Here is an 85422-nt window from a genome sequence, read left to right as displayed (position 1 = left end):
GACGACAACCTGGGGGTCCCCCCGGCCGGAGGCTGGGGGATGAGCGTGCGTGCCAGGCCCCACCGGCCAGGAGGGACTTTGACGACACGACCTAGTGCGGTGGCCGCCTGCGCGTCAGTCGAACACCGATGCGCAGGTGGTCCGTTCGGCGTTCGCCGGGTCGAGTGCGTTGAGGGCCTCGTGCCAGGCGAGCCGGTCGGTCAGTCCGATGGCCACGTGCTCGGAGAAGTCCAGGACGCACAGGTCCTGGAGTACGACGTTGCGTACGTCCGGCCCGTCGAGGAACTGGCTCCGGTACGGCGTGACCACCTGGTCGTACTTGGTCGAGATCACCGTGTACTTCACCCCGGGGACGGTGTCCCCGCCCTCGTTCAGCCGGGTGATGAAGGGGGATCCGGCGATCTGGTCGGCTAGCCCCGGTGTCGCGGTGCTGATCAGGTCTTCGGCGCCGGGGAAGTACGGGAGCAGCCGGGTCAGTCCGAGCAGGTCGGTGCCGTGGTTGTCGGGGGCGAGCCCGACCAGCGCGTTGACCTTGTCGGCGCCGCCGAGGAACTTCAGGTAGTGGCGCGGCATCATGCCGCCCTGGGAGTGCCCGACGATGTCGGTCTCCGCGGCGCCGGTGGAGGCCAGCACCTTGTCGACGAAGGCGTCGAGCTGGCCGGCGGACTTGTCGATCGGCCCGAGCCCGTGGAAGAAGGGCACGCCGGGCAGTTGGCCGTAGTCGAGGGAGTAGACGCAGTACCCGCGGTGGACCAGGTACGGCGCGAAGCCCAGCCAGTTGTCGACGGAGTTGCCGAAGGTGCCGTGGACGAGGACGACGGGGCGCGGGTGCGCGGCGGACGGTTTGCAGGACCAGTTGTTCCAGCCGCTGCTGGAGGCCGACGTGGCCTGTGCGGTGCCGGTCGGGGCGACGAGGGCCGCGGCGGCGAGGGTGAGGACGGCCAGCGGGCGGAGCAGGCGTCTCCAGGGCAGCATCGTGTGATCTCCTCGCGGGTCAAGGGGAAGGGGATGGGGATAGGTCCCGTGATCCGGATCACATGGGGGGCTGCTGTCGCCAAATTACGGGCGAGTAGCAGGAGTGGGAAGTTACGCGCGGGTAAAAAATCCCGCGTCGACCCTGGCTCCAGCCCGGCTCCGGAACAATGGACGCCCCTTGACCCCCACGTGAGGTGATGCAGCCATGCGCAGCGCTCCCGGCGCCGGCACCGCCCTGGCCACCCCGTCGGCCCTGGCGGCCGACCCGCTGGTCGCCGCCGTCACCGAGGCCGCCGTGGACGTCCTGCGGCCGGAGGCGGAGCGGACCGCCGAGGCCGGGGTGCCCCGTACGCACCTGGAGGCACTCGCCGCCTGCGGCGCGTACGGGCTGATCGGATACGAACCGCGGGCCGCGAGCGGACTGACGGGGCGTCAGGTGGTCCGTGAGGTGCACGAGGTGCTGGCGGCCGTGGACCCCTCGACCTGGTTCGTCTGGACCCAGCACGTCCCCGCGGTGAAAGGGCTGTCGAAGGCTTCCGGCGCGGCCGGCGGCGCGCTGCGCGACGCCTGGCTGCCGGCCCTCGCGCGCGGCGAGCGGCGCGCCACCGCCGGCTTCGCCTTCCTGCGCCATCCCCGCCCGCCCGTCACGGCGCGGCGGGTCCCGGGCGGGTGGCGGCTCACCGGGCGCATGCCGTGGGTGACCGGCTGGGGCCTGGCCGACGCGGTGTACGTCGGCGCCGTGACCCCGGCCGACGAGGCCCTCTTCGTCCTGGTCGACTGCGCCCCGGGCGGCGGCCTGTCCGCCGCCGAAGCGGACCCGCTGTGGGCGATGGGCGGTACGCACACGGCCGCCGTCGAGCTGCGCGACGTCCACGTGCCGGACTCCCGGGTGGTCGGCCTGGAACCGCGGGCCGACTGGATCCGGGCCTACGACCTGGAGAACGCCGACGCCCAGCCCGCCGTCTTCGGCCAACTGCGCGCCACCGCCGACTACCTGCTCCAGTCGCCCCCGTACGAGGAACTCGGCCTGCGCGTCGCGCGGAAGACCGCCCGGCTGCGCGCCGAGGCCTACGCCCTGCGCGACGAACTCGCCCCGGGCGAGGGGACCGAGGCGCGCGTGACCCTTCGGGCCGCCGCCCTGGACCTGGCCGTACGGGCGGCCGCTGCCTGCGTGGCCGTGGCGGGCGGCCGGGCGGTCCAGTACGGGCACACCGCGGGCCGGCTCTCCCGCGAGGCCCAGTTCCACCTGATCCAGGCCCAGACCGGCCCGCTGCGCGCGGAGACGGCCCGGCTGATGCTGGACGACCTCTGAGGAACCGCTACCCGGTGAGTCAGGCGGAAAGCGCCCCGGAGGGGAGCCGGGCCCCACATCCGAACGTCGCCGCCGGCCGGACCGTACCCGCGCCGAAGCGGGCGTTGGCGCGGTCGATGGCGGCCTCCACCGTCAGGCGGGACTCGCGGACCGGGTCCAGCGAGATCTGGCGGGCCACTCCCTCGGCGCCGGTGAGGTCCTCGGCGCGGAGCACCAGGCCGGTCAGCCGGGCCCGTTGCAGGCCTGCCGCGTCCATCAGCCGGTACGCGAGCGTGCGCAGGTCCTCGTCGTGCGCGGAGGGTTCGGTCAGCCGCCGGGACTTCTCCCACCGGGCGCCGTCGGCGAACCGCAGGGTCAGGGACAGGGACCGGGCGGCCTGGCCGCGTTCGCGCAGGGTCGCGCCGAGGCGGACCACCAGGCCGAGCAGCGCGGCCCGGGCGTGGGGCCCGTCCAATTCCTGGCGGGTGAAGCTGCTGCGGACGGCGGCCGAGGAGGGCAGGTCGCGCGGGGTCACCGGCCGGGGGTCGATCCCGCGGGCGCGCTCCGCGACCAGCCGGCCGGCCCGTTTGCCGAGGATCCGCTCGACGACGCCCGGCGGGACCTGGGTGATCGCCCCGACGGTGTGCAGCCCGTACCGGCGCAGCGCCTCGGCCTGCCGGGTGCCGAGCCCGTACAGCGCCTCCACCGGCAGGGGTCCGAGGAAGCCGGCCACGGCCGCCGCGTCGTCGGAGATGGCCAGAATGCCACCGGGTCCCTGGACCTGCGCGGAGGCCATCGCCGCCACCGCCCAGCTGCCGGCGACGCCGATGCGGACGTCGGTGCCCAGCCGGGCGACCGTACGCAGCCGCACCACCTCGGCGATGCGCGCGGCGTCGGCGCCGAAATACCGCTGGGCGCCCCGGACCTGGACCAGGGCGGCCCGCGGCGGCAGCGCCTGCACCACCGGGGAGAACTCGCGCAGCAGCTCCAGCACCTCGCGGTAGCCCTCGGCGGGCAGGGCGGGGGCGCAGCGGACGTGCAGGACACCGGTGTTGCCGTTCATCCCGCGCTCCCCGGGCTGGAGTGCCACAGCTTGCGTCCGGTCGCGGCGCGCTCCCCGGGCGGCTGGAGGTCGGCCCACGGGTTCATCTCGTAGCCCGTCGGCAGGTGGATGCGGCGGCCGTTGTCGGCGGATCCGGAGGGGACCTGCGGCTCGGCCAGCCGGGCCGTGACCGCTTCCAGGCCGCTGCGCTCGCGCAGTTCGGCCAGCTCGGCGAGGTCCCAGGCCGCCGCCCCGACCACGCTCAGGCTCTGCGGGCCGCGGCGCTGTACGACGCCTCGTACCAGCAGCAGGAAGGAGTGGAAGACGGTGTGCGCGCAGGCTTCCTGGCTGTCGTCGAAGAAGGCGAGGTCGACCAGGCCGGTGCCGTCGTCCAGGGTCGTGAAGACGACCCGCTTCCCGGACCGGATCGGCGGGGTCTGGGTGGCCGCCTTGGCCCCCGCGACCAGCACCGTCCGTCCGTGGCCGGTGGCGCGCAGCCTTCGCGCCGGGATCACGCCCAGCTCGGCCAGGAAGGCGTGGTGGTCCTCCATCAGGTGTCGGGAGGTGTCCATGCCGAGGACGCCCAGCTCGGCGCTGAGTCGTTCGGCGTCGGTCAGGTCGGGCAGCCCGACGGGGGCGGTGGACCGGCCGCCGCCCAGGGGCAGTTGGGCCCCGTCACGGGTTCCCGCGGCCCGCTGGGCGCCGTGCAGTTCCGTCAGGTGCAGCAGCAGGTCGCGGCGGTTCGCGCCGAAGGCGTCCAGTGCTCCGACCTGTGCCAGGCGCTGGGAGACCGGCAGGCCGGGGTGGGCCCGCTCCCAGAAGTCGCGCAGCGAGGCGTACGGCTGTCCGGCCTCGATGCGCCGCGCCTCGGCCTCGCTGATGCCGTGGACGTCGGACAGGGCGAGCCGCAGCCCCCACTCCCTCCCCCCTCGACCGGACACCAGTTCGATGTGGTGGGCGGTCGCCGACCGGTTCACGTCCAGCGGGAGCACCGGGACGCCCCGGCGCCGCGCGTCCGCGAGCAGCAGCCGCTTCGGGTACATCCCGGGGTCGTGGGTGAGCAGCCCGGCGTAGAAGGCCGCCGGGTGATGGGCCTTGAGCCATGCCGACTGGTAGGTGGGCACGGCGAAGGCCACCGCGTGCGCCTTGCAGAAGCCGTAGCTGCCGAAGGCCTCCACGATCTCCCAGGTCCGGCCGATCACCTCCGGCGAGTAGCCGCGCTCGCCCGCCGTCGCCGCGAACCAGACCTTGATCCGCCCCTGCGACTCGGGGTCGGACAGCCCGCGCCGCACCCGGTCCGCCTCGTCCCGTCCGCAGCCGGTCATGACGTGCACGATCTCGATGATCTGCTCGTGGAAGACCACCACCCCGTACGTCTCGCTCAGCGCCTCGGCCAGGTCGCGGTGCGGGAAGCGGACCGGGGCCCGGCCGTGCCGGGCCTCGATGAACGGCCGCACCATGTCGGCGGCCACCGGCCCCGGCCGGAACAGCGAGATGTCGACCACGAGGTCGTGGAAGGTAGACGGCTGGAGCCGGCCCACCAGGTCGCGCTGGCCCGGGGACTCGATCTGGAAGCAGCCCAGCGTCTCGGCCGAGCGGATCAGTTCGTACGTCGGCTCGTCGTCCGGCGGCACCTGCGCCGGGTCGTCCAGGTCGAGTTCCCGCCCGGTCGTGCGCCGCAGTTCCGCGACCGCGTGCGCCATCGCGGACTGCATCCGTACGCCCAGCACGTCGAGTTTGAGCAGCCCGAGGTCCTCCACGTCGTCCTTGTCGAACTGGGACATGGGGAAGCCCTCCCCGCTGGTGGGGACCACCGGGGTACGGGCGAGCAGCGAGGCGTCGGAGAGCAGCACCCCGCACGGGTGCATGGCGATCCCGCGCGGCAGCCCGTCCAGCGCCTCGACGAGTTCCCAGAGCCGCCCGTGCCCCTCCCCGGTCTCCTCGCGGACCTCCCGCAGTTCGGGCAGCTCCTCCAGCGCCGCGCGCGCGTCGCGGGCCCGGATGTGCGGGAAGGCCTTGGCGAGCCGGTCGACGGCGGCCGGCTCCATGGACAGGGCGGCGCCGACGTCGCGGATGGCGTGGCGGACCCGGTAGGTCTCGGGCATGGAGACGGTGGCGACGCGCTCGGCGCCGAAGCGGGCGATGATCCGGCGGTAGACCTCCAGCCGGCGGGCGGACTCCACGTCGATGTCGATGTCGGGCAGCACGCGGCGGCGCTTGGACAGGAAGCGTTCCATCAGCAGGCCGTTGGCGACGGGGTCGGCGTGCGCGATGCCGAGGAGGTGGTTGACCAGGGAGCCGGCGCCGGAGCCGCGCGCGGCCACCCGGATGCCCATCTCCTTGATGTCGTCCACCACCTGAGCCACGGTCAGGAAGTACGAGGCGTAGCCGTGGCAGGCGATGATGTCGAGCTCGTGGTGCATCCGCTCCCAGTACGCGCGGTCGTCGGCGTAGCCGCGCAGCACCATGCCCGCCGCGGCGCGGGAGGCGAGCACCCGCTGGGCGGTGCGGTGGGCGGCGCCGACGAGGCGGGCCTCGGGGAAGTGGACGGAGCCGATGCCGAGATCGTCCTCGGGGTCCACGACGCAGGCCTCGGCGGTGTCCCGGGTCCGCGCGAGCAGCCGGCGCGCGTCGGCGGGGCGCAGGCCGGCCGCCTGGGCGATCCGGTCGGCGGCCTCGGCCATGGCGGCGGCGGGCTTGAGCCAGCGCTCACCGCTGTCGAGGGGCCCCCGGGGGTTGACGGGGACGAGCAGGCGGGCCGCGTCGAGGACGTCGGCGACCGGGCCCTGGCCGGGGTCGGCGTACCGGACGGCGTTGGTCAGTACGGCCGGGACGCCCTGTTCGGCGGCGAAGCCGACAGTACGGGCGGCCAGCCGCAGCGAGCCGGGGCCGGTCCCGGTGCGGCCGTGGTGGACGGCCTCCAGGCGCAGGGCGTCGCCGTAGATCTCCCGCCAGGGCGCGAGCAGCCGGGCCGCCCGGTCGGGACGGCCCGCGGCGAGCGCCCGGCCCACCTCGGAGCCGGGGCCGAGCAGCACGAACACGCCGTCGCCGCGCAGGGCGTCCCAGGGCAGCAGCGGCTGCGCGCCGCCGCCCGCGCCCGCGTGGGCGGCGGTGACCATCCGGCACAGCTCGGCCCATCCGGCGGCCCCGTCCCGGGCCAGGAAGACGGCCCGCGCGGCGGACTCGTCCACGAACGCCCCGCCCTTGACGGGGTTGCGCCGCCGGTACGAGGCCTCCTCGGCCCCGGCCGCGCGGCCGTCCGTACGCGGATCAGCGCCGCCGGGACCGCCCGAACGGGCGGCGGGCGCCGCAGGGGGCGAGGGGGCGGGCGGCACGGCGAGGTTCACCCCGAACAGCGGCCGGATCCCGGCCCCGGCGGCGGCCCTCGCGAACCGCACCGCGCCGGCGAGGGTGTCTCGGTCGGTCAGGGCGAGGGCGTCCATGCCCCGGTCGGCGGCGCACTCCGCCAGCCGCTCCGGGTGTGAACCTCCGTAGCGCATGGAGAACCCGGAGACGGTGTGCAGATGCGTAAAACCAGGCACCCGTGGCCCTCCTGCCTCGCTCGATACACCCACACGCTCTTCGCCCCTCCCCTCTCTCCACCATAGAGCAATTCGAATACACGTGCGAAACGCTTGTTCGAGCACTCTCCGGTCATCCGTTCGGCCCACCCCTGCTGCGTCCCGACCCCGGTGCGCCGAGCGTGGGAGCCATGACCCAGCCCAGTGCAGAGCGCGACGCAGGTCCGTCCGACGGCTTCCTCGCCGAGGTCAAGGACGCCGTCACCACCCGGGCAGCCCTGCTGGTCCTGGGCGTACTGGTCCTCCAGCTGGCCTTCATCACCTCCTACATCGGGGCCTTCCACCAGCCGAAACCGAGCGAGATCCCGATCGCCGTGGCCGCCCCCCTCGCACCGGTCGCCGAGCAGTCCGCGCGGCGGCTCGGCGCCCTGCCCGGCACACCGCTCGACCCCCGCGTGGTCAAGGACGAGGCCGAGGCCGTCCAGCAGATCGAGAACCGCGAGGTGGACGGCGCGCTGATCATCGACCCGGCCGGCACGACCGACAGGCTGCTCGTCGCGGGCGGCGCCGGGGCCGCGCTCTCCCAGGCCGTCGAAGAGGTCGTCGGCCTGGCCGAGAGGAGCCAGGGGCGCACCGTCCAGGTCACCGACGTGGCCCCGGCCGCCGCGGGCGACGGGCGCGGCCTGAGCTCCTTCTACCTGGTCGTCGGCTGGTGCGTGGGCGGCTACCTGTGCGCCGCGATCCTCGCGATCAGCGCCGGCGCCCGACCCGCCAACTCCGCCCGCGCCGTCATCCGGCTCGGCGCGCTGCTCGTGTACGCGCTCGCCGCCGGACTGCTCGGCGCGGTCATCGCCGGCCCGGTCCTGGACGCGCTGCCCGGCTCCCTCATGGGCCTGTGGGGGCTCGGCACCCTGGTCGTCTTCGCGGTCGGCGCGATCACCCTGGCCTTCCAGGGGCTGGCGGGCGTGGTCGGCATCGGCCTGGCGATCCTGCTGGTGGTGGTGTTCGGCAACCCGAGCGCGGGCGGCGCCTACCCGTACCCGCTGCTGCCGCCGTTCTGGCAGGCCATCGGGCCGTTCCTGCCGCCGGGCGCGGGTACGTACGCCGCGCGCTCCATCTCGTACTTCAAGGGCAACGACGTGGGCGGGGCGATGCTGGTGCTCGCCGCCTGGGCGGTCCTGGGCTCGGCGGTCACCCTGGCCTGCGCGGTCTCCCGCAAGGGCCGGCCGGGCCCCGCGGTGGGCAGCGGCCTGCCCGACGACGCACCGTCGGTACCCCGCTTCGCGGCGGAGCCGCCGGGGCCCGGAGAGGCGTCGGGGCCCGGCGAGGCGTCGGCCACGCGCTGAACGGCGGCCCCGAATTCCGCAACCGCCAGGGCGGCGGCAAGGTGGTTGCGAAACCGGGCCGGCCGGGTCCGGGACGCGCAGGATGCGGGCGACGAGATCGGCGCGGCGTCGTAGCACCGCAAGCGCATCTCCTCGCCCCTGGGTGCCGGTACTCGACCACCCGCATCCCCGGCCGCCGGCTCGGACTGCGGACCGCCCGGCCGCCCACCGGCAGTGCCACCGCCCGGCGGCCCGGCCGCTTGAACACCGCGCCGTCCGCCTCGGCCGTCAGCTTCCCGTACACGAAGCCCACCGGCCGAGCCCCTGCTTCCGGGCCACCCGGCGGGGAACGGCCACGCTCTCCCCGGCCTGCGCTCCACCCGCGCGCCGTACGGCCCGGCGGGCGATGACCGTCCGCGCCCCGCTCCCCCGCGCACCACGTCGTCAGACCGATCACCGCGAAGGCCGGCGGTACGGCGGTTGACTCACCCCATGACCCGGTGGACGATCTCGCCCGCCACCACCACCGTCTCGGCGACCGTGCCCGGGATCTCGTCCGCCGGGACGGCGAGGATGTCCCGGGACAGGACCACGAAGTCCGCGGCCTTGCCGACCGTCAGGGAACCCCGCTCCCCCTCCAGGAAGTTGGCGTGGGCCGAGCCCATCGTGTAGCCGTACACCGCCGTCTCCACGTCCACCGTCTCGCGCGGCTGCCACGGCTCGCCTCCCTCCAGCGGCCTACGGGTCACCGCCGTGTAGATCCCGATCATCGGGTCCATCTCGGCCACGTTCCAGTCGCTGGAGAAGGCCAGGACGGCCCCCGCCTCGTGCAGGCTCCGCATCGGCCAGGCTTTGTGCCACCGCTCCTCGCCCACGTTCTCGGCCCAGTCCTGGCCGGGACCGGCGATCTCGGGCGCGCAGTGCCTCGGCTGCATGCAGGCCACCACGCCCAGCTCCGCGAAACGCGGCACGTCCGCCGGGTCCAGGCACTCCACGTGCACCACCTGGTGGCGGGCGTCGCGCGGGCCGTTCACCGCCCGTGCGTGCTCCACGGCGTCCAGGACGGTACGGATCCCCCGGTCACCCGTGGCGTGCACGAAGCACTGGAAGCCCCGCGCGTCCAGCCTCGCCAGCAGCTCGGCGAACTCCTCGGCCGGATAGAAGGTCCCGCCCCGGTGGTGGCGGCAACCGGCGTACGGCTCCAGCAGCGCGGCCGTACGCGGCTCCACCACGTCGTCGATGTACAGCTTGAGCGGGCCCACCCGGAGCCGGTCCCCCGCGTACCTCCGGGCGGCCACCGCGAACGCGTCGAGCTCCTCCCCCGTCGTGCCGCGCGGGTGGAACAGCGCGGCGACGATCCGTGAGCGCAGCCGGCCCTCGGCCCGGGCCCGCTCGTAGAGCTCCAGGTCGTCGAGGGAGTTCTGCGGCTCGACCACGGTGGTGATGCCGAAGCCGATGGCGGCGTCGAGGCTCTTCACGAGCCGCCCGTACTGCCGGTCCGGCGCCGCCCACGGCACGCCCAGCTCCCGCAGCGCCCGGTGGCCGTCGCGGGAGAGTCCTTTGACGGCGAAGTCCTTGATGAACCCGGTGGGTTCGCCGGTCTCCGGGTCGGTCGCGGCGGTGCCGAACGGCAAGTCCGTACTGTCACACGTCACACCAAGGCGTCGCATGGCAGCCGTGTTCAGCCAGGCCGTGTGCACGTCGTACGAGAGCACGATCGCCGGGATGTCCCGGGTGACCGGGTCCAGGTCGGTCGCGGACGGCATCCGCCCGCCCGGGATCGCGGAGTAGTCGAAGGCCTCCGCCTCGATCCACTCGGCGTCCGGGTGCCGCGCCCGCCAGGCCCGGATGCGTTCGTGGATCTCGTCAAGCGTCCGCGCTCCCGCCAGCTGCACGCAGTCCGCGTCGGAGCCGAGCCGGACGTGGTTGTGCGCGTCGATGAACCCGGGCAGCACGAGCCGGCCGCCCGCGTCGATCCGCTCGGTGTCCGGCCCGGCCCAGGCGCCGGCCCCGGAGTCCGCGCCCACCCAGACGATCGTGCCGTCGTGCACGGCGAGGGCCTGCGCCTCGGGCAGGGCGGGGTCCACGGTGTGGATCCGGGCTCCGGTGAGCAGCAGGTCGGCCGGAAAGGGGTGTGACATGTGATCGTGCTCCATGGGGTGTGACGTTCTGCCTAGGGCGTTCTACCTACGGCGTTCTGCGTACGACGTGACGTGTGATCAGGCGGCCGGTGCGTACGCCGAGGTCCTGCGACGGGCGAGGGCCCAGTAGGTGAGTCCGGAGACGACCGAGCCGAGCAGAGTGAGGTCGGCGCCGCCGAGCGGGGCCACGAGCGGCCCGGTCCACAGTTCCGAGTCGCAGGTCAGGGCGGCGAAGACCATGCCGGCGAGCAGGGCGGCCACTCCTGCGGGGTGGTAGCCCGCGCGGTACCAGTAGGCGCCCGCGCTTCCCTCGTGCAGCGCCTCGGCGTCGTAGTGGCAGCGGCGCAGCAGCATGTCGGCGAGGAAGACCCCGCCCCAGGGCGCGAACACGATGATCAGCAGGGAGAGGAAGGTGAGCAGCGAGGTGGTGAAGTCGGTGAGGAAGAGCGCGCCGAGCGACCCGGCGGCCGTCACGGCGCCGCTGATCACCAGGGCCCGGGCCCGGTTCCACGGGATGCCGAGGACTTGGAGGTTCAGGCTGGACGAGTAGAGCGTGATGATCGAGTTGGTGACGGACCCGCCGAGCACGAGGGCCAGGAACAGCGGCTGGAACCATCCGGGCAGCAGGCCCTCGGCCCCCGCGACCGCGTCGCTCATGTCGGTCTGGGTGGCGGCGGCGACACCCGCGACGCCGAGGGCCACGGAGGAGACGAAGCCACCGAGGGCGCCCATCCAGGTGATCGACTTCAGCGAGGTGGTCCGGGGCAGGTAGCGGGTGTAGTCGGCGGGCATCGGCAGGTACGAGAACGGCCCGGCCAGCATGACCACGAAGGCCAGGCTCCAGCCGGACAGGCCCGCGGCGGCGGCCGGGGCGGAGGTGTCGGCCCCCGGCAGCACGAGGACGAGCAGGACGCCGAAGCCGGCGGCGAGGACGTAGGCCATCCACCGTTCGGCGAACTGGACGGTGGCGTGGCCCCACAGGGCGACGGCGAAGGTCAGTGCGAGGGTGACGCCGAGCGCGACAGCCCGGGCCGTCGCGCCCTCACCCAGGCCGACCCGGGCGAGGAACACCTCCAGCGCCAGGGTGCCGACCACGGTGTTGACGATGGTGTAGCCGATGCTCACCACCCAGTTCAGCACGCCCGCGGGGAGGTTTCCGCGGACGCCGAAGGCCGCCCGGGAGACGACCAGGGTGGCAGTGCCGGTGCGGACGCCGGCGAGGCCGGCGGCGCTGATGGCGAAGAAGGACAGTCCGCCGACGACGACCACGGCGGTGGCCTGCCAGAAGGAGAGCCCGAAGGCGACGGCGAGTGCGCCGTTGATCACGTAGGTGAAGGTGAGGTTGGAGCCGAACCAGAGCCAGAAGAGGTCCCTGGCACCGCCGTGGCGTTCCGCGTCGGGAATGGGGTCGATGCCGTGTGTCTCGACCCGGAACACCTCATCGATGTCCGCCGTCTCCTGCTGCGCCATGGCACACCCCTGATGTCGGTCCGCTGAACCTTGAATGACGTTCTAAGTCCTTGAACGGCATTCAAGATGCGCGCCGGATGGGCACGCCGTCAAGACCCCGGCCGGGATAGGGTCGGGCGCAGGGAAGATCCGGAGGGCGGGACAGGTGGCGGCAGCGGCACGGCGGCGCGACGGGCGGATCGCCCAGGAGCGGATGCTGGAAGAGGCCATGGCGGCGATCGCCGAGGACGGGCTCGCGGCGCTCACGATGTCCGCGCTCGCCGAGCGGCTCGGCACCAGCGGCGGCCACATCCTGTACTACTTCGGCAGCAAGGACCGGCTCCTGCTGGCAGCACTGCGCTGGAGCGAGGACCAACTCGCCGCCGATCGTGCCGAGTTGCTCGGCCGCCGGGTCACCGCACCACGCAAGCTCGCGCTCTTCCTGGAGCTGTACCTGCCGCACGGCCCGCGGGATCCGCGCTGGACGCTGTGGATCGAACTGTGGGCGCGCACCGCCTCCAACCAGCCGCTGAAGGCGGCCCAGGAGGAGATCGACGAGGGCTGGCAGCGCGACCTGGAGGCGCTGCTCGCCAAGGGCGTGGACCAGGGCCGTTTCGCCGCGATGGACGCACCGGCCCGTGCCTCGGAACTGCTGGCCCTGCTGGACGGCCTGAGCACCCGGGTCGTACTGGGCCAGCGCGGAGCTGACCGCGCCGGAGCCCTGACCCACGCCCGCGCGGCGGCGGCCCTTCTCATCCCGCACCTGTGACCGTGCAGTGTGACCCGTGACCGTGGCCTGTGACCGGTGCCTTGCGCATCGTCGCGGCCACAACCCAGCAGACCGTCCCCTCCCCAGGGGCACCAAGACCCCGGCCGCGCATCGGGTTCACGTGTGGTGGTCTACCGCATTGTCCGCCCCGAGAGCACAATCACCCTGACTCGTCGCGTCGAACTGCGGAGGGGAGGGAGCGCGTGCGCCATGAGGTGCGCACCCCGGACGGGCGCACTCTGACCGTCGAGCGCTGGGGCGACCCGGACGGCAGACCCGTGTTCCTCCTCCACGGCACCCCCGGCAGCCGCCTCGGCCCGGCCCCCCGGGGCATGGTCCTCTACCAGCGGCGGATGCAGCTCATCGCCTACGACCGCCCCGGCTACGGCGGCTCCGACCGCCACCGGGGCCGCACCGTCGCCGACGTGGCCCAGGACGTGGCCGTGATCGCCGACTCCCTGGGCCTGGACACCTTCGCGGTGGCTGGCCGCTCGGGCGGCGCCCCCGGCGCCCTGGCCTGCGCCGCCCTGCTGCCCGACCGGGTCACCCGGACGGCGGCATTGGTCCCCCTCGCGCCCCGGGACGCGGAGGACCTGGACTGGTTCGCGGGGATGGCCGCCTCGAACGTGCGGGAGTACACCACCGCCTCCGACGACCCCGAGGAGCTGGCGGCCCGGCTCATCCCCCGCGCCGAGGGCATCCGCAGGGATCCCGGGCGGCTGCTGGACGAGCTGCGCCGGGAGCTCACCGACAACGACCGCCTGATCGTCTCCGACGCGGGACTGCGCTCGATGCTGCTGCGCAACTACCGGGAGGGGCTGCGCACCTCCGCCTGGGGCTGGATCGACGACGCCCTGGCCTTCAGCAGCCCCTGGGGCTTCGACCCGGCCGACATCCGCTGCCCGGTGCTGATCTGGCACGGGGAACTCGACGTGTTCTCCCCCGTCGGCCACTCCCGCTGGCTGGCCCGGCGCATCCCCGGAGCGACCGCCACCATCGACCCGGCCGCCGCCCACTTCGCGGCGCTGCGCGCGCTGCCCGACGTACTGAACTGGCTCCTGCGCGCGCTCCCGGCGCCACCGCTCGGGGAGCAGCAACCCGCCTGAGCCCGCCCGCGCCCGCCCGAGTGGCTCCGCCCGGGTGACATGGATCCGGCCTTCCGGCAAACGGCCGAATTCCCCACCTCGGGAAATGCGCCGCGCTTTCCACGGAACGCTTGACCAGGCGTCATGTCTCGGTTGCCAATGGGGGGTGGACGAGTAAAGTCCACGCTTGACACCCGCGACGCGCGGGTGTCGTCCCCGCCCCTTTCAGATGGCCTCTCCGAGGACGGTGTCGTGAACACTTCCGCAACCCCCCCGACCAGCACGGTCAAGGACCGTCGGGTCCCGCTGGCGCAGATCGACGTCCGCAGCGCGTCCGCGGCCGCGGCGCTCGGCCGCGTGCTGACCTCGGAATCCGGCCGTCACGTTCAGACACCGATGTTCAACTCTGCGCTCTGACGCCGAAGTACGCGCTCTAGACTGGTGGAATGACCGGCCTGATCGCATTTCGCGAGATCGTTTTGAAGGTTCACAGCAGATGCGATCTTGCTTGTGATCATTGCTATGTCTACGAACACGCAGATCAGAGCTGGCGAGCCCGGCCGAAAGTGATCTCTCCCGGGGTCATTTCCCAGACCGCGTCGCGGCTCGCCGAACATGCCCGTGACCATGCGCTCCCCTCTGTCACGGTGATCCTCCACGGAGGGGAACCCCTGTTGGCGGGCACCGCCCGACTCCGGCTCGTCTGCGAGGAATTCACCCGCGCGCTCGCGGGTACGGCCGCCCTCGATCTGCGGATCCACACCAACGGGCTCCAGCTCACCAGCCGTTACCTGGACCTCTTCGCCGAGTACGGCGTCCGGGTCGGCATCTCCCTCGACGGGGACCGCGCCGCCAACGACCGCCACCGCCGCTTCGCGGACGGCCGCAGCAGCCACCCGCTGGTCCTGGCCGCCGTCGCACTGCTCCGTTCGGGTCCCTACCGCCACCTCTACCAGGGCCTGCTGTGCACCGTGGACGTGGCCAACGACCCCGTCGCCGTGCTCGACGCCCTCGTACGCCTGGAGCCTCCCCGGGTCGACTTCCTGCTGCCCCATGCCACCTGGGAGACCCCGCCGGCCCGCCCCGACGGCGCCCCGGACGCGTACGCGCGCTGGCTGCTGCGGGTCTTCGACCACTGGGAGCGCCTGGGTCGGCCGGTGCCCGTACGGCTCTTCGAGTCCGTGCTGTCCACCCTGCGCGGCGGGCCCAGCCTGACCGAGTCGCTGGGGCTCGCGCCGAGCGACCTCGTCGTCGTCGAGACCGACGGGACGCTGGAGCAGGTCGACTCCCTCAAAACCGCCTACGAGGGCGCCGCGGCCACCGGGTTCAACGTCTTCGACCACGCCTTCGACCAGGTCGCGGCCCATCCCGGGGTCCGCGCCCGGCAGCTGGGGCTGGCGGGCGTCAGCGCTGCGTGCCGCCGGTGCCCTGTCGTACGTTCGTGCGGAGGCGGGCTCTACACCCACCGCTACCGCGAGCAAGGCGACGCGGGCGGCAGCTTCGACCACCCTTCCGTCTACTGCTCCGACCTGCGCGAGCTGGTGGACGGGGTCGAGGGCCGTACGGCGGCCCGGGAGGCCGCTCCCGAACTGGCCGACCCGGCCCGGCTCGCCCGCTCCCAGGAGGAGCTGACCCGCGTCCTGCTGGCCCGGCTCCACGCCGATCTCGCGCGCGACCCCGACTGGGCGCGGGCCTGGGAGCTGCTGGCCGCGGTGGAGCGGGCCGGGGACGCGGGCGCCGACGCGCTGGACTCCGTACTGGACCACCCCTTCACGCGGACGTGGATCGTGGCGGCCCTGGACGCGGACGCGGCGCCCGAGGGGCGGGTGGACGGCCCCGAGGCGGCGCGCAGGCTGGCCGCGCTGACGGCCGCCGCGGTGCTGCGCGGCGGGCTCGGCCTCCCGGCCGAGGTCGCCTACCGGGACGGGGAGGTGTACCTGCCGACGCTGGGGCTGCTGCGGCTCGGCGAGCCGGGCACGGACGGGCGCGCCACACTGCGTGCCACCGACGAGGGGTACGCCGTACGGGACGGGCGCGCCGAGCACCACTTCGGTCCGGCGGGGGACGCGCGGTGGCTGCCGGTACGGACCTGGTCGCCGGGGCCGGACGCGGCGCCGGTGGCGCTGGAGGACCTGGACCCGTACCGCAACTGCTTCGCCCGCCCGCCCCGGCTGCGACTCGGGGCCGGGGAGGCCGACGCGTGGCGGGAGCGGCTCGACGCGGCCTGGGCGCTGCTGCACCGTACGGTCCCGGAGTTCGCGCGTGCGGCGGGCGCCGGGCTGAGCACGCTGACCCCGCTGGCCGGCGGGCCGCGGGCGGGCGGCTGGGGGGAGGCCGGGCGGCACGGGCCGGGGGCGCTCGGGGTGCCGTACGGGGCCGGGGTCCGGGAGACGGCGCTCGCGCTGCTGACCGGGCGGCGGCGGGCCCGGCTGCGGGCGCTGACCGAGGTGGCCGACCTGTACACGCTGGACGGCGCCTGGGAGCACCCCTCGCCGTGGCGGGAGCGTCCGGTTCCGGTGTCCCGGCTGCTGGCCGACGTACACGAGCGGGTCGCGGTGGAGGCGTACCGGCGGGCGACGACCACGCACGAGCCGGGCGGGGCGGACCGCATCCACCGGGCCCTGGACCGGCTGGCGGAGGCGGCCGAACTGACGGTGACGGGCAAGCGGCTGGTGGCGGAGCTGCGCTGGGAGCTGAAGACGGTGGACGCGTGACGACCTCCGCCGACGTCGACGCCGCCGGCGCGGCGCGGCCCGGCGTCCTGGCGCTGGCCGTGCAGTTGCGGCTGCTGGGCGTACGCCCGCGCGCGCGGCTGCTGGTGCACGCCTCGCTCGGCGGCACCGGCCTGCGCGCCGAGGTGCTGCGCGACGCCCTGACCGGGGTGCTCGGCCCGCACGGCACGCTGGTGGTGCCCGCCTTCACTCCGGAGAACTCACTCACTTCGGGCGCGCACCTCGCCCGGATCTCGGGGTTGGCGGAGCCGGAGGTACGGGCCTTTCGCGCGCGGATGCCCGCCTTCGATCCGGCGCGCACCCCGAGCCAGGGCATGGGCGCTTTCGCCGAGGCCGTCCGTACCGCGCCCGGCGCGGCGCGCAGCGCCCACCCGCAGACCTCTTTCGCCGCGCTCGGCGCGGACGCGCACCGGCTGTGCTCCGGCCATCGCCTGGAGAGCCATCTGGGCGAGGACTCCCCGCTGGGGAAACTGTGCTGGGAGGGGGGACAGGTACTCATGATCAATGTGGGATTTTCCGCCTGTACGGCTTTCCATCTCGCGGAGTACCGAATTCCGAAGCCCCCCTTGCGCATGTACGACTGTGTGGTGAAGGTGAACCTTCCGGAGGGGCCGCAGGGGCGTCAGCAGGGGGAGGAGTGGACCGCGTACGAGGACGTGTCGCTGGACGACAGTGATTTCGCGGAGATCGGCAGGGCCTTCCCCGAATCCCGGGTGCGCAGGGGGCGGGTGGGAGGGGTGTCGGCCGCGCTTTTCCCGATTCCGGATGCCGTCGATCACGCACTGGACTGGATGACCGAAAACAGACGCTGATTGACTGAACGACGAGGGGAAGTGGCGAAGCAGCTCCGGAATGATGTTTCTTCGCTCGCATCTTCGGGACGGGGGTCGTGTGCCCGCATCAGTGCAGCCTTATTTTTTTCTCAGTTATGCGCATACACCGAGATTCGGTGCGGGCGGTCCCGACCCCGACATGTGGGTCGAGCGCCTCTTCCGTGATCTCTGCAGCCATGTCATGGCGCTGACCGATCTGCCCGCCGGTTCCGAAGCCGGCTTCATGGACCGGGAGATACGCAACGGCGAGGGCTGGTCGGAACGGCTCGGGGCGGCGCTCGCCACGTGCCGGGTCTTCGTCCCCCTGTTCTCGCCGCGCTACTTCGCCAGCGAGATGTGCGGGAAGGAGTGGTTCGCGTTCGCGCAGCGCGCCATCCACCACGGCGCGGTCAGCAACCAGCCCGCCGAGGCCATCGTGCCCGCGTTATGGGTTCCCGTTCCGCCTTCCCACATGCCGGGCCCGGCCGAGCGGTTGCAGTTCAACCACAACACCTTCGGCGAGCGCTACGTCACCGACGGCCTGTACGGGCTGATCAAACTGCGCGGTTACGCCGAGCAGTACGAGCGGGCCGTGTACGAACTCGCCAAACGCATCGTCCGGGTCGCCGAGACCGTCCGCCTCGACCCCGTCCGCCCGGTGGACTACCGGGTGGTGCCCAGCGCGTTCGGCCCCACCGGCAGCCCCACCCGCACGCTCCACGTGACCGTGGCGGCCGCCACCCGGCACGATCTGCCGGAGGGCCGCAGCCCCGAGTACTACGGGGAGAGCGCGCTGGAGTGGAATCCGTACCACCCCGTCTCGCAGCGGCCCATCGCCTATGTCGCCGAGGACCTCGTCAAGAACCTCAACTACCAGACCACGATGTCCTCCTTCGACGACGAGGCCGGGCACTTCGACAGCAAGCAGCCGCCGACCCGGCCGGAGATCCTGATCGTCGACCGGTGGGCGGTGGAGGACGAACAGCGCCGCCGGCGCCTGGCCGCCTTCGACCAGGAGTCACGGCCGTGGATCAACGTGGTCGTGCCGTGGAACCGCTACGACCACCAGAGCCGTGCCAAGGAGGCCGAGCTGGCGCGGCTGCTGGAGGAGACCCTGCCCGTCAAGATGGGCCAGGGCCGGGCCGCGTGCCGGGCCGCCGCGAACGGCGTGGCCAACATGGAGACGCTCGGGCAGATCCTGCCGCAGGTGGTCGAGGCGGCGGCCCAGCAGTTCCTCAGACACGCCCAGGTGTACCTGCCGGCCGGCAACACCCCCACCGAACGCCCGCGGCTGCTCGGCCCGATGGGGATGGGAGCGCCGCCCGCCCCGCCACCGGCGCCCTTCCCGCCCGACGCCGAACGCGGGCGGCACGGACTCCACGGGCGCGACGACGGACACAGCGACATCAACGACACCGACCGGGGGGACGCGGATGACAGCGAGTCGTGACAGCCGAGAGGGACGCATCGTCACCTTCTATTCGTACAAGGGCGGAACCGGCCGGACCATGGCGCTGGCCAACACCGCCTGGATCCTGGCCGCCAACGGCAAGCGGGTGCTCGCCGTCGACTGGGACCTGGAGGCACCGGGCCTGCACCGGTTCTTCCACCCCTTCCTGGACCCCTCCACACTCGGGGCCACCACCGGGATCATCGACCTGATCAGCGAGTACGCCTGGGCCGCGACGAGCCCGGTGCAGCGCGCCGACGACTGGCACAAGGACTACGCGCGGATCCAGCCGCACGCCGTCTCGCTCACCCCGGAGACCCTGGGCTGGGAGTTCCCGGACGGCGGCACCCTCGACTTCGTCTCGGCGGGCCGGCAGAACCGCGAGTACTCGGCGACCGTCTCCACCTTCGACTGGGACAACTTCTACGACCGCCTCGGCGGCGGGCTCTTCTTCGACGCCTTACGCGCCGACATGAAGCGGAACTACGACTACGTCCTGATCGACAGCCGCACCGGCCTGTCCGACATCGCGGACATCTGCACCGTCCACCTCCCGGACGTCCTCGTCGACTGCTTCACCCTCTCCGACCAGTCCATCGACGGTGCCGCCTCCGTCGCCCGGCAGATCGACGAGCGGTTCAACGACCGCGGCATCAAGATCTACCCGGTCCCGATGCGCATCGACGAGGGCGAGAAGGAGAAGGCCGACGCGGGCCGGGCGCTGGCCCGGATCAAGTTCGACCGCTTTCCGGGCGGCCTCGCCGGGGAGGAACTCACCTCGTACTGGGGCGCGGTGGAGATCCCGTACCGCCCCTACTACGCCTACGAGGAGACCCTGGCCACCTTCGGCGACGAGGCCGGGCTCACCAACTCCCTGCTCTCCGCCTTCGAACGGCTCACCACCGTGGTCACCGAGGGCGAGATCACCTCCATGCCGGCCATCGGCGACGAGGTCCGGCTGCGCATCCGCGACGCCTTCACCCGGCGCCGCCCGGCGCTGCCCGCCGACCTGTTCCTCTCCTACGTCGCCGAGAACCGGATGTGGGCGGACTGGATCGAGTCGGTGCTCACCCGGGCCGGATTCCGCGTGGTCCCCAAGGACGTCTCCGCCGAGCGGGCGCCCGGCGGAGCCGTGGGCGGCGCCGCGGGCGACACCTTGGGCGGGGCCGGCATCAGCATCGACACCGCCGCCCGGACCGTGGTGCTGCTCTCGAGCGCCTACCTGAAGTCCGCGCGGGCGGTGGACGTGTGGAACCGGGCCGCCGCCGAGGACCCGACGGGCGGCCGGCGCCAGCTGGTGCCGCTGCGGGTGGGCGACGTACGCCTCGCCACGCCGTACATCGACCGCAATCCGGTGGACCTGTTCCGGCTGGACGAGGTGCACGCGACCGCCGCCCTGCTGCGGGCCGTGGAGCGGCCCATGGCGCTGCCGGACAGCGTCGCCAGCGCCTCGCAGCCAGGCCCGCGCTTCCCGGGAACGGTCCCGAAGATCTGGAACGCGCCGCCCCGCAACCCCGGATTCACCGGGCGCAGCATCGTGCTGGAGCGGATGCGCGACCAGCTCGGCGGCGGGATGGCCGTGGTGCTGCCGCAGCCGCAGACGCTGTACGGGCTCGGCGGTGTGGGCAAGACGCAGGTGGCGCTGGAGTACGTACACCGGTTCATGGCGGACTACGACCTGGTGTGGTGGATCTCCTCGGAGCAGACCGACGACGTGGTCGCCGCGCTCGCGGAGCTGGCCGTACGGCTCGGCGCGCAGGCCGGGGAGGACATGTCGGCCGCGTCCCTGGAGGCGATCGACCTGCTGCGGCGCGGGGTTCCCTCCGCGCGCTGGCTGCTGGTCTTCGACAACGCCGACGATCCCGAGACGCTGAAGCGGTTCTTCCCGCCGGGCGGGCCGGGGCACGTGCTGGTGACCTCCCGCAACCAGTCCTGGTCGCAGTACGGGGACGCGCTGCCGGTGGACGTGTTCCTGCGCGAGGAGTCCATCGAGCACCTCCAGCGCCGGGCTCCGGGCCTCACCAAGGACGACGCCGAGCAGGTGGCCGTCGCGGTGGGCGACCTGCCGCTCGCCGTCGAGCAGGCCGGTGCCTGGATCGCGGAGACCGCGACACCGGTGTCCGCGTACCTGGAGCAGCTGGCGCAGCAGGCGGCGCGGGTGCTGGGGCTGAACCAGCCGCCCGGCTACCCCGAGCCGGTCGCGGCCACCTGGAACGTGTCGATCGAGCGGCTGCAGTCCCGCTCCCCCGCGGCGGTACGGCTGTTGCAGCTGTGCGCGTTCTTCGCGCCGGAGCCGATCTCGGCGAACCTCCTCTACAGCAAGGAGATGATCGACGCCCTCAAGCCGTACGACTCCTCGCTCCAGGAGAAGCTGGTGCTGGGCCGGGTGATCCGGGAGATCGGCCGGTTCGCGATGGCCAAGGTCGACCAGGTGAGCAACAGCATCCAGGTGCACCGCCTGGTGCAGGCGGTGATCCGCGCCCAGCTCTCGGAGGAGGAGCAGCGCGAGGCGCGGCACGCGGTGCACCGCATCCTGGCGGGCGCCCGGCCGGACGACGACGAGCCGATAGACAATCCGGAGACCTGGCCGCGGTTCAACACGATCTGGCCGCACCTGAGTCCGTCCGAGGCGCGGTTCTGCAAGGAGCCGGAGACGCGCCGGCTGCTGATCGACCGGGTCCGCTACCTGTGGAAGCGCGGTGACTTCAAGGCCGCGTACCAGTTGGGCGAGGAGCTGCGCGAGGTCTGGAAGGACACGCTCGGCAACGACGACCTCCAGTACCTGTACCTGCGCTTCCACCTCTCCAACATCCTGCGCTCGCAGGGCCGGTTCGTGGAGGCCAAGGAGCTGGACGAGGTCACGCTGGAGCGGCAGCGGACGGCGCTGGGCCCCTCGCACCCGCACACGTACATGACCACCAGCGGTCTGGCGATGGACCTGGGCGCCCTCGGCCGGTACGGAGAGGCGATGGAGCTGGCGACGGCCGCGCACGAGGGCTTCGGCCAGATCTTCCACGAGGCGCATCCGCGCACGCTGGCGGCGGCGAACAACCTGGCGCTGAACCTGCGCATGGTCGGGCAGTACGCGCGGGCCCGGGAGATCGACCAGGAGGTCTTCGACCGGCGCACCGAGGTGCTGGGCCCGGACCACCCGTACACCCTGTCCTCGGCGCAGAACCTGGCCCGGGACCTGCGGGAGGTGGGCCGCTACGACGACTCCGTGCAGTTGCTGAGCCGGGCGTACGAGATCTACAAGCGGCAGCTGGGCCGGGCCTTCCCGGGCACGCTGGCGGCGGCGAAGAACCTGGCGGTGTCGCTGCGGCGGGCGGGCGAACTGGAGGACGCGCTGCGGCTCACGAGCGCGACCCGCAACCGCTACCGGGCCAAGTACACCTCGGTCAACCCCGACCTGCTGGCCTGCGAACTGAACCTGGCCGCCGACCTGTTCGCGACCGGCGATCCGGGCGCGGCACGGGCTCTGGCACAGGAGGTGGTGGACGAATACATCAAGGTGCCGGGCGAGCGGCACCCGTACACGCTGGCCGCGGTCAACAACCTGGCGGTCTTCCACTGGGGCACGGGAGCGGCGGAGACCGCCGACCTGCTGCTGCGGCAGACGATCACCACCATGCGCGAGGTACTGGGCGACAACCACCCGCACACCATCTTCGCCCACCTCAACCTGGCCAACGCGCGGGCCGACCTGGGCGATCCGGAGGGCGCCCTGGAGCTGGAGCGGACCGCGGTGATCCGGCTGCGCGAGGCCCTCGGGGCGCATCACCCCGAGACCCTGGCGAGCGCGTCCAACATGGCGGTCAGCCTGGACATGATGGGCCGCAAGGAGGAGGCGGCCCGGGTGCGGGCGGAGGCGGTGGCCGAGCTGACGCGGCTGCTCGGGGAGGAGCACGGTCTGACCCGGTACGCCCGTGACGAGCGGCGGGTCCACCGGGACCTGGAGCCGCTCGCCGTGTGATCCGACGGACGGACGGCGGGGGCCCCGCGGTCGTGGAGCCCCCGCCGCCCGCCACCCGACAGCAGGGGGAGCGCTGTGAGCGACAGCATGACCTTTCGCAATGAGGACCTGCCGGCCCTCTTCCACCACACCGACCAGGCGGCGATCTCCCGGCAGCGGGAGTCCACCCAGGCCACGCGGGCGCAGTTGATGCTGCTGGTCGCGGCCGCGGGCGCCGCCGCCCTGCCGACCGGGCCCGCCGTGGGCTCGCTGCGGCTCTTCGGGGCGCTGAGCGCGCTGGCGTACGCGGGGGTGCTCGCCGTGGGCCTGCGGGCGTCGCGGCGCCGGGCCCGCCCGCAGTGGCAGCTCAACCGCAGCGCGGCCGAGTTCATCAAATCGCTGGCCTGGCGGTACGCCGTGCACGGGGCGCCCTTCGGCAGTGAGGTCGCCGGCGCGCAGGAGTTGTACCGGACGCGGCTGGAGGCGGGCCTGGACGAGCTGCGCAAGATGGGCTGGCGCGATCCGCGGGCCGCGGGCCTGGTGCCGGACGGCGGGGAGATCACCGGGGCGATGCACCGGCTGCGCGGGCTGGACTACCAGGTGCGCAGGGAGACGTACGTCCGGGACCGGCTCATCGAGCAGCGCAACTGGTACCAGCGCAGGACGGAAGGGTCCCGGCGGGCGACTGCGCTGTGGTCGTGGACGATCGTGCTGCTGACGTGTCTGGCGCTGCTGTTCGCCCTGTTCGGGGCGTTCGGTTCGGGGCCGGCACCGACGCTGACGGCGCTGCTGAGCGCGGCGGCGGCGGCCGGGATCGCCTGGAACGAGGTCCGGCGCCACCATCCGATGATCGAGGCGCACACCCTGATCGAGCAGGACCTGTCGGCGATGATGGTCGTGATGCAGACGACGATCACCGAGTCGCAGTGGCCGTCCGCCGTCTACGAGACGGAGCGGTACGTCTCCCCGCAGCACACGGACTGGCTCGCCCGGCACAGCAGTTGATCAGAAGCAGCGTTGATCAAACGGCACACGAGAGTGTGACCTGTGACATTGCTCAGTCACGGGTCACACCTTCACGCCAGATGACGGTGACCGGCTTTCCGAGCGCCCGCGCGTAGGCCACGATCTCGCCGGTGCCGCCGTGTCCGCGGGCCGGCAGGCCGTCCCAGACCGCGACGAGCCGGTCGCAGGAGTCGGCGATGTAGGTGCCGGCCGCGTAGTAGGCCTCGTCCGTTGAGCGGGGAAAGGCCATCCGCACCTCCTGGGTGGCACGGCGCTTGAGCCGCCGGTAGCCGGCCAGGGCGTCCGGGTCCTCGAAGGTCTCCTCGTAGTCCCCGCTGGGGATGACGACCGTGAGGTCGGCGCCGCATTCCAGGGCGATGTCGGCGAACAGCTGGTCCGCTCCGTCCGCGAGGCTGGACAACACCTCCAACGGCCCCTGGTGGGCGCCCAGTACGGACCTCAGGCCCTGTTTCACATGGCCGAGCACCTCGGTCGGAATCGACCGGTGTCCGCTCACGCCGATCCGTTTCATACGGAAGCTGCCTCCCCCGTGGACACGAACGCCCTGGACATCCTCCCAGAAGGCGGGAGGACGTCCAGGGGTGCGAACGGGGGCGCGTGGGCTAATAGACGCTGACCCCGTAGGCGTTCAGGGCTTCGACGACGGGCTGGAAGAAGGTCGTGCCGCCCGAGGAGCAGTTGCCGCTGCCGCCGGAGGTGAGGCCGACCGCGCGGGTGCCGGAGTAGAGGGGGCCGCCGCTGTCGCCGGGTTCGGCGCAGACGTTGGTGCGGATCATGCCGTAGACGATGTCGCCGCCGCCGTAGTTGACGGTGGCGTTGAGTCCCGTCACCGAACCGCTGTGGGTGCCGGTGGTGGAGCCGCGGCGCTTGACGGACATCCCGACCGTGGCGTTGACGGCGCTGGTGATGTCCTGGCCGCCGACGGTCCCCGGCGGGACCGGCGAGTTGCTGGCGTACTTGATCAGGCCGTAGTCGTTGTTCGGGAAGCTGGAGCCGGTGGTGGAGCCGAGCACGTTGGTGCGTCCGGAGTTGGTCCACCAGGTGCCGGCGCCGTCGGTGCAGTGGCCGGCCGTGAGCGCGTAGTACTGGCTTCCGCTGCGGACGTTGAAGCCGAGGGAACAGCGCCATCCGGAGGCGTAGATGGCGTCGCCGCCCGAGGCGAGCTTGGTGAGCTTGCCGGGGGTGCGCTCGATCTTCAGCGCCTTGGCGTCGGCTCCTGCCTCGCGGCGGATTTTGGCGAGGTCCGCGGCGGAGACGGTGGAGTCCGCCGTGACCACGAGGGTCCCGGTGGCGGTGTCGGTGTGCCAGGCGGTGCCGGCGACGTCGGCGCGCAGGACGGATGCCTCGGCGGCGGCGAGCCGGTCGGCGCTCAAGGCGCCGCTCGGGGTATCGGCGTTCGCCACTGTGGGTGCTGCCAGGGCCGCGACGGCGGCCAGGCCGGTGGCGGCCGCGAGCAGCCTGGTACGGGTGATGCTCTTGATCCTCACGTTTCGTCCTCCGTGAAGGTTCGGGGGCTCGGCGATCGTGGGGGTGCCGCAGCCCGTGAGGCGCAGTCGGAAGCACGGCGAGCGCTTGCATTTTCGCCGTGCCCCTGACAAGCACTGTCGGGAGTGTGGTGGCGTCGGATACCGGTCGCAAGAGCGCCTTTCAGCCGTCGTTCGCCCGGCGCCACCGCGAAGGGGAGGCCGGTGGTATCGCCGAAGACTGCGCGGAGGCTGCCGTCTTCCTCGTCCACGGCGACCTGGAGCCCGTGCTCGGCGCCCTCGAAACGGAAGCTCAGCTCGCCGCCGAGCCCCAGGCCGGGCGCCCGCCCGTCGGCGTTCTCCACCTGGACGGTCCGGCCCTTGCCGTACGGCTGGAAGTGCCCCCGGAGCGCGAAGGAGGGGGCGTACGGGGTGGCCTCGATCCCAGGGAAGGCCCGCCCGGTGCCCGAGGCCGGGTCGAAGACGCGTACCGAGGGCGGGCCGTCGTCGGCCGTGAGTACAACGTCACCGGTGAGGGGTGAACCGTCGAACTGCACGCTGTCCTTGGCCGCAGCCGTCAGCGCGATCCCGCCGCCGGTGGGGCGCCAGTGCCCGGGAACGGCCGGAATTCGACCTTCCGGGTCTTCGGACAGTACGTCGGTGAGCCAGTGCGTGCCGGTCGGCGCGAGCGGTCCGTAGGGGGCGGACACGGTGGCCACCCGACGCTCGTGCCACGCTTGCCAGGCTTTGATTGCGTCGTCGTCACTCATGCCGCTCACCTTTTCCACTCCGGCCCGGACGGGAACCCTGCGGTACGCCGTCCGGGCCTGCGGAGCTGACGAGCGATCAGCAGTCGCAGCCGCAGTTGCAGTCGCAGCAACCACCGTCGCCACCACCACCGCCACCACTGCCGCCACCACTGCCGCCACCGCCCTCGGCACTGGCACCGGACCCGGAGGAGTTGCCGCGGCAGCAGTTACAGCAGTCACAGGCGTCGCACCACGGGTCCCGCTTCTTCCGCGACCAGGGACCCTCGTGCTCGGAGCAGCACAGCTGGCAGGTGCAGAACATCCACGTGGCCACCGCGCAGCCGGCCAGCAGCCCGCGGCGCGGCTTCCTCGATGGGTGTCCGCCGTACCCGCCGTGCCCGCCGCCGCCCGGACCCCACGGACCGCCCGGACCGCCAGGACCGCCCGGACCGCCAGGACCGCCCGGACCGCCAGGACCTCCGGGACCACCAGGACCCGGCGCGCCGTACGCGCCGTACGGGTTCCCGCCGCCGCCCCCGCTCCCGTACGGGCCGCCCCCGTAGGGATTGCCCCCGCTCTGGGGGTGACCCTGCGGCGGCCCGAAGCCCTGCCCGGCGGCGTTCGTCCCCACGTGCCCGCAGACGCCGGTCCCGAAGGCCCGGTCGACCGAGGTGCGCAGCTCGTGCACCAGCAGCCGGTGGGCGAGCCCCGCGTCGGCGAACTCGACCTCGGTCAGCGCCAGCCGGATCCCGTGCAGCGCGTCGTCGCAGAGCCTGCGGGCCTCGGCGAGGGAGGTCCCCGTCGCGGTGAGCGGGTTCCAGGCCCCGGCCGCGGCGTCGGCGGCCTGGTCCTCGACGGCGTCCAGCAGGTGCGCGAGCCGCCCGAAGTAGCGGCCCGCCTCGCCGAGCGCGGCTCCGTTGCCTGGCCGTCCCGCGAGGACCGCGGTATGCGCGAAGGCGGCGGCCGTCGCGGTCTCCGTCGGCTCGGTGACCACCAGGACGGACGTGCCCAGCCCGGCCAGGGTCTCGATGCCGCCCTGCCGGTCCACGGCGTCGACGAGCACCGCCGTGTCGAAGCCGAGCGAGGCCCCGGTGCGGGCGCCGGCCCGGTCCCAGCCGCGGGCCACCTTGCGCGCGGCGGCGGCGATGGGGGCCCGGGCCAACAGCCCGTCGCGGTCGGCCACGTGGTCGCGTACCTTCGCGGAGGCCAGGACGAGCGAGACCGCGGCGGCGAGCCGGGCTCCCTCGCCCTTGGCGACCTCGGCGGTGCGCATCCCGCGCAGCGGGCAGGGCCCGGCCGTGCGGCGGGCACCGGGCAGCGTTCCGGACTGAGCCTCCGTCAGGACGGAGACGAGCAGCCCGTCGTAGTTGGTGACGATCCTGGCGAACTGGCCGTGGTCACCGCGAAGTGCCAGGCAGAGCCCGCAGAGATGGGCCATCCACTCGGTCTTGAACCGTTCGCCTAGCCGGTGTGTGCAAGGTCTGACGATGCCGAACAAACCGCTTCCCCCGTGTGTGATGCGCGTGTTTCCGGGGCATCGTATCCAGCCTGGTCGTTCACTCGTACGCCCCAGCGGCTCACCCGGACGGCGGCGGCGGTCGTATTTTCACTCAGTCAGCAGCGGCAGCTGCCAGGAACCTTGACCGTGCAACGGATGTTCTGCACCAGTCCCGTCACGAAACCCCTGCGCGGCGACTATCCACTTGGCGCGTTGTCAGCATCATGGACGACCATAGGGGCAGCGGAGAAGAAGACAGACTGGCCACGGTGAAAGGAGGCGTCCATGGGTTCGGTACGCAAGGCGAGTGCCTGGTTGGGTCTCGTTGAGGACAGCGACGACGAGCGGTACTACGACGACGACTACGCGGAGGCGGTGGAGCGCCAGCAGGGTTCGGTCGTCTCCGGCCCCGGCGACCAGTGGGTCACCGATCCCCGCGTGAAGGTGGCCTCCGAGTCCGCGGTCGACCAGGGCCGGCGGATCGCGACCGTGACCCCGGACGGCTTCCGTGACGCCCGCGGCATCGGCGAGTTGTTCCGCGAGGGCGTCCCGGTGATCGTGAACCTGTCGTCGATGGACCCGGGCGACGCGAAGCGGGTCGTCGACTTCGCGGCAGGTCTGACCTTCGGCCTGCGCGGATCGATCGAGCGGGTGGCGACCAGGGTCTTCCTCCTGACCCCGGCCGACACCCAGATCGTCAGCGGTGAAGCGGGCGGCCGCTCGCGCGACTTCTTCAACCAGAGCTGAGCGAGGTTCTCATCGGAAGGCGTCGAGCCCGGTGAGTGCCTTGCCCAGCACCAGCTGGTGCATCTCGACGGTGCCCTCGTAGGTGAGCACCGATTCGAGGTTCGTGGCGTGCCGCATGACGGGGTACTCCAGCGAGATCCCGTTGGCCCCGAGGATGGTCCGCGCGGTGCGGCAGATGTCGATGGCCTCGCGGACGTTGTTGAGCTTGCCGAAGCTGATCTGCTCCGGCCGCAAGGTGCCCGCGTCCATGCGCCGCCCCAGGTGGTGCGCGAGCAGGATGCCCTTGTGGAGCTCCAGCGCCATGTCCGCGAGTTTGGCCTGGGTGAGCTGGAAGCCGCCGATCGGCTTGCCGAACTGCTCCCGCGTCCTCGCGTAGTCGAGCGCGGACTCGAAGCTGGCGCGCGCCGCGCCCATGGACCCCCAGATGATCCCGTACCGCGCGTGGCTGAGGCAGCCCAGCGGCCCCTTGAGCCCGGTGACGCCCGGCAGCACGGCGTCGGCCGGCAGCCGTACGTCGTCCATCACGAGCTCGCTGGTGACACTGGCCCGCAGCGACCACTTGTGCTTGATCTCCGGCGCGGAGAAACCGGCGGTGTCGGTGGGGACGGCGAAGCCCCGGATCCCCTCGTCGGTCTGCGCCCACACCACGGCGACCTCCGCGACGGAGCCGTTGGTGATCCACATCTTGCGGCCGTTCAGCACCCAGTCCGTGCCGTCCCGCTTCGCGTACGTGCGCATCGCGGCCGGGTCGGAGCCCACGTCGGGCTCGGTCAGTCCGAAGCAGCCGATCAGCTCGCCCGCCGCCATCCCGGGCAGCCAGCGCTGCTTCTGCTCCTCGGAGCCGTACTTCCAGATCGCGTACATGGCCAGCGACCCCTGTACGGAGACCAGCGAGCGGATCCCGGAGTCGGCGGCCTCCAGCTCCAGGCAGGCCAGGCCGTACTGGACGGCGCTCGCGCCGGCGCAGCCGTAACCCTCCAGGGACATGCCGAGCGCGCCGATGGAGCCGAGCTCCTTGGCCAGCTCGCGGATCGCGGGGAGTTCGCCGCTCTCGTACCACTGGGCGATGTACGGCAGGACGCGCTCGGCGGCCCAGGCGCGGACGGTGTCGCGGACGGCGAGGTCCTCGGGGCTGAGCAGCTCGTCGAGCCCGAGCGGATCGGTGGGGACGAAGGGGGTCTTCGACGCGGACACGGAGGGCCTCCCGGCGGGCACGTGGTCACAACCTAGCGGTGCAAGTTTGTCGGCCGCCCCGCCCCGGGTCCACCCCTCCCCGCACAAGGAGCGGAAGAAGGGGACGGAGGGGGTCAGACCGGCCGGGCGGCCTGGTCGCACTCGGCCTTCTGCTGCGCGGGAAGGCGTACGGGCGCCACCTCGGCGACGGCCGGAGCGCGGGTCGGGACGTCGGCCGGGACATCGAGTGGGGCCGGCTCGGCGGTGTCCACGGTGCGCGGCAGCTTCAGCGCCATCACGGCGCCGGCCAGCAGCAGGACCGCGCTGACCAAGAGGGTCACGTGCAGCCCGTGCACGAAGGAGTGCCGGGCGGCGGCGTACAGGGACTCGCCCGCCGGACCGCCCAGGTGGGCGGCGATCTGGTAGGCCTCGCCCAGCGAGTTCGCGGCGCCCGCCGAGTCCGCGGCGCCGACGCCGGGGACGTGTCGCAGGCCTGGCGCGTAGGCGGCGTTCATCACACTGCCGAGGAGGGCGATGCCCATGCCGGCGCCGAGCTGGTACGAGGTCTCGCCTATGGAGGCCGCGCCGCCGGCGGTGGCCGCCGGAGCCGCGCTCAGCATGGACTCGTAGGCGGCGAACAGCGTGGTCTGCAGCCCGAAGCCGAGCAGGATGAAGCCGACGGTCAGCAGGACGGGCCGGTCGTGCTGGCCCATCAGCGTCAGCAGCAGCACTGCGCCGGCGGTCAGGACGAAGCCGAGCGAGACCATCCTGCGCGGCCCGACCCGGTGGAGGGTGTACGAGCCGGTGGCGCCCGCGGCCATGGCGGCGAAGGTGAGCGGCAGCAGCCGCAGGCCGGTCTCCAGCGGGCTGAGGTTCAGCACCAGCTGGAGGTACTGGACGGCGATCAGCTCGAGGCCTACCAGGGCCAGCATGGCGAGCACGATGCAGCCGACGGAGGTGGAGAAGGCGGCCCGCGAGAACATCCGCATGTCGATCAGCGGGTGCTCGCGCCGCCGCTGGCGGCGCACGAAGAGGATCAGCAGCGCCACGCCGAGCATCAGCGGAAGCAGTGCCTCCACGTCGGCGAGCTGCCGCTCCGCGCCCATCCGCTTGACGCCGAGCACCGCGCCGAGGACGCCGAGGGCGGCCATCAGCGCGCCGAGCACGTCCCACGGTCCGTCGCAGGTGCCCTTCGACTCGGGCAGCAGCCAGCGGCCGAGCGGCAGGATCAACGCCATCAGCGGGATGTTGATGAGGAAGACCGAACCCCACCAGAAGTGCTGGACGAGGAAGCCGCCGAGGACGGGACCGCTGGCCGCGCCGATCGCGGCGACGGCGGTCCAGATGCCGATGGCGACGGCCCGCTCGCGCCGGTCGGGAAAGACCTGGCGCAGGATCGACAGCGTGGCGGGCATGATCATCGCCCCGCCGATGCCGAGCAGGGCGCGGGCGGCGATCAGGATCTGGGCGCTGTCTGCGAGCGCGGCGATGGCGGAGGCGACGCCGAAGAGCGCGTAGCCGAGGAGTAGGATCCGGCGCCGGCCGACCCGGTCGCCGAGGGTGCCGAAGAGGATCAGCAGCGCGGCGCAGACCAGGGGGTAGGCGTCGACGATCCACAGGAGCTCGATCGATCCGGGGCGCAGGTCCTCGGTGACGGAGGGAACGGCCACGTGCAGGATCGTCGCGTCGAGCGCGACGAGCACGAGGCTGACGCAGAGGACCGCCAGGACGACCCAGCGGTTCGCCCCGCCGGAGGCCGCGCTGATCCGCTGCCAGGGGGAAGGGGTCCTGTCGCCGGTCACGTTCGTCCCCGACATGCATGTACCTCCCTGGTGATCCCTCGCACTCGGCGGACCAGCGTCGCGGGACGCCGAGGGTGGTGCGCTCTGCGGCGTCCTACGGGGTCCGGCATCGACACGCGAGTGAAGGGTCAGCGTACGCGAGTTCGCGTGTCCGACACGTGGTCAAGCTCTCATCCTCGTGACGGCGGCCGTGTGGTGTGCGCCACGCGTGGCGCCGCTCCTCCCCCCGCGTACACGCCTGGTCACCGTCACGGCACGTGGTTCTGCTCCGGCGGGGAACCGGTGGCGCCGCCCCCGACGGCCGCCCCCGACAGCCGCCCCCGATACTCGTGCCGGTGAACAGTCTTGGATTTCGCCGGGCCGCGCCCGCGCTGGCCGTCTTCGCCGCGGTCCGGCTGCTCGGGCTGACCGTGCTCGCGGTGTGGGGGGCGGTCGTCGGCAGCAGCCCGCACACGCTGCTGTCGGCCCGCTGGGACTCGCTCTGGTACGCCCGGATCGCCGCCGAGGGGTACGGGTACGAGGTCGTCCTGGCGAACGGCGACGTGCACTCGAACCTCGCCTTCTTTCCGCTGCTGCCCTGGCTGGAGCGGCTGATGGCGGCGCCCACGGGCCTCTCGTACGGGTCCGCGGGCCTGGTGGTCTCCGCGGTGGCGGGGCCGGCCGCCGCGTGGGGGATCTTCGCGGTGGCCGACCTGCTGTACGGACGCCGCGCCGGGGTCCTCGCGGTGGGGCTCTGGGCGGCGCTGCCCGTGGGCATCGTGCAGTCCATGGCGTACAGCGAGGCGCTGTTCACCGCCCTCGCCGCCTGGGCGCTCTACGGAGTACTGCGCGGGCACTGGATCACGGCGGGCCTGCTCGCGGCGGGGGCGGGACTGACCCGTCCGGTCGGCGCCGCCGTCGTCGCGGCGGTGTGGGTGGCGGCCGCAGCGGCCCGGCGCCGCGGGGAGCGGTCCTGGCGGCCGGCGGCGGGGGCGCTGGTGGCCCCGCTCGGCGCGGCGGCGTACGTGCTGTGGGTCGGGGCGCGTACCGGCGGCGGGCTGCTCGGCTACCTGGAGGTGCAGGCGGACTGGGGCAACGGCTTCGACGGGGGCTGGGCCTTCGCCCGGTTCGTCGGGGAGCGGCTGGCCTCCTCCGCGTTCCTCGCCGGGCTGGGGCTGGTCGCCGGGGTGGCTCTGGTGCTGTGGCTGTACCGGCTGTGCGTACGGCAGCGTCAGCCCGCGGCGCTGCTCGTGTACTGCGGGATCGTGGTGGCTCTGGCGCTGTGCGCCTCGGGGTACTTCGGCTCCAAGCCCCGGCTGCTGCTGCCCGCGTTCCCACTGCTGCTGCCGGTGGCGGTCGCGGCGGCCCGGTGGGGGACGCGGCGGGCGGCGGGTGTGGTGGGCGCGGCGGCCCTGGTCTCGGCGGTGTACGGGGCCTTCTGGCTGAACGGCTCGGGACCCCCGTAAGGCGCCCGGATCACGGAACGGATCATTCCATTCCATGATTGGGCAAAGGAATTAGTCCGGGCCGATAAGACCCCGGTAAGCACGCGGGCAATTTCGGGGCCAGGGCCTCGGGAGTTGAATCGGAGAAGTTCCAACCGGTGCCGAAAAAACGGCAATTAGCCCCGCGTGAGACACACTCCACATCACATGGTCATCACAAAGCCCGCGATTCGACCGGGCTGCGCTTCGGCGCGCGGTAACGTCGATTGAGTGCGTACTGACCAAATGCTGACCCGGCTGGAGCCGGTGTTCGCCCGGCTCGACCGGGAACCGGAGCGACCGGCCCATCTGCAGACTCCGCGGATGAGCCGGCATCGCGTCGTGCTTCTCGCATCGACCCTCGGCTTCTACGTCGCGATCGTCGTGGCCGTCCTGATGACGTCCTGGCTCGTCCGGCTGGACTGGCAGATCATGTTCTTCCGGCCCTACGAGCAGTGGCCGCAGCTGCACGCCTTCCTCGACTACCTGGTCGTGCTCGGCCAGCGCGGGCCCACGGCGGTGATGGTCGCGGCCTGGCTCGGCTGGCGCTCCTGGCGCCAGCACACCCTCCGCCCGCTGATCACCCTCGGCGTGGCGCTGCTGCTGCTGAACGTCACCGTGGGCTCCGTCAAGCTCGGCCTCGGCCGGCTCGGCCCGCACTACGCCACCCAGATCGGCTCCGCCGAACTCTTCGCGGGCGGCGATATATTCCCTTCCGGCCACACCGCCAACGCCGTCGTGACCTGGGGGATCCTGGCCTACCTGGCCTCCACCGTGGTCACCCGCCGGGTGCTGTCCGTGGTCTCCGCGATCGTCTCGCTGAGCGTCGGAGCCACCACCGTCTACCTCGGCACCCACTGGGTCTCCGACGTGCTGCTCGGCTGGTCCGCCGGGCTGCTGATCCTGCTGGCGCTGCCCTGGTTCGAGCCGCTCATCGCCCACGCCGAGGCCTACGTCTTCGGGCTGCGCGCACTGCTGCGGCGGCGCCTGGAGGACGGCCGGGTGTCCGACCCGGTCGCGGCCGCGCTCACCCCGCTGCTCTCGGCGGGCGGCAAGTGGCAGCTCCGGCGCACCTCCGACACCGGTGTCCCGGCGCCCGCGCAGACGCCTGCGGCGGCCCCGGTGGCCCCAGCCCCCGCCCCCGCCCCCGCCGGGCACGCTCCGGCGGCGCTGCGGCCCGCCGCGCACCCGACCGTGCGCCCGCACGTGATCCGGTCCGAGCGCACCCCGGCGACCCCGGCCGGCAGCCGCCGTCCGGTGCACACCGAGCGGGCCGGCGCCCGGCCGGCCGCGGCCCGCCCGGCCACCGGCGGCTGAGCCCGCAGCGCGCGGAACGGTACGCACACCCCACCCCGCGAGACGAAGGCGGGCCGGTTCTCGTGAACCGGCCCGCCTTCGTCGTTCATATGCCCGGCCCGTCAGCACTACGCCCGGAGGTTCCTCCGTACCGGGTCACACTTGTGTCACGAGTTGTCGACAGTCCAATGCCCGCGCGGCCTCTCTCGTATTCCCCTGGAGAACCGCCGAATTCCTGCCGGGATTTGCCGGAAAACCGGCCGGCCCCGACAAGTGAGTACCCCTCACTTTTCGTCGGGCAGGGCGGCTTCCAGGGCGCGACCGAGAAGGTCGCGCGCACCCCGGATCCGCTCGGTCAGCTCGACCGGCTCGACCACTTCGAACTCACAGCCGAGCAGCATGAGGTGAATCACCAGAACGTCCAGGCTCACCGCCCCGGTACGCAGCAGACAGCTGTGCGCGTCCACCGGCTCCAGGGCCCCGTCCGAGGGCCCGATGGTCCGCGCGGCCTCTTCGGCCGGGAGCCGCAGGCGCACCACCGCCTGGGCGGCGTACGCGCGCTGCGCCACGCCCTGGGAGACGTACGCGGCGAGGTCCTCGGCGGGCGCCGGGCGCGGGGTGAAGCGCGGGCCGTGCGGCGGCCGGGGTTCGATCCGGTCCGCCCGGAAGGTCCGCCAGTCCTCCCGGTCGAGGTCCCAGGCGACGAGGTACCAGCGCCGCTCGGTGCACACCAGCCGGTGTGGCTCAACAGTGCGACGTGTGACATTGCCATCGTGGTCCCGGTACCCGAAGCGCAGCCGCTCGCTGTCCCGGCAGACGGTGGCGAGCCCGGTCAGCACCGAGGGATCCACCGTGGACTGCTGCGGGCCGCGCAGCATCGGCACGGTGAACTCGTTCAGCGCGGAAACCCGCCGCCGCAACCGGGACGGCAGCACCTGCTCCAGTTTGGCGAGGGCCCGTACGGAGGCCTCCCCGATCCCCTCGACCCCATGGCCGGCGGCCGTCCGCAGACCCACGGCCACCGCGACGGCCTCGTCGTCGTCGAGCAGCAAGGGCGGCAGCTCGGCGCCCGCCCCCAGCTGGTATCCGCCGCCGGTCCCGGGGCTGGCGTTCACCGGGTACCCGAGCGCGCGCAGCCGGTCGACGTCCCGCCGCACGGTACGCGGCGTGATCCCGAGCCGGTCGGCCAGCGCGGCCCCGGTCCATTCGCGGTGGGCCTGCAACAGGGACAGCAGGCGCAACAGTCGTGCGGAGGTCTCCAGCATGCCCAGCAGTCTCCCCCGCCCCCACCCCGCTCAGCGCACCGGCCCCGGGCCCGGGCCCGGCACAACGGGACCGGGTACAACGGCAGCCGGAACGGGAGCGGCAGGAGCGGGAGCGGGAGCGGCAGGAGCGGGAGCGGGAGCGGCAGGAGCGGGAGCAACAGGAGCGGGTGCGGCAGCCGGCAAGGCCAGCAGCGTCCCCACCACCAACCGCTGCGGCCGCTCCCCGATCACCCCCCGGTTCGCCTTGTACAGCGCCCGCCACCCACCCCGCACCCTGCGCTTCCGCGCGATCCCCTCCAACGTGTCCCCGGCCCGCACCACGTGCATCCGCCCCGCCAGCCCGTACCGCTTCGCGCACACCGGCCAGGCCTCCCACCCCTGGATGCCGAGTACGTCCTCCGCCACCCGGATCTGCTGCTCCCGGCTGGCCAGGTCCGCCCGCGCCGCGTAGCCGAGCCCGCCGTGCTCCTCCCACGTCGGCTGGCGGAACTGCAGTCCCCCGTAGAAGCCGTTGCCCGTGTTGACCGCCCACCGCCCGCTGCTCTCGCAGTCGGCCACGCAGTCCCACGGCCACTTCCCGCCCGGCCCGCAGTCCCCCGGCCCGTCGCCGATGACCCCCGGCGAGCCGGGATGCGCGGCGCCCGCGGGCCCCGGCGCCGGCGGCGGAGGTGCCGCCCGGGCACCACCCGACGGCAGTACGGGCACCAGCGCGGCGGCGACTGCCACGGCGGCCCACCAGACCCGAAGACGCGGACCCAGACGGAGATCGGCCATCGCGTCACGCTACGCAGCTCCGTGTCCCCGCTCCGCCCGCCACGCGGCACACCCCGGCGGCCCCACCCGGTCGGCCGACCGCCGACGCTCCCCGAAACGACCAGCACCGGCCGACAACTGCGCACAAGCAAGCAACAGTTGCCACGAAAGAGAAGCCCCGGTCGACCGGTTCACTCCTCCGGGTGCCCGGTTCGATTCCGTTCCCTCAAACGGCGTGACCCCGGCCGCCGCTGCGGCGTTGATCCCGGCGAGCCGGGAGCCCCCCGGCCTCCGCACGAATGAGGAGTCACCCCGTGCCGCGCATGCTCGACGTCAGTGATGAGGTACGTGCCGAGATCGGTGACGAAGAAGCCGACAGGCTGCTCGCCGGTCCCGACGCTCCGGGCAGTTACGACTGCACGTCCTGCCGCACCCCCGGCGACCCGGAGAGCGACCCCACCAGCACGGTGCTGTTCGTCGGCGAGGAGACCGCCGTCCTCGCCTTCGCCCACGCCGGCTGCATCCCCTCCCAGGTCGTCTCCGTCTCCGAGGAGCAGCTCCAGGGCGCCGTCCGCAGCATCACCGGCGACAGCCCGGCCCCCGCGCCCGCCGCGGGCGAGGCCCCGCAGGAGGTCCCGGGCGGCCAGGCCGTTCTCGGCATCACCAGCGGCCTGGTCCTGATCGGCGGCGAGCTGCACCCCGCCCTGGTCGTCGAGCCGACCGCGCCGATCGCCCGCCCCGGCACCACCGGACCGGGCGACGACTTCCTGCCGCTCCTCATCGAGCAGGGGTTCATCCCCGTCACCGACACCAGCGAAGTCCCCTCCCCGCTCGGCGGCTGGTCGGTGCTCCTCGCGGGCGGCCAGCTGCACGCCGTGCTGCAGCCGGGCGCCGAGGGCGGCGCCCAGGTGGCCTGGTGGCAGGCGCACCAGGCGCTGAGCGTCACCGACGGCTGGCGGGCCGCCGTGAACAAGACCCAGCGCGTGCTCGTCTACGCCGCCCCCGTCGGCTCCATCGGCCAGCAGCCCCGCGAGGACCTGCTGCGCGACGCCCTGGACAAGGCGGCGGCAGGCGGCAAGCTGGTGGCCGCCTCGATGCCCCTGGCCGGTACGCCGGCCGCCTGATCCCCCGGCTTGCCGGGTCTCTCCTTCACCACCGAAGGCTGCCGTCCGCCCCTCACGAAGGGAGCCGGGCGGCATGCGCCGGGGGTACGCGGTCCGTCCCGCGTACCCCCGGCGATCTGCGTTTTCCGCCCCGTCACCCCGCATCCGCAGGGCGCCGGGTTCGTTGGCTGATACGTGCATTCATACGACCCCTCCCGCGCCCCGTCCTATTCGAGCAGCGTCCCCCCGATGCGCCCTTCACGGGACCGGGAGATCGCTCCGGCCGCCTCGCACACCCCGATCTACGACGCGCTGTACTCCGAGTACCTGCGCTCCTTCCGGGCCCTGCCGGGCGACCGTACGGGCGAGGAGGACCTCGGCTTCACCGCGTTCTCGTACGGCGGCTCGTACAGCGGCAGCGGCAGCGGCTGGAGCGGTTCGGCGTGGCAGCAGACCGACTCCTGGCAACCCTCGTACCCACCCACGCCGGTCCCGCAGCCCTCGTACGCCTACGCCGGCACCTCCGGATCCGGGTCCGGGTCCGGATACGGCGGCGGGCGGCAGCACCAGACCGGGATGCAGCACATCCCGGCGGCCCTGCCGCCCGCTCCGCGCCGGGGCTACTGATCCCGGAGCCCTACCGCTACCGCTGCTTCTTCTCGGCCCCTACTTCACTTCTTCTTCTTGTACTGGGCGCCGCGCTTCTCGCGCACCCGCACCGAGATGTGGATCGGGGTGCCCTCGAAGCCGAACTCCTCGCGCAGCCGGCGCTCGATGAAGCGCCGGTAGCCGTGCTCGAGGAAGCCGGAGGCGAAGAGGACGAACCGCGGCGGCTTGCTGCCCGCCTGGGTGCCGAACAGGATGCGGGGCTGCTTGCCGCCGCGGACCGGGTGCGGGTGCGCCGCGACGACCTCACCGAGGAAGGCGTTCAGCCGGCCGGTCGGGATGCGCGTCTCCCAGCCCTCGATGGCGGTCTCGATCGCCGGGACCAGCTTCTCCATGTGGCGGCCGGTGAGCGCGGAGACGTTCACCCGGGGCGCCCAGGCGACCTGCTGCATCTCGGTCTCGATCTCGCGCTCGAGGTAGTAGCGGCGCTCCTCGTCGAGCTCGTCCCACTTGTTGTACGCGATCACGATCGCGCGGCCCGACTCGACGGCCATCGTGATGATGCGCTGGTCCTGGACGCTGATGTTCTCGGTCGCGTCGATCAGGATGACCGCGACCTCCGCCTTCTCGACAGCGGCGGCCGTGCGCAGCGAGGCGTAGTAGTCGGCGCCCTGCTGGAGGTGCACCTTCTTGCGGATGCCGGCGGTGTCGACGAACTTCCAGGTGACGCCACCGAGTTCGATCAGCTCGTCGACCGGGTCGCGGGTGGTGCCGGCCATCTCGTTGACGACGACGCGGTCCTCCTTCGCGACCTTGTTCAGGAGCGAGGACTTGCCGACGTTCGGGCGGCCGATCAGGGCGATGCGGCGCGGGCCGCCGGGGGCGGCGCCGCCGAAGGTCTGCGGGGGTGCGTCCGGCAGCGCTTCGAGGACGGCGTCGAGCATGTCGCCCGTACCGCGGCCGTGCAGCGAGGAGACCGGGTGCGGCATGCCGAGGCCCAGCGACCACAGCGAGGCCGCGTCGGACTCGCCGCTCACGCCGTCGACCTTGTTGGCGCACAGCACGACGGGCTTCTTGGCCCGGCGCAGCAGCCGGACGACGGCCTCGTCGGTGTCGGTGGCGCCGACCTTGGCGTCCACGACGAAGACGACCGCGTCGGCGGCCTCGATGGCGTACTCGGCCTGGGCGGCGACGGAGGCGTCGATGCCGAGGACGTCCTGCTCCCAGCCGCCGGTGTCGACGACCTTGAAGCGGCGGCCGGCCCACTCGGCCTCGTACGTGACGCGGTCGCGGGTGACGCCAGGCTTGTCCTCGACGACGGCCTCGCGGCGGCCGATGATGCGGTTCACCAGGGTCGACTTGCCGACATTCGGGCGGCCGACGACGGCGAGCACCGGAAGCGGGCCGTGGCCCGCCTCCTCGATCGCACCTTCGACATCCTCGATGTCGAAGCCTTCTTCCGCGGCGAGCTCCATGAACTCCGCGTACTCGGCATCGCCGAGTGCTCCGTGGTCGTGCTGGTCGTTCATGAAGTCCGTTCCTCGTCGTTCGTGGTGGTCGGTGGCCCCCGCGCAGCGCGGTTCCACTACTGGTTCAAGTCTCGCTCAGCGCCCGGTGAGGCGCTTGGCGTCGGCCAGGTGGGCGGTCAGCCTGTCCTGGATGCGTACGGTGGCCCGGTCGAGCGCGGTGCGCGTACGGCTTCCCGTGCCGTCCCCGGCGTCGAAGGCGGAGCCGAAGACGACGTCGACCCGGCTCCTGAGCGGCGGCAGCCCCTTGACGAACCGTCCCCGGGCCTCGGTGCTGCCCAGGACGGCGACGGGCACTATCGGGGCGCCGCTGCGGACCGCGAAGTACGCGAGCCCTGCTCGCAGCGACGCGAAGTCGCCGTCGCCCCGGGTGCCCTCGGGGAAGATCCCCAGCGCCCCGCCGTTGTCGAGCACACCCAGTGCGCGGGTGACGGCGGTCCGGTCGGTGCCCGTCCGGTCCACCTTGACCTGCCCGATCCCGTCGAGGAAGGGGCCGAGGGGGCCGATGTAGGCCTCCTTCTTGATCAGGAAGTGCAGCGGCCGCGGTGCGGTGCCCATGACCATCGGGCCGTCGATGTTGTGCGAGTGGTTCACGGCGAGGATGACCGGGCCGGACGCGGGCACCTTCCAGGCGCCCAGCACACGCGGCTTCCACAGGCCGTACATGAGCCCGATGCCGATGCGCCTGCCGACCGCCGCACCCTTGAGGGAGGGCGTTCCTCTCACTTGCGGCCCGCCCGCTCCCCGGTGCGCCCGGTCGCGCTCCGCCGCTCTTCGCCGTTGGTCGCGCTCCGCCTCGACTCCGCTCCGGCCGAGTGCTCCTCGCTCGTACCTCGCTCGGAACCCTCAACCTGCGCTGCGTCTCGGCTCCGCCGCTCTTCGACCAGGGTGACGACGCACTCGATGACCTGGTCCAGCGTGAGGTCGGTGGTGTCCACCTCGACGGCGTCGTCCGCCTTGGCCAGCGGGGACGTCTTGCGGCCGGAGTCGGCCGCGTCCCGCTTGACCAGGGCTTCCCTGGTCGCCGCGAGGTCCGCGGCCTCCTTGCCGCGCAGCTCGCCGCTGCGGCGGGCGGCACGCGCCTCCGGGGAGGCGGTCAGGAAGACCTTGAGGTCGGCGTCGGGCAGGACGGTGGTGCCGATGTCCCGGCCCTCCACGACGATCCCCTCGCCGGCCCCGGCCGCCTCGGCGGCGATGGAGCGCTGGAGGTCCGTGATGAGGGTGCGCACCTCGGGGACGGCGCTGACGGCGCTGACCTTCGAGGTGACGTCCTGGGTCCGGATCGGGCCGGAGGCGTCCAGGCCGTCGACGGTGATGGTGGGCGCGGCCGGATCCGTACCGGACACGATGGCCGGCTTGCCGGCGGCGACGGCGATGGCCTGCGGGTCGTCGGTGTCGACGCCGTTGGTGATCATCCACCAGGTGATGGCCCGGTACTGGGCACCGGTGTCCAGGTAGCGCAGCCCGAGCTTGGCGGCCACGGCCTTGGAGGTGCTGGACTTGCCCGTGCCGGAGGGACCGTCGATGGCGACGATCACGGCGGACGGAGCTGCGGTTTCCACGGTGCGGGCACCTTCCTGGTTGCACGTACGTGTCCGGGCGCGCCAAAAGCGCCCCTCCCCAGGTTACCGGCCCCTCGGACGGTCTCTTGCCGGTCTCGCGCCCCCGGCCCCCTCCACAGCGGTCCGACCGGCCATCCGTCCCGCACCGCAGGCCTCGGAGGACCCGCCGGCTACTGCTGGCGCAGCGCCCAGCCGCGCTCCCGCAGCTCGGCCTCCAGGACCGCCACGGCGCGCGGCTCCACCATCAGCTGGACCAGACCCGCCTGCTGGCCGGTCGCGTGCTCGATCCGGACGTCCTCGATGTTGACCCCGGCCCGGCCCGCGTCCGCGAAGATCCGGGCCAGCTCACCGGGCCGGTCGCTGATGAACACGCCGACCGTCTCGTACGCCATGGGCGCCGCGCCGTGCTTGCCGGGGACCCGTACCCGCCCGGCGTTGCCGCGCTTGAGGACGTCCTCGATGCCCGCGGCGCCTTCCCGGCGCTTGGCCTCGTCGGCGGACTGGAGCCCGCGCAGTGCTTCCACGGTCTCCTCCAGGTCGGCGGCGATCCCGGTGAGGACGTCGGCCACCGGCCCCGGATTCGCCGACAGGATCTCCACCCACATCCGCGGATCCGAGGCCGCGATCCGCGTCACGTCGCGGATGCCCTGCCCGCACAGCCGCACCGCGGTCTCGTCCGCCTCCTCCAGGCGGGCCGCGACCATGCTGGAGACGAGCTGCGGGGTGTGCGAGACCAGCGCCACCGCCCGGTCGTGCGCGTCCGCGTCCATCACCACGGGAACGGCCCGGCACAGCGCGACCAGCTCCAGGGCTAGGTTCAGCACCTCGTGGTCGGTGTCCCTGGTGGGGGTCAGCACCCAGGGGCGGCCCTCGAAGAGGTCGGCCGTCGCGGCCAGCGGCCCGGAGCGCTCCTTGCCGGCCATCGGGTGGGTGCCGATGTACGCCGTCACGTCCGCGCCCAGCGCGGCGAGCTCGCGGCGCGGTCCGCCCTTGACGCTGGCCACGTCCACGTAGGCGCGGGCCGTCCCGCGTCCGATCGCGTCCGCGAGGGCCGCCGCCACGTGGGCCGGCGGTACGGCGACGATGGCGAGGTCGACCCTGCCCTCGGGGGCCTCGTCCGTACCGGCGCCCAGGGAGGCGGCCGTACGGGCCTGCGCCGGGTCGTGGTCGACGAGGTGGACGTGGATCCCGCGGGCGGTCAGGGCGAGCGCCGCGGAGGTGCCGATCAGTCCGGTTCCGATGACGACGGCGGTTCTCACGGGGCGCTCCAGGGTGATCGCGTAACGGCAGGGCCTGACTCAGGGTAGCCAGCCCTCCGCGCGGCGGGGGCCCGGCGGCCGCCCCGTGGACGGGCGCCGGGCCCTCGCGGACCGCGCGAGGCGTTTGTCAGTAGGCCTGCGCCCTGATGATCTCCTCCAGCGAGCCGGACGGCACCTGCCCCTCGGGGGTCAGCTTGTCGACGGCGTTGGGCAGCGCATCGGCGATGGAGCCGAGGTCATTACCCGCCATGGTCACGCCTTTCGCAGAGGGACCGGGCCGCGCGGTGAGCGGCGTACCCGGCTTCGGGACACGGACAATGTGACCCATACCGGATGGCGCTGCCACTGGGCGCGGGCGTGGTCCGGGCTGCGGTAGAACCATGGGCATGATCTTCCACCTCGTCCCGCTCGCCGACTGGACCGCCGCGCCAGGCCTTCCGTACGCCCCGCCCTCGCTCGAGTCCGAGGGTTTCGTGCACTGTTCGGCGGACCGCCCCACGGCGCTCGCGATCGCCGACGCCCATTACCGCGAGGTGCCGGGGACGCTGCTCGCGGTGGAACTCGACGAAGACGCCCTGACCGCCGAGGTCCTCCGGGAGGGTGAGTCGGGCGGCCGCTACCCGCACGTCCACGGCCCGTTGAACCGGGAGGCGGTGGTCCGCGTGTGGGAGGTCGTACGCACTCCCGGCAGTCCTGCCGCACTGGCCCCCTGGCAGCCGGGAGGGTGAGACGGCGCGGCGGACTTCTCCTGGAGCCCGCCGCACGCCAGGATGCTGCTCGCATCCGGCCGAACAGCTTGAGGAGACCAGCCATGAGCGAGAACCCCACGCACACCGCCCGGCGTACGGTACTGACGGCGGGCGCGGCCACCTTGGCGGGCGGGGCGATCGCCGCCTGCGGCGGCGGTGACGGCGGGACGAAGCCGAAGGACGAGGACGGCGCGGCCACCCCTCCCCCGGCGGACACCCCCGCGGCCGGGAAGACCATCGCCAAGGCGGCGGACGTACCGGTCGGCGGCGGCACGATCCTCAAGGACGACAAGCTCGTCATCACCCAGCCCACGGCCGGGTCCTTCCGCTGCTTCACGGCGGTCTGCACCCACCAGGGCTGCCTGGTGAACAAGGTGGGGAACGGCACCATCGACTGCGCTTGCCACGGCAGCAAGTTCAGCGCCACGGACGGCGCGGTCGACAAGGGCCCCGCCACCCGCCCTCTGGCGGAGAAGAAGATCGCGATCGCGGCGGACGGCAGTATCTCGCTCGCATGACGGCGGGCCCTGCCCCTACGCTCCCCGGATGGACGATCTGACGCTGGTACGGGACCACACGGTCTACTCGTGCGTGATGGGCTCCCGGGCGTTCGGTCTGGCGACGGAGGCGAGCGACACCGACAGGCGCGGTGTCTACCTCGCCCCCACGCCGCTGTTCTGGCGGTTCGAGAAGCCGCCCACGCATGTGGAGGGGCCCCGGGACGAGGAGTTCTCCTGGGAGCTGGAACGCTTCTGCGAACTCGCCCTGCGCGCCAACCCGAACATCCTGGAGTGCCTGCACTCCCCCCTGGTGGAACAGGTCACCCCGGTCGGCGAGGAACTGCTCTCCCTGCGCGGCGCCTTCCTCTCCCGTCGGGCCCACACCACCTTCACCCGCTACGCCGTCTCCCAGCGCGCCAAACTCCTCGCCGACCTCCGCATCCACGGCGCCCCGCGCTGGAAGCACGCCATGCACCTGCTGCGCCTGCTCCAGTCCTGCCGCGACCTCCTGCGCACGGGCCGCCTGACCATCGACGCGGGCCCCCACCGCGACCGCTTCCTCGCGGTGAAGCGGGGCGAACTCACCTGGGACGAGGTCGAGTCCTGGATGGCCCGCCTGACGGAGGAGTCCGACACCGCCCTGGCCGCCACTGCCCTGCCCCCCGAACCGGACCGCGCCCGCGTCGAGGACTTCCTCCTGCGTACCCGCCGCGCGTCGGCCGGCTAGTCGAAGTCGCACTCTCCGGCGGCCGGGTGCGCTTCGCGGGGATCACGGGCTGCTTCGAACCACTGGGCCATCCGGTCCCGGAATTCCACGTCAGGGGCGCGCGCGAACAGCCGCGCGGCTCTCCCGAAGACCGCCCGGGGCCTGCCCGGGCGCTCTTCGTGGGTCACGCGTCCCAGAGGGCGCCGAAGGCGAGGAGCTCGTCGCGGTACTCGATGCGGCCCTCCCAGTCGCGCGGCCAGACGTCCGCGCCGAGGTGGGCTCCCGCGAAGGCGCCGACCAGGCAGGCGATCGAGTCGGAGTCCCCCGCCGTGCAGGCCGCGCGGCGCAGGGCCAGGAGGGGCTCCTGCGGGAAGAGCAGGAAGCACTGGAGGGCGGTGGCCAGGGCCTCCTCCGCGATCCAGCCGTCGCCCGTCGTGAGACAGGGATCGGTCTCCGGGGAGGGCGAGCGCAGGGCGGCGGCCAGGCGGTCCAGGACGCCCAGGCACTCGTCCCAGCCCCGCGCGATGAAGGATTCCGGCGAGGCGTCGGACGCCGTACGCGTCCAGAGGTCGCCGAGCCAGCGCTCGTGGTAGCGGGTGCGGTTCTCCAGGGCGTACGAGCGCAACTGCCCGACCAGGCCCGTCACCTCCGCGCCGTCGGCCAGCAGCCGGACGGCCCGCGCCGTGAGGTCGGAGGCGGCCAGCGCCGTCGGGTGCCCGTGGGTGAGGGCCGACTGGAGCTGGGCGGCGCCGGCCCGCTCCTCCTCGGTCCAGCCGGGAACCAGACCCACGGGCACCACGCGCATGTTCGCGCCGCAGCCCTTGGAGCCCATCTGGCTGGCGTCGCGCCAGTCGCGCTCGGGATGGTCGAGCAGCCGGCAGGCCGTCAGGCACGTGTTGCCCGGGGCGCGGTTGTTCTCCGGGGAGTGGTACCAGTCCACGAACTCCTCCCGCACCGGCCGGGCCAGGCGCAGCGGGCCCACCCGGCCGCGCTCGGCGGCCGTCCGCATGCCGCGCGCCAGGGCCAGCGTCATCTGGGTGTCGTCCGTGACGATCGCCGGGCGGGGCAGCTTCATCTCCCGCCAGGGGCCGGTCTTGGCCAGGATCGAGGGGACGTCGTTGAACTCCGTCGGGAAACCGAGGGCGTCGCCCAGCGCCAGGCCGATCAGGGCGCCCGTCGCGGCCCGCTTGGTCGCCGTCTTCATCATGGTGTGTGTCCTTCCGGGGGTCGGAGCAGGGGCGGGTGCAGTGTGGTCGCCGGTCCCTGCCGGTAGAGGGCGGCGGGTTTGCCACGGCCTCCGGTCAGCCGGGCGGCGCCCGGCACGGCCTCGACGAAGCCGGGCGTGGCCAGCACCTTGCGGCGGAAGTTCGGGCGGTCCAGGACGGTGTCCCAGACGGTCTCGTAGACGGCCTGGAGTTCGCCCAGGGTGAATTCGGGTGGGCAGAAGGCGGTGGCGAGGCACGTGTACTCCAGCTTCGCGCGGATCCGCTCCCGCGCGTCGGCCAGGATCACCGCGTGGTCGAAAGCCAGAGCCGTCGGCGGACCGGCCTCCCCGACCGGCACCCAGCGGGCCCGGTCCGCGTCGCCGCCGCCCTCCTCCGCCGGTTCCGGCATGTCGGGGACCAGCGCGGTGAAGGCGACCGAGACGACCCGCATGCGGGGGTCCCGGTCCGGTTCGCTGTAGGTGCGCAGCTGTTCCAGGTGCAGGGCCGCGACCACCTCCCGCGACAGGCCGCTCTCCTCGGCCAGTTCGCGGCGGGCGGCCACTTCGGCGGACTCCCGGGGCAGGATGAAGCCGCCCGGCAGGGCCCAGGCCCCCGCGTACGGCTCCTGACCGCGCCGGATCAGCAGGACGTGCAAGGCGCCGCCGCGCACGGTGAAGACGGCGAGGTCGACGGTCACCGCGAACGGCTCGAAGGCGTAGGGGTCGTAGCCGTTCACCGCCGCTCCCCCGATGTCCGATCGGGCAGCGCCTTCTCCGGCAGCGGGTCCGCGAAGTACCACCCCTCGGCCAGCAGTTCGTCGACCGCCGCCACGGCCGCCGCCAGCCGCGCCTCACGATCCCCCCGTACGACCAGGAAACGCTTCCCGGTGCGCGCGAGTTCCTCGCGGAAGCGGCCGGTCATCCAGGGCCTCAGCTGCGGCCCGTCCCGCAGCCCGTCGTCCTCGAAGGGCACGTCCGTGTCGTCCGTCAGCAGGTACAGGTCCCGCCGGGACAGCCCGGCGATCTTCTCGACCTCCGCGTTCCGGCCGCCCAGGTACCGCTCGTACCAGATCCCGGTGGCGAAGGAGTCCGTGTCGCAGAACAGCACCGGCGAGCCCAGCCGGGCCGCCCGCTCCTCCGCCGCGTCCTGGCGCCGCGCGATCAGCGGGAACTCCTCCGAGGTGAAGGAGACCTCCGCCCACGAGGCCGCCGGGTCCACCGCCCGCGCGGCCGCCAGCTTCTCCTCGCTGTACGCGCGCCCGTACTCGCGGACCCAGCCGGTCTTCGCCCATACCCCGCCCCGGCGCCGGTAGTGCGCCGCCAGGGCCCGCGAGAGCGTCGTGGTGCCCGTGGACTCGGCGCCGAGTACGACGACCCGCCGCGTGAGGGAGGCCCGTACGGCCGGCCCCAGGAACTCCCAGCACTCCACCGGGTCCGCCCGCACCGCCGTCCCCGACACCGGGAACAGCGTCCGCGCCGGGTCCACGCACACCTCCCGGGCGCCGAACCGCCGCGCGAGCTCGGCCCCGTACGCCTCGGAGGTGAAGACGGCGTCCACCGGCCGGTCCACCGCTCCCCGGAAGATCGCCATGTGCGCCTCCCAGACCGCCGGCTCGTGCAGGTCGACGGGGATGTCGTCCACCGCGCCGACCACCCGCGCCCCGGGGTGGGCCTCGCGCATCCAGGCGACCCGGTCGGCGAGCGGCACCGACTCCACCGAGGCCGCGCACACCAGCACGGTCAGCCGCTCGCACTGGTCCTGGGCGGTCCGCACCAGGTGGTGGTGCCCGGCGTGCGGCGGGTAGAACTTGCCCAGCACCAGCCCGTGCCCGAACCGCTTCCCGGCGCCGCTCATGCCGTCGCCTCCAGGACCGTACGGGCGCCCCGTGCCGGCAGCGTGCGCCGCCAGCCGACCAGCCCGGCCACGCACAGGGCGAGGAAGCCGACGTAGAGGAGCGAGGTCAGGTAGAGCCCCTTGTACGCGTACAGCGGGATGTAGACGAGGTCGGCGGCGATCCACAGCCACCAGGACTCGACGAGCTTGCGGCACTGCCCGTAGGTGGCCATGAGCGAGAGCCCGGTGGTCAGGGCGTCCCAGAACGGGACGGTGGAGTCGGTGGCCCGGTCCAGCAGCAGGGTCAGCGCGCCGACCCCCACCGCCCCCGCCACGAGCAGCCAGGCCCATTCGGCGCGCGTGGTGCGGCGCACCGGCAGGGCGCCGTCGGTTCCTGGTCCACCCCCGTGGGTCCAGGACCACCAGCCGAACGCGGCGAGGGCGATGAAGACGATCTGGAGCCCGGCGTCGGCGTAGAGGCCGGCCTGCGAGAAGAGCACGATGAAGAAGATGTTGTTGGCGATGCCGACCGGCCAGTTGGCGATGTGCTGCCGGGCCACCAGCCAGACGCAGACGGCGCCCGTGGCGAAACCGAGGACCTCGGTCCAGCTCGTACTCCAGCCCATGACGGCCCCGCTCTCTTTAATAGTCACTGTGACTATAAACAGAGATCGCGGGTCACGACAAGCGCATTGCTACATGCGAGCGGCGAGATCCAGGCAGCGGCATGCAAAGAACCCGCGGCGCCGGAGGGCACCGCGGGTTCCGAGGGCTGAGCCGAAGGCCTACAGGCCGACCTCGCGCATCAGCATGCCGACCTCGGTGTTGGTCAGGCGGCGCAGCCAGCCGGACTTCTGGTCGCCGAGCTCGATCGGCCCGAAGGACGTCCGTACGAGCTTCTCGACCGGGAAGCCGGCCTCCGCCATCATGCGTCGCACGATGTGCTTGCGGCCCTCGTGGAGGGTCACCTCGACCAGGTAGTTCTTGCCGACCTGGTCGACGACGCGGAAGTGGTCGGCGCGGGCGTACCCGTCCTCCAGCTCGATGCCGTCCTTGAGCCGCTTGCCGATCTCGCGGGGCAGCGGGCCGGTGATCGCGGCGACATAGGTCTTCTTCACGCCGTACTTCGGGTGCGTGAGGCGGTGGGCCAGCTCACCGTGGTTGGTGAGCAGGATGATGCCCTCGGTCTCGGTGTCGAGCCGGCCGACGTGGAAGAGACGCGTCTCACGGTTGGTGACGTAGTCGCCGAGGCACTGGCGGCCGTCCGGGTCCTCCATGGTGGAGACGACGCCGGCGGGCTTGTTCAGCGCGAAGAACAGGTACGACTGGGTGGCGACGGTCAGGCCGTCCACCTTGATCTCGTCCTTCGGCAGGACGCGCTTGCCCTGCTCCAGCACGATCTCGCCGTTGACCTCGACGCGGGCCTGCTCGATGAGCTCCTCGCAGGCGCGGCGCGAACCCATGCCGGCGCGGGCGAGCACCTTCTGCAGACGCTCACCCTCCTCCTCGGCACCCGGGAAGGTCTTGGGCGTCTTGATCACGGGCTTGTCCGCGTACCGGTCGCGCACGCGCTCCTCGATCCGCGCGTCCAGCTCACGCGGACGGGACTGGCCGCTGCGGCTGCCCGGACCGCGGCGCGGGCCGCCGGCTCCGCCGATGCCCGGGGTCTTGGAGGTCTTGGGGCCGCCCTTGGCACCACCGCGCGCGGCCGCGCCACGGGCGCCGGAGCCACCGCGGGGGGCGTCGGCCGCGCCACGGGCACCGCCGCCGCCGGCCTTGGCGCCGCCGCGGCCGTTGCGCTCGCCCTCGGGGCCGACGTCGTAACGGCGCTCCTCGGGGCGCGGGTTACGGGGGCGCTGGGGCGCCTGGTCACGGTCACGCTCTCGCGAACCGCCCGCGCCGGAGCCGCCACCGCTGGAGCTTCCGCCGCGGTAGCCACCGCCGGAGCTGCCACCGCTGGAGCTCCCACCGCGGTAGCCACCACTGGAGCTGCCACCGCTGGAGCTCCCACCGCGGTAGCCACCACTGGAGCTGCCACCACTGGAGCCGCCACTGCGGTATCCACCGCCCGCGCCGGAGCTGCCACCGCTGGAGCTCCCACCGCGGTACCCACCACTGGAGCTGCCACCACTGGAGCCGCCACCGCGGTATCCACCGCCCGCGCCGGAGCTGCCGCCTCGGGAGTTACCACGCCCGGCGCCACCGCCGCCGCTGCTGTTCCTGTTGCCGCCGCCGTTGCCGTTACCGCTGCTTCGCATCAAATGTTCCGTCGTCTTGTCGTCGTCATTCACTGGTGTCCGGGGCGTACTCTGCGTCCGGATCGAACGACGGCACACCTTCTTGCGTCTCGGCTTCGATCGCGTCCGCCTCGGGGAGGAAGGGCGCGAGCTCCGGGAGCTCGTCCAGGCCTCGAAGGCCCATACGCTCCAGAAAGTAGTTCGTCGTCCTGTACAGGATCGCACCTGTTTCGGGTTCCGTGCCCGCCTCGGCCACCAGACCCCGCTGCAAGAGGGTCCGCATGACCCCGTCGCAGTTGACTCCGCGGACCGCCGAGACCCTCGACCGGCTCACCGGCTGGCGGTACGCGACGACCGCCAGGGTCTCCAGGGCCGCCTGGGTGAGACGGGCCTGCCGGCCGTCCAGGACGAAGGCCTCGACGGCCTCGGCGTACTCGGGGCGGGTGTAGAACCGCCAGCCTCCGGCGACCTGCCGCAGCTCGAACCCCCTGCGCTGTACGGCGTACTCGTCCGCGAGCTCACCGAGGGTGTCCGCGACCTCGCGCGGGGTGCGGTCGAGGACTTTGGCGAGGTGCTCCACCGTCGCGGGCTCGTCCACGACCATCAGGACGGCCTCCAGGGCCCCCTTCAGCTCCGTCTCCCGTGTCATTCGCTCACTCGCTCACTTCCACGATCCGGTCGAACTCGTCCGTCACCGTCGGCATCCCGTCGCCGTCCCCGCCGGTCCAGCGCACGGTGAGCGTGCCCAGTGCCTCTTCCTGGTCGAGGACCACAGCCTTCTCCCGGTAGAGCTCCAGGAGGGCCAGGAACCGGGCGACGACGGTGAGGGTGTCCGGGGCGTCCTCGGTCAGGTCCTGGAACGTCGCCTCGCCGCGCGCCTTGAGCACGCGCACGACGAGCCCCGCCTGCTCCCGCACGCTGACCAGGGGGGCGTGGATGTGGTCCACATAGACCTCGGGGGCTGCCCTGGGCCGCATGGCCTGCACGGCGAGCCGGGCGAAGCCCTCGGCGCCGATGCTGATCACCACCTCGGGCAGCAGCTCGGCGTGGTGCGGCTCCAGGCCGACGGTACGGGGGTAGCGCTTGCCCTCGTCCTCCACCCGGAGCTCGAAGATCTCGGCGATCCGCTTGTACGCCCGGTACTGGAGCAGCCGGGCGAAGAGCAGGTCACGGGCCTCCAGCAGGGCGAGGTCCGCCTCGTCCTCGACCTCCGCGGCGGGCAGCAGCCGGGCGGCCTTCAGATCGAGCAGGGTGGCCGCCACGACGAGGAACTCGGTGGTCTGGTCGAGGTCCCAGTCGGGCCCCATGGCGCGGATGTACGCCATGAACTCATCCGTCACCTGTGACAGTGCAACCTCGGTGACGTCGAGCTTGTGCCGCGAGATCAACTGGAGCAGCAGATCGAAGGGCCCCTCGAAGTTGTCCAACCGCAACGTGAACCGCCCACCACCTCCGGCGCCGGTCGCGCGTACCTCCCCGCCGACCGTACCGGCGCTCTCGGTCCCGCCGACACCGGTCCCGCAGGCCTCGGCACCTGCCCCCTCCAGCCCGGACGCCTCCTGCATCTCCGCGCCGGGGGCGTCCGTATCCGCCGCCGGTGCCTCGCCGTCGGGGATTCCGGCGCCACCCGCGTCGCGGGCCCGCGTGCCGGGGGCCCGGGCCACGCACGTCTCCGCGCCCGGGAACTCGCTGCCGGGGCCGTCGCAGCCGGCCGCCGTGCCAGGGGCCTCCGCCCCGCGGACGTCGATACCAGGGGCGTCCTCGGCGGCCGGGACCCCGCTGTCCCCGGTCTCGGCGTCGGCCGCCTCCGGGCGCGAGGCATTCCTGTCGGGGGTTCCCGTGCCAGGGGTGTCCGTACGGGGGGCCTGCGTGCCGGGACGGAGCTCGGCGGGGCCGTGGACGGCGTGTGGGGGGTGGGGGGGCTCCGCCCCACTCCCGGACGGCCCCCGGCCTGCAGTGGACGCCCCAGGGCCCCGGCCCAGGCTCCGGCGGACCGGGCGGGCAGCGTCGTCGTTCGGGGGCATGGGCGGTCCATGGGGCGGCTGAGGCTTCGGGGAGGCGGGCGGGTCTGCCCACGGCAGCGTCTCTGATCAGCTTAGTGATCCTGTGCCAGACACGGTGTCTGGCGGCGGGATGTCCCATCGTGGAGGGGTGGCGTGGGCGTGCAGGTGGAATCCCGCGCCCAGTGCCGCTCCTCGTGGCCGGTGTCGGCTGGTGGGTGTGCTGATCGTCGTCACGTCCTGGTGCCGGTGGGCTGCGCGGGGCAGCCGGGTCCGGTCCGTGTGAGCGTGTCCCTCCGGACGCTTTCCCGCCGGACCTGTGGGTCTGGCGGGGGAGGGTGCCCTGCGTCGCCTGGGCGCGGGGCGTGCTGTCTGTCGCCGGGTGGAGCCGGTCTTGGACCGGTCGGCGCGGCTGGTCCTGGGCACGGTGGGTGTGATGACCGCGCCCGCTTCGAGAGTGTCCACGACCGTGCGGATGGCCATGACGCCGGTGGTCCGGTCGGTGACGGTCTTGGTCTGGTGGGCCAGGCCCCGTGCTGCGATGCGCCGCCAGGCGCCCTGGTCGCGGTCTCCCTGCCAGGAGCAGGACGGGCAGATGGCCCATTTCCAGCCCGGGACGGTGGGCCGGTCGGGGGCTTTGCGGTGCCGCAGCGGGGTGAGGCATTGGGGGCAGTGTTTGGAGGTGTTGCGTGCCGGGACGGTGACCACGGCGATACCCGTCTCGGACGCGAGGTGCCGCATCCGCTCCACGATCTGCCCGCGTACCTGCTGGGACAGACGGGTGTTGTGGGTGCGGCCCATGCCACGGGCTTCCATGGAGCGCAGGTCCTCGACGTAGATGACGCTCGCCCCCGCGGCGATGGCCTGATCCACTGCCCACCTGGCGGCGGCCTGGGCCAATGCGTCGTTGAGGTTCGAGCGGCGCGCGGAGACGTAACCGATCTCATTGCTCAGAACCGTGTGCTTGGCGGCCAGGGCATGCTGCTCATCCCCGGCTGTCAGCCGCTGGTGGTGATCGGCCTTGGCATGCAGGCGTTCGCCCTGGCGTCGCAGGCGGTGCTGCTTGGCGAGAACCCCGGCCGCCCGGAACATGCCCCCGGCCCCGAGTGCGGTGATCCGCCCGTCGCCGTGGAGGCGGGCCACACCCGCGCTCAGCAGGGTGTTGAGGCCCCAGTCCACACCGAGCGCGACCGTGTGCCCGGTTCGGGCCGGTTTCGGCACCGGGTGGGTGTAGGCGAGCTCGGCGCGGACGCGGCCCTGGTGCGGGCGCAGGGTGGGCAGGTGCAGCACCGCACCCGCGGGGATCGTGGGCGGCAGGGAGATGGGGCAGGACACCCATGCCCAGTCCTTGTACGACCGTGGGCCGGGGCGGGTGGGCAGCTGCAAGCGCAACAGCGCACGGCCCGGCTCGGTCTCGTGACGTTCAATGGTGGCCTGCTGCCCGTCACAAGCCGACAGCAGCAGCAACCGCGCCGCTCTGGGCGCACTCTCCATCTCGAACAGATCGGCGGGCATCCGGTCGTGCTTCCTGGCGTACGCGGCGATCTGCCGGGTGCGGGAGGTGATGACGCTGGATGGAAGGTGCTGCCCGCCCGGTACCGCCGCACGCACCCGGTCCCACTCCTCGGGCGTGCGCTTGCCGGGGTCGGCGGGCCACGCCTTGAGTACCCCGGCGGTCAGGTCGCCCCGCCAGTTCGCCGACCGCAGCAAGCGTCCGGCCTGCTCCTGCGCCATGCGGACGATCCGGTCATTGACCCGGATATCTTCGGGCGGCCGGGCGCTCCAGCCCAGACGACGCAGAGCCATCCACGCGTTCGACGGCAGCTTCCGCCCGCCCGTGTCCTCCCCGGAGGCCAGCACATCCACATCGGGGGCGTTCCAGCCGTCGGCCAGCAGCTCCGTGACCATGGCGGCCACCAGACCGGCAGCCCAGCCGACCCGCTCCGCCAGCACGGAGACCGCCAGCAGCTCACCGGTCTTCTCGTCCACACCCGTCCGCAACAGGCCACGGGCACAAGCAGTCCGGGCGGTCTGACCCACGGCGAGCGACACCTTGCGACTCAACGCCCACCTCCCCCGCCGCCAGTGCTGTCAACCGATCAACGACACCCCACGCGAAAGGTCACCCATTCGACCCACGAACCCACATCCGGCACCCACGCACGACGGACACCACCGCGAGAACACACCACGATCACTACGGATCCCTTAAGGAACTACGTGAGCCTAACCAGGGCCGGGCCCGTCCTGCGGGAGTGGCGCAGCCGGGCCGGGCGGGGCACCCGCCTAGGGGGTGTTTCCGGGAACGGCCGGACGGCAGGCCGTCCTCACGGTCGGCACCGCCGCGGTCTGTCCGAAGGACCGGCGGACGCGGCAGCTGCGGGGACCGTGTCCCACGGATGTTCGAGCCGGCCCGTCGGCAGGCGGCGCCTCAGCTCCCGGAACGGGTTCCCCCGACCCCGCAGGCGCACACCTCGAAGTCAGCAGCACCCGGGCAGCCCAACCGTCGACAGCCGGCGGCCCGCGCCCGGCGGGTCAGCGCCCACAAGCCGCGTCTCCAGTCCCAGCGACCAGCCACCGGCCCGTCAGGCTGGCACCTGGGCAGCTCGACCCTCGGCAGACGGTGGCTCGCGCCCGGCGGTCAGCGCCCCACGCCAGCCGCGTCCCCGGTCCAGGGACGGATCAGCGGCCGGCGGCAGCATCGGCATCGGCGCCCGGCAGCGGACCGCTCAGCAGTCGACAGGACGCGGTTCGGGGCAGCGGCCTCGGAGTCGGTACCCGGGGCCGGGAGACAGGACGGCTCGGGCTCCCGCCAGCGGGGCGTCCGGCCGGTCAGCGGCCTCGGAGGCGGCGGACCAGGATGCTGGCGTCACCGCGGGATTCCAGGTCCGCCAGGACCACCGCCACCGCCTCGCGGACGATGCGGCCGCGGTCGACGGCCAGGCCGTGCTCCCCGCGGAGCACCAGACGGGCGTGCTCCAGGTCCATGAGCTCCTCGGCGGAGACATAGACGGTGATCTTCTCGTCGTGCCGTTCGCGCCCGCTCGGGCGCCGGTTCGCGCCCCGGCCCTGCCCCTTGCCGGACCGGGGCGTGGACGCCCCGGCGGCGGTGGCAGAACCTTCCTGCGGCCTGCGCTGCGCGCCCACCGCCGGGTCGTCGGCCTGCCGGCCGCGCCCCTCTCCCGCCGTGCCCGTGCCGTCCGCCGCCGCCGACGCCTCCTCGGCGCCCCGCCGCGGCGAGGACGACTGGAGGGCCATCCCCCCGGTCGTACGGAACAGTTCGTCGGCTCCGGGCAGACTCACTCGGCGGGACACCGGGCGAGCACCTCCCTGGCCAGCTGGCGATAGGCGGCGGCGCCGACGGAGTTGGAGGCGTACGTGGTGATCGGCTCACCGGCGACCGTGGTCTCCGGGAAGCGCACCGTCCGGCCGATGACCGTGTGGTAGACGTGGTCGTCGAAGGCCTCGACGACCCGCGCCAGCACCTCACGGCTGTGCACCGTGCGGGAGTCGTACATCGTGGCGAGGATGCCGTCGAGTTCCAGCTCGGGGTTGAGCCGCTCCTGCACCTTCTCGATCGTCTCGGTCAGCAGCGCGACACCGCGCAGCGCGAAGAACTCGCACTCCAGCGGAACGATGACCTTGTGAGCCGCCGTCAGGGCGTTCACGGTCAGCAGGCCGAGCGAGGGCTGACAGTCGATCACGATGTAGTCGTAGTCGGCCAGAAGCGGCTTGAGCGCCCGCTGGAGGGTCGACTCGCGCGCGACCTCGCTGACCAACTGCACTTCGGCAGCGGACAGGTCGATGTTGCTCGGCAGCAGGTCCATGTTGGGAACCGCCGTCTTGAGCAGCACCTCGTCGGCCGACATGCCCCGCTCCATGAGCAGGTTGTAGACCGTCAGGTCGAGTTCCATCGGGTTCACGCCGAGGCCCACGGACAGCGCGCCCTGCGGGTCGAAGTCGACGAGCAGCACGCGGCGCCCGTACTCGGCGAGGGCGGCACCCAGGTTGATGGTCGACGTGGTCTTGCCCACGCCGCCCTTCTGGTTGCACATCGCGATGATCTTCGCGGGACCGTGGTCGGTCAGCGGACCCGGGATCGGGAAGTACGGCAGCGGCCTTCCGGTCGGGCCGATCCGCTCGCGGCGCTGACGGGCAGCGTCGGGGGCGAGAGTGGCCGCGTACTCGGGGTCCGGCTCGTACTCCGCGTCGGGGTCGTAGAAGTGCCCTTCGGGCACATTGTCGTAGTCGGCGAATCCCGTGGGCTTGTCGCCGCTCGGGTCACCGGCCCTGGAGTTCACGTCTAGGCCGTCCATGCTCTTTTTAGGCGTCGTCATGTGCTGGTGGTTTGCGAAGGTGCGGACTGCGACGGAGCCGACAGCTTCGAGCCCGGCAGGACCCGTACCCCGCTCAGGCATCCCTGCTCGACCACCTCCAGGAGCAAATGTCGACTCATTCACAAGTCGTCTTACCTCCTCGGACGTGACCAGGACACTTATCGATAGGTCAGCGTGGCACCATGCCGACGGTTGGCGACTCTATGGCGTGTCACCACTCAGCGGCAACACAATCCGTCGGACCCGGCACGATGTGTCGGCAACCGAACAACACTCTGTCAAGGGCGTGCGAGCTGTCACTGCGAAGTTTCGCAGGTGTGCGAAAGGGTTAAAGGGTTACGTTCGAGGCGAGTTGAGCCCGCTCAGGAGGCTCCTCGCAAACACGTCCGGCCGGACCTTGGGGGCAAGGTCCGGCCGGATACGTGAGATTGACGTCAGTCGTTGACGGGTCAGCCGATGAGCGTGCTCAGCTCAAGGGTCTCGAGACCGTGGGCCTCGGCGACCGGACCGTAAACGACCTGGCCGTCATGGGTGTTGAGGCCCAGGGCGAGCGCCGGGTCACGGCGCAGCGCCTCGACCCAGCCGAGGTTCGCGAGCTGCACGATGTAGGGCAGGGTCGCGTTCGTCAGGGCGTAGGTGGAGGTGTTCGGCACCGCGCCCGGCATGTTGGCGACGCAGTAGAAGACCGAGTTGTGGACCTGGAAGGTCGGCTCGGCGTGAGTGGTCGGACGGGAGTCCTCGAAGCAGCCGCCCTGATCGATCGCAATGTCGACAAGGACACTTCCGGGCTTCATCCGGGAGACGAGCTCGTTGGTGACCAGCTTCGGGGCCTTCGCACCCGGGATCAGCACCGCGCCGATGACCAGGTCGGCCGCGAGGACGGCCTTCTCCAGCTCGTAGGCGTTGGAGACGATCGTCTGGATCTTCGTACCGAAGATCTTGTCGGCCTCGCGCAGCTTGTTGATGTCGCGGTCGAGCAGGGTCACGTGGAAGCCCATGCCGATGGCGATCTGCGCGGCGTTCCAGCCGGAGACGCCACCGCCGATGACGACCGCCTCGCCGGCCGAGGTGCCGGGGACGCCGCCCGGGAGGACGCCACGGCCGCCGGCCGAGCGCATCAGGTGGTAGGCGCCGACCTGCGGGGCCAGCCGGCCCGCGACCTCGGACATCGGGGCGAGCAGCGGAAGCGCGCGGTTGGCGAGCTCGACCGTCTCGTACGCGATGGCGGTGGTACCGGACTCCAGGAGGGCGTCCGTGCACTCGCGGGAGGCCGCCAGGTGCAGGTAGGTGAAGAGGGTCTGGTCCTTGCGGAGGCGGTGGTACTCCTCCGCGATCGGCTCCTTGACCTTCAGCAGCAGGTCGGCGGTCGCCCAGACCTCGTCGGCGGTACCAAGGATCTCGGCTCCGGCCGCGACGTACTCGGCGTCCGTGATCGAGGAGCCGACACCGGCGTTCTGCTCGATGAAGACCTGGTGGCCGCCCCGGACCAGCTCATGCACGCCGGCGGGCGTGATGGCGACCCGGAACTCGTTGTTCTTGACCTCGCGGGGGATGCCGACCTTCATCGTCGATCACGGTCCTTGGCTCAGGGGAATAAACGGGGCACTTTCATACATACCCGCCCACAAGAACGCGCAACGGGATGCACCACAAGATGACGTGGTGAAGCCAGTCTAATGAAGGATGAGTCGCTGTCTAGCCTTGCAAACGAATAATCTCAGTCGGAAGTACTGCGGATTTCGCAGGCTGCGGGGTCGTCTCCCAGCAATCTGTCGGCGGCGGACCGGTGCAGCCTGGCAGCCGCAGGGTCGCCGAGGCGGTCCAGCGTGTCGGCCAGCCGGACCTGGAGCGCGGCCTGGAGCCGCTGGTCCCCCGCCCTGCGCGCCAACTCGATCGCCTCGCGGCAGGTGTGCAGCGATTCCTCGGGCCGGCCGGCGTACTCCTGGACCCGCGCCATCTCGCTCAACGCCCTTGCCTGGCCCGGCACATCGGCCAGCTTCCGGTAGCCCGCGGCCGCCGCCCGCCAACTGCGCAGCGCGTCCCCGTACCGGCCCGCGTACGTGTGCACGTTGCCGAGCCGCCCGTAGAGCCTCGCCTCGTCCGCGCGCTCGCCCCGCGCGAGGGCCTGGGACAGGGCGCGGCCGAACCAGTCGGAGGCCCGCTGCCAGTCCGCCAGCTCCTGGTACGCGCCGCCTACGGATTCCATCGCGCGGCCCGTCGCGTAGGGGTCGTTCGCCGCCTTTCCGGCGACCAGCGCGGCCCGGTAGCGCTCCAGCGCCTCCTGGGTGCGGCCGGTCTCGGCGTCCAGGTCGGCCAGGTTCAGCAGCGCGGCGGCCTGCTCGCGGTGCAGCTCGCGCCGCTCGGCCACGTCCAGGACCAGGCGGTGGAGTCCGTAGAGCTCGGGCGCGGCCGCCTCGGTGCCCCGGTGTTCCACGAGTGCCCGGACCAGGGCGGCGACCAGCCTGCGCGCCAGGGTGTCCAGCTCGCCGTCGGCCACGGCCAGCGAGGCGGCGGCGGACAGTGCGGGCAGCCGGGTGTCCAGCCAGGTCGCGGCGGCCCGCCGGTCCGGGAAGCGCAGGGCGCGGGGCAGCCCGTCGAGCCGCTCCCGCAGCAGGTCCTCGTCCTCCTCGGCCATGGCGCGGCAGGAGCTGAGCAGCCGTACGGTCCGCTCCAGCATCCGGGCCCGCGCCAACTGGACCTCGGTGGGCCGCTCCTTGGACTCCAGCAGGGCCTGGAGGAGCGGAGCGAGGCAGCCGGGCAGCAGGAACAGCCCGTCGTGGGCGGGCCGTACGAGGCCCAGCCCGGCGAAGTCCTCCAGGGTGGACTGCGCGGCGGCCACCGAGCATCCGGCGAGGGCGGAGGCGGTGTGCGAGTCGAGGATCCCGGCCGGGGCGAGCGGCAGCAGCCGCAGGGTGCGCTGGGCGGGCTGCGGCAGGGACTCGTAGACGAGCCGGAACGTGCGGGCGAGCGGGCCGCTGGTGGCCGGGGGCATGTCGTGGAGCTGCTTGGCCACGTCGGCGACCGATCCCTTGGGGTGGGCGGCGAGCCAGCCTCCGGCCAGCGCGAGCGCGGCGGGCTGTCCCCCGCACTCCTCGGCGAGGGCCTCGGCTGCCCGCGGGTCGGCGGTGACCCGGGTGTCGCCGATGCGCTGTACGAGCATCTCCACGGCGGAGGGGGTGTCGAGCCCGCCGAGGGTGCAGGGGCGCACGTCGGGGATTCCGGTGAGCGGCCCCTCGGCGGTGACCACGACCAGGCACTCGGGGGTGTCGGGCAGCAGGGCGTCGACCTGCTGCGGGTCGGCGGCGTCGTCGACGAGCAGGATCATCCGCCGTCCGGCGAGCGCGTCGCGCAGCGCCGCGCTCAGGTCGTCCTCGTCGGCGCCGGGCGGTGTGGGCTGTCCGAGCCCTTCCAGCAGGGTCCGGACCGCCCGCTCGGTGGCCACCGTCGCTCCGCCGGGGGCGGTGAGCCGTACTTTCAGCAGCCCGTCCGGGTACTGGTCGGCGACCTCGCGTACGAATGCCTCGGCGAGGGCGGTCCGGCCGGAGCCGGGCCGCCCCGCCACGAGCAGCACCCGGGCCCGGGGCGCCTTGGCCTTGCGGCCGGAGAGAGTGTCGAGCCCGGTCCGTGCGATGTCCTCGCGCAGCTCCTTGAGCTCACGCCGCCGCCCGACGAAATCCGCCACGGATCCGCTCCTCTCCCTGCCTCGGGTTGCGAGCGTAGTTCACGCAGAGCGACGACCCGGGTGGAGCGCGGCGGGAAGATCCCCCGATCGGATCAGCGGATGGTCACACCGGGAGTCGGGCGGGCGGGCCACCGCCGCGGGTACTTCTCCCCGCTCCTCCCTTCCCGCGGCTTCCCGGGCTCCGCCCGGGGACCGCAGGTGGCGGCGCGTGGCGGGCCGGCCCGTCCGCGGTGCGGCCGCGGACCCGCCGCGCCGTCGCGGGCGCGCGGGCCCGGGGGCGGGTCGCCCGGCAGCCGCGACGCCCGGTGGCTACGCCTCGTGAGGGCGCGCCGGCCAGGGGGCCGACCCGGGCCGCAGCGCCTCGATCCCGCCATCCGTGGCCAGGGCCGCCGACAGCGCCAGCACGCCCGTCACCAGACCGGGATTGGCCAGCTCGCCCGCCAGGACGCCGCGCACCAGCTCCTCCAGCGGAACCCAGGCCAGCTCCATGTCCGCCTCCTCCGACGAGGCCTCCGTGTACCGCTCGCCCTCCGCGGGCCCGGTCTCCCGCGCGAGGAAGACCCGGATCGCCTCGTCGGAACCGCCCGGCGAGGCGAAGAAGTCGGCGAGCACCCGCCAGTCCCGGGCCGCGAGGTGGGCCTCCTCGTACAGTTCCCGCTTCGCCGTGCCCAGCGGGTTCTCCCCCGGTACGTCCAGCAGGCCCGCCGGCAGCTCCCACAGCCGGTGGCGCACGGGATGCCGGTACTGGCTCAGGACCAGGACGCGCCCCTGCCCGTCCAGCGCCAGCACGCACACCGAGCCGGGATGCGCCTGGTAGTCGCGGCGGACCACCGACCGGTCCGGCATCCGCACCTGGTCGGATTTGACGGCCGTCTTCGCGCCCTGGAACGGGGTCCGGGAAGCGACTACCTCCCATGACTGCGCCACATCTCTGATGTCCATAGCCCAAAGCCTCCACACAACGCACGACAGCCGGGGTACGGATCTTTCCGTACCCCGGCTGCCCACGTTATGCCGTCAGGCGGTCAGTCGGTCACTTCGCCGACTGCTGGCGCTCCACAGCTGCCTTGACCAGGCCCGCGAACAGCGGATGCGGCCGGGTCGGGCGGGAGCGGAGCTCCGGGTGCGCCTGCGTGGCGACCAGGTACGGGTGCACCTCGCGCGGGTACTCGACGTACTCGACGAGCTTGTTGTCCGGGGAGGTACCGGAGAAGACGAGGCCCGCCTTCTTCTCCAGCTCGCCGCGGTAGGCGTTGTTGACCTCGTAGCGGTGACGGTGGCGCTCGTCCACGTACGCCTCGTCGCCGTAGACCTCGCGCACGATGGAACCCTCGGCGAGCTTGGCCGGGTACATGCCCAGGCGCATGGTGCCGCCCAGGTCGCCCGCGCCCTCGACGAAGGCCAGCTGCTCCTCCATGGTCGAGATGACCGGGTGCGGGGTGGAGGCGTCGAACTCGGTGGAGTTCGCGTCCTCGATGCCCGCCAGGTTGCGCGCGGCCTCGATGACCACGCACTGCAGACCCAGGCACAGGCCGAGCAGCGGGATCTTGTTCTCGCGGGCGTAGGTGATCGCGCCGACCTTGCCGTTGACCCCGCGGTCGCCGAAGCCGCCGGGCACGCAGATCGCGTCCACATCGGCCAGCTGCGCCGCGGCGCCGGCCGCCGTCTTGCAGTCGTCGGAGGTGACCCACTTGATGTTGACGCGCGCCTTGTTGGCGAAGCCGCCGGCGCGCAGCGCCTCGGTCACCGACAGGTAGGCGTCGGGCAGGTCGATGTACTTGCCGACGAGTGCGACGCTGACCTCGTGGTCGGGGTTGTGGACCCGGTCCAGCAGGTCCTCCCACACCGTCCAGTCGACGTCGCGGAAGGGCAGGTCCAGCTTGCGGACGACGTACGCGTCCAGGCCCTCGGTGTGCAGCACCTTGGGGATGTCGTAGATCGACTTGGCGTCGATCGCCGCGACCACGGCGGCCTCGTCCACATCGCACATCAGCGAGATCTTACGCTTGATGGAGGTGGGGACCTCACGGTCGGCGCGCAGCACGATGGCGTCCGGCTGGATGCCGATGTTGCGCAGGGCCGCGACCGAGTGCTGGGTCGGCTTGGTCTTCAGCTCGCCGGAGGGGCCGATGTAGGGCAGCAGCGAGATGTGCACGACGAAGACGTTGTCGCGGCCGACCTCGTGGCGCACCTGGCGGACGGTCTCCAGGAACGGCAGCGACTCGATGTCGCCGACCGTGCCGCCGACCTCGGTGATGACGACGTCGACGTCCTCGGTCGCCATGCGGCGGATGCGGTGCTTGATCTCGTTGGTGATGTGCGGGATGACCTGCACGGTGTCACCGAGGTACTCGCCGCGCCGCTCCTTGGCGATCACCTGCGAGTAGACCTGGCCGGTGGTGACGTTGGCCGAGCCGTCGAGGTCGACGTCGAGGAAGCGCTCGTAGTGACCGATGTCCAGGTCGGTCTCGGCGCCGTCGTTGGTGACGAACACCTCACCGTGCTGGAACGGGTTCATCGTGCCGGGGTCGACGTTCAGGTACGGGTCGAGCTTCTGCATCGTGACCCGCAGGCCGCGCGCCTTCAGCAGCGCACCCAGGCTGGAGGCCGTCAGCCCCTTGCCGAGGGACGAAGCGACACCCCCGGTGACGAAGATGTGCTTGGTCGTCATGGCTGTGCTGTTTCGAAAAGCAGCGGGCGGCATAGCCAAGAGGGGGCTCCCGTGGTCGCGAAGTGAGGTGCGTCCGGCGCCGTTCCGCGGAGATCCGGAGGGTCTCTGGGGGCGCCGAAGCTGCGGTTTCGGGGCTCCTGATTCGCACAGGCAGACCACCGGTCCACGGGGTACCAGCCTATCAGCGCCCGGGACGGTCCGCCTCCGGGCGCGCGGCGGTCGGCGTCGCGGTGACGGCCCGACCCGGCCGCTGGGCCACTCGGCGGGCCGTCCGTGGGGCCGTTCGGCCTGCTCACTCGTTCAGTCGAGTCACATTGTCCCAACACTTCAGGAGATCACTAGGGTGCCGACGTACTCTGCTCGGATATCGCTGCACTTCGCTGCCGAGCAGTCCGGCAATCGGCGTAACGACGCCGGTTCCGGGATCATTGGCTCGATGCGGGGATCCCTACACGCAGGAGACCGCGCAACCGCGCAATGCAAGCGCCCTCAGGGGCGGACGTGGCCGTTCGACTGGAGATGCAACGTGTCCGGGCGCATCGAGGATTACGCACTGATCGGGGACATGCAGACCGCGGCGTTGGTCTGCCGGGACGGAGCGGTGGACTGGATGTGTCTGCCCCGTTTCGACTCCCAAGCCGCCTTCGCGAGCATTCTCGGTACCGAGGATCACGGGTTCTGGCGGGTCGGCCCCGCGTACCCGCCCGGGACCGAGGCCCCCGCGGCCGACCGCCGCGGCTACCGGGGCGACTCCCTGGTGCTCGAGTCGGAGTGGGACACCCCGCGCGGGACCGTCCGCATCATCGACTTCATGCCGCCCCGCGAGGGCCACGCGCCGCAGCTGATCCGCATCGTGGAGGGCGTCAGCGGGCGCGTCCCGATGCGCTCGGCCCTGCGCATGCGCTTCAGCTACGGACGGGTCGTGCCCTGGGTGCACAAGGTCGACGGCCGCACCGTGGCCGTCGCCGGCCCGGACTCGGTCTGGTTCGACACCAGCACCGAGACCTACGGCAAGGACCTGACGACCTACTCCGACTTCACCGTCGGCCCCGGCGACCGGGTGGCCTTCGCCATCAGCTGGCAGCCCTCCCACCGCACCGCCCCGGAGTCCCCCGACGCCGAGGCGGCGCTGGAGGCGACCACCGAGTTCTGGCGGGACTGGGTCGAGCACTGTACGTACCACGGGCCCTACCGGGAGGCCGTGGTCCGTTCCCTGATCACCCTCAAGGCCCTGACGTACGCCCCGACGGGCGGCATCGTCGCCGCGCCGACCACCTCCCTCCCGGAGGAGATCGGCGGGGTCCGCAACTGGGACTACCGCTACACCTGGCTTCGCGACGCCGCCATCACCCTGTCCTCGCTGCTGCGCACCGGCTACCGCGAGGAGGCCTCCGCCTGGCGGGACTGGCTGCTGCGCGCGGTCGCCGGCGACCCGGAGAACCTGCAGATCATGTACGGGATCGCGGGCGAGCGGGAGCTGGGCGAGACCGAGCTGGACTGGCTGCCGGGCTACGAGAACTCCAGCCCGGTCCGCGTCGGCAACGGCGCCGCCAACCAGCTCCAGCTCGACGTGTACGGCGAGGTCACCGAGGCCCTGCACCTGGGCCACATGACCGGCCTGGCCCGCAACGACTACGCCTCGCTGCTCCAGCTCAAGCTGATCCGCTACCTGGAGACCCACTGGAACGAGCCGGACGAGGGCATCTGGGAGGTGCGCGGCCCGCGCCGCCACTTCGTGCACTCCAAGGTGATGGCCTGGGTGGCCGTGGACCGCACGATCAAGCTGATCGAGAGCGGGGACGCGGACGGCCCGCTGGAGCGCTGGCGGGCACTGCGTGACGAGATCCACGCGGACGTGTGCGAGAAGGGCTACGACAAGGAACGCAACACCTTCACCCAGTCGTACGGCTCCCAGGAGCTGGACGCCTCGCTGCTGCTGATCCCTCAGATGGGCTTCCTGCCACCGGACGACAAGCGCGTCATCGGCACCATCGAGGCGATCCAGCGCGAGCTGTCCACCCAGGACGGTTTCATCCTGCGCTATCCGACGGCCGGCGAGGAGGCCGGTGTGGACGGCCTGCAGGGCGACGAGGGGGCCTTCCTCGCCTGTTCCTTCTGGATGGCGGACGACCTCGCGATGATCGGCCGGGTCGACGAGGCCCGCCGCCTCTTCGAGAAGCTGCTGTCGCTGCGCAACGACCTGGGGCTGCTGGCGGAGGAGTGGGACCCCAAGCTCCAGCGCCAGGTGGGGAACTTCCCGCAGGCCTTCAGCCACGTTCCCCTGATCGACACGGCCCTGCGGCTGACGGCGAGCGGGGCGTACGGCGGGTAGCGCGGGCACCGCGCGGCTCGCCCGGGGCGCGGCGTTCTTCGCCGCGCCCGGATGATCCCCCGCGTCTACGCTGGACGAGTCCTATGCCCTCCCCGCTGGAAGGGGGCAGCCATGGCTCCCCTGTCGAAGGCGGGCGCGGCCCTGACCGCGCTCCGCGAGGATCTGGCCGGCGACGTATTCGCTCCGGACGACCCCGGGTACGACGAGGCCCGGAAGGTGTTCAACGCGATGATCGACCGCCGCCCGGCGGTCATCGCCCAGTGCGAGAGCACGGCGGACGTGGTGACCGCCGTGCAGTTCGCGCGGAACCTGGACCTGAAGATCTCGGTGCGCGGCGGCGGGCACAGCGTGGCCGGGACGGCCGTCAACGACGGCGGTCTGGTCGTCGACCTGCGCCGGATGCACGAGGTGACGATCCACCCGGCCGCCAGGGCCGCCCACGTCGAGGGCGGGGCCACCATGAGCCACCTGGACCGGGCCTGCCAGCCGTACGCCCTGGCGACCACCGGCGGCCGGGCCTCCACCACCGGCGTCGGCGGGTTCGTACTGGGCGGGGGTTCCGGCTGGCTGGACCGGAAGTTCGGCCTGGCGGTGGACAACCTGCTGGGCGTCGACCTGGTCACCGCCGAGGGCGAGCTGGTCCACGCGACCGCCGAGGACCACCCCGAGCTGTTCTGGGGGCTGCACGGCGGCGGCGGGAACTTCGGCGTCGCCACCTCCCTGACGCTGCGGCTGCACGAACTGCCGGCCATGTCGGTCGCGTTCCTGCTGTACCTGCCGGAGCGCGGGCCGGAGGTGGTCCGTACGTTCCGGGACGTCGTCGAGACCGGCCCGCCCGAGGCGAGCGGCGCCGCCCTGTATCTGACCGGCCCGCCCGAGGAGTTCGTGCCGCCGCACCTGGTCGGCCGGCTGCTGGCCGGCGTCCTGCTGACGTACGCGGGCCCCGAGGCGGAGATGCTGCGGCTCGCCGCGCCGCTGCTGGCGATCCCGCACGAGGCGGAGATCGCGACGGCCATCCCGTACGCCGATCTCCAGTGCATGATCGACGACCCGCCGGGGATGCGGAACTACTGGTCGGCGGAGTACCTCACGGGTCTGCCCGACGCCTTCGTGGACGTGTTCTGCGCCCGCGCCGACTCCATGCCGGTGCCGACCGGTACCCAGCACCTGGTCTGGGCGCAGGGCGGTGCGATCGCCGAGGGCCCGGACGACTACCCGGTTCCGTATCGGGACGCGGCCTGGGCGGTGCACCCGTTCGGGATCTGGGAGGACCCGGCCGACGACGAGCGGTGCCGGCAGTGGGTCAAGGACGTCCGCGCCGACGCCCGTCCGTGGAGCACCGGCGCGGTCTACCTCAACTTCACCGGCGACGAGGGCGCGGACCGGGTGGTCGCGGGCCTCGGCGCCGAGAACATGGAGCGGCTGGGCCGGCTGAAGCGGCGCTACGACCCGGACAACGTCTTCCGCTTCAACCACAACATCAAGCCGCTCTGAGGGCGTTCGGGCCCGATTTCCGGCGTCTTTTCCGGCCTCCTCAGGAGGTGAGCGCGGTGACCACCTCGCGTGCCGCCCGCTCGCCCTCCGTCGCGCCGCCTTCCATGAACCCCTGGAAGTCGTAGCTGGTGTGCTCGCCGCCGATGTGGATGTTGCCCTGCGCGGTGCCCTCGTACTGGGCGTAGCGGTGCAGGTAGCCGGTGGGCCAGTACGAGTACGCGCCCAGCGAGTACGGGTTGCGGTGCCACGCGGAGAGCTGCGCCCGCCCGTTCCAGACGGCCTTGGTACCGGGGTAGAAGGCGTCGATGCCGGTCAGCATGCGGTCGGCGAGTTGGCGGACGTAGGGGTCGGACTGGGTGGCGAAGGGGGTCGCCGGAGTGAGGGAGGAGGCCAGGCTGCCGCCCGCGTACTGGAGCAGGATGCCGCCGGTGCCGGACTGCACCTTGGTGGTGTCCCAGGTCTGCTGCACGTCGGAGTCGGTGAAGCAGTCGCCGGCGGACACGCCCGGCCAGGCGCCGGTGCCGCGCCAGGGGCGGGACGTGAACTGCATGTTGAGCTTGGTGCAGTGGCCCATCCGGGCGTCGCGCAGCAGGTTGCGCATGAGCGGGTCGAAGCCGGCTCCCGTGGTGTCCACGCGCTGGAGGACCGGGAGCGGCAGGCAGAGGATGGTGTGGTCGGCGGTCGCGGTGCGCACCGAGCCGGAGTCGTTGAAGGTGAGGGTCTGGGTGCCGTCGGCGTTGGCGCGTACGGCGACCAGCTCGCGGCCCATGACCAGGGAGCCGGCGGGTAGCGCCGCGGCGATGGCGTTCGGCAGCTGGTCGTTGCCTCCGGTGATGTGGTAGCGCTCGTTGGACAGGCCCCACACGTTGAAGTGGCCGGGATTCGGCTGGTAGCCCATCAGCAGCACCAGCGCGAGGGCGGACTGCAGTTGGGTCTCGGCTCCGTACTCGACGTTGTAGGCCACGTCGATGAAGCGGCCGAGCTGCGAGCCGTGGCCGCCGGGGACGCGGGTCTCGATCCACTCGTAGATGCTCATGTTGTCGAGGGCCGTGCCGGTGGGGGTGGTGTTGTTCCAGCTGACCTCGCCGGACTCCTGGAGGTCGCGGTGCAGCGACTGGTAGACGGCCTTGAAATCGTCGTCGGCCTGGTGGCGCGGGTAGTACTCGCCGTTGAACCAGAGGACTTCCTCCGCTCCGATGGGACCGCCGCCGAGGAAGTCCTCGGTGGGCAGGTTGAAGCGGCGGCACAGCGCCAGGATCTTCTTGTGGCTGGTGTCGATCAGCTCGCCGCCGATCTCGGAGGTCTGGCCGTAGGCCCAGTGGTCGCGCTGGCTCCACATCCGGCCTCCGACCCGGGTCGGGTTGGCCTCGTAGAGGGTGAAGGGGACGCCCGCGTCCTTGAGCGTGAGCGCGGCGGTGAGGCCGGAGATGCCCGCGCCGATCACGGCGACGCGCGCGGGGGTGACGCGCTTGCTGTCGGGCCGGGGCTCGGCGGCGTGGGCGGGCGCGGAGCCGGCCGCGGAGACGGCGGAGGCGGCGATCGCGGTGCCGAGGCCGACGGCGGCGGCCCGGCCGAGGAGTTCGCGGCGGGTGGAGCCGCGGACCTCGGCGGCGGGTATCCCGAGCCTGCGGGCGGCCGCGTGTTCGGCGGCGAGTCGGCGCAGGGAGTGCATCAGGGGCGTACGGGCCATGGCGGTGGCTCCTCAGACGTTCGCGGCGGTGGGGTCGGACGGGGTGGACGGGGCTGACGGGTTTGACGGGGCTGACGCGGCGGGGCCGTCGGTGCGTTCGGTGGCGTCCTCCAGGACGATCCGGCCGATGACCTCGTAGCGCGCGGGCGCCTTGACCTTGAGCCAGAGCCCCAGTCCGAGGCCCCCGAGGAAGACCGCGCCGACGATCCACGGGATGAGCTTGAAGAACAGGGATCCGGCGGCGGCTCCCGCGGCGGTCTCCATGTTGAGCACCAGCAGGACGACGACGGCGATCATGCCGATCCCGCCGAGCAGCGGTGCGGTGAAGGTCTTGAACCAGTGCCGGTCCTCGGGGTGGTTCTTGCGGAAGTACCCGATGACGGCGAAGGAGCACAGCGTCTGCACGATCAGGATCGCCATCGTGCCGAGGATCGCGAGGAGCGTGTAGAGGTGCAGGTACGGGTCCTGGCCGGACAGCCAGAAGCCGGCGACGAGGGCGGTGGCGATGGCGGTCTGCACCACGGAGGCCACGTACGGCGAGCCGTGCCGGGGGTGGGTGTGCCCGAGCTTCGGGGAGAGGAAGCCCTCGCGGCCTATGGCGTACAGGTAGCGGGCGGCGCACTGGTGGAAGGCCATGCCGCAGGCGAAGGAGCCGGTGAGCAGCAGCCACTGGAAGGCGTCGACGGCCCAGGCGCCGATGAAGGCCTGGGTGGGCGCGAAGAAGAGGTCGAGGGGGCTGGCGGAGGAGGACAGTTCGACGGACTTGGCCAGGCCGTTGCCCGCGATGGTCATCCAGGAGACGTAGATGTAGAAGAGGCCGACACCGACGACGGAGATGAGGGTGGCCTTGGGGATGACCCGCTTGGGGTCGCGGGACTCCTCCCCGTACATGGCGGTGGACTCGAAGCCGACCCAGGACCAGAAGGCGAAGAAGAGGCCGAGTCCGGCGGAGGTGCCGGTGAAGGCGTTCGCGGGGTTGACGGGTTCGAGCGGGATCCCGTCCGGGCCGCCGCCGGCGAGCAGGACGGCGGTGGCGACGGCGAACAGCACGGCGATCTCGCCGATCAGCATCACGCCGAGCGCCTTGGCCGTGAGGTTGATGTCGAAGTGCGCGAGCGCGGCGGTCACGGCCAGCATGGCGGCCGCGTAGAGGATCCAGGGCAGGTCCACGCCGAGCTGGTCGTGGACGGTGGTCTTGGCGAAGTAGGAGAAGACGCCGACGATCGAGGCCTCGAAGACGATGTACGCGAGGACGGCGAGCATGCCGGAGGCCATTCCGGCGATCCGGCCGAGGCCGTGCGAGATGTACCCGTAGAAGGCGCCGGCGGCGGTGATGCGCTTGGCCATGGCCACGTAGCCGACCGCGAAGACGGTCAGGACGACGGTCGCGAAGAGATATCCGGCCGGGGCTCCGGTGCCGTTGCCGAAGCCGACGGCGATGGGGAGGTTGCCGGTCATCGCGGTGATCGGGGCGGCGGTGGCGACGGCCATGAACACGACGCCGACCAGGCCGACGGAGTTGGCTTTGAGGCGCTGGACCGGGGGTGTTCTCTGTGCCTCCGGCGCCGGGGTGGCGCTGCCTGTGCTCATGACGTCCTCGTTCCTGTCGGTGGGGCGCCACTCTCCCCTCACGTGACGCAGACCACAATCGGCACGTAGTCCGATAATCCCCTTGCGGGGCAGACGACTTGTCGGGCCGGAAGGGGACACATCGGTCGCCGTAACCGGCCGGTGATGTGCTGGGAACCGGACGGCCGGTACCGTCCGCGCTATGGACGACCAGGGCGGCGGCATCACGGTTCAGCGGGCACTGGAGCTGCCGGGGCTGCGCAGCGGCCTCCCGGAGGTGGTGGCCTGCGCCGACCGGCTCGGCCGGACGGTGCGCTGGGTGCACGCGGGCGAGGTGCCGAACATCGCCTCCCTGCTCAAGGGCGGCGAGCTGCTGCTGACCACCGGGCTCGGCCTCGGCACCCGGCCCGCCGAGCAGCGTGCCTTCGTACGCCGCCTCGCGGACCGGGGGATCGCCGCGCTGGTCGTCGAGCTGGGCCCGCGGTTCACCCGGCTGCCGACGGCGATCGTCGAGACGGCGCGCTCGGCGGGCCTGCCCCTGGTGCAACTGCACCGCGAGGTCCCCTTCGTGGCGGTCACCGAAGAGGTCCACACCGAGATCGTCAACGGCCACTACGCCCTGCTCCAGCGGGCCGAGGAGGTCCACCGGCGCTGCACGGAGGCCCTGCTGGGGGGCGGCGGCATCCCGCAGGTGCTGCGCATCCTCGCGGACTTCACCGCCAACCCGGTCTTCCTGGAGACCCCGGACGGCCAACTGCTGTACGCCGCCGGACCGGTGTCCGGCGACGCCGCGGCCGACCCGCTCCAGGTGTGGGAAGGCCTACGGGGCCAGCACCCGGCGGAGCCGTCGGCGAACGCGGTCGTGGTCGACGTACCCGGCGGCGGCCCCGGCACCGGCTCCGTCCGTGCCCGGGTCGTCCTGCTCGGCGTCTCGGCCCCGCTCCAGCCGGTCCACCGGATGGCGGCGGAGCGCACGGTGGGCGTCCTGGCGGTCGTCCTCATGCAGGCGCGGCAGGAGGACGAACTGGCAGCCCGGGGCCGCGGCGACTTCCTGAGCGACCTGGCGGAAGGCCGGATCTCGGCGGACGACGCCCCGGCGCAGGCGCGGGTCCTGGGCTTCAGGCCGGGCACGGGCCCGCTGCTGCCGATAGTGATGCGGCTGGCCACGGAACTCGCCCCGTCGGGCAACTGGGCCGTCCTGGCCCGCGCGGTCCTGGAGGAACTCGGCGCGGTCGGTGTCCCGGTCCTGCTCGGCGTACGCCCCGTCGAGGGCCGGGTCCCGCTGCTGGTCTCCCTGCGCGCCGAGTCGGAACGCACCGCGGTCGCCGACCGGGTCGCCGCCGCGCTGCGGGCGGGCGTCGAACGGGCCGGCCTCGACCGGGCCGGCGCCCCGCCGGCGGTCGTCGTCGGCGTCGCCGGCAGCTGGGCGGCGGCCTCGGCGGGCCTGCGCCACGCCGCCGAAACGGCCACGGCGGCCCACGGCCTCCCGCCGCGCCCCTGGTACGACGCCCGCCGTCTGGACATCGACCTGCTGCTGTGGCGGCTGCGCGAACAGCCCGACCTGGCGGCGTTCGTGGACCGCGCGATCGGCGCGCTGCGCACCCACGACGCCACCTCGCGCCCGCCGCTCCTGCCCACCCTGGAGACGTACCTGGCCCACGCGGGCCGGAAGGCGGAAACGGCCCGCGAACTCCACCTCAACCGCCAGACCCTGTACAACCGCCTGGCCCGCATCTCGGAACTCCTGGGCACGGACCTCGACGACCCGGAGACGGTCCTCTCCCTCAGCCTGGCCCTCCGCGCCCGCCGCCACGTGCATTCCACTCCTTCTTGACGCGCCGCTCCATTTCTCGACGCGCCGCTCGCACCGCGCGGCGCCGGGGCGCCTTACGGGGCTTCGCGCCGCTGCGCCGGGCCCATCCTGACGCGCCCCTCGCACGGCTCGGCCCTGGCGGGCCTCCCCGCTTCGCGCCGCTGCGCCGGGCCCATATCCTGACGCGCCCCTCACACGGCTCGGCCCTGGCGGGCCTCCCCGCTTCGTGCCGCTGCGCCGGGCCCATTTCCTGACGCGCCCCTCGCATGGCTCGGCCCTGGCGGGCCTCCCCGCTTCGCGCCGCTGCGCCGGACTCCGTCCGTCGGGCCCTGGGCGGGGTCCCGCCACCGCCGTCGACCAGGTGCGGGTGAGTGCCCTGCGGGGCCTGTCCCCTACCCGCCCTTCCACCGTTCCCTGGGCTCCGCCCAGACCCGCTACGGGGCTTCGCCCCGGACCGGACCCCGTAGGGGCAAACACAGGCGAGGCCGAGACGGGGGTTTGAGGCGCGGGGTCCGGGGCGGAGCCCCGGCAGTGGCGCCGCGCCCGCCCCCGCTACCGACGTCCGCGTTCCATCAGCTCGTCGTAGACGGACAGGACCTGCGCCACCGTGTCGTCCTCCGACGGCCACGTCGCGGCCTGGGCCCGGCCCGCCGCACCCAGCGCCGCCCGCCGCTCCGGGTCGGCCAGCAGCGCGGCCACCGCGGCGGCCAGCGCCTGCGGATCCCCGTACGGCACGAGCACCGCCGCGTCCCCGACGAGTTCCGGGACCGCTCCGACCTCCGTGGCCACCAGGGCCACCCCGGCGCGCAGCGCCTCCTGGGCGAGCAGTGAGCGGCCCTCCCACCGGCTCGGCAGCACCGCGACGTCCGCCGCGGCCAGCAGCCGGTCGGTGTCCCGGCGGCGTCCCAGCAGCCGTACCGGGAGCGCCTCCGCCTCGATCCGCCGGGACAGTTCGGCCCGCAGCGGCCCCTCCCCCGCGATCACCAGCAGCGGCGCCGGTTCCAGTGCCCGCCACGACCGGGCCGCGTCCAGCAGTACGGAGTACCCGCGCCGCGCGACCAGGCTGCCGACGGCGATCACCAACGGCCGCCCCACGGCGCCCAGTTCGGCCCGGGTCTTGTCCGCGTCGGCGGCCGGCTCAGGGCCGGCCGGGGCCGGTACCGCCACCGCCGCCAGCCGGGCGTCCCGCGCCCCGCGCCGCCGTGCGAGGTCCACCTGGTCCGAGGAAGCCCCCAGCACCACCGCCGCGGTGCGGGCCACGTGCCGCTCCAGCAGGCGGCTCAGACCGCCGAGCGCGCCCGCCGCTTCGGGGGCGCCTCCGTGCCAGGTCACGACCAGCGGTACCCGCCGCCCGCCGCCACCGCGCAGCGCCAGCGCGGCCCGCATCCCGGCCCGCACCCCGTGCGCGTGCACGAGGTCGGCCCCGGCGCAGGCGGCCCGCAGCGCGCTCACCGCGTCCGGTGTGAACCGGGCGCCGGCGCCGGTGAAGTCGTACTCCCCCTCGGCTTCGACGGGGGCGCACACGGTGACCCGTACTCCGCGCGCGGCGAGCCCGGTCGCCAGCGACCGTACGTGCGCGCTGCTGCCCGCGCCCGCGCCGCCGAGGACCTGGACGGTACGCAGCGGCGCCCGCCCGTACGGCTGTGCGGGGGTGGCGGCGGGGGAGGAAACCGGGGAGCTGCTCACGGGCCGAAGCTCCAGGGGGAGGAGTCAGAGACGTCGCCAAGAATGCCAGTCCGCACGCGCGTTCCGGGACCATACGGGTACGGATCCCGTACGAGATACCGCCGGATCCCGCCGATCCTCACCCACACGGGCTATCTCGTGGCCGCCCGCCGCCTCCCCGGTCCCCGGCCCGGGGCGCGACAAAGGCCCGGGAGACAGACACCCCCGGGCCGTCGCACCGCGCGGACAGGGCAGGCCTACGCGTCCGCCCGCGCCGCCGCCAGCAGTTCCTCGGCATGCGCCCGCGCCGTCTGCGAGTCCTCCTGGCCGGCCAGCATCCGCGACAGCTCGCGGATGCGGTCCTCGCCCTCCAGCACGGTCACCCCGGAGCGCGTCACCGACCCGTCGACGGTCTTCTCCACCAGCAGCTGCCGGTCGGCGAAGGCCGCCACCTGAGGCAGGTGCGTGACGACGACCACCTGCGCCGACTTGGCCAGTTTCGCGAGCCGCCGCCCGACCTCGACGGCCGCCTTGCCGCCGACGCCCGCGTCGACCTCGTCGAAGAGGTAGGTCGGCACCGGGTCGGATCCGGCGAACACGACCTCCACCGCCAGCATGACGCGTGACAGTTCACCGCCCGAGGCGCCCTTGGCGATCGGCCGCGGCTGGGCGCCGGGGTGCGGGGCCAGCAGCAGTTCGACGTCGTCCGCGCCCGAGGGGCCGTACGCGACCGCGCGTCCGCCCACCTCCACGCCTTCGGCGTCCTCCGTCTGCCGGATGTCGATCGTCACCCGTGCGTGCGGCATCGCCAGCGAGGCCAGTTCGTCGGTGACCGCGGCGGCGAACCGTTCGGCCGCCTCGGTCCGGGCGTCCGTCAACGCCTGTGCGAGCTGGGACAGTTCGGCCCGCAGCGCGTCCCGCTCGGCGGTCAGTTCCGCGATCCGGCCGTCGTCGCCGTCCAGTTCCAGCAGCCGGGCGGATCCGCGCTCGGCCCACTCCAGTACGGAGGCCAATCCGCGCTCGGTGTCCCCGTACTTGCGGGTGAGCTGGGTGAGCGCCGCCCGCCGCTCCTCGACGGCGGCCAGCCGCAGCGGATCGGCGTCCAGGTCGTCGGCGTAGCCCGCGAGTTCCCCCGCCACGTCGGCCAGCAGGATGCCCAGCTCGCCGATCCGCTCCGCGAGCGCGCCGAGGGCCGGGTCGTGGGAGCGTACGGATTCCAGCGCGCGGTGCGCGCCCGCGACGAGCGTGTTCGCGTCGATGCCCTCCGGGTCCTCGGGGTTGCCCGCGAGGCCCGCGTGCGCGACCTGCGCCGCCGAGGCCAGGGATTCGGCGTGGCCGAGCCGCTCGGCCTCCTCCGCCAGCTCGACGTCCTCACCGGGCAGCGGCTCGGCGGCGGCGATCTCGTCCAGGCCGAAGCGCAGCAGGTCGGCCTCCTGGGCGCGCTCGCGGGCCCGGGTGGTGATGGCGTCGAGGTCGACGGCCACCGCCCGCAGCCTGCGGTAGGCGCCCGCGTACTTCTCCAGGGGGACGGCGACCGCGTCGCCCGCGTACCGGTCCAGGGCCTGCCGCTGCCGGGCGGGCCGCAGCAGCCCCTGCTGGTCGGTCTGCCCGTGTACGGCGACCAGGTCGTCCGCGAGCTCGGCGAGCAGGCCGACGGGCACGGAGCGGCCGCCCACGTGGGCGCGCGAGCGCCCTTCGGCGGACACGGTCCGGCTGATCAGCAGGGCGCCGTCGTCGAGCTCGGCCCCGGCCTCCTCCGCGCGCAGGGCGGCGGGGGCGTCGGGGCGCATGACGAGGCGGCCCTCGACCACCGCCGCCTTGGCCCCGATCCGCACCAGGGCCGGGTCGGCGCGGCCGCCGAGCAGCAGCCCGAGGCTGGTGACGACCATCGTCTTGCCGGCGCCGGTCTCACCGGTCACCGCGGTGAAACCGGGCGACAGCTCGACCACCGCGTCGTCGATGACTCCGAGCGACCGTATCCGCATCTCCTCAAGCACGGGACGACGATACCGAGGTTTCACCGGTGCCATGTGACCTCACCCGCCGGGAGTTCTCCGAACGGGTGTGCTAATGAGGTGCGCCGCGCCACCCCGACACCGGCAGCGCGAACTTCGCGACGAGCCGGTCCGTGAAGACCGCGTGATGCAGCCGGGCGAGCCGTACGGGCACCGCGCCCCGCCGGACCTCCACCCGGGCCCCGGCCGGCAGCTCCAGCATGCGCCGGCCGTCGCACCACAGCACCCCGTGCGGAGTCCCGGTCTGCACCTCCACCGCCAGCACCGAGTTCGGCGACGTCACCAGCGGCTTCGCGAACAGCGCGTGCGCGCTGATCGGCACCATCAGCAGCGCCTCCACCTCCGGCCAGACCACCGGCCCGCCCGCCGAGAAGGCGTACGCCGTCGAGCCCGTCGGCGTCGCGCAGACGATCCCGTCGCAGCCGAAGCCGGACACCGGGCGCCCGTCGACCTCCAGGACCACCTCCAGCATCCGCTCCGGGGACACCTTCTGGACCGCGGCCTCGTTCAGCGCCCAGTCCCGGTGGACCACGTCGCCGTTCCTGCGCACGATCACATCGAGGGTCATCCGCTCCTCGACCTCGTAGTCGCGCGTCACGACCCGGGCCACGACCTTGTCCAGGTCGTCCCGCTCGGCCTCGGCGAGGAACCCCACCCGCCCCAGGTTGACCCCGAGCATCGGCACCCCCGAACCGCGCGCGAACTCCGCACCGCGCAGCAGGGTCCCGTCCCCGCCCAGCACGATCAGCAGCTCACACCCGTCGAGCACCATCGGGGTGCACTCGGCGACCAGCTCCACCTCGGGCGGCAGCGGCAGGTCCGCCGCCTCGTTCGCCAGGACGCGGACCCCGATCCCGGACTTCAGCAGCCCCTGGACGACCAGCTCCGCGCTGCGGATGGCCGCCGGCCGCCCGGTGTGCGCGACCAGGAACACGGTCCGCACCCCCACCGAGTCCCCCGTATCCCCCGGACTCCCCGCATCCCCCGGACTCCCCGCGTCCACTGACACGACTGACGCTGCTGACGCTGACACATCTGTCACTGCGGCCCCTCCGCCACTGCACGGTCCACATCCCCCGGGTCGAGTGCAGGTGCGCCCGCCCGCAGCCACAGAAAGTACTCGACGTTGCCCGACGGCCCGGGCAGTGGACTCGCGGTCACCCCGAGTACACCCAGCCCCAGCTTCCAGGCCTGCGCCGCGACCTCCCGTACGGCCTCCGCGCGCAGCTCGGGGCTGCGCACCACTCCCCCGCTGCCGAGGCGGTCCTTGCCGACCTCGAACTGCGGCTTCACCATCAGCACCAGGTCCGCGCCCGGCGCCGTGCACCGCACGAGCGCGGGCAGCACCAGCCCGATGGAGATGAAGGACAGGTCGCCGACGACGAGGTCCACCGGGATTCCGTCGATCGTCTCGACCGTCAGCTCGCGCACGTTCGTACGGTCCTTGACGGTGACCCGGTCGTCGCTCTGCAGCGACCAGGCGAGCTGCCCGTAGCCGACGTCGACGGCGACGACGTGGTCCACGCCGGAGCGCAGCAGTACGTCGGTGAACCCGCCGGTCGAGGCGCCCGCGTCCAGCGCCCGCCGACCCTCGACGACCAGCCCCAGCGGCCGGAAGGCGGCGAGCGCGCCGGCCAGCTTGTGGCCGCCCCGGGACACGTAGTCGGGGTCGCTGTCGTCCTTGAGGACGACCAGGGCCGCGCTGGTCTCGACCTGGGTGGCCGCCTTGGTCGCGGTGGTACCGCCCACGGTCACCCGGCCCGCGGCGATCAGCTGGGCCGCGTGCTCGCGCGAGCGGGCCATGCTGCGGCGTACCAGTTCGGCGTCCAGGCGGCGGCGTGCCACTCCTGCCACGTTCGGTTCAGCTCCTGTTTTCGTAAGGTCCGGGGACGGGCGGTGCGTCCAGCGCGGTCAGCGCCTCGCGCAGTCCCCTGTGCACATCCTCGTACACCTCGACGTGCCCGTCCGCCGCCAGGTGGTCCGCGTCAGCCAGCCGCTCCAGGTGCGCGTCCACCGCGGCGTGCCCGGTGGGAGTGCGTACGAGACCCAGCGGCGCGGGCGGGACAGGCTCGGCGGACGCCGCCACGGACGCCGCCACGGAATCCGCCACGGAATCCGCCACGGGCTCCATCACGGGCTCCGTCACGGGCTCCGTCACGGACGCCTCCGCGGGCTCCGTCACGGGCTCCTGGGTGACGTCGGGAACGCTCCCGGACGCTTCGTCGGTCATGCCCCGACGCTACCCCGAAGGCGGCCGCGACCACGCACGGCTCTGCGGTACGGTCGTGATCACCATGGCTACGATCGAGGAGTGCCGCGAAGCACTCGACCGACTCTCCGACAACCTGACGCGCGCCGAAGGCGGCATCCGCGGCGCGAGCGTCTTCGACCGGTCCCTGAGCTGTCACATGACCGACCTGGACCAGACCTTTACCGGCCGCCTCGACGGCGGCCGGATCCGGGTGGACACGGTCGCACCCGGCCCGCCCCGCGCCAAGGCCGAGATCCGGCTCGCGATGACGGGCGACGACCTGCTCGCGCTGGTGGCGGGCCGGCTGAAGTTCGCCAAGGCATGGGCGGGCGGCCGCGTCCGCCTCGAAGCCGGCTTCCGCGACCTGCTCCGCCTCAAGAGCCTCCTGTAGGCCCCCTCCGGCCGTCTGGCGATCAGGCGCCGATCAGACGCCCGCCCGCGTACGGGCCTGCCGCCCCGCCGGAACCACCAGCGGCGTCCCGGTCTCCGGGTCCTCGATGATCTGGCAGCGCACCCCGAACACCTTCTCGACCAGCTCCGCGGTGACCACCTCGGCCGGCGGCCCCTGCGCGACGACCACGCCGCCGCGCAGGGCGATCAGGTGGGTGGCGTAGCGGGCCGCGTGGTTGAGGTCGTGGAGCACCGCGACCAGCGTCCGGCCCTGGTTCTCGTGGAGCTCCGCGCACAGGTCGAGCACGTCGAGCTGGTGCTGGATGTCCAGGTAGGTCGTCGGCTCGTCGAGCAGCAGCAGCGGGGTCTGCTGGGCGAGGGCCATCGCGATCCACACGCGCTGGCGCTGGCCGCCCGACAGTTCGTCCACGGCCCGGTCGGCGAGTTCCGCGACCCCGGTGGAGGCCATCGACTCGGCGACGATCCGCTCGTCCTCGTCCGACCACTGCCGCAGCAGGCCCTGGTGCGGGTACCGGCCGCGCGAGACCAGGTCGGCGACCGTGATGCCGTCCGGCGCGATGGAGGACTGCGGGAGCAGGCCCAGGGTCTTGGCCACCTTCTTCGCCGGCATCGACCCGATGGCCTGACCGTCCAGCAGCACCCGCCCGGCCGACGGCTTCAGCATCCGCGACAGGGCCCGCAGCAGAGTGGACTTCCCGCACGCGTTGGGGCCGACGATGACCGTGAAGGAGTGGTCGGGAATCTCCACCGACAGGTTCTCGGCGATGACCCGCTGGTCGTAGCCGAGGGTGACGTTCTCCGCGGTCAGCCGCTGCACTTGCGTACTCCTCAGGTCTTGATACGTCGCAGTCATATACGTCCCGCCCTGCGCTCCATGACGAGCAGCCAGAGCAGATAGACACCGCCGACGAGCCCGGTCACCACACCCACCGGCAACTGGTCCGCGCCGAAGGCCCGCTGCGAGGCCAGGTCGGAGGCCAGCAGCAGCACGGCGCCCATCAACGCGCCGGTGAGCAGGTTCGACCCGGGCGAGCGGGTCAGGCGCCGGGCCAGCTGGGGCGCGGCCAGCGCGACGAAGCTGATCGGGCCGGCCGCCGCGGCGGCGGCGGTGGTCAGCAGGATCGCCGCCAGCATCAGCAGCATCCGGGTGCGTTCCACGCGTACTCCGAGGGCGTACGCGGCGTCGTCGCCCATCTCCATCATCCGCAGGGCCCGGCCCTGCCCGAGGATCAGCGGGAACAGCACCGCGCAGGTCACCAGCAGCGGCCAGACCTGCGACCAGTCGCGGCCCGCCAGCGAACCGGTCAGCCAGACCATCGCCCGGGTGGCCTCGACGACCTGCGCCTTGGTCATCAGGTACTGGATGAGGGCCACCAGCATGGCGGAGGCCCCGATGCCGACCAGCACCAGCCGGTAGCCCTGGATGCCCCGCTTGTACGCGAGCAGGTAGACGGCGACGCCGGTCAGCACACCGCCCACCAGCGCCCCCAGCGCCACCTCGGTGGCGTCGCCCTTGAACAGCACGATCACGGCGAGCGCGCCCACGGCCGAGCCGTACGCGAAGCCGAGGAGGTCCGGCGAGCCCAGCGGATTGCGCGAGACGGACTGGAAGACCGCCCCGGACATCCCGAGGGCCGCGCCGACCAGCACCGCGACCAGGACCCGGGGCAGCCGCAGGCCGTTGACGATGAAGTCGTGGGCGGGACTGCCGTTGCCCACCAGGGTCTGGACGACGTCCCACGGCGCGATCTGGAAGTCGCCGGTGCCGATGAGTGCGACGGCCAGCACCAGCATCAGGGCGGCCAGCACCAGTCCGGCCGCCAGCGCGCGCCGCTCGACGCGCACCGAGATCCGGCCGGGTCCGCGCAGCGCCCGGAGTCCGGACTTCCGGGAAGCGGGGGCGGGAGCGGGGGCGGGAGCGGTCACAGCTGGGCCATCCTCTTGCGCCGAACCAGGTAGATGAAGACGGGCCCGCCGATGAGCGCGGTGACGATGCCGACCTGCAACTCGGCGGGCCGGGTGACGACGCGTCCGATCACGTCGGCGCCCAGCAGCAGCACCGGGGACAGGACGGCCGAGTACGCGAGGACCCAGCGCATGTCGGGCCCGGTGATGATCCGTACCAGGTGCGGAATCATCAGCCCGATGAAGACGATCGGCCCGCAGGCGGCGGTTGCCGCACCACACAGCAATGTGATGGCGACCATTGCACCGATCCGCGTGCGCATCAGATGCGCGCCGAGCGCCCGCGCGGTGTCGTCGCCCATCGCCATCGCGTTGAGCGGCCGGCCCAGCGCCAGCGCCAGCACGGCTCCGACGAGCAGGAAGGGCGCCACCTGCCGGACGGTGTCCATGTTGGCCGAAGCCAGCGAACCCACCGTCCAGAAGCGGAGCTTGTCCAGCGCCTTGGTGTCCATCAGCTGTACGGCGTTGATGTAGCCGACGAGCGCCGCGCTGGCCGCGGTACCGGCGAGCGCGAGGCGCACCGGCGTAGCGCTGCGGCTGCCGCCGAGCACGTAGACGAGGACCGAGACGACGGCGGCGCCGAGGAAGGCCCACCAGACGAACTCGCTCAGCGAACTGGCCCCGAGGAAACTGATGGCCGAGACGACGGCTGCCGCGGCGCCCGCGTTGACGCCGAGGATGCCGGGCTCCGCCAGCGGGTTGCGGGTCAGCGCCTGCATCACCGCGCCGGACAGGCCGAGTCCGAGCCCGACGAGCACCCCGAGGACGGTCCGCGGGACCCTCAAGTCCCGTACCACCACGTCGTTCGGGGTTCCCGCGTACGCGAACAGGCCGTGCCAGACCTCGTCCAGCGGCATCTGCTTGGCGCCCACGGCGATGCTCGCCACCGCGACCAGGGCCAATACGGCAAGGGCGATCAGCAGACCGACGGCGCGCGCGCCGTGGCGCGCACGGGTGACGGCGACGGCGGGCGCCGCCGTGCTCTGTTCTGGGGGACTCTCGACCAACACGAAAGTTAGGTTAGCCTACCCTCTGATACGCCCGGTTCCCCGGGACGGCCGAGCAGGGACCGACCCCGTCCCGGCCCGCCCGGCAAGAACCCCTGGAACGCCGACGGGACAGCCCTCAGAGGCCCAGCAGCGCCAAGGCCTTCCCCGCGTCCAGCCCGCAGGAGCCGTTTGCGGCCCGCGTCCAGGCCGCCGCGCACAGCGCCCGCAGCCCGTCGACCGGATCGCCCTCGCCCCGCACGTCCAGTACGTCGTCCAGCGCGACAGCCGTCCAGCCACCACACCGGAAGCCGTCCCCGTCCCGCTCCACCTGAGGCTGCCCGGTCAGCAACCCCCGCAGATCCCGGTCCACATACGTCGGCCGGTGCTTCGGCTCGGCCCGCAGCAGCTGCGCCCCGTCCGTCACCCCGGTCAGCACCAGCAGGGAGTCCACGTCCCCGTTGAACGCGCCCTCGATGTCGGTGTCGAGCCGGTCCCCGACCACCAGCGGCCGCTCGGCCCCGGTGCGCAGCACCGTCTCCCGGTGCATCGGCGGCAGGGGCTTGCCCGCCACCTGCGGCTCGGCGCCCGTGGCGATCCGCACGACCTCCACCGCGGCCCCGTTGCCCGGCCCGATCCCGCGCGTGCCCGGAATCGTCAGGTCGGTGTTCGACGCGTACCACGGCACTCCGCGGTTGATCGCGTACGAGGCCTCCGCGAACCGCCCCCACGGCAGGTCGGGACCCCCGTACCCCTGGACCACCGCGGCGAGACCCTCCTCGTCGGCGGACTCCACCGGCACCAGCCCCCGCTCGCGCAGCGCGACCCGCAGCCCCTCGCCGCCGATCACCAGCACCTTCGACCCGGGCTCCACCTGCTCCGCGATCAACCGGGCCACCGCCTGCGCCGAGGTGATCACCTCGCCGGCCTCGGTCGGAATCCCCAGCTCGCTCAAGTGCTCCGCCACCGCGTCCGGAGTCCGCAGCGCGTTGTTGGTGACGTACGCCAGGTGCATGCCCTCGGCCCGCGCCACGGCAAGGGACTCCACGGCGTGCGCGATGGCCAGCCCACCCGCGTACACCACCCCGTCGAGGTCGAGCAGAGCGGTGTCGTACGCCTCGTGCAGACTCCGCTCACTGCCTGCGGGACTGGTCCTGCTCTGCCGCGTCATCCGTTCCGCTCCTCATACGATCGCACTTGTCTGAAATTGCGCTGTACCCCTGCTCCCCCGATCATCCCGCATCGCAAGACGCGTCTTACCATGCACCAATGACCACACCTGGCAACGCGGAGCACGGGCTGCGCCTGATCCCCTTCCACGGACTGCGCTATGTCCCGGAGCGCGTCGGCAGCCTGGCCGCCGTGACCTCGCCGCCGTACGACGTGGTCGTACGCCCCGACGGAGTCGACTACCTCGAATCCGCCGACCCGTACAACATCGTCCGGCTGATCCTCCCGCGGGCCGAGACCCCGGCCGCCCGCAACGACCAGGCCGCCCGGACCCTGCACGCCTGGCTCGCCGAGGGAATCCTCAGCACCGACCCCGAGCCGGCGCTCTACGTCTACGAGCAGCGCAAGGGCAGCCTCCTCCAGCGCGGCATCGTCGGCGCCCTCGCCCTCTCCGGCACCGAGGCGGGCATCGTCCTCCCGCACGAGGACGTCATGCCCGACGTCGTCACCGACCGGGCGGGCCTGATGCGTGCCACCTCGGCCAATCTCGAACCCCTCCTCCTCACCTATCGCGGCGACGGCCCGGGCGCCGGAGCGGCCGCCGTCGTAGAGACCGCCGCGACCCGCACGCCCCTGCTGTCGACCGTCACCGAGGACGGCTTCTGCCACCGCCTGTGGGCCCTCACCGACCCCGACGAAGTGGCCGCCGTCACCGCCGACCTCGGCCACCGCCAGGCCCTCATCGCCGACGGCCACCACCGCTGGGCGACGTACCTGCGCCTCCAGCAGGAGCACCTCTCGCCGACCCCCTGGGACTTCGGCCTGGTCCTCCTCGTCGACACCGCCCGCTACCCGCTCCAGGTCCGCGCCATCCATCGGATGCTGCGCCGCCTGCCGCTCGCGGACGCGCTGGCCGCGATAGAAGGCTCCTTCCGGGTCCGCCCGGTCGACGGCCCGCTCCCCCTCGCCCTGGAAGCCCTCGCCGACGCCTCGGAGCGGGGCAACGCCTTCCTCCTGACCGGCGACGGCACCTTCCACCTGGCCACCGACCCCGACCCGGCCCTCATCGAGCGCACCGTCCGCCACGACCGCCCCGAGGCCTGGCGCCGGCTCGACGCGACCGTCCTGCACGCCTGCCTGCTCGACACCCTGTGGCAGGTCCCCGACGCCCCCGACCACATCGCCTACATCCACGACGCCGCCGCCACCGTCGCCATGGCGGAACGCCACGGCGGCACAGCGGTGCTGCTGCACCCCGTACGCGAGGAAGTGGTCCGGGACCTGGCCCGCCAGGGCGTCACCATGCCCCGCAAGTCGACCTCCTTCGGCCCGAAGCCGGCCACCGGCCTGGTCCTGCGCAGCCTGGACTGATCCACCCCGAACGCACGAAAGGGCGGTACCCCCACCGGGGGTACCGCCCTTTCGTCGTTACTTACGCCTTGTCGTCCTCGTCGTCCTCGGCGTCCTCGGCGTCCGCGATGACGACGACCTCATCGGTGACGTCCACGTCGGCGTCGTCGGCGGGCTCGTACTCGTCGTCGTCCTCGTCGTAGTACTCGGCCTGGTCGGTCGCACGCTCGGCGGCGGCCACCTCGGCGTCGTACGAGTCGTCATCGACGATGTCCTCTTCGACCTCAGCCTCGGCGGCGTCCACGAACTCGACACCATCCAGCTCGGCGAGCCGGTCGGAGGCGTCGGTCGCCCCGTCCTTGTCCGCCTCGAGCGTCTTAGCGAACCACTCGCGCGCCTCGTCCTCACGACCGGCCGCCAGCAGGGCGTCGGCGTAGGCGTACCGCAGGCGCGCCGTCCACGGCTGCACGGCGCTGGAAGCCAGCTCCGGGCTCTGCAGGGTCACGATGGCGGCGTCGAGCTCGCCCATGTCCCGGCGGGCACCGGCCGCGACCAGACGCATCTCGACCTGGCCCGCCTTGTCCAGCTTCTGGACCTCGGGCTCGCCGGCCATGGCCAGCGCCCGCTCCGGACGGTTGAGACCGCGCTCGCAGTCGGCCATGACGGGCCACAGCTCGACCGAACCGGTCATCCGCTTGGCGGCGCGGAACTCCGCGAGCGCCTCGCTGTACTTCTGCGTCGCGTACGCGGCGAAGCCGGCGGCCTCGCGCACCGCGGCGACACGGGAGGCCAGACGCAGGGCGATACGGGCGTACGCGTACGCCCGCTCGGGGTCCTCGTCGATCAGCCGGGCCACCATGACCAGGTTGCGCGCGACCTCCTCGGCCAGGCCCTTGGGCAGGCTCAAGAGCTCCTGGCGCACATCGGGGTCGATCTCGTGCCCGGTGATGTCGTCGTCGATCGGAAGCCGCTTGACCGGGTCCCGGTCACGGTCCGCGCGGAAATCACGGTCGCCGCCGCGGTCGTCACGCCCACGGAATCCACCACGGTCCCCACCACGGTCGTCGCGACCACGGAAGCCACCACCGGTGGGACGGTCCCCACCACGGTCATCGCGACGCGGGTAGCTCGGACGGTCGCCGCCACGCTCATCACGACCGCCGCGGAAACCACCGCGGTCGTCATCGCGACGGGGGTAGCTGGGGCGGTCCCCACCACGGTCGTCACGGCGGGGGAAGCTGGGACGGTCACCACCACGGTCGTCACGACCACGGAAACCACCAGCGGCGGGACGATCCCCACCACGGTCATCACGACGCGGGAAGCTCGGACGGTCCCCACCACGGTCGTCACGACCACGGAAACCACCAGCGGCGGGACGACCACCACGGTCGTCCTCACGACGCGGGTAGCTCGGACGATCCCCACCACGGTCATCACGACCACGGAAACCACCAGCGGCGGGACGATCCCCACCACGGTCATCACGACGCGGGAAGCTGGGACGGTCGCCACCACGGTCATCACGACCACGGAAGCCGCCACCAGTGGGACGGTCGCCGCCACCGGTGGGACGACCACCACGGTCGTCCTCACGGCGCGGGTAACTGGGACGGTCGCCACCACGGTCATCACGACCACGGAAACCACCACCGGTGGGACGATCCCCACCACGGTCATCACGACGGAAGCCACCGCCAGCGGGACGGCCGCCACGGTCGTCGTCACGGCGCGGGTAACTCGGACGGTCGCCACCACGGTCATCACGACCACGGAAACCACCACCGGTGGGACGATCCCCACCACGGTCATCACGACGCGGGAAGCTCGGACGGTCCCCACCGCGGTCATCCCGACGGAAACCGCCACCGGCGGGACGACCACCACGGTCGTCCTCACGACGCTGGTAACTCGGACGGTCGCCACCGCGGTCGTCACGGCGCGGGAAGGACGGACGGTCGCCACCACGGTCATCGCGACGGAAACCGCCACCAGCAGGACGGTCGCCGCCACCGGTGGGACGGCCGCCACGGTCGTCGTCACGGCGCGGGTAGCTCGGACGGTCCCCACCACGGTCGTCACGACCACGGAAACCGCCACCGGTGGGGCGGTCTCCACCACGGTCATCACGACGCGGGAAGCTGGGGCGGTCCCCGCTGCGGTCATCACGGCGCGGGTAGCTCGGACGGTCGCCACCACGGTCATCGCGACGGAAACCGCCACCAGTAGGACGGTCGCCGCCACCGGTGGGACGGCCGCCACGGTCGTCGTCACGGCGCGGGTAGCTCGGACGGTCCCCACCACGGTCGTCACGACCACGGAAGCCACCACCGGTGGGACGATCCCCACCACCGGTGGGGCGACCACCACGGTCGTCACGGCGGAAACCGCCACTGGCGCCACCACCGGTCGGCCGGCCACCACGGTCACCGCCACGGTCGTCACGGCCCCCGCGGTAGCCGCCCCTGTCACCACCGTCGTTGCGCCGAGGCTCGCGCTCCGGACGATCGTCGGGAGAGTTGGACATGGGTGTAGCTCCTGTCTTCGGGGTACCGCTAGTCATTCTCGCGCAACCAACCCATGGCCGCGCTTCGGCGTAAAGATCTACAAAAACAAAAAAGGACCCTTGGTCCAGCGTTGAACGCTGGACCAAGGGTCCTTTGAAAGATTGTTCGGCGGCGTCCTACTCTCCCACAGGGTCCCCCCTGCAGTACCATCGGCGCTGAAAGGCTTAGCTTCCGGGTTCGGAATGTAACCGGGCGTTTCCCTAACGCTATGACCACCGAAACCCTATCGGTTTCGAGCGAACAAGCACACTTTATAGTTATGTTCAAGCTCTAGAAACCAGCAACAGTTCGTTGCTTCAGAACTACACAGTGGACGCGAGCAACTGAGGACAAGCCCTCGGCCTATTAGTACCAGTCAGCTCCACCCGTTACCGGGCTTCCACATCTGG

At 72.7% G+C, this 85422-nt stretch carries 66 protein-coding genes, 1 rRNA gene and 3 pseudogenes; 23 read left to right on the top strand and 47 right to left on the bottom strand.

Annotation, left to right across the window (positions count from 1 at the left end; translation table 11 throughout):
• Window positions 1-114: 114 nt before the first annotated feature.
• Window positions 115-975, bottom strand: coding sequence for an esterase/lipase family protein (locus tag ACWDYJ_RS14210; protein WP_451565790.1), 861 nt, complete (start codon window positions 973-975; stop codon window positions 115-117).
• Between the two features lie 205 nt (window positions 976-1180).
• On the opposite strand from ACWDYJ_RS14210, the gene ACWDYJ_RS14205 reads away from it, so the two are divergent.
• Window positions 1181-2287: a hypothetical protein gene (locus tag ACWDYJ_RS14205; protein WP_451565789.1), complete on the top strand. Its 1107-nt coding sequence runs from the start codon at window positions 1181-1183 to the stop codon at window positions 2285-2287.
• A gap of 19 nt (window positions 2288-2306) precedes the next feature.
• Here ACWDYJ_RS14205 and ACWDYJ_RS14200 read toward each other — a convergent pair whose 3' ends face one another.
• Both ACWDYJ_RS14200 and ACWDYJ_RS14195 read right to left on the bottom strand, forming a co-directional pair.
• Complete coding sequence (locus tag ACWDYJ_RS14200; RefSeq protein ID WP_451565788.1) at window positions 2307-3329, bottom strand: DNA polymerase Y family protein; 1023 nt, start codon at window positions 3327-3329, stop codon at window positions 2307-2309.
• A complete protein-coding gene (locus tag ACWDYJ_RS14195; protein ID WP_451565787.1) occupies window positions 3326-6850 on the bottom strand; it encodes a DNA polymerase III subunit alpha in 3525 nt (1174 codons plus the stop codon). The genes ACWDYJ_RS14200 and ACWDYJ_RS14195 overlap by 4 nt, the downstream gene beginning before the upstream one ends.
• A 170-nt stretch (window positions 6851-7020) precedes the next feature.
• Here ACWDYJ_RS14195 and ACWDYJ_RS14190 point away from each other — a divergent pair, with 170 nt between their 5' ends.
• Complete coding sequence (locus ACWDYJ_RS14190) at window positions 7021-8175, top strand: DUF3533 domain-containing protein (protein ID WP_451565786.1); 1155 nt, start codon at window positions 7021-7023, stop codon at window positions 8173-8175.
• 464 nt (window positions 8176-8639) lie between these two features.
• On the opposite strand, the gene ACWDYJ_RS14185 is transcribed toward ACWDYJ_RS14190, so the two are convergent.
• Together ACWDYJ_RS14185 and ACWDYJ_RS14180 are read right to left on the bottom strand one after the other, a co-directional pair.
• On the bottom strand, window positions 8640-10295 hold the full coding sequence (locus tag ACWDYJ_RS14185) for an amidohydrolase (protein ID WP_451565785.1): 1656 nt from the start codon (window positions 10293-10295) through the stop codon (window positions 8640-8642).
• 78 nt (window positions 10296-10373) lie between these two features.
• The gene (locus tag ACWDYJ_RS14180; RefSeq protein ID WP_451565784.1) at window positions 10374-11765 is read right to left on the bottom strand and encodes a purine-cytosine permease family protein; all 1392 of its coding nucleotides are present in this window, start codon (window positions 11763-11765) and stop codon (window positions 10374-10376) included.
• Between the two features lie 145 nt (window positions 11766-11910).
• Between ACWDYJ_RS14180 and ACWDYJ_RS14175 the strand changes: the two genes are divergently transcribed.
• The 8 genes from ACWDYJ_RS14175 to ACWDYJ_RS14140 all read left to right on the top strand — a co-directional run bounded on the left by ACWDYJ_RS14175 (window position 11911) and on the right by ACWDYJ_RS14140 (window position 23549).
• A complete protein-coding gene (locus ACWDYJ_RS14175) occupies window positions 11911-12513 on the top strand; it encodes a TetR/AcrR family transcriptional regulator (protein ID WP_451565783.1) in 603 nt (200 codons plus the stop codon).
• Window positions 12514-12728: 215 nt separating this feature from the next.
• Window positions 12729-13619 carry an alpha/beta fold hydrolase gene (locus tag ACWDYJ_RS14170; protein WP_451565799.1) on the top strand — a complete coding sequence of 297 codons (891 nt, stop codon included), beginning with the start codon at window positions 12729-12731 and terminating at the stop codon, window positions 13617-13619.
• A 231-nt stretch (window positions 13620-13850) separates the two neighbouring features.
• Window positions 13851-14015 carry an FxSxx-COOH cyclophane-containing RiPP peptide gene (gene fxsA / locus ACWDYJ_RS14165; RefSeq protein ID WP_451565782.1) on the top strand — a complete coding sequence of 55 codons (165 nt, stop codon included), beginning with the start codon at window positions 13851-13853 and terminating at the stop codon, window positions 14013-14015.
• Window positions 14016-14044: 29 nt separating this feature from the next.
• The gene (fxsBH, locus tag ACWDYJ_RS14160; RefSeq protein WP_451565781.1) at window positions 14045-16312 is read left to right on the top strand and encodes a radical SAM/SPASM protein FxsBH, inactivated beta-hydroxylase extension form; all 2268 of its coding nucleotides are present in this window, start codon (window positions 14045-14047) and stop codon (window positions 16310-16312) included.
• On the top strand, window positions 16309-17142 hold the full coding sequence (locus tag ACWDYJ_RS14155; protein ID WP_451565780.1) for an aminoglycoside N(3)-acetyltransferase: 834 nt from the start codon (window positions 16309-16311) through the stop codon (window positions 17140-17142). Before fxsBH ends, ACWDYJ_RS14155 begins: the two co-directional genes overlap by 4 nt.
• A 43-nt stretch (window positions 17143-17185) precedes the next feature.
• The gene (locus ACWDYJ_RS14150) at window positions 17186-18592 is read left to right on the top strand and encodes a TIR-like protein FxsC (protein ID WP_451565798.1); all 1407 of its coding nucleotides are present in this window, start codon (window positions 17186-17188) and stop codon (window positions 18590-18592) included.
• Window positions 18576-22565: an FxSxx-COOH system tetratricopeptide repeat protein gene (fxsT, locus tag ACWDYJ_RS14145; protein ID WP_451565779.1), complete on the top strand. Its 3990-nt coding sequence runs from the start codon at window positions 18576-18578 to the stop codon at window positions 22563-22565. Before ACWDYJ_RS14150 ends, fxsT begins: the two co-directional genes overlap by 17 nt.
• Before the next feature lie 87 nt (window positions 22566-22652).
• Entirely contained in the window at window positions 22653-23549 is an 897-nt protein-coding gene (locus ACWDYJ_RS14140) for a DUF4231 domain-containing protein (protein ID WP_451565778.1), read from the top strand.
• A 52-nt stretch (window positions 23550-23601) separates the two neighbouring features.
• On the opposite strand, the gene ACWDYJ_RS14135 is transcribed toward ACWDYJ_RS14140, so the two are convergent.
• From ACWDYJ_RS14135 to ACWDYJ_RS14120, 4 genes are all read right to left on the bottom strand, one after another.
• Window positions 23602-24081, bottom strand: a complete 480-nt coding sequence (locus ACWDYJ_RS14135; RefSeq protein ID WP_451565777.1) for a hypothetical protein — start codon at window positions 24079-24081, stop codon at window positions 23602-23604.
• Between the two features lie 91 nt (window positions 24082-24172).
• Entirely contained in the window at window positions 24173-25057 is an 885-nt protein-coding gene (locus ACWDYJ_RS14130) for a S1 family peptidase (protein WP_451565776.1), read from the bottom strand.
• The gene (locus tag ACWDYJ_RS14125) at window positions 25054-25803 is read right to left on the bottom strand and encodes a DUF1684 domain-containing protein (RefSeq protein ID WP_451565775.1); all 750 of its coding nucleotides are present in this window, start codon (window positions 25801-25803) and stop codon (window positions 25054-25056) included. The genes ACWDYJ_RS14130 and ACWDYJ_RS14125 overlap by 4 nt, the downstream gene beginning before the upstream one ends.
• 76 nt (window positions 25804-25879) lie before the next feature.
• Complete coding sequence (locus ACWDYJ_RS14120) at window positions 25880-27280, bottom strand: DUF5685 family protein (protein ID WP_451565774.1); 1401 nt, start codon at window positions 27278-27280, stop codon at window positions 25880-25882.
• Window positions 27281-27565: 285 nt separating this feature from the next.
• Here ACWDYJ_RS14120 and ACWDYJ_RS14115 point away from each other — a divergent pair, with 285 nt between their 5' ends.
• A complete protein-coding gene (locus ACWDYJ_RS14115; protein ID WP_451565773.1) occupies window positions 27566-28027 on the top strand; it encodes a cell division protein SepF in 462 nt (153 codons plus the stop codon).
• 9 nt (window positions 28028-28036) lie between these two features.
• On the opposite strand, the gene ACWDYJ_RS14110 is transcribed toward ACWDYJ_RS14115, so the two are convergent.
• Both ACWDYJ_RS14110 and ACWDYJ_RS14105 read right to left on the bottom strand, forming a co-directional pair.
• On the bottom strand, window positions 28037-29221 hold the full coding sequence (locus ACWDYJ_RS14110) for an acyl-CoA dehydrogenase family protein (RefSeq protein ID WP_451565772.1): 1185 nt from the start codon (window positions 29219-29221) through the stop codon (window positions 28037-28039).
• A 113-nt stretch (window positions 29222-29334) separates the two neighbouring features.
• On the bottom strand, window positions 29335-31017 hold the full coding sequence (locus ACWDYJ_RS14105) for an MFS transporter (RefSeq protein ID WP_451565771.1): 1683 nt from the start codon (window positions 31015-31017) through the stop codon (window positions 29335-29337).
• Between the two features lie 314 nt (window positions 31018-31331).
• On the opposite strand from ACWDYJ_RS14105, the gene ACWDYJ_RS14100 reads away from it, so the two are divergent.
• Both ACWDYJ_RS14100 and ACWDYJ_RS14095 read left to right on the top strand, forming a co-directional pair.
• A complete protein-coding gene (locus ACWDYJ_RS14100; protein WP_451565797.1) occupies window positions 31332-32447 on the top strand; it encodes a hypothetical protein in 1116 nt (371 codons plus the stop codon).
• A gap of 249 nt (window positions 32448-32696) precedes the next feature.
• Window positions 32697-33782: a phosphatase PAP2 family protein gene (locus tag ACWDYJ_RS14095; protein ID WP_451565770.1), complete on the top strand. Its 1086-nt coding sequence runs from the start codon at window positions 32697-32699 to the stop codon at window positions 33780-33782.
• A 287-nt stretch (window positions 33783-34069) separates the two neighbouring features.
• On the opposite strand, the pseudogene ACWDYJ_RS14090 reads toward ACWDYJ_RS14095, so the two are convergent.
• Together ACWDYJ_RS14090 and ACWDYJ_RS14085 are read right to left on the bottom strand one after the other, a co-directional pair.
• Window positions 34070-35026: pseudogene (locus ACWDYJ_RS14090) on the bottom strand (helix-turn-helix transcriptional regulator); the annotation flags it as partial.
• A 30-nt stretch (window positions 35027-35056) separates the two neighbouring features.
• On the bottom strand, window positions 35057-35800 hold the full coding sequence (locus tag ACWDYJ_RS14085; protein ID WP_451565769.1) for a LysM peptidoglycan-binding domain-containing protein: 744 nt from the start codon (window positions 35798-35800) through the stop codon (window positions 35057-35059).
• Between the two features lie 293 nt (window positions 35801-36093).
• Between ACWDYJ_RS14085 and ACWDYJ_RS14080 the strand changes: the two genes are divergently transcribed.
• Window positions 36094-36903, top strand: coding sequence for a hypothetical protein (locus tag ACWDYJ_RS14080; RefSeq protein WP_451565768.1), 810 nt, complete (start codon window positions 36094-36096; stop codon window positions 36901-36903).
• A gap of 228 nt (window positions 36904-37131) precedes the next feature.
• Window positions 37132-37509: a hypothetical protein gene (locus ACWDYJ_RS14075; protein ID WP_451565767.1), complete on the top strand. Its 378-nt coding sequence runs from the start codon at window positions 37132-37134 to the stop codon at window positions 37507-37509.
• A 44-nt stretch (window positions 37510-37553) separates the two neighbouring features.
• Here the strand turns inward: ACWDYJ_RS14075 and der are convergent, their stop codons facing one another.
• From der to ACWDYJ_RS14050, 5 genes and pseudogenes are all read right to left on the bottom strand, one after another.
• On the bottom strand, window positions 37554-39017 hold the full coding sequence (der, locus tag ACWDYJ_RS14070; RefSeq protein WP_451565766.1) for a ribosome biogenesis GTPase Der: 1464 nt from the start codon (window positions 39015-39017) through the stop codon (window positions 37554-37556).
• Between the two features lie 75 nt (window positions 39018-39092).
• Complete coding sequence (locus ACWDYJ_RS14065; RefSeq protein ID WP_451565796.1) at window positions 39093-39680, bottom strand: lysophospholipid acyltransferase family protein; 588 nt, start codon at window positions 39678-39680, stop codon at window positions 39093-39095.
• Between the two features lie 200 nt (window positions 39681-39880).
• Window positions 39881-40576 (bottom strand): annotated as a pseudogene (gene cmk / locus ACWDYJ_RS14060) ((d)CMP kinase); the annotation flags it as partial.
• A gap of 170 nt (window positions 40577-40746) precedes the next feature.
• Entirely contained in the window at window positions 40747-41835 is a 1089-nt protein-coding gene (locus tag ACWDYJ_RS14055; protein WP_451565765.1) for a prephenate dehydrogenase, read from the bottom strand.
• Between the two features lie 127 nt (window positions 41836-41962).
• A complete protein-coding gene (locus tag ACWDYJ_RS14050; protein WP_451565764.1) occupies window positions 41963-42085 on the bottom strand; it encodes a hypothetical protein in 123 nt (40 codons plus the stop codon).
• Window positions 42086-42221: 136 nt separating this feature from the next.
• On the opposite strand from ACWDYJ_RS14050, the gene ACWDYJ_RS14045 reads away from it, so the two are divergent.
• The 3 genes from ACWDYJ_RS14045 to ACWDYJ_RS14035 all read left to right on the top strand — a co-directional run bounded on the left by ACWDYJ_RS14045 (window position 42222) and on the right by ACWDYJ_RS14035 (window position 43811).
• Window positions 42222-42563, top strand: coding sequence for a DUF952 domain-containing protein (locus ACWDYJ_RS14045; RefSeq protein WP_451565763.1), 342 nt, complete (start codon window positions 42222-42224; stop codon window positions 42561-42563).
• A gap of 83 nt (window positions 42564-42646) precedes the next feature.
• Window positions 42647-43102, top strand: coding sequence for a Rieske (2Fe-2S) protein (locus tag ACWDYJ_RS14040; protein WP_451565762.1), 456 nt, complete (start codon window positions 42647-42649; stop codon window positions 43100-43102).
• A gap of 28 nt (window positions 43103-43130) precedes the next feature.
• Complete coding sequence (locus ACWDYJ_RS14035) at window positions 43131-43811, top strand: nucleotidyltransferase domain-containing protein (protein WP_451565761.1); 681 nt, start codon at window positions 43131-43133, stop codon at window positions 43809-43811.
• Here the strand turns inward: ACWDYJ_RS14035 and ACWDYJ_RS14030 are convergent.
• The 15 genes from ACWDYJ_RS14030 to ACWDYJ_RS13960 all read right to left on the bottom strand — a co-directional run bounded on the left by ACWDYJ_RS14030 (window position 43808) and on the right by ACWDYJ_RS13960 (window position 61788).
• Window positions 43808-43978: a hypothetical protein gene (locus ACWDYJ_RS14030; RefSeq protein WP_451565760.1), complete on the bottom strand. Its 171-nt coding sequence runs from the start codon at window positions 43976-43978 to the stop codon at window positions 43808-43810. The two genes, ACWDYJ_RS14035 and ACWDYJ_RS14030, sit on opposite strands and share 4 nt — an antisense overlap.
• Entirely contained in the window at window positions 43975-44997 is a 1023-nt protein-coding gene (locus ACWDYJ_RS14025) for an ADP-ribosylglycohydrolase family protein (protein ID WP_451565759.1), read from the bottom strand. The genes ACWDYJ_RS14030 and ACWDYJ_RS14025 overlap by 4 nt, the downstream gene beginning before the upstream one ends.
• Window positions 44994-45731, bottom strand: a complete 738-nt coding sequence (locus ACWDYJ_RS14020) for an NUDIX hydrolase (protein ID WP_451565758.1) — start codon at window positions 45729-45731, stop codon at window positions 44994-44996. Before ACWDYJ_RS14020 ends, ACWDYJ_RS14025 begins: the two co-directional genes overlap by 4 nt.
• Window positions 45728-46849: an AAA family ATPase gene (locus ACWDYJ_RS14015; RefSeq protein WP_451565757.1), complete on the bottom strand. Its 1122-nt coding sequence runs from the start codon at window positions 46847-46849 to the stop codon at window positions 45728-45730. The genes ACWDYJ_RS14020 and ACWDYJ_RS14015 overlap by 4 nt, the downstream gene beginning before the upstream one ends.
• The gene (gene pnuC, locus ACWDYJ_RS14010; protein ID WP_451565756.1) at window positions 46846-47454 is read right to left on the bottom strand and encodes a nicotinamide riboside transporter PnuC; all 609 of its coding nucleotides are present in this window, start codon (window positions 47452-47454) and stop codon (window positions 46846-46848) included. The genes ACWDYJ_RS14015 and pnuC overlap by 4 nt, the downstream gene beginning before the upstream one ends.
• Window positions 47455-47613: 159 nt before the next feature.
• A complete protein-coding gene (locus ACWDYJ_RS14005; RefSeq protein ID WP_451565755.1) occupies window positions 47614-49086 on the bottom strand; it encodes a pseudouridine synthase in 1473 nt (490 codons plus the stop codon).
• A 25-nt stretch (window positions 49087-49111) separates the two neighbouring features.
• On the bottom strand, window positions 49112-49714 hold the full coding sequence (gene scpB, locus ACWDYJ_RS14000) for an SMC-Scp complex subunit ScpB (RefSeq protein WP_451565754.1): 603 nt from the start codon (window positions 49712-49714) through the stop codon (window positions 49112-49114).
• A gap of 4 nt (window positions 49715-49718) precedes the next feature.
• Complete coding sequence (locus tag ACWDYJ_RS13995) at window positions 49719-51089, bottom strand: segregation/condensation protein A (protein ID WP_451565753.1); 1371 nt, start codon at window positions 51087-51089, stop codon at window positions 49719-49721.
• Between the two features lie 66 nt (window positions 51090-51155).
• Window positions 51156-53105, bottom strand: a complete 1950-nt coding sequence (locus ACWDYJ_RS13990) for a zinc ribbon domain-containing protein (RefSeq protein ID WP_451565752.1) — start codon at window positions 53103-53105, stop codon at window positions 51156-51158.
• A 792-nt stretch (window positions 53106-53897) separates the two neighbouring features.
• Window positions 53898-54380 carry a hypothetical protein gene (locus ACWDYJ_RS13985; RefSeq protein WP_451565751.1) on the bottom strand — a complete coding sequence of 161 codons (483 nt, stop codon included), beginning with the start codon at window positions 54378-54380 and terminating at the stop codon, window positions 53898-53900.
• Window positions 54365-55483: a ParA family protein gene (locus ACWDYJ_RS13980; protein ID WP_451565750.1), complete on the bottom strand. Its 1119-nt coding sequence runs from the start codon at window positions 55481-55483 to the stop codon at window positions 54365-54367. The genes ACWDYJ_RS13985 and ACWDYJ_RS13980 overlap by 16 nt, the downstream gene beginning before the upstream one ends.
• 368 nt (window positions 55484-55851) lie before the next feature.
• Window positions 55852-56967, bottom strand: a complete 1116-nt coding sequence (gene ald / locus ACWDYJ_RS13975; protein WP_451565749.1) for an alanine dehydrogenase — start codon at window positions 56965-56967, stop codon at window positions 55852-55854.
• A gap of 152 nt (window positions 56968-57119) precedes the next feature.
• Complete coding sequence (locus ACWDYJ_RS13970) at window positions 57120-59084, bottom strand: tetratricopeptide repeat protein (protein ID WP_451565748.1); 1965 nt, start codon at window positions 59082-59084, stop codon at window positions 57120-57122.
• Window positions 59085-59393: 309 nt separating this feature from the next.
• Window positions 59394-60026, bottom strand: coding sequence for an NUDIX domain-containing protein (locus tag ACWDYJ_RS13965; RefSeq protein ID WP_451565747.1), 633 nt, complete (start codon window positions 60024-60026; stop codon window positions 59394-59396).
• Between the two features lie 91 nt (window positions 60027-60117).
• Window positions 60118-61788 (bottom strand): CTP synthase, encoded by a 1671-nt coding sequence (locus tag ACWDYJ_RS13960; protein WP_451565795.1) that lies wholly within the window; start codon window positions 61786-61788, stop codon window positions 60118-60120.
• 493 nt (window positions 61789-62281) lie between these two features.
• On the opposite strand from ACWDYJ_RS13960, the gene ACWDYJ_RS13955 reads away from it, so the two are divergent.
• Window positions 62282-64087, top strand: a complete 1806-nt coding sequence (locus ACWDYJ_RS13955; RefSeq protein ID WP_451565746.1) for a glycoside hydrolase family 15 protein — start codon at window positions 62282-62284, stop codon at window positions 64085-64087.
• A gap of 111 nt (window positions 64088-64198) precedes the next feature.
• On the top strand, window positions 64199-65581 hold the full coding sequence (locus ACWDYJ_RS13950; protein ID WP_451565745.1) for an FAD-binding protein: 1383 nt from the start codon (window positions 64199-64201) through the stop codon (window positions 65579-65581).
• A 40-nt stretch (window positions 65582-65621) separates the two neighbouring features.
• Here the strand turns inward: ACWDYJ_RS13950 and ACWDYJ_RS13945 are convergent, their stop codons facing one another.
• Together ACWDYJ_RS13945 and ACWDYJ_RS13940 are read right to left on the bottom strand one after the other, a co-directional pair.
• Window positions 65622-67271: a flavin monoamine oxidase family protein gene (locus ACWDYJ_RS13945; RefSeq protein ID WP_451565744.1), complete on the bottom strand. Its 1650-nt coding sequence runs from the start codon at window positions 67269-67271 to the stop codon at window positions 65622-65624.
• Between the two features lie 12 nt (window positions 67272-67283).
• The gene (locus ACWDYJ_RS13940; protein WP_451565743.1) at window positions 67284-68861 is read right to left on the bottom strand and encodes an APC family permease; all 1578 of its coding nucleotides are present in this window, start codon (window positions 68859-68861) and stop codon (window positions 67284-67286) included.
• A 181-nt stretch (window positions 68862-69042) separates the two neighbouring features.
• Between ACWDYJ_RS13940 and ACWDYJ_RS13935 the strand changes: the two genes are divergently transcribed.
• Window positions 69043-70674, top strand: coding sequence for a PucR family transcriptional regulator (locus ACWDYJ_RS13935; RefSeq protein ID WP_451565742.1), 1632 nt, complete (start codon window positions 69043-69045; stop codon window positions 70672-70674).
• A gap of 531 nt (window positions 70675-71205) precedes the next feature.
• Here the strand turns inward: ACWDYJ_RS13935 and ACWDYJ_RS13930 are convergent.
• From ACWDYJ_RS13930 to ACWDYJ_RS13910, 5 genes are all read right to left on the bottom strand, one after another.
• Window positions 71206-72339: a glycosyltransferase family 4 protein gene (locus ACWDYJ_RS13930; protein ID WP_451565741.1), complete on the bottom strand. Its 1134-nt coding sequence runs from the start codon at window positions 72337-72339 to the stop codon at window positions 71206-71208.
• A gap of 236 nt (window positions 72340-72575) precedes the next feature.
• Window positions 72576-74303, bottom strand: coding sequence for a DNA repair protein RecN (gene recN, locus ACWDYJ_RS13925; protein ID WP_451565794.1), 1728 nt, complete (start codon window positions 74301-74303; stop codon window positions 72576-72578).
• 82 nt (window positions 74304-74385) lie between these two features.
• Window positions 74386-75282, bottom strand: a complete 897-nt coding sequence (locus tag ACWDYJ_RS13920) for an NAD kinase (RefSeq protein WP_451565740.1) — start codon at window positions 75280-75282, stop codon at window positions 74386-74388.
• 89 nt (window positions 75283-75371) lie between these two features.
• On the bottom strand, window positions 75372-76187 hold the full coding sequence (locus ACWDYJ_RS13915) for a TlyA family RNA methyltransferase (RefSeq protein ID WP_451565739.1): 816 nt from the start codon (window positions 76185-76187) through the stop codon (window positions 75372-75374).
• 7 nt (window positions 76188-76194) lie between these two features.
• Window positions 76195-76464 (bottom strand): hypothetical protein, encoded by a 270-nt coding sequence (locus ACWDYJ_RS13910; RefSeq protein ID WP_451565793.1) that lies wholly within the window; start codon window positions 76462-76464, stop codon window positions 76195-76197.
• A 163-nt stretch (window positions 76465-76627) separates the two neighbouring features.
• Here ACWDYJ_RS13910 and ACWDYJ_RS13905 point away from each other — a divergent pair, with 163 nt between their 5' ends.
• The gene (locus ACWDYJ_RS13905; RefSeq protein ID WP_451565792.1) at window positions 76628-76975 is read left to right on the top strand and encodes a sterol-binding protein; all 348 of its coding nucleotides are present in this window, start codon (window positions 76628-76630) and stop codon (window positions 76973-76975) included.
• A gap of 33 nt (window positions 76976-77008) precedes the next feature.
• Here ACWDYJ_RS13905 and ACWDYJ_RS13900 read toward each other — a convergent pair whose 3' ends face one another.
• The 4 genes from ACWDYJ_RS13900 to ACWDYJ_RS13885 all read right to left on the bottom strand — a co-directional run bounded on the left by ACWDYJ_RS13900 (window position 77009) and on the right by ACWDYJ_RS13885 (window position 81117).
• Window positions 77009-77848, bottom strand: a complete 840-nt coding sequence (locus tag ACWDYJ_RS13900) for an ABC transporter ATP-binding protein (RefSeq protein ID WP_451565738.1) — start codon at window positions 77846-77848, stop codon at window positions 77009-77011.
• Window positions 77845-78921, bottom strand: a complete 1077-nt coding sequence (locus tag ACWDYJ_RS13895) for a FecCD family ABC transporter permease (RefSeq protein ID WP_451565737.1) — start codon at window positions 78919-78921, stop codon at window positions 77845-77847. The genes ACWDYJ_RS13900 and ACWDYJ_RS13895 overlap by 4 nt, the downstream gene beginning before the upstream one ends.
• Window positions 78918-79970, bottom strand: coding sequence for a FecCD family ABC transporter permease (locus tag ACWDYJ_RS13890; RefSeq protein WP_451565736.1), 1053 nt, complete (start codon window positions 79968-79970; stop codon window positions 78918-78920). The genes ACWDYJ_RS13895 and ACWDYJ_RS13890 overlap by 4 nt, the downstream gene beginning before the upstream one ends.
• A 115-nt stretch (window positions 79971-80085) precedes the next feature.
• Entirely contained in the window at window positions 80086-81117 is a 1032-nt protein-coding gene (locus ACWDYJ_RS13885; RefSeq protein WP_451565735.1) for an HAD hydrolase-like protein, read from the bottom strand.
• 98 nt (window positions 81118-81215) lie between these two features.
• On the opposite strand from ACWDYJ_RS13885, the gene ACWDYJ_RS13880 reads away from it, so the two are divergent.
• Complete coding sequence (locus tag ACWDYJ_RS13880) at window positions 81216-82487, top strand: DUF1015 family protein (RefSeq protein ID WP_451565734.1); 1272 nt, start codon at window positions 81216-81218, stop codon at window positions 82485-82487.
• 61 nt (window positions 82488-82548) lie between these two features.
• Here the strand turns inward: ACWDYJ_RS13880 and ACWDYJ_RS13875 are convergent, their stop codons facing one another.
• The 3 genes and pseudogenes from ACWDYJ_RS13875 to rrf all read right to left on the bottom strand — a co-directional run bounded on the left by ACWDYJ_RS13875 (window position 82549) and on the right by rrf (window position 85253).
• Window positions 82549-83388: a hypothetical protein gene (locus ACWDYJ_RS13875; RefSeq protein ID WP_451565791.1), complete on the bottom strand. Its 840-nt coding sequence runs from the start codon at window positions 83386-83388 to the stop codon at window positions 82549-82551.
• 459 nt (window positions 83389-83847) lie between these two features.
• Window positions 83848-84633: pseudogene (locus ACWDYJ_RS13870) on the bottom strand (hypothetical protein); the annotation flags it as partial.
• Window positions 84634-85136: 503 nt separating this feature from the next.
• Window positions 85137-85253: ribosomal RNA gene (gene rrf, locus ACWDYJ_RS13865) — 5S ribosomal RNA — on the bottom strand.
• Window positions 85254-85422: the final 169 nt, after the last annotated feature.

Source organism: Streptomyces sp. NPDC003042 (assembly GCF_053591315.1).
The sequence above is the reverse complement of the archived record's forward strand: the minus strand, read 5'-3'. Positions and strand labels throughout refer to the sequence as shown.

Excerpts from the sequence above, each read along its gene's own strand:
- ACWDYJ_RS14210 (WP_451565790.1), bottom strand. The coding sequence starts at position 975 with ATGCTGCCCTGGAGACGCCTGCTCCGCCCGCTGGCCGTCCTCACCCTC.
- ACWDYJ_RS14205 (WP_451565789.1), top strand. The coding sequence starts at position 1,181 with ATGCGCAGCGCTCCCGGCGCCGGCACCGCCCTGGCCACCCCGTCGGCC.
- ACWDYJ_RS14200 (WP_451565788.1), bottom strand. The coding sequence starts at position 3,329 with ATGAACGGCAACACCGGTGTCCTGCACGTCCGCTGCGCCCCCGCCCTG.
- ACWDYJ_RS14190 (WP_451565786.1), top strand. The coding sequence starts at position 7,021 with ATGACCCAGCCCAGTGCAGAGCGCGACGCAGGTCCGTCCGACGGCTTC.
- ACWDYJ_RS14185 (WP_451565785.1), bottom strand. The coding sequence starts at position 10,295 with ATGTCACACCCCTTTCCGGCCGACCTGCTGCTCACCGGAGCCCGGATC.
- ACWDYJ_RS14180 (WP_451565784.1), bottom strand. The coding sequence starts at position 11,765 with ATGGCGCAGCAGGAGACGGCGGACATCGATGAGGTGTTCCGGGTCGAG.
- fxsBH (WP_451565781.1), top strand. The coding sequence starts at position 14,045 with ATGACCGGCCTGATCGCATTTCGCGAGATCGTTTTGAAGGTTCACAGC.
- ACWDYJ_RS14150 (WP_451565798.1), top strand. The coding sequence starts at position 17,186 with ATGTTTCTTCGCTCGCATCTTCGGGACGGGGGTCGTGTGCCCGCATCA.
- fxsT (WP_451565779.1), top strand. The coding sequence starts at position 18,576 with ATGACAGCGAGTCGTGACAGCCGAGAGGGACGCATCGTCACCTTCTAT.
- ACWDYJ_RS14140 (WP_451565778.1), top strand. The coding sequence starts at position 22,653 with ATGACCTTTCGCAATGAGGACCTGCCGGCCCTCTTCCACCACACCGAC.
- ACWDYJ_RS14135 (WP_451565777.1), bottom strand. The coding sequence starts at position 24,081 with ATGAAACGGATCGGCGTGAGCGGACACCGGTCGATTCCGACCGAGGTG.
- ACWDYJ_RS14125 (WP_451565775.1), bottom strand. The coding sequence starts at position 25,803 with ATGAGTGACGACGACGCAATCAAAGCCTGGCAAGCGTGGCACGAGCGT.
- ACWDYJ_RS14115 (WP_451565773.1), top strand. The coding sequence starts at position 27,566 with ATGGGTTCGGTACGCAAGGCGAGTGCCTGGTTGGGTCTCGTTGAGGAC.
- ACWDYJ_RS14105 (WP_451565771.1), bottom strand. The coding sequence starts at position 31,017 with ATGTCGGGGACGAACGTGACCGGCGACAGGACCCCTTCCCCCTGGCAG.
- ACWDYJ_RS14085 (WP_451565769.1), bottom strand. The coding sequence starts at position 35,800 with ATGGCCGATCTCCGTCTGGGTCCGCGTCTTCGGGTCTGGTGGGCCGCC.
- ACWDYJ_RS14075 (WP_451565767.1), top strand. The coding sequence starts at position 37,132 with ATGCGCCCTTCACGGGACCGGGAGATCGCTCCGGCCGCCTCGCACACC.
- der (WP_451565766.1), bottom strand. The coding sequence starts at position 39,017 with ATGAACGACCAGCACGACCACGGAGCACTCGGCGATGCCGAGTACGCG.
- ACWDYJ_RS14065 (WP_451565796.1), bottom strand. The coding sequence starts at position 39,680 with ATGTACGGCCTGTGGAAGCCGCGTGTGCTGGGCGCCTGGAAGGTGCCC.
- ACWDYJ_RS14050 (WP_451565764.1), bottom strand. The coding sequence starts at position 42,085 with ATGGCGGGTAATGACCTCGGCTCCATCGCCGATGCGCTGCCCAACGCC.
- ACWDYJ_RS14045 (WP_451565763.1), top strand. The coding sequence starts at position 42,222 with ATGATCTTCCACCTCGTCCCGCTCGCCGACTGGACCGCCGCGCCAGGC.
- ACWDYJ_RS14040 (WP_451565762.1), top strand. The coding sequence starts at position 42,647 with ATGAGCGAGAACCCCACGCACACCGCCCGGCGTACGGTACTGACGGCG.
- ACWDYJ_RS14035 (WP_451565761.1), top strand. The coding sequence starts at position 43,131 with ATGGACGATCTGACGCTGGTACGGGACCACACGGTCTACTCGTGCGTG.
- ACWDYJ_RS14025 (WP_451565759.1), bottom strand. The coding sequence starts at position 44,997 with ATGATGAAGACGGCGACCAAGCGGGCCGCGACGGGCGCCCTGATCGGC.
- ACWDYJ_RS14015 (WP_451565757.1), bottom strand. The coding sequence starts at position 46,849 with ATGAGCGGCGCCGGGAAGCGGTTCGGGCACGGGCTGGTGCTGGGCAAG.
- pnuC (WP_451565756.1), bottom strand. The coding sequence starts at position 47,454 with ATGGGCTGGAGTACGAGCTGGACCGAGGTCCTCGGTTTCGCCACGGGC.
- ACWDYJ_RS14005 (WP_451565755.1), bottom strand. The coding sequence starts at position 49,086 with ATGCGAAGCAGCGGTAACGGCAACGGCGGCGGCAACAGGAACAGCAGC.
- scpB (WP_451565754.1), bottom strand. The coding sequence starts at position 49,714 with ATGACACGGGAGACGGAGCTGAAGGGGGCCCTGGAGGCCGTCCTGATG.
- ACWDYJ_RS13995 (WP_451565753.1), bottom strand. The coding sequence starts at position 51,089 with ATGCCCCCGAACGACGACGCTGCCCGCCCGGTCCGCCGGAGCCTGGGC.
- ACWDYJ_RS13980 (WP_451565750.1), bottom strand. The coding sequence starts at position 55,483 with ATGCCTGAGCGGGGTACGGGTCCTGCCGGGCTCGAAGCTGTCGGCTCC.
- ald (WP_451565749.1), bottom strand. The coding sequence starts at position 56,967 with ATGAAGGTCGGCATCCCCCGCGAGGTCAAGAACAACGAGTTCCGGGTC.
- ACWDYJ_RS13965 (WP_451565747.1), bottom strand. The coding sequence starts at position 60,026 with ATGGACATCAGAGATGTGGCGCAGTCATGGGAGGTAGTCGCTTCCCGG.
- ACWDYJ_RS13960 (WP_451565795.1), bottom strand. The coding sequence starts at position 61,788 with ATGCCGCCCGCTGCTTTTCGAAACAGCACAGCCATGACGACCAAGCAC.
- ACWDYJ_RS13950 (WP_451565745.1), top strand. The coding sequence starts at position 64,199 with ATGGCTCCCCTGTCGAAGGCGGGCGCGGCCCTGACCGCGCTCCGCGAG.
- ACWDYJ_RS13945 (WP_451565744.1), bottom strand. The coding sequence starts at position 67,271 with ATGGCCCGTACGCCCCTGATGCACTCCCTGCGCCGACTCGCCGCCGAA.
- ACWDYJ_RS13940 (WP_451565743.1), bottom strand. The coding sequence starts at position 68,861 with ATGAGCACAGGCAGCGCCACCCCGGCGCCGGAGGCACAGAGAACACCC.
- ACWDYJ_RS13935 (WP_451565742.1), top strand. The coding sequence starts at position 69,043 with ATGGACGACCAGGGCGGCGGCATCACGGTTCAGCGGGCACTGGAGCTG.
- recN (WP_451565794.1), bottom strand. The coding sequence starts at position 74,303 with ATGCGGATACGGTCGCTCGGAGTCATCGACGACGCGGTGGTCGAGCTG.
- ACWDYJ_RS13910 (WP_451565793.1), bottom strand. The coding sequence starts at position 76,464 with ATGGAGCCCGTGGCGGATTCCGTGGCGGATTCCGTGGCGGCGTCCGTG.
- ACWDYJ_RS13905 (WP_451565792.1), top strand. The coding sequence starts at position 76,628 with ATGGCTACGATCGAGGAGTGCCGCGAAGCACTCGACCGACTCTCCGAC.
- ACWDYJ_RS13900 (WP_451565738.1), bottom strand. The coding sequence starts at position 77,848 with ATGACTGCGACGTATCAAGACCTGAGGAGTACGCAAGTGCAGCGGCTG.
- ACWDYJ_RS13885 (WP_451565735.1), bottom strand. The coding sequence starts at position 81,117 with ATGACGCGGCAGAGCAGGACCAGTCCCGCAGGCAGTGAGCGGAGTCTG.
- ACWDYJ_RS13880 (WP_451565734.1), top strand. The coding sequence starts at position 81,216 with ATGACCACACCTGGCAACGCGGAGCACGGGCTGCGCCTGATCCCCTTC.